At 42.3% G+C, this 115,343-nt stretch carries 97 protein-coding genes, 2 tRNA genes and 4 pseudogenes (2 of these 103 only partly in view); 35 read left to right on the top strand and 68 right to left on the bottom strand.

Annotated features, from left to right (window positions below; translation table 11 throughout):
• From PSYC_RS04750 to lpxB, 3 genes are all read right to left on the bottom strand, one after another.
• Positions 1-504: the 5' portion of a carboxynorspermidine decarboxylase gene (locus PSYC_RS04750; RefSeq protein ID WP_011280190.1), read on the bottom strand. Its footprint begins 750 nt before the window's first position; the window shows 504 of its 1,254 coding nt (coding positions 1-504); it begins with the start codon at positions 502-504; the stop codon falls past the left edge of the window.
• 151 nt (positions 505-655) lie between these two features.
• Positions 656-1,519 (bottom strand): ribonuclease HII, encoded by an 864-nt coding sequence (locus PSYC_RS04745; RefSeq protein ID WP_011280189.1) that lies wholly within the window; start codon positions 1,517-1,519, stop codon positions 656-658.
• A gap of 45 nt (positions 1,520-1,564) precedes the next feature.
• Positions 1,565-2,866 (bottom strand): lipid-A-disaccharide synthase, encoded by a 1,302-nt coding sequence (gene lpxB / locus PSYC_RS04740; RefSeq protein ID WP_011280188.1) that lies wholly within the window; start codon positions 2,864-2,866, stop codon positions 1,565-1,567.
• 364 nt (positions 2,867-3,230) lie between these two features.
• Here lpxB and PSYC_RS04735 point away from each other — a divergent pair, with 364 nt between their 5' ends.
• Positions 3,231-4,313: a 3-deoxy-7-phosphoheptulonate synthase gene (locus PSYC_RS04735; protein ID WP_011280187.1), complete on the top strand. Its 1,083-nt coding sequence runs from the start codon at positions 3,231-3,233 to the stop codon at positions 4,311-4,313.
• A gap of 111 nt (positions 4,314-4,424) precedes the next feature.
• Here PSYC_RS04735 and pepN read toward each other — a convergent pair whose 3' ends face one another.
• Complete coding sequence (gene pepN, locus PSYC_RS04730) at positions 4,425-7,031, bottom strand: aminopeptidase N (RefSeq protein WP_041757982.1); 2,607 nt, start codon at positions 7,029-7,031, stop codon at positions 4,425-4,427.
• Between the two features lie 551 nt (positions 7,032-7,582).
• On the opposite strand from pepN, the gene pal reads away from it, so the two are divergent.
• Positions 7,583-8,101, top strand: coding sequence for a peptidoglycan-associated lipoprotein Pal (gene pal / locus PSYC_RS04725; protein ID WP_011280185.1), 519 nt, complete (start codon positions 7,583-7,585; stop codon positions 8,099-8,101).
• A gap of 257 nt (positions 8,102-8,358) precedes the next feature.
• Positions 8,359-9,063: a 4'-phosphopantetheinyl transferase family protein gene (locus tag PSYC_RS04720; RefSeq protein ID WP_011280184.1), complete on the top strand. Its 705-nt coding sequence runs from the start codon at positions 8,359-8,361 to the stop codon at positions 9,061-9,063.
• A 128-nt stretch (positions 9,064-9,191) separates the two neighbouring features.
• On the opposite strand, the gene PSYC_RS04715 is transcribed toward PSYC_RS04720, so the two are convergent.
• The gene (locus tag PSYC_RS04715) at positions 9,192-10,016 is read right to left on the bottom strand and encodes a hypothetical protein (protein WP_011280183.1); all 825 of its coding nucleotides are present in this window, start codon (positions 10,014-10,016) and stop codon (positions 9,192-9,194) included.
• A 645-nt stretch (positions 10,017-10,661) separates the two neighbouring features.
• Between PSYC_RS04715 and PSYC_RS04710 the strand changes: the two genes are divergently transcribed.
• On the top strand, positions 10,662-11,420 hold the full coding sequence (locus PSYC_RS04710; RefSeq protein ID WP_011280182.1) for an IclR family transcriptional regulator: 759 nt from the start codon (positions 10,662-10,664) through the stop codon (positions 11,418-11,420).
• An 85-nt stretch (positions 11,421-11,505) separates the two neighbouring features.
• Here the strand turns inward: PSYC_RS04710 and mmsB are convergent, their stop codons facing one another.
• The 8 genes from mmsB to PSYC_RS04670 form a co-directional block, all read right to left on the bottom strand.
• A complete protein-coding gene (gene mmsB, locus PSYC_RS04705) occupies positions 11,506-12,471 on the bottom strand; it encodes a 3-hydroxyisobutyrate dehydrogenase (RefSeq protein WP_011280181.1) in 966 nt (321 codons plus the stop codon).
• Positions 12,472-12,582: 111 nt separating this feature from the next.
• Complete coding sequence (locus PSYC_RS04700; RefSeq protein WP_011280180.1) at positions 12,583-13,824, bottom strand: enoyl-CoA hydratase/isomerase family protein; 1,242 nt, start codon at positions 13,822-13,824, stop codon at positions 12,583-12,585.
• An 81-nt stretch (positions 13,825-13,905) separates the two neighbouring features.
• The gene (locus PSYC_RS04695) at positions 13,906-14,688 is read right to left on the bottom strand and encodes an enoyl-CoA hydratase (protein ID WP_011280179.1); all 783 of its coding nucleotides are present in this window, start codon (positions 14,686-14,688) and stop codon (positions 13,906-13,908) included.
• A gap of 45 nt (positions 14,689-14,733) precedes the next feature.
• Positions 14,734-15,894, bottom strand: coding sequence for an acyl-CoA dehydrogenase family protein (locus tag PSYC_RS04690; RefSeq protein WP_011280178.1), 1,161 nt, complete (start codon positions 15,892-15,894; stop codon positions 14,734-14,736).
• 199 nt (positions 15,895-16,093) lie between these two features.
• Entirely contained in the window at positions 16,094-17,578 is a 1,485-nt protein-coding gene (locus tag PSYC_RS04685; protein ID WP_011280177.1) for a CoA-acylating methylmalonate-semialdehyde dehydrogenase, read from the bottom strand.
• A gap of 284 nt (positions 17,579-17,862) precedes the next feature.
• Positions 17,863-19,908: a propionate--CoA ligase gene (locus PSYC_RS04680; RefSeq protein ID WP_011280176.1), complete on the bottom strand. Its 2,046-nt coding sequence runs from the start codon at positions 19,906-19,908 to the stop codon at positions 17,863-17,865.
• Positions 19,909-20,102: 194 nt separating this feature from the next.
• A complete protein-coding gene (locus PSYC_RS04675) occupies positions 20,103-21,773 on the bottom strand; it encodes a fatty acid--CoA ligase (RefSeq protein ID WP_011280175.1) in 1,671 nt (556 codons plus the stop codon).
• Positions 21,774-22,026: 253 nt separating this feature from the next.
• Positions 22,027-23,172 (bottom strand): MFS transporter, encoded by a 1,146-nt coding sequence (locus PSYC_RS04670; RefSeq protein ID WP_011280174.1) that lies wholly within the window; start codon positions 23,170-23,172, stop codon positions 22,027-22,029.
• Between the two features lie 592 nt (positions 23,173-23,764).
• Between PSYC_RS04670 and PSYC_RS04665 the strand changes: the two genes are divergently transcribed.
• Both PSYC_RS04665 and PSYC_RS04660 read left to right on the top strand, forming a co-directional pair.
• Entirely contained in the window at positions 23,765-24,187 is a 423-nt protein-coding gene (locus PSYC_RS04665) for a hypothetical protein (RefSeq protein WP_011280173.1), read from the top strand.
• A 110-nt stretch (positions 24,188-24,297) separates the two neighbouring features.
• Positions 24,298-25,044 carry a hypothetical protein gene (locus PSYC_RS04660; RefSeq protein ID WP_011280172.1) on the top strand — a complete coding sequence of 249 codons (747 nt, stop codon included), beginning with the start codon at positions 24,298-24,300 and terminating at the stop codon, positions 25,042-25,044.
• 29 nt (positions 25,045-25,073) lie between these two features.
• Here the strand turns inward: PSYC_RS04660 and PSYC_RS11365 are convergent, their stop codons facing one another.
• Positions 25,074-25,229, bottom strand: a complete 156-nt coding sequence (locus PSYC_RS11365) for a hypothetical protein (protein WP_406621530.1) — start codon at positions 25,227-25,229, stop codon at positions 25,074-25,076.
• Between the two features lie 203 nt (positions 25,230-25,432).
• On the opposite strand from PSYC_RS11365, the gene ychF reads away from it, so the two are divergent.
• From ychF to PSYC_RS04645, 3 genes are all read left to right on the top strand, one after another.
• Entirely contained in the window at positions 25,433-26,524 is a 1,092-nt protein-coding gene (gene ychF / locus PSYC_RS04655) for a redox-regulated ATPase YchF (protein WP_011280171.1), read from the top strand.
• A gap of 282 nt (positions 26,525-26,806) precedes the next feature.
• Positions 26,807-28,240 carry a deoxyguanosinetriphosphate triphosphohydrolase gene (locus PSYC_RS04650; protein WP_011280170.1) on the top strand — a complete coding sequence of 478 codons (1,434 nt, stop codon included), beginning with the start codon at positions 26,807-26,809 and terminating at the stop codon, positions 28,238-28,240.
• Positions 28,241-28,332: 92 nt separating this feature from the next.
• Positions 28,333-29,013, top strand: coding sequence for a TetR family transcriptional regulator (locus PSYC_RS04645; protein WP_011280169.1), 681 nt, complete (start codon positions 28,333-28,335; stop codon positions 29,011-29,013).
• 363 nt (positions 29,014-29,376) lie between these two features.
• Here the strand turns inward: PSYC_RS04645 and PSYC_RS04640 are convergent, their stop codons facing one another.
• The 4 genes from PSYC_RS04640 to tsaA form a co-directional block, all read right to left on the bottom strand.
• Positions 29,377-30,060: a TetR/AcrR family transcriptional regulator gene (locus PSYC_RS04640; RefSeq protein WP_011280168.1), complete on the bottom strand. Its 684-nt coding sequence runs from the start codon at positions 30,058-30,060 to the stop codon at positions 29,377-29,379.
• A 233-nt stretch (positions 30,061-30,293) separates the two neighbouring features.
• Complete coding sequence (locus PSYC_RS04635; protein WP_041757591.1) at positions 30,294-31,082, bottom strand: TatD family hydrolase; 789 nt, start codon at positions 31,080-31,082, stop codon at positions 30,294-30,296.
• A 113-nt stretch (positions 31,083-31,195) separates the two neighbouring features.
• Positions 31,196-32,983: a GspE/PulE family protein gene (locus tag PSYC_RS04630; RefSeq protein WP_011280166.1), complete on the bottom strand. Its 1,788-nt coding sequence runs from the start codon at positions 32,981-32,983 to the stop codon at positions 31,196-31,198.
• A 54-nt stretch (positions 32,984-33,037) separates the two neighbouring features.
• Positions 33,038-33,880, bottom strand: coding sequence for a tRNA (N6-threonylcarbamoyladenosine(37)-N6)-methyltransferase TrmO (tsaA, locus tag PSYC_RS04625; RefSeq protein WP_011280165.1), 843 nt, complete (start codon positions 33,878-33,880; stop codon positions 33,038-33,040).
• 415 nt (positions 33,881-34,295) lie between these two features.
• On the opposite strand from tsaA, the gene PSYC_RS04620 reads away from it, so the two are divergent.
• From PSYC_RS04620 to PSYC_RS04605, 4 genes are all read left to right on the top strand, one after another.
• On the top strand, positions 34,296-35,069 hold the full coding sequence (locus tag PSYC_RS04620) for a ferredoxin--NADP reductase (protein WP_011280164.1): 774 nt from the start codon (positions 34,296-34,298) through the stop codon (positions 35,067-35,069).
• Positions 35,070-35,207: 138 nt separating this feature from the next.
• A tRNA-Leu gene (locus tag PSYC_RS04615) sits at positions 35,208-35,294 on the top strand.
• Positions 35,295-35,458: 164 nt separating this feature from the next.
• Complete coding sequence (locus tag PSYC_RS04610) at positions 35,459-36,823, top strand: tyrosine-type recombinase/integrase (protein WP_011280163.1); 1,365 nt, start codon at positions 35,459-35,461, stop codon at positions 36,821-36,823.
• 105 nt (positions 36,824-36,928) lie between these two features.
• Positions 36,929-38,143: an IS256 family transposase gene (locus PSYC_RS04605; RefSeq protein ID WP_011280162.1), complete on the top strand. Its 1,215-nt coding sequence runs from the start codon at positions 36,929-36,931 to the stop codon at positions 38,141-38,143.
• Between the two features lie 419 nt (positions 38,144-38,562).
• Here PSYC_RS04605 and PSYC_RS04600 read toward each other — a convergent pair whose 3' ends face one another.
• The 8 genes from PSYC_RS04600 to PSYC_RS04565 form a co-directional block, all read right to left on the bottom strand.
• The gene (locus PSYC_RS04600) at positions 38,563-39,255 is read right to left on the bottom strand and encodes a hypothetical protein (RefSeq protein ID WP_011280161.1); all 693 of its coding nucleotides are present in this window, start codon (positions 39,253-39,255) and stop codon (positions 38,563-38,565) included.
• Between the two features lie 12 nt (positions 39,256-39,267).
• Positions 39,268-41,331 (bottom strand): hypothetical protein, encoded by a 2,064-nt coding sequence (locus PSYC_RS04595; RefSeq protein WP_011280160.1) that lies wholly within the window; start codon positions 41,329-41,331, stop codon positions 39,268-39,270.
• Positions 41,332-41,354: 23 nt separating this feature from the next.
• Positions 41,355-42,860, bottom strand: coding sequence for a hypothetical protein (locus PSYC_RS04590; RefSeq protein WP_011280159.1), 1,506 nt, complete (start codon positions 42,858-42,860; stop codon positions 41,355-41,357).
• Positions 42,861-43,510: 650 nt separating this feature from the next.
• Positions 43,511-46,693, bottom strand: coding sequence for a type I restriction endonuclease subunit R (locus tag PSYC_RS04585; RefSeq protein WP_011280158.1), 3,183 nt, complete (start codon positions 46,691-46,693; stop codon positions 43,511-43,513).
• A 77-nt stretch (positions 46,694-46,770) separates the two neighbouring features.
• The gene (locus PSYC_RS04580; protein WP_011280157.1) at positions 46,771-47,622 is read right to left on the bottom strand and encodes a hypothetical protein; all 852 of its coding nucleotides are present in this window, start codon (positions 47,620-47,622) and stop codon (positions 46,771-46,773) included.
• Between the two features lie 63 nt (positions 47,623-47,685).
• Positions 47,686-48,678 (bottom strand): virulence protein RhuM/Fic/DOC family protein, encoded by a 993-nt coding sequence (gene rhuM / locus PSYC_RS04575; RefSeq protein ID WP_011280156.1) that lies wholly within the window; start codon positions 48,676-48,678, stop codon positions 47,686-47,688.
• Entirely contained in the window at positions 48,679-49,953 is a 1,275-nt protein-coding gene (locus PSYC_RS04570) for a restriction endonuclease subunit S (RefSeq protein WP_011280155.1), read from the bottom strand.
• The gene (locus PSYC_RS04565; RefSeq protein WP_011280154.1) at positions 49,943-51,532 is read right to left on the bottom strand and encodes a type I restriction-modification system subunit M; all 1,590 of its coding nucleotides are present in this window, start codon (positions 51,530-51,532) and stop codon (positions 49,943-49,945) included. Before PSYC_RS04565 ends, PSYC_RS04570 begins: the two co-directional genes overlap by 11 nt.
• A gap of 768 nt (positions 51,533-52,300) precedes the next feature.
• Here PSYC_RS04565 and PSYC_RS11230 point away from each other — a divergent pair.
• Entirely contained in the window at positions 52,301-53,293 is a 993-nt protein-coding gene (locus PSYC_RS11230; protein ID WP_011280153.1) for a DUF2939 domain-containing protein, read from the top strand.
• A 156-nt stretch (positions 53,294-53,449) separates the two neighbouring features.
• Here the strand turns inward: PSYC_RS11230 and PSYC_RS04555 are convergent, their stop codons facing one another.
• The 11 genes and pseudogenes from PSYC_RS04555 to PSYC_RS04505 all read right to left on the bottom strand — a co-directional run.
• Positions 53,450-53,935 carry a hypothetical protein gene (locus PSYC_RS04555; protein WP_041757589.1) on the bottom strand — a complete coding sequence of 162 codons (486 nt, stop codon included), beginning with the start codon at positions 53,933-53,935 and terminating at the stop codon, positions 53,450-53,452.
• A 78-nt stretch (positions 53,936-54,013) separates the two neighbouring features.
• Positions 54,014-54,493, bottom strand: coding sequence for a lecithin retinol acyltransferase family protein (locus tag PSYC_RS04550; RefSeq protein WP_011280151.1), 480 nt, complete (start codon positions 54,491-54,493; stop codon positions 54,014-54,016).
• Positions 54,494-54,642: 149 nt separating this feature from the next.
• Complete coding sequence (locus PSYC_RS04545) at positions 54,643-54,831, bottom strand: type I restriction enzyme endonuclease domain-containing protein (protein WP_011280150.1); 189 nt, start codon at positions 54,829-54,831, stop codon at positions 54,643-54,645.
• 4 nt (positions 54,832-54,835) lie between these two features.
• A complete protein-coding gene (locus PSYC_RS04540) occupies positions 54,836-55,471 on the bottom strand; it encodes an OmpA/MotB family protein (RefSeq protein ID WP_011280149.1) in 636 nt (211 codons plus the stop codon).
• 12 nt (positions 55,472-55,483) lie between these two features.
• On the bottom strand, positions 55,484-57,256 hold the full coding sequence (locus PSYC_RS11225) for a hypothetical protein (RefSeq protein WP_011280148.1): 1,773 nt from the start codon (positions 57,254-57,256) through the stop codon (positions 55,484-55,486).
• Entirely contained in the window at positions 57,256-58,551 is a 1,296-nt protein-coding gene (locus PSYC_RS04530; RefSeq protein WP_011280147.1) for a hypothetical protein, read from the bottom strand. Before PSYC_RS04530 ends, PSYC_RS11225 begins: the two co-directional genes overlap by 1 nt.
• A 44-nt stretch (positions 58,552-58,595) precedes the next feature.
• Complete coding sequence (locus tag PSYC_RS04525) at positions 58,596-59,654, bottom strand: ATP-binding protein (protein WP_011280146.1); 1,059 nt, start codon at positions 59,652-59,654, stop codon at positions 58,596-58,598.
• A gap of 366 nt (positions 59,655-60,020) precedes the next feature.
• Positions 60,021-60,272 carry a helix-turn-helix transcriptional regulator gene (locus tag PSYC_RS04520; RefSeq protein ID WP_049750919.1) on the bottom strand — a complete coding sequence of 84 codons (252 nt, stop codon included), beginning with the start codon at positions 60,270-60,272 and terminating at the stop codon, positions 60,021-60,023.
• Between the two features lie 162 nt (positions 60,273-60,434).
• Positions 60,435-61,346 carry a hypothetical protein gene (locus PSYC_RS04515; protein ID WP_011280144.1) on the bottom strand — a complete coding sequence of 304 codons (912 nt, stop codon included), beginning with the start codon at positions 61,344-61,346 and terminating at the stop codon, positions 60,435-60,437.
• Positions 61,347-61,480: 134 nt separating this feature from the next.
• Positions 61,481-62,605 carry a YqaJ viral recombinase family protein gene (locus PSYC_RS04510; RefSeq protein ID WP_011280143.1) on the bottom strand — a complete coding sequence of 375 codons (1,125 nt, stop codon included), beginning with the start codon at positions 62,603-62,605 and terminating at the stop codon, positions 61,481-61,483.
• 104 nt (positions 62,606-62,709) lie between these two features.
• Positions 62,710-63,081: pseudogene (locus tag PSYC_RS04505) on the bottom strand (DUF932 domain-containing protein); the annotation flags it as partial.
• 65 nt (positions 63,082-63,146) lie between these two features.
• On the opposite strand from PSYC_RS04505, the gene PSYC_RS04500 reads away from it, so the two are divergent.
• Together PSYC_RS04500 and PSYC_RS04495 are read left to right on the top strand one after the other, a co-directional pair.
• Complete coding sequence (locus tag PSYC_RS04500; RefSeq protein ID WP_011279828.1) at positions 63,147-63,458, top strand: transposase; 312 nt, start codon at positions 63,147-63,149, stop codon at positions 63,456-63,458.
• On the top strand, positions 63,458-64,330 hold the full coding sequence (locus tag PSYC_RS04495; protein WP_227500367.1) for an IS3 family transposase: 873 nt from the start codon (positions 63,458-63,460) through the stop codon (positions 64,328-64,330). Before PSYC_RS04500 ends, PSYC_RS04495 begins: the two co-directional genes overlap by 1 nt.
• 17 nt (positions 64,331-64,347) lie before the next feature.
• Here PSYC_RS04495 and PSYC_RS04490 read toward each other — a convergent pair.
• The 3 genes and pseudogenes from PSYC_RS04490 to PSYC_RS04480 form a co-directional block, all read right to left on the bottom strand.
• Positions 64,348-64,734: pseudogene (locus PSYC_RS04490) on the bottom strand (DUF932 domain-containing protein); the annotation flags it as partial.
• A 61-nt stretch (positions 64,735-64,795) separates the two neighbouring features.
• A complete protein-coding gene (locus PSYC_RS04485) occupies positions 64,796-65,092 on the bottom strand; it encodes a hypothetical protein (RefSeq protein ID WP_049750918.1) in 297 nt (98 codons plus the stop codon).
• A gap of 150 nt (positions 65,093-65,242) precedes the next feature.
• A complete protein-coding gene (locus tag PSYC_RS04480) occupies positions 65,243-66,181 on the bottom strand; it encodes a YagK/YfjJ domain-containing protein (protein ID WP_041757586.1) in 939 nt (312 codons plus the stop codon).
• Positions 66,182-66,607: 426 nt separating this feature from the next.
• Between PSYC_RS04480 and PSYC_RS04475 the strand changes: the two genes are divergently transcribed.
• Positions 66,608-67,651, top strand: a complete 1,044-nt coding sequence (locus PSYC_RS04475; RefSeq protein ID WP_041757584.1) for a hypothetical protein — start codon at positions 66,608-66,610, stop codon at positions 67,649-67,651.
• A gap of 516 nt (positions 67,652-68,167) precedes the next feature.
• Here the strand turns inward: PSYC_RS04475 and PSYC_RS04470 are convergent.
• Positions 68,168-69,838 (bottom strand): alpha-keto acid decarboxylase family protein, encoded by a 1,671-nt coding sequence (locus tag PSYC_RS04470; RefSeq protein ID WP_011280137.1) that lies wholly within the window; start codon positions 69,836-69,838, stop codon positions 68,168-68,170.
• A 252-nt stretch (positions 69,839-70,090) separates the two neighbouring features.
• On the opposite strand from PSYC_RS04470, the gene PSYC_RS04465 reads away from it, so the two are divergent.
• Positions 70,091-70,165: transfer RNA gene (locus PSYC_RS04465), tRNA-Gly, on the top strand.
• Positions 70,166-70,487: 322 nt separating this feature from the next.
• Here the strand turns inward: PSYC_RS04465 and ppiC are convergent.
• Positions 70,488-70,766 (bottom strand): peptidylprolyl isomerase PpiC, encoded by a 279-nt coding sequence (gene ppiC, locus PSYC_RS04460; protein WP_011280136.1) that lies wholly within the window; start codon positions 70,764-70,766, stop codon positions 70,488-70,490.
• 163 nt (positions 70,767-70,929) lie between these two features.
• Between ppiC and PSYC_RS04455 the strand changes: the two are divergent.
• Positions 70,930-71,127 (top strand): annotated as a pseudogene (locus PSYC_RS04455) (IS3 family transposase); the annotation flags it as partial.
• A gap of 67 nt (positions 71,128-71,194) precedes the next feature.
• On the opposite strand, the gene rluF reads toward PSYC_RS04455, so the two are convergent.
• Together rluF and PSYC_RS04445 are read right to left on the bottom strand one after the other, a co-directional pair.
• A complete protein-coding gene (gene rluF, locus PSYC_RS04450) occupies positions 71,195-72,193 on the bottom strand; it encodes a 23S rRNA pseudouridine(2604) synthase RluF (protein ID WP_011280134.1) in 999 nt (332 codons plus the stop codon).
• A 572-nt stretch (positions 72,194-72,765) separates the two neighbouring features.
• Positions 72,766-73,818, bottom strand: coding sequence for a TRAP transporter substrate-binding protein (locus PSYC_RS04445; protein WP_011280133.1), 1,053 nt, complete (start codon positions 73,816-73,818; stop codon positions 72,766-72,768).
• A gap of 388 nt (positions 73,819-74,206) precedes the next feature.
• Here PSYC_RS04445 and PSYC_RS04440 point away from each other — a divergent pair, with 388 nt between their 5' ends.
• From PSYC_RS04440 to PSYC_RS04420, 4 genes are all read left to right on the top strand, one after another.
• A complete protein-coding gene (locus PSYC_RS04440; protein ID WP_011280132.1) occupies positions 74,207-75,370 on the top strand; it encodes an iron-containing alcohol dehydrogenase in 1,164 nt (387 codons plus the stop codon).
• Positions 75,371-75,421: 51 nt separating this feature from the next.
• Positions 75,422-76,321 (top strand): SMP-30/gluconolactonase/LRE family protein, encoded by a 900-nt coding sequence (locus PSYC_RS04435; protein ID WP_011280131.1) that lies wholly within the window; start codon positions 75,422-75,424, stop codon positions 76,319-76,321.
• A 160-nt stretch (positions 76,322-76,481) separates the two neighbouring features.
• Positions 76,482-76,895 carry a PaaI family thioesterase gene (locus PSYC_RS04430; protein WP_011280130.1) on the top strand — a complete coding sequence of 138 codons (414 nt, stop codon included), beginning with the start codon at positions 76,482-76,484 and terminating at the stop codon, positions 76,893-76,895.
• Positions 76,896-77,009: 114 nt separating this feature from the next.
• Positions 77,010-78,097, top strand: a protein-coding gene (locus tag PSYC_RS04420; RefSeq protein ID WP_187147107.1) for an IS3 family transposase whose coding sequence is annotated in 2 segments (ribosomal slippage) — positions 77,010-77,262 and positions 77,262-78,097 — 1,089 coding nt in all. Because the reading frame shifts where the segments join, the coding sequence is not laid out codon by codon here.
• A 65-nt stretch (positions 78,098-78,162) separates the two neighbouring features.
• On the opposite strand, the gene PSYC_RS04415 is transcribed toward PSYC_RS04420, so the two are convergent.
• The 10 genes from PSYC_RS04415 to PSYC_RS04370 form a co-directional block, all read right to left on the bottom strand.
• The gene (locus tag PSYC_RS04415; protein WP_011280128.1) at positions 78,163-78,987 is read right to left on the bottom strand and encodes a sulfite exporter TauE/SafE family protein; all 825 of its coding nucleotides are present in this window, start codon (positions 78,985-78,987) and stop codon (positions 78,163-78,165) included.
• Positions 78,988-79,184: 197 nt separating this feature from the next.
• On the bottom strand, positions 79,185-79,688 hold the full coding sequence (locus tag PSYC_RS04410) for a flavin reductase (protein ID WP_187147106.1): 504 nt from the start codon (positions 79,686-79,688) through the stop codon (positions 79,185-79,187).
• A gap of 210 nt (positions 79,689-79,898) precedes the next feature.
• Positions 79,899-80,927: a methionine synthase gene (locus tag PSYC_RS04405; protein ID WP_041757581.1), complete on the bottom strand. Its 1,029-nt coding sequence runs from the start codon at positions 80,925-80,927 to the stop codon at positions 79,899-79,901.
• A 76-nt stretch (positions 80,928-81,003) separates the two neighbouring features.
• Entirely contained in the window at positions 81,004-82,014 is a 1,011-nt protein-coding gene (locus tag PSYC_RS04400; protein ID WP_011280125.1) for a DUF1852 domain-containing protein, read from the bottom strand.
• A 287-nt stretch (positions 82,015-82,301) separates the two neighbouring features.
• Positions 82,302-83,015, bottom strand: coding sequence for a DarT1-associated NADAR antitoxin family protein (locus tag PSYC_RS04390; RefSeq protein WP_041757971.1), 714 nt, complete (start codon positions 83,013-83,015; stop codon positions 82,302-82,304).
• A gap of 299 nt (positions 83,016-83,314) precedes the next feature.
• Entirely contained in the window at positions 83,315-83,995 is a 681-nt protein-coding gene (locus tag PSYC_RS04385; RefSeq protein ID WP_011280123.1) for a hypothetical protein, read from the bottom strand.
• Between the two features lie 246 nt (positions 83,996-84,241).
• Entirely contained in the window at positions 84,242-84,337 is a 96-nt protein-coding gene (locus PSYC_RS11530; RefSeq protein ID WP_264622174.1) for a TIGR00366 family protein, read from the bottom strand.
• A 233-nt stretch (positions 84,338-84,570) separates the two neighbouring features.
• On the bottom strand, positions 84,571-85,215 hold the full coding sequence (locus PSYC_RS04380) for a glutathione S-transferase (RefSeq protein WP_041757578.1): 645 nt from the start codon (positions 85,213-85,215) through the stop codon (positions 84,571-84,573).
• A gap of 502 nt (positions 85,216-85,717) precedes the next feature.
• Positions 85,718-86,815, bottom strand: coding sequence for a flavin monoamine oxidase family protein (locus tag PSYC_RS04375; RefSeq protein WP_187147105.1), 1,098 nt, complete (start codon positions 86,813-86,815; stop codon positions 85,718-85,720).
• A gap of 28 nt (positions 86,816-86,843) precedes the next feature.
• The gene (locus tag PSYC_RS04370; protein WP_011280120.1) at positions 86,844-87,536 is read right to left on the bottom strand and encodes a cupin domain-containing protein; all 693 of its coding nucleotides are present in this window, start codon (positions 87,534-87,536) and stop codon (positions 86,844-86,846) included.
• 258 nt (positions 87,537-87,794) lie between these two features.
• Here PSYC_RS04370 and PSYC_RS04365 point away from each other — a divergent pair, with 258 nt between their 5' ends.
• Positions 87,795-88,994, top strand: a complete 1,200-nt coding sequence (locus PSYC_RS04365) for a sugar transporter (protein ID WP_011280119.1) — start codon at positions 87,795-87,797, stop codon at positions 88,992-88,994.
• 214 nt (positions 88,995-89,208) lie between these two features.
• On the opposite strand, the gene arfB is transcribed toward PSYC_RS04365, so the two are convergent.
• The gene (gene arfB / locus PSYC_RS04360) at positions 89,209-89,622 is read right to left on the bottom strand and encodes an alternative ribosome rescue aminoacyl-tRNA hydrolase ArfB (RefSeq protein WP_011280118.1); all 414 of its coding nucleotides are present in this window, start codon (positions 89,620-89,622) and stop codon (positions 89,209-89,211) included.
• A gap of 201 nt (positions 89,623-89,823) precedes the next feature.
• Positions 89,824-91,068, bottom strand: a complete 1,245-nt coding sequence (locus PSYC_RS04355; protein ID WP_011280117.1) for an LD-carboxypeptidase — start codon at positions 91,066-91,068, stop codon at positions 89,824-89,826.
• A gap of 115 nt (positions 91,069-91,183) precedes the next feature.
• Between PSYC_RS04355 and PSYC_RS04350 the strand changes: the two genes are divergently transcribed.
• Positions 91,184-91,687, top strand: coding sequence for a YkvA family protein (locus tag PSYC_RS04350; RefSeq protein WP_011280116.1), 504 nt, complete (start codon positions 91,184-91,186; stop codon positions 91,685-91,687).
• Positions 91,688-91,833: 146 nt separating this feature from the next.
• Here PSYC_RS04350 and PSYC_RS04345 read toward each other — a convergent pair whose 3' ends face one another.
• Both PSYC_RS04345 and PSYC_RS04340 read right to left on the bottom strand, forming a co-directional pair.
• Entirely contained in the window at positions 91,834-92,139 is a 306-nt protein-coding gene (locus PSYC_RS04345) for a hypothetical protein (RefSeq protein WP_011280115.1), read from the bottom strand.
• A gap of 104 nt (positions 92,140-92,243) precedes the next feature.
• Positions 92,244-92,801 carry a hypothetical protein gene (locus tag PSYC_RS04340; protein WP_011280114.1) on the bottom strand — a complete coding sequence of 186 codons (558 nt, stop codon included), beginning with the start codon at positions 92,799-92,801 and terminating at the stop codon, positions 92,244-92,246.
• Between the two features lie 414 nt (positions 92,802-93,215).
• Here PSYC_RS04340 and dnaQ point away from each other — a divergent pair, with 414 nt between their 5' ends.
• From dnaQ to PSYC_RS04305, 7 genes are all read left to right on the top strand, one after another.
• Entirely contained in the window at positions 93,216-94,799 is a 1,584-nt protein-coding gene (gene dnaQ / locus PSYC_RS04335) for a DNA polymerase III subunit epsilon (RefSeq protein ID WP_011280113.1), read from the top strand.
• Positions 94,800-94,949: 150 nt separating this feature from the next.
• Complete coding sequence (locus PSYC_RS04330) at positions 94,950-96,632, top strand: hypothetical protein (protein ID WP_227500357.1); 1,683 nt, start codon at positions 94,950-94,952, stop codon at positions 96,630-96,632.
• 80 nt (positions 96,633-96,712) lie between these two features.
• Complete coding sequence (gene nudC, locus PSYC_RS11995; RefSeq protein WP_011280111.1) at positions 96,713-97,789, top strand: NAD(+) diphosphatase; 1,077 nt, start codon at positions 96,713-96,715, stop codon at positions 97,787-97,789.
• Between the two features lie 230 nt (positions 97,790-98,019).
• Positions 98,020-98,862, top strand: a complete 843-nt coding sequence (locus PSYC_RS04320) for an RnfABCDGE type electron transport complex subunit B (protein WP_011280110.1) — start codon at positions 98,020-98,022, stop codon at positions 98,860-98,862.
• 41 nt (positions 98,863-98,903) lie between these two features.
• Complete coding sequence (gene nth / locus PSYC_RS04315; RefSeq protein ID WP_011280109.1) at positions 98,904-99,599, top strand: endonuclease III; 696 nt, start codon at positions 98,904-98,906, stop codon at positions 99,597-99,599.
• Between the two features lie 627 nt (positions 99,600-100,226).
• Complete coding sequence (metK, locus tag PSYC_RS04310; protein ID WP_011280108.1) at positions 100,227-101,393, top strand: methionine adenosyltransferase; 1,167 nt, start codon at positions 100,227-100,229, stop codon at positions 101,391-101,393.
• A 96-nt stretch (positions 101,394-101,489) separates the two neighbouring features.
• On the top strand, positions 101,490-101,846 hold the full coding sequence (locus tag PSYC_RS04305) for a DUF3144 domain-containing protein (protein WP_011280107.1): 357 nt from the start codon (positions 101,490-101,492) through the stop codon (positions 101,844-101,846).
• A gap of 156 nt (positions 101,847-102,002) precedes the next feature.
• Here PSYC_RS04305 and PSYC_RS04300 read toward each other — a convergent pair whose 3' ends face one another.
• From PSYC_RS04300 to PSYC_RS04280, 6 genes are all read right to left on the bottom strand, one after another.
• Positions 102,003-103,655, bottom strand: coding sequence for a BCCT family transporter (locus tag PSYC_RS04300; protein WP_011280106.1), 1,653 nt, complete (start codon positions 103,653-103,655; stop codon positions 102,003-102,005).
• Positions 103,656-103,827: 172 nt separating this feature from the next.
• Positions 103,828-104,109, bottom strand: coding sequence for a PQQ-dependent sugar dehydrogenase (locus PSYC_RS11910; protein WP_264622173.1), 282 nt, complete (start codon positions 104,107-104,109; stop codon positions 103,828-103,830).
• Between the two features lie 7 nt (positions 104,110-104,116).
• The gene (locus PSYC_RS11795; RefSeq protein ID WP_011280104.1) at positions 104,117-104,245 is read right to left on the bottom strand and encodes a PQQ-dependent sugar dehydrogenase; all 129 of its coding nucleotides are present in this window, start codon (positions 104,243-104,245) and stop codon (positions 104,117-104,119) included.
• A 312-nt stretch (positions 104,246-104,557) separates the two neighbouring features.
• A complete protein-coding gene (gene clpB / locus PSYC_RS04290; protein ID WP_011280103.1) occupies positions 104,558-107,155 on the bottom strand; it encodes an ATP-dependent chaperone ClpB in 2,598 nt (865 codons plus the stop codon).
• Between the two features lie 385 nt (positions 107,156-107,540).
• The gene (locus PSYC_RS04285; protein ID WP_011280102.1) at positions 107,541-108,320 is read right to left on the bottom strand and encodes an SDR family NAD(P)-dependent oxidoreductase; all 780 of its coding nucleotides are present in this window, start codon (positions 108,318-108,320) and stop codon (positions 107,541-107,543) included.
• A gap of 67 nt (positions 108,321-108,387) precedes the next feature.
• Entirely contained in the window at positions 108,388-110,097 is a 1,710-nt protein-coding gene (locus tag PSYC_RS04280) for an AMP-binding protein (protein ID WP_011280101.1), read from the bottom strand.
• A 279-nt stretch (positions 110,098-110,376) separates the two neighbouring features.
• Between PSYC_RS04280 and PSYC_RS11350 the strand changes: the two are divergent.
• Positions 110,377-110,499, top strand: a pseudogene (locus tag PSYC_RS11350) (IS3 family transposase); the annotation flags it as partial.
• Between the two features lie 83 nt (positions 110,500-110,582).
• Here PSYC_RS11350 and PSYC_RS04275 read toward each other — a convergent pair.
• From PSYC_RS04275 to PSYC_RS04260, 4 genes are all read right to left on the bottom strand, one after another.
• On the bottom strand, positions 110,583-110,867 hold the full coding sequence (locus PSYC_RS04275) for a pyrimidine/purine nucleoside phosphorylase (RefSeq protein ID WP_011280100.1): 285 nt from the start codon (positions 110,865-110,867) through the stop codon (positions 110,583-110,585).
• Positions 110,868-110,936: 69 nt separating this feature from the next.
• Positions 110,937-112,032, bottom strand: a protein-coding gene (gene prfB, locus PSYC_RS04270) for a peptide chain release factor 2 (RefSeq protein WP_148201652.1) whose coding sequence is annotated in 2 segments (ribosomal slippage) — positions 110,937-111,959 and positions 111,961-112,032 — 1,095 coding nt in all. Because the reading frame shifts where the segments join, the coding sequence is not laid out codon by codon here.
• A 94-nt stretch (positions 112,033-112,126) separates the two neighbouring features.
• Positions 112,127-112,843: an HAD family hydrolase gene (locus tag PSYC_RS04265; protein ID WP_011280098.1), complete on the bottom strand. Its 717-nt coding sequence runs from the start codon at positions 112,841-112,843 to the stop codon at positions 112,127-112,129.
• A 61-nt stretch (positions 112,844-112,904) separates the two neighbouring features.
• Positions 112,905-113,441: a gamma carbonic anhydrase family protein gene (locus PSYC_RS04260; RefSeq protein WP_011280097.1), complete on the bottom strand. Its 537-nt coding sequence runs from the start codon at positions 113,439-113,441 to the stop codon at positions 112,905-112,907.
• A gap of 414 nt (positions 113,442-113,855) precedes the next feature.
• Here PSYC_RS04260 and PSYC_RS04255 point away from each other — a divergent pair, with 414 nt between their 5' ends.
• Complete coding sequence (locus PSYC_RS04255; RefSeq protein WP_011280096.1) at positions 113,856-114,425, top strand: phosphatase PAP2 family protein; 570 nt, start codon at positions 113,856-113,858, stop codon at positions 114,423-114,425.
• A gap of 386 nt (positions 114,426-114,811) precedes the next feature.
• Positions 114,812-115,343, top strand: the start of a protein-coding gene (carA, locus tag PSYC_RS04250) for a glutamine-hydrolyzing carbamoyl-phosphate synthase small subunit (protein WP_011280095.1). The gene runs 701 nt beyond the window's last position; 532 of the gene's 1,233 nt are visible here — the first part of the coding sequence; its start codon is at positions 114,812-114,814; its stop codon lies beyond the right edge, outside the window.

Below are 115,343 nucleotides of genomic sequence, written 5' to 3'. Positions count from 1 at the left end.
ACGGCTAAAGGGACGGGCAGGATCCGCAATAATAAACGATGAATTGCTGGTTTTTGGATTTAAGCGCAGCCCGACTGGTATGTTTTTCGCTGCCGCTTGCTCCTTAAACGCATTGAGTTGTGAGATAGAGTTAAAGATAATCTTATCAGCGTAGTTGAGCACCTCAGGCATCTCATCTGCGCTGTAGGCGACGCTATAGGCATGGGTTTCTTTTTTATCTTGACTACTAGCATCGCTATTATTACCAAAAGACTCATAACCCAATCTGACTTCATTTAGCGAAGATGACGTCGTACCATGCAGATAAGGCTCCATGACATCAAACACACCCCATGTGGCAAAACATTTGAGCGCAAGTAACGCCTTTGCTCCAGACAACTCGCACAGGCGCGCGATAATCTGCATATTGGCGACGATTGCGGCTTCATCAAGTAAGTAATATGGCGTTGGCGGCAATGATACAGAGGAGACAGTAGACGTCGATTGTGAAGTTTTTGTATTCATAAAAAGTGACCTAATAGCTGCTATTGGCATCGTGACAGACAGACATAAATATTTGCGCTATAGTAGACTAAATTGATCATAATTAGAATATCTTATGTCACTCTCAACCGATTATTCTACTTCAAAAAACCAAATCAACTCACCCTCAACGCTAGCTCTCCAATGCTTTTCTCACTGGTGCAAAACTACGTCTGTGTGCTGATAATACCCCGTAAGTTTCAATCGCTTCCATATGCGCGCGCGTTGGATAGCCCTTATGTTTGGCAATACCATATTCAGGGTGTTCAGTATCGAGGGCGTACATGGTTTTATCACGGCTAACTTTTGCCAAGATACTTGCGGCGGCGATACTGGTATGTCGCGCATCGCCCTTGACCCACGCTTGGCAATCAATCATCGATTCTTTTATTCCCAATTGTGCAAGGCTTGTATAATTCAATTCAGGGCAACGATTCCCGTCGAATAAAACTGCTGTTTGTAGCTGATGTATGTCTTGTGCCATGTCATTCAAATGATGAGCAATGACTTCTAACAGAATCTCAGTACATAAACGCATTCCGAGCATGGTAGCTTGCAGGATATTTATCTGATCAATCACTGCCGCTGGAATATCAGCAATGATATAACCAATGGCATACTGCTGAACCAAAGGATACAGTAGATCGCGCTTTTTTTCGCTTAACTGCTTGGAGTCGGTCAGTATCGATAAGGGAGTATCTTTGAGGAGCTGCGCTTCAATCAGGCCTGACCAAGCACGTGGTAATATTGCCGATGCAACATTCACACTGCCCAATAATGGTCCACGCCCTGCTTCATCAACACCAATTTGTAGCGCTGAGCCAGTATCACTCTGTGCAATATTTTTCGAATATTCAGCGAATAATTCAGTGATATTTATTTGACCAGATAAATGAATGGGAGACGCCAGATTAATATATTGTCCCTTGATATCTATCTGTTCGATATTGCGTTCAACCTGTAAAATATTGCTCTCTGTGTGTGGCATGCTATTCATTGAATTTATGGTCTTATTTGTATGAGGTGAATTTTCTTACTAGCTCTACAGCCTTTTTGACGGGTTATTCTGAAGATACCATTGCTCAATCACACTATTGGCAGGCGCATGATTGCTTTGCTGCTGCAAAAGATGCTTGGTATGAATCAGCGCATTCAATTGCTCAGCATAAGCACGTGGCTGCAATAGGCGCATGACGGTACGGCAGATATTGTCACCACTTGCCTGCTCTTGAATCAGCTCCGGTACAATCGCTGTAGCTGCCAAAATATTTGGCAACCCCACGTATGGCACCTTAACCAGACGCTTAGCAATCTGATAGGTTAGCTGATTAAGCTGATACACGACTACCATCGGACGCTCAAGCAGCATCGCCTCAAGCGTTGCTGTACCTGATGCCAACATCACAATATCTGATGCTGCCATCGCTTGCTGACTAAAGGTTGGCTGGCTATCATCATAGACCACCACGATAGCCGCTCGCAGCTGTTCTGAGCGCTGATCAATAACATCTTGAACGATATATTGATGGTTTTGATCGACGGTTGGGATAATAAAGCAAAGCTTTGGGTCCAATAAGAGCAGCTTTTGAATGCCATCTAACATCCGTGGCAAAATAGCCGTTATCTCACCGCGGCGTGAGCCTGGCATGACACAAATAAGCTGGCTGACTTCATCAAATCGTTCGATAAAAAACTGCTGCAAACCATCATTGTGCCAAACCAGCTCACTACGGCGCTGATTGATTGGTGTCTCTAACAGGGTTTGATCAATCGTACGCATCAATGGATGTCCGACGCATATCGCCGGATGGTTATAACGCTCGTAAACGGGCAGCTCAAACGGAAACAAGCACAATACCAAATGGGTCGCCGCTTTAATATTATGGATACGCGACTCACGCCATGCCCAGATAGAGGGACTGACGTACTGCACACAAAACACGCCTTGCGGCTTTAGTTTTTTCGAGACTCGAAGATTAAAATCAGGCGCATCAATGCCAATAAACCAATCAATATCCGCCGTTTTAAAAGCCGCCAGCAACTCACGGCGTGCCTTAAGCAAATCAGGCAGTTGCCCCATGACTTCCACCAGACCCATCACTGCCAAGCGCGATAATGGAAAAATACTATTCAGACCTTGCGCTTGCATCTTAGTTCCGCCAACTCCGACCCAAACGATGTCATCACGTAGATTGTTCATCTGCTGCATAAAATCTGCACCCAAACTGTCTCCTGACACCTCGCCGGCGACGATACCAATAACGAGCGGCTCACGCGTTACAGTAGCCAACTGGTAAGTATCAAATGGCGCAAAATCAGGCTTAAGTGTAGCGGTATCGGTCATGACAAGCTCTTAATAATAAAGTGTTACAGGGAAAGTCGTACAAGGGAGAAAACATAGATATTATAAAATATAGCATAGGGTATCCATCATAGGATACGCACCATAATAATCAGCATCGTTTATTATGCTCAAATTTAGCAATTTGTACTGCCATCATACGTGACCATGATAAAAATAGCCAAGTTGACCGATGAAATCCAGCGCTATAAACATCTCTTTATTCTGCCTAAAATCATCAAGTATAACGAAGTTTTAGCATCAGCATTCCAGTTATCAGTCAATTAACTGCTCGACTGCCCTTGTCAACCGGTACTTTTGTCCGCATAATGAAAGTTCCTATAAATCAGCTAGACGATATATAATCATGATAACAACCGCTACCCATAATGCAGAAATTGACGACGTGAATATTGAAAAATTTATTCCATTAATAACACCCAATGAGCTAAAAACCGAACTGCCTTTATCAAACGAAGCCTATAAAACCGTTTTAAATGGTCGTCACACTATCCAAAACATCTTGGATGGCAAAGACAAGCGTCTGTTTGTGGTTATTGGTCCCTGCTCTATTCATGACATCAAAGCCGCTCACGAATATGCTGATCGCTTAGCGATATTGGCGAAAGAGATTGAAGACAGCATATTCGTTGTGATGCGTGTCTATTTTGAGAAGCCGCGCACGACCGTTGGCTGGAAGGGTATGATTAACGACCCTGATATGAATGACAGCTTTGACATTGAAAAAGGTCTGCGTACTGCCCGTAAGCTACTGCTTGATCTCAATGAAAAAGGGTTGCCTTGCGCCACCGAAGCGCTTGACCCGAACACGCCGCAGTACATGCAGGACTTGATCAGCTGGTCAGCGATTGGCGCACGTACGACTGAAAGCCAAACACACCGTGAGATGAGCTCAGGCTTATCATGCCCAGTTGGCTTTAAGAATGGTACCGATGGTGGTATGACTGTCGCGGTCAACGCCATGCAAGCGGTAAAAGCGGGTCATAGCTTTTTAGGTCTGTCATCAGATGGCAAAGTATCTATCATCAAATCTAAAGGCAACCCTTATGCTCACGTGGTATTACGTGGTGGTAACGGTAAGCCCAACTACGATGAAACGGCAGTTGCTCAAGTAGAAGACGCACTTGCTAAAGGCAAAACCAGTAGCAAAATTATGATTGACTCAAGTCATGCCAATTCAGGTAAAGACCCTTACCTGCAACCGATGGTCATTCAAAACGTCGCGGAGCAAATTAAAAATGGCAACAAGTCTATCATCGGTATGATGATTGAGAGTCATTTAAAAGGCGGTCGCCAAGAGCTAACTGCTGATTTGGACGCGCTCGAATACGGCATGTCGATTACTGATGGTTGCCTAGATTGGGACAGCACGGTCACAGCACTACACAATTTACGTGATATGGTCAAAGACATCCTACCTAATCGTTAATAGCTGCTTATCCAATAATAGCTATTTATTAAAAAGCCCGTTTGACACTAGATTGTCAGACGGGCTTTTTGATTTTAAAACTTATAATTTTAGATTTCTAAGACGACAGACTTAACCCTCTTCAGTCGCTGTACCCAATACACTATTTAGGCTCTCATGCACATGCTTGGAGGATACTTGCTGCTGCACATCAAGCAGTTGCACATGTGCCATTTGACGGCGTGGCTCAGCTAACGTATTCCAACGTGCCAATACTTGTAATAACCGCGAAGCTATCATAGGATTGGAGTCATCCAGCTTCTTAATTACGTCTGTATAGATATCCAAACCTTCTTGCGTCCACAATGCTGTTGGCTGCGAAGTAAAAGCGCTGATTACTGAACGCACGCGATTGGGGGTATTCCAATCAAAATCCACATGTTCTAGTAATGATTTTATGACATCAGCATTGACGTTGTCAGCAGATGCTTGCACACTAAACCACAAATCAATGACCAAATCATCCGCTTGAAAACGCTCATAAAATTCTGCCAAATATTCATCAGCATTTACCACTTGATGATTCACCATGGCTTTTAGTGCCCCAAAACGTTCCGTCATACAACTGGCATTATCATACTGCTGTTGCGCCCATTCTCCAGCGCCTTCCACGTTCGCTGTCAATGCCATATCAAGCACCACATTACGTAGCGCCCTTGTGCCGCGCGCTTCTGCACTGTCTTCATAAGACTGCAAGGGCAGCTGTTTATAAAGTACTTCCCATTGATCTTTTAACGCCTCCGCCAGCTGCTGATACAAGCCTTCACGCTGCGCTTTGACCAACTCTGGATCATAATCTTTAAGAATAGCAGCCGCCAGCTCCTGCGCTGATGGGATATCAAGTAAACGCGCCGCCAGCATCGCATCCTCGCTTGCCAGCACAGGCAATGTCTGCGCTAATGCCGCTAGATAGACATCAGGGTCGCTTTTTGTACCTTGGTTGGGCAATAAAATACGGTTGACCAGCATTTGTGTCACTTGCCAGCGATTGAAGCCATTGGTTTCATGTTTGAGTAAAAAAGCCAAATCTTCATCTTGATAGTCATAATTCAGCTGTACCGGTGCACTAAAATCACGCAGCAAAGACACCACAGGCGCAGCACTTATCCCTTCAAAAGTAAAGGTTTGTGTGGCTTGGTCTAATAGCAACATACGCTCAGCCATAATTTTGCCACTTTCTTTATCAAATAACGCCGTTGCGACTGGAATTGGCAACGGTTTTGGCGCATCAAAGCCGCTGACATGGCGGGTCTGCTGACTCAACGTAATGGTCAATGTCTGTGTGGCGCTATCATAGTCTTGATGACCGGACACTACTGGCGTACCTGGCTGACGATACCAATCAATAAAGTCTTCCACCTTACTATTAGTAATACTAAGCGCCGATAAGAAATCTTCAACGGTCACTGCTTGCCCGTCATAACGACGGAAATACTCATCGGTACCTTTTCGGAAATGATCTGCTCCCAAGGTATTGGCAATCATACGGACAATTTCAGCGCCTTTTTCATAAACGGTGGTGGTATAAAAGTTATTAATTTCAACAAAGCTCTCAGGACGCACAGGATGCGCAAGTGGTCCTGCATCCTCTGCAAATTGATGGGCGCGCAAAGTGGCGACATCATCGATACGCTGCACCGCACTTGATTGCTGATCCGCTGAAAACGACTGATCACGGTAGACAGTAAAACCTTCTTTTAGGCACAGCTGAAACCAATCACGACAAGTAATCCGATTGCCCGTCCAATTATGGAAATACTCATGGGCGATAATGGCTTTTACGCTAAAACTACGGGTATCCGTCGTCGTTTCGGGGCTTGATAATACACAGGCAGTATTAAAGATATTTAGCCCTTTGTTTTCCATCGCACCCATATTGAATTGACTGACCGCAACGATCATATAACGATCTAGGTCATAAGCACGGCCGTAATTGACCTCATCCCATTGCATCGAATCTTTGAGCGCTTGCATACCGACATCACACTTATCGATGTCAGCAGACTTTGCATATACTTCAAGCAAGACTTCTCGACCTTCGCTGGTTGTATAGCTATCAGTCAACACATCTAAATCCGCAACCACACAAGCAAACAGATAGCTTGGCTTATTGGTTGGATCATGCCAAATCGCATAATGGCGGTTTGGGGCATCAATCATGTCCCCCGCTTCGACCAAATTACCATTGGCCAATAGCGTTGGATAGCGCTTATCTGCTTCAAGGCGAGTGGTAAATATCGCGAGTACGTCAGGGCGGTCTGGATAAAAGGTGATTTTACGGAAACCTTCCGGCTCGCACTGGGTGACAAACATCCTATCATCACCACTGCCCGCCATATAAAAGCCTTCAAGCGCGGTATTGGTTTGTGGGCAAATACGTACTTGAATCGCCAATGTTACCTCATCAGGGGCATCACTAATCGTAAGCTTACCTGCTGACTGCTCATAGCGCTCAGCTGTCAATGCCTCACCATTCATCGTCAGAGCCAACAGCTCTAAATCTTCACCAAATAAAACGATGTCGCCTGCGCTTTGACGGACCATCTTTAGAATACTGTCTACCTGTGCATGGTCTTCAAATAACTTGATATCTAAGCTGACAGTTTCAACATCGAAGCTTGGCTTTTGATAGTCTTTTAAATTGATTTTATTAGGCGCATGGAGAGGTACATCAGGCATTTCAGCATTGATAATTTGCGCATCGTTTTCAGCGGTAGACATATAGATTCCTATTGGTTTTTATGATGGTTATATTTATAACAGCCTTTATAACAGCCTTTATAACAGCCTTTACAACAAGACTTAAGCAACACTTAGCTATAGTTGAAATACTTTAAAGTCGCTACAGTATTGCTGGTGTAAATTTTTTGCAGCCTCTGTCTGCGTAGGCACAGCAAGCAAGAAAAATTTGCACCAGCAATACGTGTTGTATCGATATTACTTTTCACCGACTATACTGTCACAATATCTAGCTACATTGACCTAAGGCGCCAAATTTCAAGGGTGCTGATAAATTAAAATAAGAAAGGTAACGATGATAAGAATCCCTATATAATGACGTAAATCTTGGCGTAATACGCATTATATCTATTTGTAAACTCTAGAATTATTTACAGTAATAGTACTTACATAAAGTAACATTTAGTATATTATAGATAGCAATTGCCTAAGTTTTATCATAAGCAGTTTATAACAACAAATGTAATTCATTACAATTTTTGGAGCTTATTATGTCAACCAGTTTTTCAAAAATCGCTGCCCTCGCTGTATTATCAAGCGCCGTTGTTCTAGCCTCAGGTTGTGCTACCAAGCGCGCTATTTCTGAAGTGGTCGTGGCTCCACTAGGTATCCCAGGTGGTCAAGTTGGCTACACTGGTGCGGTCATCGTTGACAACTCAAACGCAGTCATCAGCGGTGCTGAAAACATCCAAGCCGTTGTATACTTTGCCTTTGACAGCAGTGAGATCACTTCACAATCTGCGGGCGTCTTAAACCAACATGCAGATCTGTTAAAATCTAACCCATCAGCGGGTGTGGTTATTGCTGGTCATACCGATGAGCGCGGTAGTCGTGAATATAACATCGCATTGGGTGAGCGCCGTGCCCAAGCAGCACGTGATTATCTTGCTGCTCAAGGCGTTGCAGCAAATAACATCCGTGTCATCAGCTATGGCGAAGAGCGTCCTGCTGCTGCCGGTACGAACGAAGATGCTTATGCCCAAAACCGCCGTGCTGAACTGTCTTACTAAGCATATAGTATAAGATATTATAAGTATGAAAAAGCCCAGCAAGCCTATTGTTGGGCTTTTTGCTTTTTGTTACCTAAGATGAATCGCGATATAAACCATCAGTTTCTATAGTCGGTGAAAAGTAATATCGATACAACACGTACTACTGGTGCAAATTTTTCTTGCTTGCTGTGCCTACGCAGACAGAGGCTGCAAAAAATTTACACCAGTAGTACTGTAGCGACTTTAAAGTATTTCAACTATATAATATAAAGACTATGCAAAACTTAATGCTACACGATATTCACTATACCGAGCTCGACACTAAAACGATGACATGGTGTGCGACTGCTCAAGTGCGCGCCCTCTATCATAATCAAAAAGCCAGTACCTGTTTATCAACACCTCAAATTGCTTATAGTCAGCGCCAGCAGCAACGTGCAGGCGTACGGCTATTATTACTGGCATTGCTCAAAAAACTATCTATCACCGATAGTTTAGATGAATCCAGCTTCCCTTATCGATTAACCCATAGCCAATATTATGTGTGTTTTAGCCATACCAGTGGCAGTAGTAAAAATGCTACTCGAATGCAAAATGCTATAGAAAACTTGGATACACCATACGTCAAGGTCGCTGTCATTATCAGTCGCCATCGTGCATCGGGTATTGATATCGAAGTCAATGCGGTGAAATGGCAGGTGGCTAAGCGTTTTTATCATCCAAAAGAGCTGGCTACCTTGCAAGCATTACCAACGATACAGCGTAACTCTGCCATAAGATGGCTGTGGCAAATAAAAGAGAGTTTTATCAAGATACATCAATACACGCTTGCCCAAGGTTTAGGCATGGATTATTCCGCTATGATTCCTGATTTACTCAATCAGCCTGCAGAAACTCTGCCTTTGCTTACTATGACTGACGATAATAGTAATTATCGTATTGCTGTTATTCCATTGCAGCAGACCGTCATTATTTATTGAAAAAATCTAACAACCCTAGTGGAAAACAACACTTCTTACTTTATATTAGACATAAAAAAACGACCCTGAAAAGGGTCGTTCTCTGTACACATTCTTCTTTTAACAACAGTATTTAAACGGTTATTAAATTAGAAGCGGTAAGTTGCACCAAGCTTAACGATTGGTAACCACTCTAACAAGTTTTTGTCTTCTAGTTCTTTCTCAGCCTTTTCTGCAGCATTTTGTAAATCAGCTCCAGAAGCTACAACCGTAGCATCGGTCTTACCCATATATGCTGCACCTAGCTCGCCAAATAAACCAAAGTTATTGGTGATATTAGGACGGAAGCCGATAGTAGCATAAGGCGCTAACTTATTACGGTGCTCAATAGTACCTTTTAAAGTACCAACATCTGCTTCTGCATACTGTTGGCCATCAATCTTGTAAAAACCATCTTTAGTATTAGCAGTTACGTTAATTTCGTTATCAGGAACAATGATACCAGCACCTACTGTAAACCAGTTCGCCATAGGACGTAACTGTACGCCTAGATATGGGTTACTGAAATCAGTATCAACGTCATAGTTTACATCATTTGCATCAAAGTCACCGCCGAATAAATCAGCAACATCGCCACCTGCCCAACCAGCTTGTAGTTCAGTCTTGTCGTTAAGTGAATAACCTACGCTAGCACCGTAACCTAATGTACCAACTTCAGCACTAACTGATGCTGGATGAGTAACAGTTTGGAAGAAAGTCTTAGTACCACCAACGACCGCGCCAGTTGTGTTACGTAACACGCCAGCATCTGCATTGTAGGCATAACCAGCGTCTGCTTGATAAGCAACCGCTACTGGCTCAGCTTCGTATACAACAGCATCATTACTGTCAACAATGATAACTGGCTCAGCTGCTAATGCCGCACTTGATGCCAAAACCGCAGCAGAAATTGCTGTTAATTGAATAAGTTTCATAAAATACTCTCCTAAAGTGTGAAATAAATCGTCCATAAAAAAATGACAATTCAGCTTTTTTTAAACAATCATTTTGATGCGAGGATTAAAACAATTTTGACTCAAAAAGTCACCCCTAAAGACGCACCTTTTATTTGCCATTATGTAAAGATTGCATAGTTATTGTAATAATTACTACACCAACCCGCAAAACTTCGCTCTCTTGTTACACAATGCTCTTAAAGCCACTGTGCAGCCTACACATGAATATTTGAATGCTTAACGCTCATGTAAAGGTATTACAAAATATTTCTTTATGATGAAGCATGTACAGAATTAACTCAATTACAGTTATAGAGTTAATTACTACAGATTGTTGTGCTTTGTGACGGAACGTATCTAATATTGCTCAAAAACCTCAATAATTCTCAGATAATTTTGACATAAACGTACGCAACTTAAAGGCACTGCTATATAATGATATATGTACTTGTTTAAGAACGTTATTGTGCTAAATTAGAGTAACTAAGCCAATAGCCATATCTCTTTATGCTTATGCGCTTTTAGTATTATGCCTTTATTATTGCGCCCTATGCTGTAGGGTTGTTCTACTATCTTACGCTGTGCGTTATCTGCTTTATTTTTTATTCTTACTGAGTCATCTATATGCCCAAAGTATCATCGATTACCCGTGTGCTAGAGATTATCGAGGCAGTATCTTATGCTTCAAAACCGCTCTCGCCACTTGAACTATCGCAAGAGCTTGATATTCCAAAGCCAACCATTCATCGATTGATTCAAAATCTGGTCGATGAAGGGTTTGTGACGATTGACATTGGCGGCGGTATTATACCGGGCAAGCGGGTACGCAATTTGGGTGTTGAGCTTTGGCAGCAGCGACTGTTCTTTAATGAGCGGCAAATGATTTTGCAAAAACTGGTCGATGAGCTCAAAGAGACCTGCGGTATCGGTGTTCCTTATCAGATGAATATGATCTACACCAATCGCGCAAAAACGACCTTGCCAATACAGATTTATTTGCCAGTGGGCGCAAAATCACCCATGTGGTGTACTGCTACCGGCAAGCTTTATTTGAGTCAGCTATCAAGTGCAAGTCGCAACAAAATACTGCAAAATTTATCATTAGATAAGTTTACCAAAAACACCATCACTGATATCGATGCATTAAACGCTGAGCTTGATCGTATCGCTGAAACAGGCATTGGTATCGACAATGAAGAGTTTATCTCTGAGATGGTAGCAATCGCCGTACCGATACGGGATAGAAAATCACGCTACCTTGCTTCGCTGTATCTTCATGCGCCGACTATACGGGTATCTTTAGATGATCTATTAGCCCATGTCCCACGACTACAAAAAGCGGCGCAAGATATTCAGTCGCTCGTCTATGAGCTGCCAAGTTAAATGCGCTCATATAAGCCAGAAACAACTAAAAAAGGTCTGCACTATTATTATAATGCAGACCTTTTTTAGTTGTGTTTTTGATGTTTTAAGACAATACAGAGCTGTCGTAACGCGCCATAATGCTAGAAAAATCTCTGTCGCCATTCTCAACGGTATGCGCGGCATAAAGCTCGGTTGCTTTAGCGCCCATTGGTGTCTCAACATTGGTATCTTGAGCAGTCTGCATAGCAAGGTTAAGGTCTTTTTGCATCAGCTTACTCATAAAGCCACCTTGATAGCCATTACTCGATGGGACGTTTTCCATCACTTGCGGATAAGGGTTATAGACCTCTAGCGTCCAGTTACGGCCTGAGCTTTGCAGCATGATATCGGATAGCACTTTCGGGTCGAGACCGTTTTTGACGCCCAGATTAATCGCTTCTGCCGTTCCTGCCATCAAAATCCCAAGCAGCATGTTATTACAGATTTTTGCAACTTGTCCTGCACCATGCTCGCCTGCATGAAAGATGTTTTTGCCCATGACAGCCAGTATCGGCTCAGCTTTAGCGAATGCGTCGTCGCTACCACCAACGATAAAGGTTAGCGTACCAGCGATGGCACCGCCTGTACCACCAGAGACTGGCGCATCTAAGAAGTCGATACCAAGCTTACTCGCAGCTTCTGCTACCTTCCTTGCGTCAGCGGCGGCTATCGTACTGCTATCAATCACCAAAGTACCTTTTGGTAAGTCTGCAAGTAAACCCTTAGAGCGATCTTCTCCTAAATAGACAGAATGGACGTGCTTGCCTGCGGGTAACATGCTGATAACCACTTGGGCATTTTGGGCAGCGTCTTTAGGACTGTTTGCTATATTGGCACCCGCTTGTTGCAAGCGCGCGGTCGCCTCTGCAGATAAATCATAAACCGATAGCGTATAACCTGCCTTTAACAAGTTTTCTGCCATTGGGCCGCCCATATTACCAAGTCCGATAAAGGCGATATTTGGCTTTGCTGTAGTACCGTCATTATCAGTCGTAGTTGTATTACTTGAGCCTTTATCGTTTGTAGCCATCTCATCGCTCCTTGATGATTGATTGTGCAATTAGTTTTAGTTTTTCAGATTTCACTTAATCCAGTCACTTAATCCAGTTAAGTTGGCTTAAATCAGTTGTTAAATATATAGTTAGCGGACCGCTTCATTACCCAATGCTGCATTGCTAAGCCAATCATCTAAAGGATGCTCACCTTTATCATAAGGATTGGTAAAGTGCTGCTGGATATAGTTTTGCCCCTCTACGCTCAAGCAGTCAGCTAACGTACGTGACCAGTGCGGGCTGCGATCTTTATCAATCAATAACGCTCTTACGCCTTCTTTAAAATCAGGGTTAGCCGCACAATGTACAGCAACATTGGTCTCTAGATACAAGACTTGCTCTAGCGATAAATCCGTCACCTTATGATATAGCGCATAGGTCAACGCCGCAGTCACTGGGCAGCCATGTCGATAGGTTGCTACGGCTCGCTGTGTCCAACTGTCGGCAGAAAAATCTGCATCAAGTTGTGTAAGGGCTTCATCACTTTGTAATAGCGCATCAATGTCACCCAAGCCGCCGCTGTTCATCAGCTGCTGGATAGCACGCCAATGCTGTGCCAGCTTACTAGCAGGCAGTTCAGCAACGGGCTGCGCCGCCAGTGCTCGACTCACGATGCTATGGGCGCTGTTGTTATTTTCTTTATGGCTTTCTTTATTGTCCGCATCAGCTGTCGTCTGCCAGTCACTTTGCTTCAGACATTGCATGATGGCGTCATAATCATTACTAGCAACCGCATATTCAGCAAGATTAACCAGTAGCGCATCGCTGCCATTACACTGCGCCCCTGTCAGTCCTAAAAATAAGCCTGTTTTGGCAGGCATACGCTGTAAGAACCAACTGCCAGACGCATCGGGGAATAAGCCAATGGTAATCTCAGGCATGGCAAAACGGGTACGCTCAGTGACCAGTCGATGGCTACAGCCTGCCATCAACCCCATACCCCCACCCATAATAATGCCGTCGCCCCACAAGATTAATGGTTTGGGATAAAAGTGCATTTTTCGATAGAGATTATATTCATGACCAAAAAAATCGGTCGCATAAGGGTTCGGCATAGGCGCCGTTGTTGACATACTGTCATATAACCTGCGAATATCACCGCCTGCACAAAACGCCTTATCGCCTGCGCCTTTTAATAGCAATGCCACCACTTGATCATCACCTTCCCACTGCTCTAGTTGTTGTGATAATAATTGACACATCTCAACGCTCAGGGCATTAAGAGACTTTGGCATATTTAACGTCATTATCCCAATAAGGTGACCACAATCTGTCGGCTCGGTGCTGAATAATACCGGCGCGTCTGGTGTGCCTTCTATAGCTGCTGTCATAAAAGTGACCTACAAAATGAAAAAGTGAGAAAATATTATTTTGGTTAAACTGACTGTTGGTTAAAATAACTGAAGTATCGTTTACTTATTTTGCCAAACAGGCTTACGCTTTTCTAAGAACGCTTGCACACCTTCACGCTGATCTTCAGTATCAAATAATTTAACAAAAGCTTCACGCTCATGAATAAGGTTTTTCGCAGGTGGTGTGTGTCTTGCTGCTTGGATAAGCGCTTTAGAATAACTGACCGCAACCGGTGATTGCTTAGCGACTTTTTGCGCCAATGCCTGAGCTACTTGTAATCCTTCACCTTTCGCAGCAACTTCTTCGACTAAGCCAATGCGAAGTGCGGTTTGGGCATCGACGCGCTCGCCGCATAATATCATGCGCTTTGCCCAGCCCTCGCCCACTAAGGCCGTTAGATTTTGTGTACCACCGGCACATGGCAATAAACCAACACCTGCTTCAGGTAGCGCCATTTGGGCATGGTCTTCTGCGATACGGATATCACAAGCGAGCGCACACTCAAGACCACCGCCCATCGCATAACCATTGATAACCGCGATACTAACGCCGCGATAGGCTGACAGCGCCTCAAATGCTTCACCAAAGGCTATCGCCATACTGATCGCACGACCTTTATCACCATCTGCAAAATTATTTAAATCAGCACCCGCCGAAAAGAACTTTTCGCCATCGCCATGTATAATTAAGGCATATACCTCATCATTGGCATTGAGATCAGTGACCAGCTGCTTAAGCGCCTTGAGACTGTCCATCGTCCACGTATGAGCAGGTGGGTTATTTAGGGTTAGCGTTGCAGTATGGCCATCAATCGATAGTTTTAAGTTGGTATAATCCGTCATGATCAAACATCCTTATCATAAAATCATTTTATTCATATAAACAGGTTAACGCAGTTGGCTCAGTGCCTCGTCTTGTAAGAGCTGACGCGAGACAATCACGCGCATAATCTCATTGGTGCCTTCCAAAATCTGATGCACGCGCAAATCTCGCACATGACGCTCAAGCGGATACTCATTGAGATAACCGTAGCCACCATGCAGCTGCAAAGCTTCGTTGGCGACATCAAAACAAAGATCCGTCGATAAACGCTTTGCCATCGCGCAATAAGTAGAGGCTTGCACATCATTATTGTCGACTTTACTGGCCGCTAAATAGAGCATTTGCCGTGCGGTAATGGTTTGAGTCAGCATATCGGCAAGCTTAAACTGTACCGACTGTAAGCTGGCAATCGGGCTGCCAAACTGACTGCGCTCTTGGACGTAATTGGTCGCTGTCTCTAGCGCCGCTTGCGCTGTCCCTACCGCACAGATACCAATATTAATCCGGCCACCATCAAGTCCTTTCATGGCGATACGGAAACCTTGACCTTCTTCGCCGATGAGGTTTTCTACTGGAACTTTGACATCTTTAAAGCTAATCGTCCGTGTTGGCTGGGCCTTCCAGCCCATTTTATGCTCGTTTTTGCCGTATTCAATACCAGCACTGTCTGCATCAACGACGAATGCTGAAATCCCCTTTGGTCCTGCGCCGCCCGTACGAGCCATAACGACCAATACATCGGTTGAGCCTGCACCTGAAATAAAGGTTTTTTCGCCGTTAAGGACATAATACTCGCCTTGCTTATCAGCTTTGGTACGCAGTGATGCAGCATCAGAACCGGCATTGGGTTCCGTCAAACAATAACTGCCCAGCCATTCGCCGCTGACCATGTTGGGCAAATATTTCTTGCACAACGCATCGCTACCAAACTCACCGATCATCCAGCCTGCCATATTATGAATACTCATATAAGCAGCCACCGCGGTATCACCCCATGCTAGCTCTTCAAAAACCATGGCAGAATCTAAACGCGGCAGACCCAAGCCATCATACTCAGGGTTGGCATATAACCCTAAAAATCCAAGCTCGCCTGATTTTTTGATGACATCTATTGGGAAATGCGAGGTGCGATCCCATTCAGCGGCATTGGGCTTAAGCTCTTTTTGGGCAAACTGTCTGGCAGTTTGGCGAAAGGCAATTTGGTCATCGGTTAATGAAAAATCCATGGGGTCATCCTTGTGCTGAATAGGGTATGTTAAGTCGTCAGTGCAAATATATAGTCGGTGAAAAGTAATATCGATACAACACATACTGCTGGTGCAAATTTTTCTTGCTTGCTGTGCCTACGCAGACAGAGTCTGCAAAAAATTTACACCAGCAATACGGTAGCGACTTTAAAGTATTTCAACTATAGGTGACTCAGCATTAAATTGAAATAGTCGTGTTGACGCCGCGACTTGCTTCATCATCAAACCAGCGCGCCGTAACGGTCTTGGTTTGGGTATAAAATTGCACCGCTTGCTTACCATAAGGACCCAAATCACCAAGCTTACTAGCGCGTGAGCCTGAAAACGAGAACATCGGTAGTGGCACAGGAATCGGCAAGTTAATACCGATTTGACCAACCTGAATGTCTTGTTGAAATTTATGCGCCGCAGCCCCTGACTGAGTGAAGATAGCCGTACCATTACCATGCGGATTGGCATTGAGTAGCTCAATCGCTTCATCTAAGCTGTTGGCACGCATGATACACAGAACAGGTCCAAAGATTTCTTGCTGATAAATTTGCATGTCGCTTGTGACATTATCAAAGATAGTTGGACCAACAAAATTGCCCTTCTCATAACCCTCAACTGTAATGCCACGACCATCAAGTATCAAGCTCGCCCCTTCTTCTACCCCTGTGCCAATCAAATGCTCAACACGCGCTTTTGCCGCAGGAGAAATCAGTGGACCCAAATCTTTATCGTGCTTACCTGCTGAGACAATTAAACCCTCTGCTTTGGCCTTAATGTCATCAATCCACTCACCAGCGGCACCGACAAGGACAACAACAGACAGCGCCATACAACGTTGACCAGCAGCGCCAAATGCCGCACCTGCTAGCTGATTGAGTGTTTGCTCTTTATTAGCATCCGGCAAGATAACGCCATGGTTTTTTGCACCCATCATACACTGTGCGCGTTTGCCTGATTGACTGGCACGCTCATAAACATGTTTACCGACGTTGGTCGAACCAACAAAAGAGACTGCTTTAATATCCGGATGATCACAAATCGCGTCAACTGTGGCTTTGCCGCCATGCACGACGTTTAGCACCCCTTCAGGCACGCCCGCTTCAACCGCAAGCTCAACTAAACGCATGGTCACCATTGGGTCTTGCTCAGAAGGCTTTAGGATAAAAGTGTTACCCGTGGCAATCGCCATTGGGAACATCCACAGTGGAATCATCGCTGGAAAGTTAAACGGTGTGATACCTGCGCAGACGCCAAGTGGCTGCCAGATGCTGTAAGTGTCAACGCCTGAAGCGACATTTTCAACGAAGTCGCCAATCTGCAAATTCGCAATCCCAGCAGCATGCTCCACCACTTCTAAACCACGAAATACATCACCACGCGCATCAGCAATCGTTTTGCCCTGCTCTGCAGTCAAGATTTCTGCCAGCTCATCCATATGATCACGAATGAGTGCTTGATACCTTAAGAAGATACGCGCACGCGTGGTGATTGGGGTCTTACGCCATGTTTGAAAAGCTTTTTGAGCGGCAGCGACGGCTTGATTGATTTCATCGTCTGTGGTTTGCGGAACTTTAGCGATAACTTCTTGAGTGGCAGGATCGGTAATGTCAATCCATTCGCTAGTATTAGAATCAACGAACTGACCATTGATGAGCTGCTTAACGTGGTGCATAAGATATCCTTATCTTGTTAGCAAGACTGCCATTAGATGACGTCTTAGAATATTGAAGGTTTTGAATTTATCATTTTATTATATAATTTTAAAATGATTTATTTCGTATCGTTATTAACTATACCAATAAAACAATTTTAGGGTCAAGCCCTTTATGATTCTTTTAACAAAGTTAATGTCACTGTATGACTTATCTACTAATTTCATCAAATGATTAAAACCAATAAAAAAGAACTCATGAATATTCATGAGCTCTTTCAGATAAACGAGATTCTAAAACATGCTTAGTAATCTTTCATTGATTGCTTGACCGCATCGATAGCCGTTGGGTTATCAAGGGTAGACATATCACCAGTGGGTTTATTCTCTGCTAATGCCCGAATGGCACGGCGCAGGATCTTGCCAGAGCGCGTCTTTGGTAGTGCTTGCGGGAAATAGATCGCTGCAGGCCTTGCAATACCGCCCAAGGATTTTACCACCGCGCCAATCACTTGCTGCTCAAGGCGGAAACGATTTTCAGTCGTTGCCACCAGTTCATAATCTTTGAGCACACAAAAAGCAATCGGTAGCTCGCCCTTTAGCTCATCTTGAATACCCACAACCGCACACTCTGCGACCTCTGCATGCCTACTGATCGCCTCTTCAATCTCTTGGGTGCCCAGTCTATGCCCGGCGACGTTGATGACATCATCGGTACGACCAAGAATATGAAAATAACCATCTTCATCGACCACGGCATAGTCTGACGTCGAATATTGATTGCTATCTGCTAAGCTAAAATAGCTGTCAATAAAGCGCTTATCATTACGCCAAACCGTGGTTAAACAGCCCGGTGGTAAGGGTGCGCGAATCGCAAGCAAACCTTTTTCACCCGCTTTACACGGCTCGCCGGTTTCTTCATTGATAACCTGTGCATCGTAGCCGTACATAGGATAACCAGGCGAGCCTTGTTTATGCGGTTTATCATTAAATCTGGGCGTATTACTCAAAATAGGCCAACCCGATTCCGTCTGCCAATAGTGGTCTAAAATCGGTACGCCTAAATGCTTGGTCAGCCAACTGGCAGTAGATTCATCTAGTGGCTCACCTGCCAAAAAGAACGATTTGACGCTTGAGACATCGTAGCGCGTCATCCATGTCTCATCTTGTTTTTTAAGCATACGCACACCGGTCGGCGCAGTGAACAAAATATTGACCTTGTTGGCTTCCACAATTCGCCACCAAATACCAGGATTGGGTTGATGAGGCAAGCCTTCATATATGATACTGGTCATGCCAGCGAGCAATGGCGCATAGATGGTATAAGAATGCCCAACTGCCCAACCGATATCAGATATCGCCCAAAACGTCTCGCCTGCCTTACCATCATATATATAATCCATCGATGTAGTCAGTGCTACCGCATGACCGCCAGTATCACGCTGCACGCCTTTGGGTGTGCCCGTCGTACCAGAAGTATAAAGCAGATACGATGGCGTATTGGACTCAAGCCATACTGGCTCGACGATAACATTGGCTTCACAGCTGATTCGACGCTCAGTGGCATAGTCCACATCCAGCTCTTTTACTTCAAATGGCAAAATACCACGATTGACCACCAATACATGCTCAGGCTTAACAGCCGCCTGCTCAATACCTTGATTGACAAGGCTCTTATAATTTATGACTTTACCACCACGCAAACCTGCATCTACCGTGATGACCATTTTTGCTTCAGCATCATCCATACGAATGGCTAAGTTATGCGCAGCAAAGCCGCCAAATACCACTGAATGCACCGCACCGATACGCGCACATGCGAGCATTGCATAAGCTGCCTCTAAAATCATCGGCATATAAATGATGACACGATCGCCCTTCTCAATACCGTGACGCTTTAATACGTCTGCAAAATAATTAACTTCTTTATAAAGGTCATTATAAGTCAAACGGCGCTTAGTATAGTCGGTATAAAACTCAACGTTATTCCCCAAGTCTTTAAAAGCATCGATCACAGCAGGATATGTTTCTATGAGTTCTTGATTAATCTCTGATGACAGCCAAATAAAGGCATCTTGCTCTGCACGTTCTTCAAGGTGACGATCGACACAGTTATAACAAAGATTGGTTTCGCCGCCGACAAACCACTGCGCAAATGGCAAATTACTGTCATCAAGAATCTGCTCAGGCTCTTTGTGCCAATAGATACGCTTAGCTTGCTCTGCCCAAAACTGCTCTTTGTTTTCAATAGAAGACTGATAAATATCAGCAAAGTTTTGAGTGGTAGTTGGTTTCTGAAACGTTTGGGTTGACGTTTGATTGGTCACTGCAGTGGCGGTTTGCGCGCTCATAATAGCTGTCCTTAGCATAAATGATGGGTGATGCGATATGATGTGTCCGATAATATCATAATATAAGACTGGCCATCCTTGCCAAAACTAAAAAACCGATACGATTTGTATCGGTTTAAACTGTAGCAGAGCCAATCATAAAGGTCAACTATTAAGCCCGTTATCTGCTCAATAGTTGCGCCGCTTTAAAAAATCTATACCTCGGACTGATTGGCATACATCTCACGCATCACTTTTTTGTCATGTTTACCAACAGAGGTCTTTGGTAGCTCATCGACAAACTTAAACTGACTGGGCACACCGTATTTTGGAATGATGCCGCGGGCCACTGCCTGCTCAGCCAGCGCTTTGATGTCATCGACTTTGGTATCTTGGCAATTTGATTTGAGTACAACCAATGCTAGTGGACGCTCGCCCCATTGCTTATCACGTACGCCAATCACGGACACATCCGCCACCGCAGGATGTAGCGATAAAATCGTCTCAATCTCTAGCGAGGATATCCACTCGCCACCTGATTTAATCACGTCTTTTAAGCGATCCGTGATTTTAATATAGCCATCAGGGCGTATATAGGCAATGTCTTGGGTGTGCATATAACCGTTTTCCCACAGTTCTTTGCCAGCGTCGTCATTTTTTAGATAGCTTTGGGTCAACCACGGTGCTCGTAATACCAGCTCGCCTGTATTTTCTTGACCAGTACCGACTGGCTGATTGCTTTCTCCCCACACTTGGGCATCTACCATAAGCACAGGTTTACCAGTCATACAGCGGCGAGCAATATCCTCTTCTTCACTCAGCAGCGGCTCATTAAGACTAAAATCCGTCAAGCTAATCAAAGGCGCTGTCTCCGACATACCGTAACCGGTATATACCTCGATACCCTGATCCATCGCCGCTTTTGCCAAGCCCTCAGTTAATCGTGAACCACCAATAATCATTTTTAGACCATTAAAGCTGGCATCACGGTCTTGCGCTTCTTTGAGTACCATTTGCAAAATCGTCGGTACACAATGGGTGATACTGACCTTTTCATTGATAATCAAATCCATCAACAGATTCGGTGCATAACGCCCAGGATATACTTGCTTGAGACCCGTCATAGTAGCCGTAAACGGAAAACCCCACGCATGGACATGGAACATCGGCGTCATGGGCATATACACATCGCCATAGCTGACTCCTTGCTTGTTTGGCAACATGCCAATGGATGCCGCTTCAGTCAGCGTATGCAGTACCAACTGACGATGGCTGAAGAACACCCCTTTTGGATCCCCTGTCGTACCTGAGGTATAAAAAGTCGTGGCAATGGTGTTTTCATCAAAATCTGGAAAATCAAAATGGTCATCAGCGGCAGCAAGTAGCGCCTCATACTCACCTTTGACGCGGTTCTGATTGCCACCGAATACCCCATCAGAGGTCACGCCATTATCATCCAGCCAAATGATGTGCTCAATGCTAGAGTTTTCAAATTGATAATCTTTGACCAATGGCGCAAATTCAGAGTTGAGTAACAGCACTTTAGGCTTCGCATGATTGATGGTATAGAGAATTTTTTCGGGGGACAGTCGGATATTAACCGTCTGCAAAATGTACTCTGACATCGGCACTGAGAAGTAGGATTCAAGATAGCGATGGCTATCCCAATCCATCACTGCGACCACATCACCAGCAACAAGGTTCAAGCCGTCTAAAACATTCGCCAAGCGATTGATACGGTTAAACAAGTCTTTATAAGTAAAGCGTTTTTTATCCGCATAAACGATTTCTTGATCTTGTGATACGGTTTTGGCACGGTTTAATAACTGCTTAACCAGCAGCGGAAAATCATAGGCTGATGGCGCACTGTGATAGATATTTGACATAAATTTAACGTCCTTATTTATAGTATTTTTGAATGCAGATAAAAACCGATTGACTGGCTGTCGGTCGGTCATAATTACATGGTAATATTTTTATTAATAACCTCTTGATAGTAAGAAAAATCCAGCCTCATGTCTAGCCTCATATAAAGGCACGACACCTAAGTAGCACAATACTCAGTATTCGAAAATAATCGTTTCTCAATCTCTCAGCTTGTGATAGCTTATTTTATCTCTTATGTTAGTTTGTCTGGTATTAGGCAGGACGCGGTTTTGTTTTTATCATGCCAAAACTTGCCACCAAAAGTGCCAATACTTGCACAAACAATAATAGCCAAACAGTCAGTGACCATTGTCCACGTGCATAAATGATGCCGCATAGCCATGCGCCCATAGTGCCGCCCGCATAATAAGCCATGTAATATAAACCTGAGGCTAATGAGCGACCTTTTTTGACATTGACTGCAATATAACTGATGGTCGCCGCTTGGGTGATAAAGACGCCTGACGACATAATAGCAAGCCCAACGACGATACCCCATAATGGAGTGACCAGTGTTAATAGCGCCCCGAGCATCGAAAAAATCACTGCTACTCGGACGGTGCGTGCTGCTCCAAATCGACGTAATAATGTGGTCGACAATGGCGTAATAATCACTCCGATTAAATACACCGCAAAAATATTAGCAAGTGCACCAGTGCTAAGCTCATAAGGCGTGCCAGCAAGATGCAGATTAATAAAGGTAAAGCAGCCCACGAGCGAAAAAAGCACGCAAAAACCTAGCAAACATGCCGTTACGACATAACGATTGGTCAGATGCTCACCAAGTGTCTGCATCGCTGAGCGAAAGTTTGGATTGGCCACAAAATGCTGCGATGATGGCAACATCTTACCAACCCAGAGTGCACCGATGAGCGTCATGGCTGCCATCACATAGTAGCCATGACGCCAGCCAATAAACTCATGCAAATGCCCCAGTAAAAACCGCCCCATAAAGCCGCCCAGTACCGAGCCTGAGACATAGAATGACATAAGCTCTGTAACAGCCCGCCCCTCAAACTCCTCACCGATATAGGCAATGGTCACCACCGTGATGCCTGGGACAGACAACCCTTGCATAAAGCGCCACATGCCAAGCCAGCCTATACTCGGGCTTTGGGCGATTAAAGCGGTGGGTATCGCTAAAAACAACAATGCTCCAACAATAAAGGATTTGCGCCCGACAGCATCCGACAGCATCCCCAAAAATGGTGACATAATGGCAATCGCCATCACTGTTGCGCCAACAATCATCCCTGCCTGCACTTCAGTGGCTGAAAAATCCATCATCAATACTGGCAAAACCGCCTGAATAGAATATACCTGCAAAAAAGCAAACATCCCAATCAGACCAATAGTCATCTTCAATACCCATGAGGGCGAATCAAAAGGCAACGGTGCATCAGGTATTTGGCTATTTTTATTGGATAGCTTATCAGTATTAGTATCTGCATTGGTACTGTTTTTAGCATCGTTGTTAATCGTATTATTCAAAATAGTGCTGACTATATAGCGGCCTTTTTAGCTTGGGCTAGATCGGCGAAAGTGATAGGGATAAGGAGTATCGCAAAAAACAATATGTTATTTTATCATAATAGCAAATACACTCAGGTGTCTGTATGTTGTTTACGCGGCGTTATCCATACTAAATATACATCTTCTTTTTCAACATTGATAGCTTCTACAGGCGCAGCTGTGAAGCAAGACGTTATTAACTGTATTTTCATCGCAGCGCATTAATAAACAGCGGATAAACTCAATCGTCTATTGAGTCAGCGCAGGTAGGGTGCTATTTTACAGTCCCTATTTATATATGCCGCTTGCTAGTAACATAAATGGGGTTAAAATAACGATTTGTCCGTATTTTACCTACAGTTATGCCCCTAGTTTCAGCCATATGTTGCTTACCGCTTTACCTAAAACGCTATGCTCAATTTTAAAAAGGATGTGATTCATGATTAACACCAAAATATATAAGTCCGTTTATACCTTGGCTGAAAAGCTACTCGAAGCCGATAGAAAAGGACATCAAGAAGCCTTTAATTGGCTATATAGCGAGTTAAAAACAGTTTGTGTTGACAATGAAAATACTGATAAAGACCACCCAGAACAATGGGAAACCTTGGCTGATTTCACCGCAGAGTTAGACGAAGCGTTAGTCATTTATGATAAGGCGCTAGAGAAAGCCAAAGCCATCAACTCAAAAGACCATCTGTCATCCATTGCGTTTTCTATGGCAGTTATCCAAGTTGAATTGGGGCAAAAAGACGCCGCTATTACTAGCCTACAAAATGCAAAAATTACCGCCAATAAAATCGAAGACAAAGAGTTTAAAGCGGAAATTGATGAATTGCTTACTAAATGGTTAGCCGAGTAAACAACCCAAACTGTCAATTCAGTACCAATTCAGTACCAACACAACATCGAACCAATACATTTCTACATTCGTATATAGTTTAAGAAAACAAACCATAAGGATGAGTATTAATGAGCGATAAAATCATAGATTTGGGTGCAGGATTTTGGAACATTCGTGGCACGTTTCGCTTAGGCGGTGTGCTAAATATCGGTACGCAATGCTCATTGGTTAAGCTTGCGTCTGGAAGGTTTATTTTTTTAGACAGTTATACCTTGACTGATGAAGTACGAGCGCAAGTGATGGCGCTGACCAATAATGGGCAAGATGTCGAAGCGGTGCTTAACGTTCATCCTTTTCACACCGTGCACTGCGCGCAAATGGCCAAAGATTTTCCGCAAGCTACCTTTTATGGCAGTAGTCGCCATCATAAAAAAGTGCCTGAAATGCAATGGGCAAAGGATTTGGTCGAAAGTGATGCGGTCGCTGAGCGTTATACTGAGCTTAAGTTCTCAATGTCACAAGGCATTCACTATATCGCACCCAATGAGATGATTCATGCAGGTTCGCTACTGGTGTTCCATCCTGACAGTAAGAGCTTACATGTCAATGACACTTTTATGAGTCCACCAACCAAATTACTAGAAGCGATATTGCCTGAGCTATTGCTGCATCCAACGACCAAAAAAGCGCTAAAAAATGAGCCTAACGCTGGCAAGCAATACTGTGATTGGGTGACCAAGTTGGCACATGATTGGCGTGATACTCAGAATTTTTGCGCGGCTCACTCCTATTTGGTTAAATTTAAAAATCGCGAGTTTGAAAAAGCCTTGTTAAAAGCCATTGCAAAAGCACGACCTAAGCTTGAAAACACTTAACTAATGATTTGTTTTTCTAGGGCGTGTCCTCAATTCATCTTGCAATGAATTGAGGACACGCTATCGATATAACCAAGCTGTCCGAGCGGATGAATAATCTTGGTCAACTGACTTTTAGATATATGATAGCTATTCGCAATATCACTAATATTTACCAATAGAGTCGGCGCAGGCTTAGTCGCCAAATATATTAAAACACTTTAACCATGGTAGATTAGCATAATATAAAAACCGAAAAGGCGGCTCATACGGCGCGATGGAATGCCACTCAACCAGTATAACAACCTCACCCATATTGGGTTAAATTTGCTACAATACGCCCAATTTTGATTTCACATTTAATGAAGTTTTAAGCGAATTGATTCTATTACTATATTGAGAGACTATTATGGGTTTTAATTGCGGCATCGTCGGTCTACCAAACGTGGGTAAATCCACCCTGTTTAATGCCTTGACCAAAGCGGGTATCGCCGCTGAAAACTTTCCATTTTGTACCAAAGATCCCAACACGGGTATCGTTCCTGTACCTGACCCACGCCTAAAGAAACTGGCTGACATCGTTAACCCTGAGCGCGTACTACCAACGACGATGGAGTTTGTTGATATCGCAGGTTTGGTCGCTGGTGCGTCAAAAGGCGAAGGCATGGGCAACCAATTCTTAGCCAATATCCGTGAGACCGACGCCATTGCACACGTCGTACGTTGCTTTGATGATGACAACGTCGTACACGTCGATGGTCGCGTCAGCCCGATTGATGACATCGAAACCATCAATACTGAATTGGCATTGGCCGATTTAGAAGCCGTTGAGCGTGCTATTTTTAACTTAACCAAAAAAGCCAAGGGCGGCGATAAAGACGCGCAAGCCATGCTTGATATCTTCAAAAAAATCGAACCATTATTAGCAGAAGGTCAAGCCGCACGCGCCGCCAATCTAGACGCTGATGAGAAAAAATTGATCAGAAGTTATGGTTTAATTACGCTTAAACCTACCATGTATATCGCTAACGTCAGCGAAGATGGCTTTGAGAATAATCCCTATCTTGACGCAGTACGTAACTATGCGACTGGCGAAGACTCTATCGTTATTGCGCTATGCAACCAAATCGAATCTGAAATTGCCCAGCTTGATGAAGATGATAAAAAAGACTTCTTGGCTGAGATGGACATGGAAGAAGCGGGTCTTGACCAAGTGATTCGTGGTGGTTATGATTTGCTTGATATGCAAACTTACTTTACCGCGGGTGTTAAAGAAGTACGCGCATGGACAGTCGCCGTTGGTGCAACCGCACCTCAGGCAGCGGGCGTGATTCATACCGATTTTGAGCGCGGCTTTATTCGTGCTGAAGTGATTGCTTATGACGACTTTATCGAACACAACGGTGAAAAAGGTGCTGCTGCTGCCGGCAAATCTCGTTTAGAAGGCAAAACCTATATCGTACAAGATGGCGATGTGATGCACTTCCGTTTTAACGTTTAATAGCAGATAGCTTGCTTACACAGCCTTAGCATAGAATAACCAAAAGCCAGCCTCGATGCTGGCTTTTTTTATTATACTATAGTCAGTAAAAAGTCATATCGATACATTATGTACTGCTGGTATGAATTTTTTGCAGCCTCTGTCTGCGTAGGCACAGCAAGCAAAAAAAATTCATACCAGCAGTACCGTAGCTTTTTTAGAGTATTTTGACCATAGCAGTACTAATTTTTAAAAAACCTTAAGATAATCTAAAAGAACAATAGAAATAATGGACTATAAACTATGACCGCTCCTATTAATAAACCGCTTAATAGCCGTAGCCATTGGGCAAAGCTATTTAGTGCCCAGCGTTTGGGTAGCAATAAAAAAGCCCCTGCTCAAGACAGCGCACGTTCCTCTTTTCATAAAGACTATGACAGACTGGTATTTTCGCACTCCTTTCGTCAACTGAATCAAAAAACCCAAGTACATCCTCTTACCAATCAATTGGGTATTCATACACGCTTAACGCATTCGCTTGAAGTCTCTTGTATCGGACGCTCTTTGGGCGTGATGGCAGCAGAGAAGCTCCATAATAAGTTAGAAGGTGGTTTACCTGACGGTGTAACAGCAGCTGATGTGGGTGTGATTGTGCAAGCAGCGTGCCTCGCTCATGATATTGGCAATCCACCTTTTGGACATGCGGGAGAGTATGCCATTCGTGATTGGTTTATGCATTCTGAACGCCAAGCAATTCTGCAAAATATGAGCAGCAATGAGCAATTAGACTTACTGGCTTATGAGGGTAACGCCCAAGGATTTCGCATACTCACCCGTAATGAGCATCACCCTGATGCAGGCGGTATGCGCTTAACTTGTGCCACGCTAGGCGCGTTTATGAAATACCCTTGGCTTGCGACACATAGCAATAATGACATTCAAAATAGCCATCAAAATAGCCATCAAAATAATGTATCAACTAAGGTACAGAAATTTGGCTGCTTTTATAGTGAAGCAGCACAATTAGAAGAGCTAGCAGCATGCCTGGGTCTGCCACGCTCTGAGCATCATGGTGGTTTTGCTCGCCATCCCCTCGCCTATTTATTAGAAGCCGCGGACGATATCTGCTATGCACTGATAGATTTAGAGGATGGCATCAATCTGAATATGCTTACTTACGCTGAGGTGGCTGCTATCTTCTATGAGCTTATTGGCGAGCGTCCTAGCGCTATCAGCCTGCCTGCGCATATGTCCATCAGGCAACATCTGGCATCACTACGTGCACGGGCAATGATGCGCTTGGTCAATAGCGTCACCGATGCCTTTGTTGCCAATAGCGATATGATGCTGGCGGGAACATTAAATGGCAGCCTATTTGCGCATTGTGATGCAACGGTTCAAAGCGGTATTACCCAAGCCAAAGACTTGGCACGTGAAAAAATCTTTAACCATCCAAGTAAAGTACGTATGGAGCTAATGGCCAATCAATGCCTGCATCGCCTGTTGGATGCTTTTATGCCGTTAGCTTGGACAAATGAGATAAGCACACCGATGTCCTTTGAACAACAGCGTCTGCTAAGATTGCTACAGCCACATCTTGATGAGCATCACCGCGTGTTATCAGCTGACATTTATCAAAATATGCTTAACGTTTTAGACTTTGTAACGGGCATGAATGACCATGAAGCTTATCGATTGGCCCAAGAGTTACAAGGACATTGGGGAACCATTGTCTAAAAACCAAATTATCCACTATAACCCCCTATTTCATTCGTATTTTTGTAATGAAATGAGTATGATAGACAGCTATCAGTTAATTTTGAAATATTATGAGCAGTCGCGAACAAAAAAAACTTCAAACTCGGCACGCCTTTTTTAATGCAGTGCTTGATTTATGTATGACAGGACAGTCTTTTAGCTCTATTAGCCTCAGACAAGTCACGCGTGAGGTTGGCGTAGTGCCAACCGCATTTTATCGCCATTTCGATGATATGGAATCGCTCGGGCGTGCCTTGGTGATTGAGGAGTTGGGTGGTACATTAGCCACCTTAAGTGAGAGTTTACATATTGGACGCAAACGCAGCTTTGAGCGTCAAATAGCCAAAAGTATTCAATTGTTTTTGCATATGGTCAGTGAGCAACCTTACTACTGGCAGTTTTTGGTCAGTGAGCGTTATGGTGGCTCGGACGCCGTACGTAAAGCCATCAATGAGCTTATCAAACAGCATGATCAAAACTTAGCAGACGATTTGGCGCTACAGCCTGCTTTTACCCATATTAACACCTATGATCGTCGGCTACTGGCTGAGGCTGGGGTTAATATGTTCTTTTCTTGGATTGTTGATTGGCTAGAGCTGACTTATACTGAAGCTCATGATGATGAAGTCGATTTGGCTGAGATTGAAGAGAGAAAGCAGCTTATGCTACATAATTGCACGCGCCAAGCTCAGATGCTGTTCTATGGTGCTTACAACTGGAAGTCTACTGAAGAAACTCGCTTAAGCGATTAATAAAATATATGTTTTATTGCCTTTTGATAATTATCGTTTAATGATAACCATCAAAAATTCGGTCGAAATGCCCAAAGTCGCTGCGTCACCACGCGGACCTCTTTGGGCTTTTTGTTGGCTAGTTGCGCCGTCCATCAGATTCAACCAGCGTCAAGCCCGCTTGCGTATGATGATATAGTCGATTCTAAATAAAGTAGATACATCATGTTTTGACGCGGCACTGGTATAAATTTTTCTGGCGTGCTGTGCCTGCGCAGACAGAGGCTGCAAAAAATTCATTCCAGTCCCGCTGTATCATTTTTATACTGGGCTTACTATATGTTATCGATGGCGTAGGATTTTTATAGAAGAGTTATAGAAAATCTAATAATTGGTGTTGCGATGCTCTTCTGACTCAGTATCAATTTGCTCAACCAATTCCTGCATATCCTCATCCATCACCTCATCATCAACCGCCGGATAATGGCTTGGCAGCTCTAGCATTTGCTGGACAAAGGCATAACGCAGAGTATCGCGGCGTCCCAAATAACGCTGATAAAAGCTTGAATTCAACAGCCCTGCACCGCCCTGACCCATTGCCCAGATAGAAGATAAATAATCACGCGTGCTCAAACTGCTGTGCTCATCCTTTAAGTAAGCACTGATAATATCAATTAAGCGTTTCATACGCTGACGGCGAATATCATAAAGCTCACCGAACAAGCGATTAAGACCCGTTACTGATGCTGCTAAACGCTCTTCGATTTGATTGAGTAGCATGGCTTTTTGTGGATTAAACAGCTGCTGAAAAATCATACGAGCAACGCCTGCCGATGGGCAGTCATCAATTCGGTTAATCTCAAACAACTGCTCTTCATAACGAATAATAATACGCAGATAAAGCTCATCTTTACTGGAGAAATGCTTATATAGTGTGCCTTTAGCCAAATCAAGCTGGTCTGCCAAGCTGTCTAAAGTGATATTGCCATCGCCTGACTCAAGTAGCAATTGCTCTGCCATTGCTAAGATATTCTCTTCTCGTACCTTGAATTGATGCTGACGACTCATAACCTCTCCTAAAACTTGACAATATCGTACATATGACCACAGTTTGCATTGGCGTATCGGCATCTAGAATATCAAATAATACAAAGATTGCGCGACGAACAAAACAAAGGAATACGCGTATGTTTGATAAATAATCATTTATAATCATGCACTTATACTTAAAACTATAAGGCGGCGCGCATAATATAGCTGCCACGTGCAAGAAATGACTGAGTGGTCATAGCATAACCATTTTAATGATACTGTGCTAGTAAATTCTCAAAGTTTTTTGCAGTGAGTGCACCGACCTCTTCCGCGCTACAGCCATACATCTCTGCAATACAACTGGCGACATAAGGCACGTACGCCGGCTCATTAGGTCTGCCGCGTTTGGGGACAGGCGCTAAATAGGGGCTATCCGTTTCGATCAATATTCTATCTCTTGGCATGTTTTTTGCCGCATCTTTGATATTTTGGGCGCTTTTAAAGCTGACAATACCTGAGAATGAGATATAAAACCCTAAATCTAAGGCGCGTTTTGCCGTCTCCCAATCCTCAGTAAAGCAATGAATAATGCCATGCTCAGCACCTTCTGCTTTTAAGATATCAATCGTATCTTCTTTGGCATCACGCATATGGACGACAAGTGGTTTTTTTAGGTGTTGGCTGGCATGAATATGATGGGCAAGGCTGGCTTGTTGCGCTTTTTTATTATCCGTTGACCAGTAATAATCTAGCCCCGTCTCTCCTATTGCCCACACATGATCAGTATCAGCGGTTTCTATCAAACGCTCAATTGTGACCGCTTGTAAGACGCTGATATCTTCACAGGGATGGATGCCGACGCTCATACCAAGGTTTAAGGTTTCATCGCCATAAATCTTGATAATATTGGCAATTTCATCATATTCAGCAAAATCACACATAATTGCCATCGCACGGGTAACATTAGCTTCTTTCATCGCAGCAATTGCGCCAGACAATTGACCATCGTACTTGGTTAAATCTAAACGATTAAGATGACAGTGGCTATCAGTAAACATAAACAATCTCGTTGTAGTCATTTAAAAAAATTATTAGGATGAAAAATTCAATTTATATCGTATTTATTGTTGTAAAGAGTGCGCTTTTCAAGCACTGCTTAAGAAACCTATTTTTAATGCAACGGTACCACACGCATGACCTCTTCCATGGTTGTTACCCCTTCACTAATGCGCTTCGCACCAGATAGACGCAGTGGCTGTATACCTTCACGATAGGCTTGCTGCTTAAGCGCCTCTAAATTGGCATCGGCAGCGACCAGTTTTTTTAGCTCATTGGATAATGGCATGATTTCATATAGACCAACGCGACCTTGATAACCGGTGTGTCGGCAGTACTCGCAGCCTTGCGCTTTATAAATTTGCGCTGGCACGGGCGCGCGCCACGGCTGTACGAGCTCCTGCCATTGAATGGCAATCTCACTATCTGGCGTAACATCAACCGCTTGTTTGCAATGCGAACATAATGTCCGTAATAGACGTTGTGCCATGATGCCCAATATCGTTGCTGAGGTTAAAAATGGCTGAATGCCTAGGTCATGCAGACGGGTGATGGAGCTTGGTGCATCATTGGTATGCAGAGTCGATAGTACCAAATGCCCTGTCAAGGACGCTTGCACTGCCATATTTGCAGTCTCAGCATCACGAATCTCACCGACCATAATAATATCAGGGTCTTGGCGCATTAAAGAGCGAATGCCATCAGCGAAGTGCAAATCAACCCCTGGATTGACCTGCATTTGATTAAATGCTGGCTCAATCATTTCAATGGGGTCTTCAATGGTACAGACGTTGACCTGCTCAGTCGCCAATTGCTTGAGCGTACTATATAAGGTAGTGGTTTTACCAGAACCTGTCGGACCGGTAACCAAAATAATGCCATTTGGATGCGCGGTAAGCTCGTGCCAAGTCTCCAGCTGCTTACCCGATAGACCAAGCTGTGCAAATGAGCGTACCAGTACCTCAGGGTCAAATACTCGCATTACGAGCTTTTCGCCAAAAGCTGTCGGCATGGTAGAGAGACGCAGCTCAGTCTCTAAGCCTTTTGGTGTGCGGGTTTTTAATCGTCCATCCTGCGGCTTACGTTTTTCTGCCACATTTAGCCGCCCCAATATTTTAATACGTGCGGTCACCGCCACTATAATCGCAAGTGGCATTTCATAGACACTATGCAGCACGCCATCGATACGAAAACGTACCTTGCCTGTTTCGCGGCGTGGTTCTAAATGAATGTCACTGGCACGCTGCTCAAAGGCGTATTGCAACAGCCAATCAACCACTTTCACAATGTGTTGGTCATTAGCATCAGGATTTGTGTTATCGCCTAGCTGCAATAGTGCTTCGACATTGGTAATATCAGATGCCGCACGCTTGTGCAGAGAATTCGCACCAGCAATCGCTTGCGTAACTTGATAAAACTCTTGCCGGTAACGACTCATCTGTTCAGGATTGATAAATACCGTACGATAGCTTTTTGACTTGATGAGTTTTTCAATATTAGCGTGCCAGTCGGTATAAAATGGCTGGTCGGTACCGATAACCACTTCATCAAGCGTTACTTCAATCGGCAAAATATGCTGCGAGCGGGCATACTCAAACGACATCAGCTGCGTCACCGCCGGCACATCAACCTTTAACGGGTCAATACGGATAAGTGGCATATCTGCTTTGGCAGCCAACCATTGATTGAGCCATGCCAGCGTTAATTTATTATCAGAATCATTATCAAGTGCGTGACCATTTGTCAGAGCAAACTCACTAATAGTCAATAGCGGATGCTGCACTTTATTGCGGCGGCTAGTAATGACCAAATTATAGCCACGTTGATCGATTAGTTTATCTGCCAACAATTCATCGAGGCACCAACGCAAATCAATTACCATCGAGTACTGTTGAGCTGGCATATTTTTCTTCTTTTATGGTTTAGAGCATTTGGTCGGCGACAATATTTATCTTAACTATATTGTGACGACAGCCGTTATCTGTAGCTCACCTGAATCTATCAATTGAAAACTCACATCAACAGACTTATAGCGCATAACAAATAGCATATGTATCTCCGTACGGCGATAGGCAGGACGTGGGTCTTGTGCTATCAACGCTTTAATATTATCGAGATCAGGCATAAGCAACTGTTTCTGCATTTTATGAATGACCACTTTTACCGTTGCTTTTTCATTTTGAGCGGTTTTTTCTGCTTCATTATGAATACGTTGATTGTCTATCATTTGAACAAACTGCTCATAGGCAAATTCAGTGACAGTCACAGCCAACAAATGCGGCGCAGAGGGCGCAAAACCGCTTTGTGCCTCATGTAATACATCACTATAAGCCACATAGGGCTTGATATCGATAACTGGCGTGCCATCTATCATATCAGCACCACTGATGATGAGTAACACTCGCCCTTCTATAATCTCAATATGTTCCAGCTTAACCACAGACAACCCAAGCGCTGAAGGTCGATACATACTACGACTGGCAAACACGCCTATCTTCTGATTGCCACCCAAGCGTGGCGGTCGCACTTGTGCACGAAAGCTGCTATCCGCTTTATTAGCCTGCTTGTCTTTATACAAATAGTTGTGATGGAACTGCCAGCTGACCCAAATATGGCTAAAATCCTCCAGACCGATAAATGCCGCTGGCGTATCATAAGGCGCAATCATCTCAATAACACTAGTCAAAGCAACCAGGTTTGGCTGTCTTGGTGCGCCAAATTTTTGTGAAAGCGGCGCATGATGGTAGCCGATAATCGGTGCTATATGATTACTCAAAGAAGAATCATCCTGACAGGACATAAATCAAATCCAAAAAAATAGGTTTTTATAGTTAAAAATTAGCGCTACACAAGCCAACTGTGACTAATTATAGATAATAACTCACTAACGATATTCCATTTTATCATGCTATACCAAAGCCGCTTGACGGATTTTTATTTTAAAGTTTGTTATGATGAGCGAGAAATTTATTGAGAATGGCTTGCATTCATCAATAATGGTTTAAAAATCGCGGTCATGCGCGTCGCATCACCTTATAACGCCGAATAATAATGTTAAAATAACAAAGTGATGGCTTAATTAGCATTAATAGCATCCATCTTCAATAGCATCCATCTTCTATTAAAATTTTGTACCATTTTGACTTTATCATAGAAAATGGGTATTCAGCACTTATTTAGATTGATACAGATTACCACTTACTAACGAGGAATTTATGTCAAAACTCCGCACCGAAACGGTTACAGAGGTTCATCATTGGAATGATGCACTATTTAGCATCAAAACCACACGCGACGACGGCTTACGTTTTCGTAATGGTGAGTTTGCGATGATTGGTTTGGTCGTTGATGGCAAGCCGTTGCTACGAGCTTACTCGATTGCCAGTCCTAATTATGAAGAACATTTGGAGTTTTTCTCCATTAAAGTACAAGACGGTCCATTAACGTCGCGATTGCAACACATTAAAGTTGGTGATGAGCTATTGGTCAGTAAAAAACCAACGGGCACTCTCGTATTAGATGATCTATTACCGGGTAAAAACCTCTATATGCTGTCAACCGGTACAGGTGTTGCGCCATTTTTAGCATTAGCACGTGACCCTGAAGTCTACGAGCGTTTTGAGAAGGTCATCTTGGTACATGGTGTGCGCGGTGTTAGTGACTTGGCTTACCGTGACATGTTCGAAAACGAGCTGCCGAATGATGAAATTTTTGGTGAAGACTTCCGTAAAAAATTCATTTATTATCCGACTGTCACTCGCGAAGAATTTAGAAATACCGGTCGTATTACCGACTTAATGAAATCTGGCAAATTTTTTGAAGATATCGGCCTGCCGCCGATGAACAAAGAAGATGATCGCGTTCTAATATGCGGTAGTATGCCGTTTAATGCTGAAGTCTCAGCTATTTTGGATGATTTTGGTCTAACGGTCTCACCGCGTATGGGTGTACAGGCAGATTATGCCGTTGAACGCGCCTTTGTTGGTTAAAATCTGAATTTTTATTTAAAATATGATAAATAATTCTTGACGCTCAAAAATAGGCTGCTATAATACGCAGCCTATACAGAGTTAACCCTGTAGCCCAATTCGATAACGTTTAGCAGTACAGACTTTATCACCTAACACGCCGGTGTGATGGAATTGGTAGACATGACGGATTCAAAATCCGTTGCCTTTAAAAGCGTGTCGGTTCAAGTCCGACCACCGGTACCAATACCTAGTTCTATACAATGTCATGAAATCCCAAAGCCCTTTATATTAAAGGGCTTTGTCGTATCTGGCGTTCTATGCTGTCCTATGAATCTATCCTAATCCATGCACTTTGAGTATACTGTCAAGTATACTCAGTTTTGAGTCTACTCATGGAGATCTAGGCTATGGAAAGAAAAGCGATCAGTTCAGACCGAAGTATCAGCAGTCACAAGCCTGAAGATAAGAAGTACTTCGTTCCTGTCAAAAATCATCCTAAACTTTTTTTAATGGTACGTCCTACTGAGACTAAGTCATGGATGTATCGCTACTACCCGCCTTCAAATCCTAAGCAAAGTATTATCTCTATCGGTATATATCCAAGTATCTCATATGCTCGTGCCTGTGAAGTTTGGCGTGAATATGAAGATCTACTAAGCAAAGGTATTGATCCCAAAACTAATCGTGAAGATATAAAGAAAAGTATTATTAGTAAAACTAAAAACTCCTTTAATCATTTTGCTTGGGAGTACTTTGAAGGCTTAGAGCAGACTCAAAAAGGTAATACGTTAATTCGTAAGAAAGGACGCTTGGAGCTTATATGCTCCTATATTGGTGACGAGCCTATCAGTGAAATTGGCTCACCTAGAATGCTTGAAGTACTACTAGACATTCAGGCCAACTCATTAAATAAAGCTGGCAAGCCCACAGATAAGGCTGAACGCTGTGCAGGTATCGCTAGTGACGTATTTGTCTATGCTGGGGCTCGTGGATTCTGTAGCAGCAATCCTGCAGCGTTAATTAAAAGCCAATTGGCTAAATCTAGCTATGGTCATCGTCCAGCCATTACCAAGCCCAAAGAGTTTGCTAAACTACTACGAGCTATTGAAACGATAGAAGGTGACTCGAACACCATTAACTCCCTTAGGCTATTGGCTTTGCTTTTTGTGCGTAATGGTGATCTACGCCGTATGAGATGGGCTGATGTCGATCTAGAAGCTGGTAGGTGGCAGTTAAAGCCACTGAAGGGGCAAGGCAAGGTGAACATGGTCAAAGATATGGTGGTTCCCCTACCTCAGCAAGCCGTGACTATATTGCGTGAACAGCAAAGGATTAATGGACATACCGAATATGTCTTTTTTAGCCAGACGGCAAAAAAGCATCAGATTATATCTGATGCGACTGCTAATAAGCGTTTAAAGGATTTAGGCTATAAAGATATACACTGCGCTCATGGCTTTAGAGCGACGGCGAAGACTATCCTACAAGAGCAGTTAAAGTACTCTCTCATGCTTGTTGAGATGGCACTGGGCCATACGACTAAAGACCCTAATGGAGCTGCTTACGGGCGGTTTGAGTACATTGACGATAGAGAAGAGATGATGCAAAAGTGGGCGGACTATATAGACGCTTTGAAGGATGGTAAAGATACAGCAGCGTTTAGAGCAGATGCGCAAACAAAGACTAATCCCACAGTTCAGCTACAAGCGTTAATTGATCAGCTGGGAGAGGATAAAGTGCTTGAGCTGCTTAGTAGCAGGGTCTCAGATTAAGATTTAAAATTTATTGAGCAATATACTATTTACTAAAAACTGAATTTTGGAGCCTTTCCCAAACTCTGTGTAACTGCTTATAATCCACCAACCGGAGAATAAGCAATGACTACTCAATCTGACATTAAAAAACTGGCCGAGCAAATGGCTAGTAGCATGAACAGCTTCGATGACATCAAAGACTTCCAAAAGCAGCTCATGCAATCCTTTATCGATACTGCCTTAGAAGCTGAGATGGAAGATCATCTAGGCTATCCTAAGCATGAGAAGGCAGACAAGCCTAATAAGCGTAATGGGCACACTAAAAAGACAGTCCGTAGCGACACAGGCGATCTTGAGATCTCCACCCCAAGAGACCGTGACAGCAGCTTTGAACCTGCATTAGTGCGTAAGCATCAAACCCGTGTCAGTGGACTTGATGACAAAATCATATTCTTTTATGCCAAAGGTCAAACGACGACTGAGATCGTTGATACCATCAAAGAGCTCTACGACGTAGATATCTCAAGTAGCTTGGTTTCAAGAGTCACCGACAATATATTAGATGACATCACCGCTTGGCAAAACCGTCCATTGAGTAGTGTTTATCCTATCGTCTATTTGGACTGCATTGTCGTTAAGGTACGTCAAGACAAGCAGATCATCAACAAAGCCATTTATTTAGCCTTAGGCGTTAACCTTAACGGTAAAAAAGAGCTGCTTGGTATGTGGCTATCAGAGAACGAGGGCGCTAAGTTCTGGCTAGGCGTACTCACTGAACTACAAAACCGCGGGGTTCAAGATATCTTGATCGCCTGTGTTGATGGTTTAAAGGGTTTCCCTGATGCCATTAACACCGTCTACCCTAAAGCTCAGGTTCAGCTGTGTATCGTGCATATGGTGCGGTATTCAATGAAGTTTGTGCCGTGGATAGATAAAAAGAATGTGGCGGCTGATCTAAAAGCCATCTATGGCGCTGATACCATAGAGCTTGCACAAGCCAACCTTGAGCACTTTGATGAGACTTGGGGCAAGAATTACCCACATGTGGTCAAGTCTTGGCGCAATAACTGGGAGGGCTTAACGGTGTTCTTTAATTATCCTAAAGACATCAGAAAAGCGATTTATACCACTAATGCTATTGAGTCTTTAAACAGTGTTATCCGTACGGCGGTGAATAAGCGTAAGGTATTCCCATCAGATCAGGCAGCATTCAAGGTGGTGTACTTAGCAACCCAGCAGGCATCCAAAAAGTGGTCGATGCCCATTCGTAACTGGACGTCTGCTTTAAATCGCTTTATGATTATGTTTGATGACCGTATTAGTAAGCATTTAATCTAAACGGCAGTTACACAGAATCTGGGATGGTCTCGAATTTTGATAACTTTTCTATTCAGTTGATACCTAAAAACTGTCATAGTAAACGTGCAATACAAAGCCATATTTTATAATAGAAATGATATCTATTGCTCTACTAATTTATCACCCAACTAAAAGCTGATTTATGAAACTTATAGACAACTTAAACCACAGATTTGGCGATGACATAAAAGAAAATCTGCATGCAGCTTAATTCTATTGATTAAGTGTCTTATGCTTGGGAGGGTTACCCCGAGACGTTGACCATATTTTAGTGCTTTAAATTCCGTAAAATACTAAAACATAAGAGAGCCCTCTAGAGGGCTCTCTTATTTCTTTAAATGATTTAATCATCATTTACAATTTTGATTGTATTTAAGGTTTAACCTAAATTAATCTTTTTAAATATCACTCAGTACTTTTGGTTTATCTGATGAACTTGTCGGCATTTTGAATTCAATACCAGCCTTTTTAAATAGTTTTGGATATTCCACCAAAGCCATAGTTGAATTTTTAGCAATACCAGTGATATCTCCGACCACACCTTTAGCATCAACTAAAGACATTCCTGTATTGATCAAGCTTTTTGGATTTGCCATTAAACTCATACTTACTTGTTTAGCTCCTACCGCCAATTCACGAGCGGTTAAACTTGCGATTACAAAGTTTGTTGCAGAGTCCAACAAATGCTTCTTCTGCTCCGCATTCAGTGCTGACAGCTTAGCTACTGTTGCTTCTTTATCTTTTTGAGAGGCTTCTAAAACAGTATTAGACAACGCTACAATTTGTTTTTGAATTGCTTCTTGTTCTTTCGGATCAGAGGTCGTTTTCAGACTTTTCTGTTTTGCTTTTAATTCATCTGAATCTTGTTTACTTGCGAGTAATGAAGCTAAAGCAGTACGACTCTGAGTAAACATTGCATTGGTTGCTTTAGCCTGCGTGAAGAAACCATTGATATCCATATTTGAAGAAGATACGCCAGTAACAGATTCAGATAATGACGATGCCATCTTACTCAGTGATCCAAAACCTGCATAGACGCTTGATGCTCCCATTGAAGCCGCTATTGCTAAAACAATTGCAATTTTTTTCATACCTTGTTATCCCTATTGTGAAGAATCGGCTTTTTGCACGATTTGATTTAAAATTTTTGGTAAAGCCTCAAACATCTGAATGTTATACATCTCATTACGATGCTGATGATCTATACCCTTTAATGTGATTTCTTGTTGCAAACCATAAGCCCCTATTTTTTCAGACTTTTGGTTGAATATGCGTGCACCACTGGCCATAACTAATGTGGCATCACAATTACTTTTGTCTGCATTACATTTAATACTGTCTTGTTTCACTTCAATCTTAAGTACTGGCTGTAAACATTCATCTTTGGGAATATGAAAGTTAACGTTCATATCCTTTTTAAACCCAGTATTTTCAGTCTTAGCAACGACTGAATCTTTCAGTAGAGTCTGTCCTTTAAAGCTAGAACCTGTCGCATAAAAGGGTCGTTTCGACTGACTGGCAAAAGCGTGGTAAATCAAAGGACCAAAACCATCAAATGGAATTTCACCAACTTGCTCGGTAGGTAAGCTTGGACATAAAACACGCGATTGTTTCGAGTCACCCACTGGAGCAGAACTATCAAGCAAAATCCTGTCTCCAGAACGCACGGGTAAACGATCACTGCTGTTGACAGGGAAATCTAATTGCGCTGTAACTTTCGCACCTTGACGTTCCAAAACAGTCGCTTCCCATGTTGGAATCAGAATATTACGTCCTGCTGCCTTATCTGAATGATAAACATGGACTTTCATTCCGGTACTTAAGCGTTCCCCCGCATCATCAATGGTAATGTTATGACCACTTGAACTCGAGACTTTTAAATCAGAACGAGTAAATTGAATCCCTTTTTGAAATTGTTGACCTAATTTCAAAAGTGCATTTTTCAATACAACTTCTTTACGTGCCTCTAGAGAAAATCCCATTCCTTCTGAAAACACGTCTTTAATATCATCTGTTGCATGTGCGGAGTAGATCACGCGACCAGAACGATCAATCATTTCAGCAAAAACTTCACTATGGAGAACTTGTTGCTGAGTCATTTTCCCAATCTGCTGTTGATAAGCAATGACAGGAATGACATTAATCCGAATAAAAAATTCAGGTAACTCACGTTGATTAATATCTTCACTTTGCGCCAAAGCAGTCTGTTCACTAATGCTTTGTGCCATAGCGCTATAACGTCGATTGACTGGGGTCAAAGTAAACGAGGCTTGCTCACCTACTGCATCAGAAAAAATTTGCTCAATTAGATCTTCCGATTCACCTTGTTCCGATTCACTTTTATAGGTCAATACATCAACCACCAAAGCTTTGGGCTTATTCATGGCCTGACGTGTATTGGTCGATACTTTGCTAAAGCGCTTACTATTGCCCTGCATCAATATTGGCACAGCCACAGCATAATCACTGTCCGCGTGTACCACACGAATCAAATCACCCTCTGTTGAACTCAGCTCATCTTGTGCAGCAATTCCTTGCTTAAAACCTTTATCTAGAACCAGATAAGATTTCCATTGATCGATCACTTGAGTTTCAGTTTCAGAAACTTTAAGTTTCGACTTCAATTCTTGAGTGACTTGTTGAGTCAAGGTCAACAAAGTACTTTGAAATTGCTGCTTAATTGCTGCTTTTGTTGTAGCTGATTCAATATCAGAACTTAAGACTTGAATCGGTTGCGACAAGGTTGCACTGTCGCTATAAATCACTTCACCCGATAATATATTGGTAAGCTTTATACTTAAGGTAACAGGCAGGAAAATTTCTGTGGTTGAATCCTTTTTCACCATGTATTCACTCGCCCGTAAAACTTCTAACGATGCGATATAAGTACGACTCTTAGTTTTTTGTGAAATGGTATCAACGACTTGCTCACCAAAATTCTGTTTTAAACCTTGTACAAACAGTTGTTCGGCTTGCTTACGGATGACCTCATTGTCAACAGCCTGACTAAAATCACACACAATTGAAGAACCATTGGCTTTATAAGAAGAACCATTCGCTTCATATTTGCTAGGATCGGTACGACAACCTTGCTCCAATCCAAAAATACCTTTCGATGGGTAGATTTGAATATTCGCATTTGCCCATGCTGAAACAAGCATCGGCATAGCCAAACATAAGACTTTGAATTTTATGTGCACTGTGTACCACCAATGCAGAGTGTGATCGTATTTCCAGCTAGTAATCGCTCGGCACTTGATAACGTTGGGCTTACTTTACGTAGCGCTTTAGCCAATTCTGCACTAATCGGTTTTTCACTCTTATAGGTCAAGGTCATTTCAACCAATTTGCCGTCTTGAGTGCGAATATCGATATTTTCTGCGCCATCCATCTCATCTAGGGCAATATACAAATCATCCCCTAGACGTGAAGAAACACTGCCAGACACACTTTTCACAAAAACGGTAATTTCTTTACCGTACATAGAACGATTTTTTGCATAACCTAAAATCTGTGGTCCAACTTGGCTAATTGCTAATTCACCTAGTTTCTTTGCTACATTGGTACGGCATGAATCTGTGGTCGCACCTGTCGATGACTCTGTACGAGTTTCCCCACCCATTAAAGTCGAATCATCTACTGAATAAATTTTAAAACTGATCGCACCATCGCAGACAAATTGACCCGTGGCACTCGAACGACCACGATCATAAATATAAGAGCTACCAGCCATAAACCAGTCCACTTTTTCTTTACGCGCCGCGATTACTAGCTTATTAAGCTCTACATCACTCATTAGTTGTTGAATCGTCATACTACGACCATTTAAATACTGACTTCTGAAACGGTCAGAATCGAGCAACCGCAAATCATAACGAGATGCAGAACTTGCAATTGAATTTAATGTTTGATTATTACGCTCAGCTTTAGTACTTGGTGTTTGATATTCCACATATTTCACAAAACTTTGAATATCCTTCTGACTTTCAGATTGGCTATATTTTGCCGACTCACTGGCATTGTAGCTACTTGAGGATGCTGATTTACCTGAATTATTATGGCTTGATGAGCGGGCAGCAACACCTACACCGGCCCCATAATAATTATCATAGGCATAACCTGAGGCGGCAGATGAACGTCCTTTTGAAGAATAAGAATCTGACGCACTGGCTTTAGCACTTTCACTAGCTTTGTAACTTGCATCTTCATCATAGCTATAGCTACGATCTGAAAAATAAGAAGTAAATTCTTTAACTGGCTTAGAGTTATCTTTTGGTACGCCGAAGTATTCATCCATCACAATCATAATCGGACTGGTTCGACTATTTTTCTTTGCCAATCCTAAATCATTAAGAATTGAACGAAATTCTTGGTCATCTATTTCCAGACTAACTTGAGTGACTAATTCATTGTTGCTATTGGTACTACTGCCTCGGTTTAGCACATAATTACTGTCAACTTGTTTTACAATGTCATTTAAGTATTGATTCGCTTCATTCATCGCCTGCGGACCATTAATACGCTTAATGAGAGCAATAACAGCATCAGTTTTTGCATTGTTGTATGCTTGATTACGTGTGCCATTCAGATCTTTTTTGATAATAGGTGTAGCACCTTCCCCATTTACTTTAATAATTTCAGCATTACTAACTTGAACAGCCCCCAAACACAAAAGTGCCAATATAGCCTTTTTCATAACTCATCCTTTTAATGAAAATTTCTAGCTACCTTTATCATTTTTTTACTAGATTTTAAATTAACCCATTATACACAAAAAACAAACAAATGTTAGTATTAATCCCAAAAAAAATAATTCTACTTTTTATTGATTTTTAAGAAAAAATTTCTTACAGAAAGCTAATTCAAATTATTAATGGTATGAGGTTTAATTTACATAGAATGCAAAATATACATACACTATCAAGATACTTATTACTGAAAATAAGTATGTTTTTATGGTACATCACTTTACCGAACAGGCTCTATTCTAATCCAAATAAAACCGATACAATCCTATTAGCAATCGCATTTAATGAAATAAACGATGACTTATTCAATCGACTATCGCAAACAGGTACTTTCTAGCATAGCTGATGGTATGACCATTCGAGAAGCTTCCCTGTTTTATTGACTTAGTACCAGCACCATTCACAGTTGGCAGCAGAATTTAGTCCCTAAAATAACGAAAAATAAAGCACCGACTAAAATACCTGATGACACATTGAACCGCCCCGACTATATCGGAGGCTGATTTACTTGAGTCAGGCAGCCATGCCTGACAGTGTCAAATTATCGTTACAGCATTTTCAAACTCAAAGAGGTCATACTAAATCTGTGTAAATATAACTAAACCACCCTATTCTTCTTAAAATTCTCAGCCTGCTCAAATATCTCTTTATAGACCTCTTTTGAGTCAACAGGTGGATAGCCCCACTCATCGAGCAATATCATCAGATCAAATTCCAGCTCAGCTTTAATGTCGTCTCTTTTATTCCAGTCAGTATACTTAGCTTTATCGTCTACAAGATTTTTGACCTCTTTGGATAACTCAATGAGTTTATCCTCTGGATAGCTAAAATCATACTTATGAGCTAACAGTAGCAAAATATCATAGAAAGCTTTTTCTTCGATATCAATGCCCATCTCACCAAAAGCTTGCATCTCTTTCTTCACGCCATGTATTAAGTCGATAATATGGTCAGTAAAATCATTGAAGACCTTAGAGTTTAAGATATCGTTCTCGTCGCGGTCGTTATACTTCTCAACGAGCGCATTCATTTTTTTACTGAAATCGACACCCTTCACCTTGTTGGTCTTTTTCAGCTCACCAATGGCTTTTGCGAGCAGCTGTTGTAGCAGCTCTAACTTGGTATTGGGCTGCTTAATCACCTCAAGCTTGGCTAAGTAGTCTTCATCGAAGATATCGATTTCACCGTCGGTGTTATCACCGAGCTTAAAGATTTCTTCTACCCCGTCACTCATTAGCGCATCTTTAACCAGATCACGTACCTTTTGGTTCATCTGTTCAACGTCAGGCGCGCCGCCGGTGGTGATTTTAAAGATGATGGTACGAATAGCTAAGTAGTAATGAATCTTGTCCTTGTGCGCCTTGGTTAGCGCCTCACTACCCACGCAAATATCATAGGCAGACTTAAGACGCTTGGCTAAATCCATAAAACGCTTTTCTAGCTTTTTGGATTGCAGGGCAAAGTCAGCCGCCGCGTTTAAGCAATTGAGCTGCTCTAGTGGCGTGCCGTTGAAGTAAAGGCTAGAGTCGAACTTATGATAGACCGTATCCAGTAGGTCTAAGTGGTCTTTCACTACCACGACTGATTTTTGGATATCTTCTAAGTTTTGAATCTGACCGCCGGTGTAATGCGAGAGCGCAAGGTTCATCTGCTTTTTGATGCCAATGTAATCAACCACTAAGCCGCTTTCTTTGCCTTCGAACTTACGGTTGACCCGTGAGATGGTTTGAATCAGGCTATGCTTTTGCAGCGGTTTATCAATGTAGATGGTATCTAGAAATGGCACGTCAAAGCCTGTAAGCCACATATCGACGACGATGGCGATCTTAAAGTTAGACTTGCCGTTTTTAAACTGGCGGTCGAGCTCTTTGCGGTAGTCTTTATTACCAAGATTGTCCCACATGCCTTTTTCATCGTCCTTGTTACGAGTCATGATCATTTTGACTCGCTCTATAGGCATGACTTTTTTCTTGTCGCTTTCAGATAAGGTTGAGCCTTCCTCGCACGCTCTGATCTCATCCCATTCAGGATGCAGCTCTATGATGTCTTTATATAACTGATAGGCGGCTTCACGGCTACTACAGACAAACATCGCCTTGCCTTTCTGTGTGGTGCCCTCAGCAACGCGCGCTTCATAATGCTGAACGAAGTCTTCTGCGATGGCGCGGATGCGGTCAGGATCAACTAGTATGGTAGACATACTCGCCATGGCTTTTTTGCTTTTATCTATCTGGTACTCATTGGCGCCCGATTCTACGCTGTGCTTGTAATACTTTTCTACTTCATCGAGCTGCTTGCTATCAAGGAGTACTTTGGCAGCGCGACCTTCATAGACAATACGCACAGTGATTTCATCGAATACCGACTCGACCATGGTATAGCTATCAACGACTGGACCAAAGACATCTAGGGTGGCATCAATTGGCGTACCTGTGAAGCCGACGTAAGTAGCATTAGGCAATGAATCATGCAGGTATTTAGCAAAGCCGTAGGTCTTTTTGACCCCATCTTCGGTGACGGTGATTTTTTGTTGGAGATTGATTTGGCTACGGTGCGCTTCATCAGAGATACAGATGACGTTGGTACGCTCGGTCAGTAAGGCTAAGTCTTCGGTGAACTTATGAATGGTCGTCAGGAACACGCCACCACTTTTACGCCCTTTCAGCTTCTCTCGTAGCTCAGCTCGACTCTCGACACTGATGATTTCGTCATCACCAATATAGGTTTTGGCATTGGTAAAGGTTTTTGATAACTGATCATCCAAATCGGTGCGGTCAGTGATTAAGATAATGGTTGGACTACCAAGCGCAGCGTCTTTCATCAGCAGACGGGCTAGAAATAGCATGGTAAAGCTCTTACCACAGCCAGTCGCGCCAAAGTACGTACCACCTTTACCGTCTCGTAAAGCATCACTCTCATCAAACTTGCCGTTTGTATCCAGCACTTTCATATGGCGCTTAATATTGTCAAACAGTTTGGTGGCGGCATAATACTGTGGATAACGACAAACGATTTTCTCTTCCTTGCTTGACTTGTCAGGCACATAGATAAAGTTTCGAATGACATCAAGCAAACGTGCTTTATCAAATAAGCCGCTTATCATCGTTAGTAAGGAATGGATGCCATCCTTCTCAAGCTTCTCATCGCCCGTCACTTTGCGCCAAGAATAGTAAAACTCATAAGGGGCAAAGAATGACCCCATTTTTGAGTTGACCCCATCACTGATGACGCATAGGGCGTTGTATTTAAACAGCTCTGGAATATCGCGCTTATAACGGGTGGTCAGCTGGGTATAGGCATCAAACATGGTGGCATCTTCACGGATGCTGCTCTTAAACTCAAACACCACCAGTGGTAAGCCATTGATATAGAGAATGCCATCAGGAATACGCCGCTCAAAACCTTGTATTTCCATCTGATTGACGATGCGAAAGCGATTGTTATCGAGTGCCTCATAATCAATCAGCTGGATGTATAAGTCTTTTTGGGTATGGTCTTCACGCTTGAGTAAAAAGCCATCAGCGACAAACTTCATGATGGCTTTGTTGGTTTCGTACAGGTCGGAGGCAGGAAGGTATTCGAGCTTATGAATGATGGACTCAATCTCGTAATCAGTGATCAAGTCATCTCTATAACGGGTCGCTAGAAACTGTCGAAGGTCAGACTTAATCAGCACATCATCAGGGTTGCGGTCAAGCGCTTCACCAACCGTGTGCGGATAGCCTTCCGCTGCTAGTAGCTCAATAATGGCTTGCTCAAGTCTGTCTTCGGTGAATTTCAATGATAAGTCCTTTTTATTATTCTGTATTATCTTTCTCAACAATTAATATGCCAGTCCACGGCTAAACCAAAGCTAAATTATTCATAAGCTTTTTTTGTTGAATTGAATTTCATAATTTTGCTGTAGTTAACATGCTCAATATGCTCATAGTCTTCGGTGGGCTTTTCGCCTTTGTAGCTCAGCATGATGGGATAGTAGGTAGTATTGTCGGACAATACTTTTAAAGTCCCTTCATAACCATAATACAAAGGCGAGTCTTCATCATGAACACCGTTTTCCATCCCAGCATCGCCTAAACCATACAAATTAATGAAGTCGTTTTCAGGCAAATGCAAAACGTCCCACCACTGTACGAAGATACCATGATAAAAAGAGCCGTTTTTTAACACGCTACCTGTTATCTCTTTGCCTAAAGGTTGCATCGTATTTTTAATATCTTTTTCATCAAGCATTACACGACCATTAATACCAGAAGGTTCTACATTTTTCGGTGTTCGACTTACCAATTGAAACTGACCGTTATTTAGTTTTTTAAAGCTATAAATATCAGCTGTTGCTTTACATACGTGGCAAGATACAAGTGACCCCGTATTACTATCGACCTGAACCTTCTCAATAATAACTAAGTAACGTGATTCTCCTGCATTGTTTGTATAGTCAATAATAGGGTTCATTAAAGCGACTGTTCTTTCATCGTCGCTATTCGCTTGACCTAAACCAACGTGTGGCACCGCTTCAATAGTTTCATCATCTATAAAAAAAGAAACCATTTCACCACTATAAAACTGACGCATAACCTCTTTAAAGCTTAATTCTTTGATTTTAACCTGAGCCATTTGACTGGCTGAGAAAGCAGGAGCAGCAGCCATTACAGGGTTCGCTGATAGGACAGTTAAGCTGAGTGCCATACTAAGTAATATTTTTTTCATACACAATTCCATTGAGTTTTATAATTATTTTAAATAATGACTTATGGTACAGCTCTATGGTCATCAGCCCTCTAATGACAGCATATTCATAATGAGCTTGATCAGGGTTTCTTTTTGCTTGGGATCAGATTCAGCGACTAATAATGTTAAAGCAGCCAGTCCGGTATTATTAATCACCATGTCGCCCTCGCTGTTAAGCAAGCGGTTATTACGATGCAAAAAATCGACAAACAAAAACGCGCCACTGCGCTTATTGCCATCAGTAAAGACATGATTTTTGACCATAAAATAGAGTAAATGCGCCGCTTTGCTCTCGATAGTCGGATAAGCCAGCTCACCAAACACGGTTTGCTCAAGGTTTGCCAGTACACTGTCCAAGCCGTCACCGCGAGGCTTGGCAAACAAGTCGGTCGCCTCGCCGCGTTCCATCAGCTGCGCTTTTAGCTGGTTCAGGGCGGACATAGCGTCATCAGTGCTCGGCAATACGCCGCCCACTTGCCCTGCTGGGTCGTCAAGTAACCCCTCGTCATAACGCTGTAGCCATAAAAAAGTTTGCGTATAGCGGCTGATAATCTCAATCAAGCCGCGTCCTTCATCCGTTTTTAGCTCAGGGCTTTGGGCGGTCTTTTTTATCAATGCTAAGGCTTGTTTTAACTCGGCAGCGTTTTTATCAAAGCGCTGCTCATTGATGGCGTAGCCTTGCACGAGATAGTCACGCAAACGCTGGGTCGCCCAACGTCTAAATTGTACGCCTTGAGGTGACTTGATACGGTAGCCAACCGAGATAACCACATCCAAGTCATAAAAGACCACAGGTCGGTCAGAATTTGCAATATGCATTTTTTGCATATTGCTTTTTTCATAGATTTCTTCATCACTTAAGGCATTGTTAATATGGCGTGAAATCACGGACTGGTTACGACCAAACAGCGCCACCATTTGTGCCTGTGACAACCATACCGTTTCCTGCTCAAAACGGACATCTACCTGTGCTTGACCATCACGGCTTTGATAGATTTCTATTTTTGCGTGGTTATGTTCAGAGTTTACGCTCATTTATACGTCCTCGACCATCGCCGCAGCATCTGCAATGCGTAGCTCACCTGACATTAATTTAGGTAAAAGGGTGTCACGGAGTTTGGCGAGGGCTGCATTATTTCTATTAGCCTTATTAATTTTTTTATAAAAGCTATTTGCTATTCTTGAATACTCATCTATTAAAGGTACAGAGGGCGTAATAGTCTTAATAGAACGTAAAATACTTTGATTAAGTAATGGTTGCCCACTACCCGTTCTTCGGTCATTCAAATTATCTCTTGAGAGAAGTTGAAACAGATAAATATTATGATCTTTATTTTTCATTTCCGCTGACATTGCATTATCAGTTATCCAACATTTGAAAGGATAGTACTGCAAACTACCGCAGTAACTACCGACTCTGCCGATTATTATAGTATTGTCTCTATTTGACTCATCACAGTCACCAATCTTTCCATTCGAGCCAAACACTGGAATATCACCAACGGCTCTATCAGGTGATGTTTTACCATTTCCTAATATTGCAAAATCCCCTAGCGTGCCACTGTTCCACCCCTTCGGAATCCAACCCATCTCTTCCGTAAACTCAAATTCATCAGGGAATAAACCCTGAATATCCGAGCTCTCTTTTCTCTCAATTTTTTTACGCTGCTCGGCACGTTCGATAAATTCATCAGGAATAGCATTACCAGCCGCAAGCGCATTATCAATCACTGGATCAAAATCCACAAACCAGCTCTTAAATAACGCCTGCGCCATCGCTTCTAGCGTCTCGTTCATTTGGCGGTTTAGCTCGATTTTGTCATCTAAAGAACCGAGAATATGGGCAATGGCTTTTTGTTCTGTTACTGGAGGTAGTTTTATTTGGAACTGGCGAATACTTTTCAAGCTAATTGTCTTTTGTACAGCTCCAACAACAAATTGCTCTATTTGCCATTTAACAAAAGGTGAAATAAGTTGATAGTATAAAAATCGACTGTTTATTTTAGGAATTATAAATGCAGTATTTTGACCTAAACAAAACTTTTCATTTGAGTTCACATAGGAGACAACACCATAGCTTCCAACACGAGAAATTACTAAATCTCCAATCTGTGGATCTCTTCCTCTAGAGAAATCCTCATATATATCATCAGAAACTTTTTTTGTACTTTCTAGGTTTAGAGCACCACCGTTAACATCCACAACTCGAACCATAGGATAGCCTGAGTCAGAATAAACAGGAGTTTTATGTCTAGAGTCAATTATTTCAGCGATATTAGATAAAATGTCCTCATTCCAATCACTCACCATAACCTAACACCTCCAAGTTTTGACGAATGGTCGCATCTAGCTTTTCAGACGCTTGCATCTGTGCATATAGCGTTTGGCTGAGTTCTAACATCTTAGTCTCAAACGATATGCCATCATCTTCTATTGCCGCAGCACCGACATAGCGCCCAGGCGTGAGTACATAATCATTGGCTTTCATATCGTCTAGAGTGGCAGATTTACAGTAGCCTGCTTCATCGGTATAAGCTTCATAGCCGCCCGCTTCTTTCTCACCGCGCCATGCATGATAAGTCTTGGCAATCGCTTCAATGTCATCTTTCGTGAGTTCTTTATTGGTACGGCTAATCATGCTGCCGATAGCGCGAGCATCAATAAACAGCGTCTCACCGCTACGATTACGCAATCCACGCGCTTTGCTATCTGCTGACTTGGCTTGTTTGTCTTTATTGATGAACCATAAGCACACCGGTATTTGGGTGGTATAAAATAGCTGACCCGGTAGCGCAATCATACAATCGACCAGATCGTTTTCGATAATCTGCTGGCGTATTTCACCTTCACCACTGGTAGTGGTAGACATAGAACCGTTTGCCAGTACGAAACCTGCTGTACCATGCTCAGAGAGCTTAGATATCATGTGCAATATCCAAGCATAGTTAGCATTACCTGTCGGCGGTGTCGGATAGCCTGCCCAGCGTGGATCATCGACCAGCTCATCAGACGCACGCCAATCCTTTTGGTTAAAGGGGGGGTTTGCCATGATGAAGTCAGCTTTTAAGTCTTCGTGCTGATCTTTAAAGAAGGTATCGGCAGCCACATCACCCAAGTTGCTAGAGATACCACGAATGGCAAGGTTCATCTTGGCAAGCTTATAAGTGGTACTGGTGTACTCTTGCCCATAGATAGACACGTCTTTGGTATTGCCGTGGTGACTCTCAATGAACTTAATCGACTGGACGAACATACCGCCGGAGCCGCAGCATGGGTCATAGATTTTGCCTTGATACGGCTCAACCATTTCTGCTATCAGATTGACCACAGATTTGGGCGTATAGAACTCACCACCGCCTTTACCTTCAGTCGCGGCAAACTTGCCTAAGAAATACTCATACACGCGCCCGACGGTGTCTTCTTCTGGATTACCAATGGTATCGATGTTATTCACCACATCAATCAAGGCGGCAAGCTTACTGGCAGTCAAACCAAGACGCGAGAAGTAGTTGTCAGGCAATGCGCCTTTCAGTGATTGGTTGGTCTTTTCAATCGTGCTAAGCGCCGTATCGATTTTAAGGGCGATGTCTTCTTGCTTGGCATTTTGCTGGATAAAGCTCCAACGGCTCTCTGCTGGCAAATAGAACACGTTATCTTTGGTATAGGCTTGCACCATGTCGATATGCTTTTCATAACCTGTATCAATAAGCTTTTGGCGCTGCTGCTCAAAAGTATCGCTGATGAATTTTAAGAAAATCAGGCTTAAAACAATGTGCTTATATTCTGATGATTCGACGCTACCTCGTAGCTTGTTAGCAGCATCCCAAAGGGCTTCTTCAAAGCGACCGTCTTTGGTTTGATCGTTCTTATTTGCAGGTGTTTTAGCCATTTTTCTTTATTCTCTATATTTTAATGGTTAATCACGCAACCAGTGAGTGATTAACCATACAAGAAAGGAATTTACATTGTGGTAACAATTTTAGCTGGATTATGCTTTTAAGCAAGCTTATCTACAAACTAATTTTTGGAGGGAACTATTATTTCGTGCTCAATATAGATCGAAAATAATATAGTTGAAATACTTTAAAGTCGCTACAGTACTGCTGATGTAAATTTTTTGCAGCCTCTGTCTGCGTAGGCACAGCAAGCAAGAAAAATTTGCACCAGTAGTACGTGTTGTATCGATATTACTTTTCACCGACTATAGTTAATTTTTATCCTACTGGGTTCAGAATTTATATAGACCTAAGAAGAGTATTTTACGAACGACAACGGTGATCTTCCCATCGAATCCTGAAAGATATTTTTGATTAATAAGAATTTATTAAATTGTTTTACAAGTCAACTAATGTTAGTATTAATTTCTAAATGTTACTACTATGTAAACCTGTATAGTTGAAATACTTTAAAGTCGCTACCGTATTGGTGGTGTAAATTTTTTGCAGCCTCTGTCTGCGTAGGCATAGCAAGCAAGCAAGAAAAATTTGCACCAGTAGTACGTGTTGTATCGATATTACTTTTCACCGACTATATAAATACAGAAAATTGGCGAAAATCACGTTTTGTCAGCATGGCAGCTAATAACTTTAGACTAGGCGTTAGCCATCAGTATTGCTTCATCGTATTTTAATATTGTTAGAAATTCAGGAGAGATTTTTTGAAAAAGCTTTTACCTTGGTTGGCTGGCTTGTTAGTTATATTTGCGATTTATCTTTACGCTTCACCATATATAGCTTTGTATAACATTAAAAATGCTGCTGAACAGAAAGACGCAGATAAGCTTTCAGGTTATATTGATTTCCCTAGCGTTAAGCAGAGCATGAAGGATCAAGTCAAAGCCGCTATGGTTGAAGAGCTTGCTGCAAGTGATGAGCAAGATGGCTTTGAGGCTTTAGGCACTATGTTAGCCGCTGCAATGATAGACCCAATCATTGATGGTGTGGTCACACCTGATGGTGTTGCATTAATGCTTCAAGGGCAAAAATTAGATTTTGACTTAAATAATGACACGTCTGAAGATAAGCCTGAAGCCAAAAATGAGGATATTGATTATAAAGCCGGCTACCTGTCATTTAATCGATTCAAAGTTCAGATCATTGATACAGATGATTCTGATGAGTCATTAGATGTGATTATGCATAGAGACGGCCTTAGCTGGAAAGTCACAAGGATTTCTTTTTCGTTAGACTCAAAAGATAAAAAGTCTAATAAGAACGTCGAAGAATCACCCGTCGCTGACTTAGGCTGGGCTGATGAAGAGAGTGCAAGTGAAGCCTATGATGATGTATTCCAAGATCTAGGTGAGCAGCAGGATACTGACATGACATCAATATCAGACGTAAGTGAGGTTACTTCTGATACTTTGAATGACGACTACTACAATAATGAAACAGGTGCTAACGCTGTAGAAATAACGGGACCACTAACACCAGCACAAGCAGCACGCATTGATTATCTTGTTGACAATGATATTGAAACATCACAAGACATGATAGATTTATTAAATGATTTTACACTTGGTGGTGGCACAGAGGCTGATTTGCGTAAATTCGTTATCGAACGTTCAGGTTATGAGGATGGGTATGATGGATTAACAGACTGTCGCAACCCAGATTTAACAGAAGCACAGTATATGAACAACTGTACTTAATAAATAGTAGATGAATAATAATTCTAAAAAAAGCCCTCATGTGAACTGACCCCCTTAAGTTGGACACAACTTATGGGGGTCAGTTCACTTTTTTAGCATTTTGCAAGGTGGCTTTTTTATTAACAAAGGGTTGTGAGCAGTTACATACTTTTTATTTTACTTTTTATCGCCAAATAACTTTTCTGAGACGCTTCTAGGGCGTCTAAGTTTATAGTTATTATTTGAAGCATTGTTGGCTGAAGAAAATGCAGCTAAGACACCAACTGTGACACCGACAACAGTTGCGAGAGTATTAAATCTTGACGTTTTATGGTTTTCTTTAATAGTTGTTTCGGCTACTTTAGCTGTACCGACTGAATCTAACTTTGATAGATCAAGCTCTGCAAACGTTTCCATTATTTGAGCATGTGATAGTTCTTGAAAGCGTATAGCATTATTTACAAGAGTTTGTCCGTTTTGAGCGCTAAAATCGCCAAGCTTATTATAAAATTGTTCTACTAGTTTCATATCGGATTCTGACCAATCTTTGGGTTCCGATGTCTTCAAAAACGCAAGCGCTGCTGGGGCGTTTTTCAGTAGTTCTTTAGTTGTAGTAGAAGCTACGGCAACTTTTATCATAGGTATAGCGGCAACAGGTAACATTAATAAATCCCAAATATAGTTTAGAAAATAAATTATATACACTATCTTATTACATAGATACATTCTCAAGATGCTCACTTAACTACTGTACTTTCTTTCCCAAACTCTCCATTTATTAGTACTGAGTTTATTACCAGCTGTGCTCTTTAACATCCACAAAAAATTATCTGCGTTGTCAAAATTTCCTGTTATACATCCTGATGTGAACTGATGGCAATTATCTAAAATAACGTGATACTTCCTACTTTTACCGACCATTTTCTTAGCTCTTTTTGCAATCGTATTTGTTCCTGTTGCGGATGAGCCATTGCATGACACATAAATGCTCATAGCAGGGTTAAGCCCACTCAGTCTCTCTATAAACTGCTGAGGAGAAACAACTTCAATTATTCCAGAACCATCAAGGTGTACAATTTTATTGTCTCCTATATATATCCCAGAATGTTCTGCATATCCGAATAATCCACAATAGACAACGCTACCCTTGACAGGAATGACTGTATCTTTTATCACGTTATCAATAAAACTTTTTAAAAATGGACCTATCAAAAAACTCATAAACAACTCTTCTTTAAATTTTACCGGTTGTTAAAAATAGACCGTGATTAGAAGCTACTTATATAATATAGTAGCTTAATTCTATTGGATAAGTGTCTTATGCTTGGTAGGGTTACCAGGAAACTTTCCCAAACTCTGTGTAATTATAACTAAACCACCCTATGCTTCTTAAAATTCTCAGTCTGCTCAAATATCTCTTTATAGACCTCTTTTGAGTCAACAGGTTGATAACCCCATTCATCAAGCAACACCATCAAATCAAACTGTAGCTCAGCTCTGATGTCGTCACGCTTGTTCCAGTCAGTGTATTTAGCCTTCTCGTCGATGAGCTTTTTCACTTCTTTATTCTAATGCTAGTCTTACTTCAACACGTCTATTGGCATCATCTTCAGGAGATATTCCTTTAATAGGCTGAGAGTCACCATAACCAGCTACGACAATACGCTTAGCTATAGAAGTATCTAACTGCCCAACTAGAAGTTTACGAGCTTCTCTAGCTCTTGCTGCTGATAGCGTATAGTTATCATCATATACTGTGCAAAAACGTCGATAATCTGTCACAGGTTGTGATACTGGAATATTATCCGTATGGCCTTCTACAAATATTTTAGCATTCGAAGACTGTTGCAAAAAACTCGTTATTTTATCTTCTATATTATTAAATGCCGTTTTTGCTTCTGGGGTAATACAAGCGCTACCCCTAGCAAAGACATTATCTTTTAGTGTGATTTTGCTTTGTTCCATATTAAAGTCAATCAGATTACCTGCACCTTGTGTGGCAACTGATGTCTGAATATCCTCTAATAAGGTAGCTATTTTCTGACGGTCACTTTGTTGACTGTTTTCCATTACTTGTTTATGCTTAATTTCAGCATAAGTATTTTGAAGGACAGAAATGACTAGCAGTAGCATAACCACTGCCATGACTCCCGACATCAAATCTGCAATAGATATCCATTCACTTGGTTTTTTTTGCATTTAAATACACCCTTATGCCATAGTTTTTTCATCAATTTTAGCAATTAATTTTTGATTACTCTGGGTGATGCTCTCTACCAATATAGAATAATTTTCATAGCGCGAATTTAATACTTCTAACCTATCTGCACTGTGAGATATCACTGTTAATGCATTTTTGATATCACTTGATAGCTGATCAAAAATATCAGTAGAATTACGTTGTATTTTTACAGATTCCAAGAAGGTATCATTAATATTGTCGCTCAGGTTTGGTATAGAATCAATGATTCGTGGCAAGTAGCTGGTTATGTGCTGATTATCATTTAATAGCTGAATGTTAGTATCTGTAATTTTTTCAATAAGTTCTGAGTATTTTTCATAACGCGAATCAAGTGATTTCATTCGACGTCCGCTTTCAGATACTGCTTTTAGTCCACTGGTTATATCACCTGATAACTGTTTAACCAAGTCAGTCATTTCAAATACTTGACTATTTAAAGCTTCACTAGTAACTGTAAATTCGTTAGCAGATTTACGCTGTAAATCCATTGATTCGCCAATAATACCAGTCACATCAGTCATTGTTTTGTCGACACTGGTAGATAACTCATCAACAGCTTTTGAGATACCTAAAGTCGCCTTACTCATATTTTTTGACATCGTTGCCATGTTGCTCTCAAAATTGTCACCCATATTATTAATAGTGTCTGACAAATCTTGCTTAATCATTGACATAACGCCTTCCAGCTCATCGCGTAGGTTTTTGACAACCCCATTTAACCCCTCTGCAGAACTACCGACAGCAGTTGCTGCTACAGCCATTTTGTCTGCAGATTTCCCAATTGACGCCATACTCTCAACCGTTTGTTCAACAAAATCTTGCATGGATTTTTGAGTGGCTTTGTTGTAGCTAGCAATCTCCTGTAGTTCAGTAATATTGTCTTTGGCATTTTTCGTGGCTATTTTATTGTTGTTATTGAGGCTACTTTGTACTTGACCAAACAGTGCTTCATACTTGGATAAACTATGCTCATGTGCTTTATTAAAGCTATCAACCAAATTTCGATTATTATTGTTGATATCGTTTCTGATTTGTCCGAATATCAAGAAGCTATTATTTAACTCTTTAGCACTTTCTTTTTGTAATGACATAATACTATCTACAAGTATTTGGCTATGTTGCTGCGCATTATTATCAATACTTTTTAGTGTCTCAATCATTACTTGATGTCTTTCTAGCTCCTTACTATTCAAAACCATTTCTTTCGCTTGTGCTTCTTCGCGAACTTTTTTAACTGCCCATACAAGACGTTTCTCTTGGAATCCAAATATATTGAAGAGCAAATTAAGAATAATGAAACAAAGGATACCCCAAGTAGAGGTTTTAAATTTGGCTCCCAAACCATCCATCAAACCCATTAATTGAGTCATGGCTGAATCCATTCCAGCTGTGTCTGCCATGGCAAGTACAGTAGACGCTTTGTTAAGTGCTATACCTAACCCCAAAAATGTTCCAAGCAAACCCACAATCAACAGCATACTAGGCATGATTTCAGCCACTTTTTCAGCTTTTGTAGCGATGGCTTGGCTTAATTCATGCACAGAACCATGTTCGCCTGCCAAATTATTAGTATCGTCATTTAAGTCGCCACCATACCAGTTGGCTTCCCAGTTAGCTTCTTTAGCTGAGATCAGTAACCATACAACAGTAGCTATGGTTAAAGTAATGAGACTCACTACAAAAATAGTAGACAGCGTTTCGCCAAAAGGATTTAAGAATGCACCAATCTCTGCTACTTTCATTAAGCTGCTACTCCCACTTCAATTTCGTGTTTTAATTTGTCTGCACGCGCTCTACCTTCTGCCTCAAAAATATTAGCGTAGTCTGTAATTAGGCTTTGCTCATCACTAGTCAAAGACTCCCAAGCAATATTATTTTGTGCTACTCTCATAATAATGCTGGCAATTTCCTCACTATCCTCGAGAAGGTAATCTTTGTCTTCCTCTTCCAAAGTTACATCATCTTTTTCTAGAATCTGCATAAAGCCTTCTGCAGCATAAACATAGCTTTTCATTGAGCGACGTTCGCTGTCTAAACGAGTAAGCTTAGTTTGTTCTCCACTCATTTTGGTCAGCAACTCACTATAAACCTCAGTTTCTTCTTCTGTTAGCTCTGAAGTACGCTTTGCAACATCTAAACGAGTTTTTAGTACTCTGTCCTTGGCTAGCTTTTTACTCAATTCTGTCCAGTCTTGTTCTAAAGTTTGCTGCTTTTCAACCCACACCACCATCAATTCTTCAAAGACGAAAGGTATAAGTGATTTACCAAAACGTTGCTGGATGATGCTATCTAATCTAATAGCATCGCTATCAGAAAGTTGAGCAGTAGAGAGGAGACTTTCTGCTGTTTTAATCAAATAAATGTCGTCATTGTTGATATCATTAATACTTTCAACCGTCATAATCTTTTTTTCTGTCATATCTAATAGTTTTTGGGTAGCTCTTAGTCTCAAGTAGTGCTGGAAGTCAATGACACCCATCTCTAGCACGTCTCTTAACTCTACTTTTAAAATTCCATAATTATTCAACATCTCATTAAGTTGTAAAGCTTTTTGCTGCTCTTCACTTAATTGTGACTCATACTGTTGCTCAGCTTGCATAAAGGCATCACGGTTCTCTTTAGCTTCCTCTACTTCTTCTGGTGTTAGATATCTTTCTTGTATAAACTGAGCCAACTTAATAGTCTTCCTAGCTGCTTTTTCTAAAGCATGTAACACTGGGCTGTTTTCTAACGCTAATAATACGTCAATTGCTTTAGCTGTGGTCATTAACGCTGAGCTCAGCCATGGGAATGGAGCAAGTAGTAGTGCTGCTTTTTCAAGCCACGGTTTCACTTTCTGTAAAAAAGGCTTTACTTTTTTATAGACGTCTTTAACTTTATCAATAAAACTTTCGCCTTTTTCGGCTATCCAATCACAAGCCTTAGCTGCCTTTTCTCTTGCCCAAGATAGACCCTGACTGACCTTTTCTGAAGCGTAAGAAACAGCGCTACTAACTGCACTGGCTACCCGCGAATATACATAACTAAACAAACCCATTTTTGACCCCTAAATGTATTAGATATTACCTAACCATCATTATTTTATTGTTCGAGTAATTCTTCTTTATCTAATGATTTATCTGTTGTACCTAGTAGTTTTTTTGCGATCAAAGCTTCTTGAGCAGCGAATTTGCGTTTACTACTAGTATCCGTACTGCTACCAACTTCCCTTTGGGACTTTCTTACGTTTTCGATAGCTGATATCAGATGCTCAACACTTAACATTGCCTCTTCAATTAATACACCCGGCTGCATTAATGCTTTTGGTAGGGCTAAACGCATACAAGTTCTTATCTCACGTCCTGAAAAACCATCTGATAGTTCTGCAGATTGATTAACGAGGCTGTCTCTCTCATCAGCCAATGGAATTTTTGCAACTAACATTCTTGACCAAAGCTTTTTGCGAGTGTCTAAATCAGGAAGTATAAATTCAACGTGATAAGTGATACGTGAACGAAAAGCTTCATCGTAGTTTTTAGCAAAATTTGTCGCAAAGATAACAACACCATCAAATTTCTCTAACTCAATAAGCATAGTTGAGCGCATAGCATTGATTTCATTGTCTACACCTTGAGTAACGGAAGACAAACGCTTACCTAGCAAAGTATCTGCTTCATCGAAAAATAAAACTGCATTTTGATCATAAGCGTCCTGAAAAACCTTTTGTATGTTCTTTGACGTTTCTCCCATGAGCTTGCTTTCTATTTCAGCTATACCGACTTTAATGATGGGCAAATCTAATCGGCCTGCGAACGCTTCAGCGGTTAAAGTTTTACCGGTTCCAGGTTTTCCATAGAAATTTAAAATACTACTGCGTCCAAGTTTATCAACTTCACTAAAACCCCAGTCTTCATAGATAACTTTATGAAATTTTAATTTTGCTAAACTCTCTTCAAGTTCGTTACGTGTATGAGTTGTCAGAATGACATCAGTATCTAAATGATATTTAGATGTTTGAGCTTGATAAACGATAGTATTTTCATCGCTATCATTAGTTTTTGAGTTTTTTTTGTCAGCAAAGGCAGGAGTTTTAAATATGTTTGAAGATCTAATACTTTGATTCATCTCTTCGTTTAGTCTTGCTGTATTAGAGTTTTGCATTAATTTCCTTAATATTTATTACTCATAGTCAATCGTGAATAGCCTTTACAAATCTATTAATAATCGGTTTCTAGAGTTTTACTTGAAAACCTAAGTCTAAATCATGAAGAATGTCGACTAATTTACGGATAGTAATATATGAGAAATATTTATGCAACAAATAAAAACCATACCTCTTGTGAAAGTAAAATTTCATTGCCCTTTGCCAATAATGGTAGTTGCAAACCCTAGCGTTGACTTATACAAGAGGTTTTTACTAGGGCGTGTTTCAATTCAAACGATATTATCTAAATGAGCTAAAAATGGCTAAACTTACAAAAAAAAATAAACCGCCCTACCCTTCACGTTTAAGGCGGTTCGATAAATCTAGGTTGAGCGCTTAGCAATCTTATTATTAATCCACTCTGCAATCTCGCTGGCTACCCATACTACCCTTACCTGTGTCAGCTGTACCTTCTTAGGGAACGTTGGATCATAACGATCAGATTTTTCGTTAACCATCTCATAGATAGTCGAACGACTAAGGCCTGTATAGCTACCAACATCTTTAATATTCAGTAGCTGTGGAATATGATTGCATTGCTCGATTACTGGGTGCGCTGTGTTTAAAGTTTCCATGATTATCTCCTTGTAAGTGAATGAGAGCATTTCCCCTCATATACTTATCGAGTCCTATATTTTTTTACTGCATCCCATACAGTCCGACTGTTAGCCTTGGTTGAAGCCATAAAAAAAGGAGCTGAATAATCAGCTCCTTTTCGACACTCTTCTTTAACTGCGTTAACTCACAGCCGTCACACTCTGTCGTAGCCCTTGCTCAATGCTGGTCACGTCATGAGTCGTTGAGCTATTTCTTGTATGACCTTGCTGACTATTGCTCGCATCGCTTACCTCCATCGGATAAAACTCATCCACTACCTCAAACGTCTCATCGCCATCGATGCCAAAACATGAATTTACATAGCCTTGCTTAGCCGCTACCTCTAGCGCGGCTTGATCAAAGCCATGCTCGCTAAGCTCCGCATCTATCGATTGCGCATCTTGTACCGCATCTTTAAGCGTCACCCCATCACGCAGCGTTAAATCCACAAAGTAAATTGGCGTCCGATAGCTTTGCGTCGTGCTTTTGCCGCGTAAGGTTAACTGCAATGGCAAGCATGACAGCTTATTGCCTGACACGGCGACAAAGTAGCTTAAGCGTGCGGCAAGCGTTCTAATACTATTAAATCCCGTGGTGCGAAAGATAAACGTGCCTAGCTCATCATCTTCAGACAGATTCACGTAAAGCCTGCCATATGGTTTACAAGCACCGCCTTGCGCCAGTGGACAGCGATCAGGTGATGGGCAAGGCAGTTGCTCGACACCGTTATTGGTTCTGCGCTGACACTTTTCACCGTCACCGACGCATAGTGGACGACCTGTCTGTCTATCAAACAAGGTGTACTCAGCTCGTAGGTTGAGCTCAGGGTCATTGAACAGCATACGAACCGGTATTTGTCTGAGCTTTCCGTTGCTGTTTTCGCGTAGCTTTTCGTCTAGTGGATGATTGATCCAGCCGTCTTTATTCTGGATTTGACTGGTAATGGTGAATTGATCGTCTTTAGCAGGGAGACGCTTGCCATCTTTGACAACGACACGTCCAATACTGATACGACCTAAAACTGGTGGAGTAATCGTTAGACCTTTAATCATGGTGATATTCCTTTTATGGATTTAATAGAATGTGTTAAGCCATAAAAAAGCCCAGCTTCGATAGCTGGGCAGTTATGCGCTTATTTGATTGAGTGGATTCATTTATTGAGTATGTTTGATGACTGAGTATTAGCTTAGTTATCGTTAAGGATCATAAAGCGACGACTACCTTGACGGGTTTTACTAAACTGCTCAAGCAACTCAGGATGCGCTTTAGTGAGCGCCTTGCTATCAAGACTGACACTGTCTTTCGAGCGCTTCCACGAAATAGCGCCTTTCTCGAATACCGCAATCTCATTGTCTGCAATCAGCGTTTGTAGCTGATGCTTGACCTGATCATGGCGTTCTTCTAACTCCTGCATGTAATCACGGTAGCTAAGTAATTTCTCAAACAACTTGTTAGCACCGTCATCCTCTCGTAGATCAACTTTGCTTGAGGGTTTAGGCGCTGGATACAACTGTTTTAATGCCCGCGCTGCTGACTCAGAGTGATCAGGTGTGGGCGGCGTGTCTGTTACTACGTATTGCCAGAATAGACGCTCATGTTCGATGATAGATTCAATTAAGCGCTCGTCACGCTCAACCTTGTAAATCTTCGCTTCATGTCCACACAGCAGCACACAGATATGCGCTGCTTGTTTGCCTGTGACCGCCAACTGGTGTTGTACTTGGCAAGTGACGTACAAAGGTACGCCATGCTTCCAGAGCTTGGCACCATGTTCACCAGCAGTTTTACATTCCAGTATCTGTACCTCGTCATTACCAGTGATTGCATAGTCCAAGTTCGCCAGCATAAATGGCTGCTCAGGATGCTGCAAGATGGCATTGACGCGGCGCACCTTATTGCCGGTATGCGCTTGATAGTATTTAGCCACCATCGGCTCTAAGGTATTGCCCCAATACAATGGCGAGTACCCTTCGATGCTCTCATCGATATCAGAGTCGATACGACCGGTCTTAATCATCCACAGCTCCAGCATAGACAAATACGGATGGATACCACAGGCAGCAGCGGCATCAGAGCTGCCAATACCTTGTCTGCGTACTTGTAGCCAGTCCTCATGGCTCAAAGATTTGGTATTGACCAGACGTTTAGCTGTGCTTGATTGATTGTTAGACGACTTAACGGGTTTGCTCTCTAGCTTGGACTTCGGCATATCTTCGATACCATGCTTAGTCTTTATTGGCGTCTTAACCTTAACGGTAGTGCGCTTGGTGTGTCTTGGCTGAGTCGTCGTGTTTAATGCGATCAGGTTCATAGTGAATTCCTTCGTTAGATTTATTATTGGTTAAATAAACGGCATAAAAAAACCACGCTCAAAGGCGTGGTTGATTGTGTGTTCAGCGGTGTCTTCATCACTGGTTAAGCAAGCAGCAATAGCGATTGCTCCAAACCTTTTTGTTTCAGCTTAGCGCCAGCACCGAACCATGCTGAGTTCAGGCGATTGTCCGTATTCATCGCCCGTCGTTCATGATCCACGTACTCAGTGATGCTGCACAGCAAACCATAGGCGGTATCACTAGCCGCATCGAGTGTGGCACCGCGACCTTGACCGTTGAACATGCTCATGACTTGATTCATCGCTTTGGCATTGGGCACCGCATCTTTCTCTTTCTTAGCACGGTTAAATAAAATGATGTCATTGTCCTGATCGTTGAACACACGGCTTAGATAGTTAGCCGCTTCCGCTTGAGTGACACGGCGCTCTGACAACTGCTTCATCTCATAGCTGTGTGTAGTGGCATAATAAAACTGGACAGCGCATAAGAGGTTTATATTAACCCAAAGAGGAAAACCGTATGAGCCAAAAACGCAACCAATATACTCGAGAATTCAAGCTAGAAGCCATAAGCTTAGTGATTGATCACAACCGTAGCATAACTGACGTGGCAAGCTCACTTGGCATTGGCAAATCCACCTTGCAGAAATGGCTGAGTCAATACCGTCAAGAAATGAGTGGCCAAGCACCTAAAGTCGGCAATGCTTTAACGGATGAACAGCGAGAGCTCCAAGAACTGCGTAAAGAGAATAAGCGCTTGAGGATGGAGCGCGACATCTTAAAAAAGGCTTCCGCTCTGCTGGCGTTGGACAATCTAAACGACTATCGCTAATAAACCAGCTGGCAGAGCAGGATAAACGGGTGAGCAAAAACCAACTATTCAAGCTGTTTGGCATGAATAAGAGCAGCTATTACTATGGCAAAAATCCCAAATCCATCAGCCTTGTCTTAATTAGGATCAAAGCTTTAATTCGCCAAATATTTAAGCAATCAAACGGCTCGGCAGGGGCTCGAACGATTCGTGCCATCTTAAACAATGAGCATGGCATCACCCTTAGCCGATATAAAGTAGCAAAGCTTATGGCAAAACTGGGACTCAAAAGCTGTCAGATAAAGCGACATCACTACAGACAAGCTGATGAAAAACATAGCATTTATGACAATATATTAGATCGAAACTTTAGCCCAGAAGCACCCAATCAGGTCTGGACGGGGGATGTGACGTATATTCGCATCAAAGGCGGTTGGTGTTATCTTGCCGTCGTTTTAGACCTGTACGCCCGTCGTTTGGTGGGCTTTGCCATATCAAGCTCACCGGATAGTAAGCTTACCGTCAAAGCGCTACAAATGGCATATCACAGCAGAATGAAACCCAGTGGCGTGTTGTTTCATTCAGATCAGGGCAGCCATTATAGCTCCCAGGCGTTTGCAAAAGCAGTAGCCGATTGCAGTGGTATGACGCATAGTATGAGCCGAAAGGGCAACTGTTGGGACAACGCTCCGACTGAGCGCTTCTTTAGAAGCTTTAAAACCGAATGGATGCCAAAAAATGGCTATGAAAATATGACTGAGGCTAAAACTGCTATTGTCGATTATATCTGGGGCTATTATCAAACCATAAGACCGCATGCGTTTAACGATTATTTATCACCAGCAGAGAAAGAGAAACGTTATTTTAACCAAACCTCTTATCAGCTGTCCTAAATTAGTTGACCACTACATGACTGGCCTGTACGAGCGAGTGCCCATAGCTTACGACCACCCTTTAATACACCTGCGGTTTCCAGCTCAAAGTCAGACTGTTCGGTGAGATCACGATAGAATTCTAGAATCTCGCGAGGCTGAACTTCTTGGTAGCGTTGACTGACGACGGATAACGGCTCGAAGTTATCGCTACGGTACAATACCTTCTGCTCGGCAAAGGGCAAGATCAAGTTATGCCCTTTATCGTTATTAGCCATGTAGCTAACGTCCGATGATTCAATACGCCAGTCCATACCTGCTTGCTTGGCCCAGACTTCAATAGGCTGCTTGGGTGCAAGCTCATTGCCCAAGCCATGCCAAGGGGTTTCGCCAACATATGCCATTGATTCGATTAAATGTGCCATGAGAATATTCCTTTTAGATTTGATTGGTTAAGTAAGTTGATGGATTGCTTTGTTTAATTAATCAGAGTGAGCTAGATGAATGGATTGATGAGAACACGTGAGTACAGTCATCACAGCGATACTGCTTATTAATCAGCATCGGTAAAGCGGTATTTGATTGAGCCATCTCGATCATGGTTGCTAAGGCAGTACCTACCATCACACCGATCACAGGATGCACTCTGAATGACTTGCATAGGCTGACGCCAAGACCGATCAGTGCAGCAGGAGACAACAGCTCGTCGATCAAATGATCATGAGCACTGTCAGTCATCTCATACACAGCTGATGAGTGGCAGCATGGACATACTGATTTCATAAAGACTCCTTTTATTTTGGGCATAAAAAAGGCCTGCACGAGGCAGACCTTTAATGATGAGTAAGGATAGGCATTAGCACGCTAATGCTCGATCTCATGAAAGTAGTATGTATTTGAAATTAGTTAGCTATGGGCTATGCCAAGCACTACTTAATTCTTAGGGATAATTCCGCGACCAAAGCTGCGCATGCTTGGCGTCCATGCTTTAAGGCGCTGCTCGTACTTGTCAGGTCGAGTTAAGTACAGTGCTGCATATATAGCGTTTTTTACTTCTAAGGGATTATTTCCGTGAATCATGCCAATACCAAGCGTACCCTGACGCTCATAGTGTCGTTTACGCTCAGTAGTATTACCATTGTTGTGCCAGCCTAAACCCCCCGTTATCTCTACCCATTTCTTACCGACAGCTTCGCCTAGAAACCAGTCGTGCTGACGCTTGTCACCGTTATAAATCAATACCAAGTGACAGTGTAAACCACCATTATCAACACCCTGCTCTATAGCCCAAGCATAACCCCTTAAATCTTCGAAAGAACCTTTATCCTTATCAGCCACCTTTCCAGCCTTTCTTTTCTTTTCTATCTCTCTATCCCTTTGAATTGTTTCCATAAGCTGATTGACGAAGCCGTTAAATGTTTCAATGTCTACAAGGTGCGCAAACTCTACTTTTATTTTGACATCTACTCTTACGATGAGCACACGTGCGTACTTTTCTAAAAAGTAACTCATATATTTGTTAAGTGATTGGCTATTGCGCTGCTCTTGAAAAGCAAAATCCGTCATAGCAGTGGCATATTCATACTGGTAAAATTTTAGCGCATCTAAAAACCTTTGTGTCATAGCCTCATCCCAAATAATTTCATGAGGATAACAATAACCACAAACAATATGGCAGCTGCCTATAAACCATTTTATCGAATTGACATATACCAAATCATTATCGTAAAGCAGTGTCATTGGCTGATAGTAAAGATTCAGTTGCTCACTGATTTGTTGAATGCTAATTCGAGTATTAGGGTTAAGTATATCGCTCACGAGTTTGTCGACTTTAGCGACTACTACCTCATGGCTTAAGTTTGGGATGATCATGCTATTGGCCTAAAGTTATACGTTCATAATCTTAGGCAGATGAGTAAATTATTATTTTTATTGATAAGGGTAGCTAGTCACATAGTATTAGGGTTGATACATATAATAATATTAATAACCGGATTTTGAGGCTGATAAATATCACGCTGCAGCGTGACTTTGGTTTTTGAAAAAGCCTACCCATGCGTGATTTCGCTGAGTGGGGAGTTACGTATTTTTTTGGTTCAAGACGGGATGCAGTTGATTTTATAGAATAATAAGAAAAATATAGTTATTACCCTATACTATACTTATAAACGGTAAGGTGCTATCTAATAATCGATTACTAAAAAATTACTAATAATACTACGATTAAATGATGTTAAAATTACTAGATAATTAATGGCAAAGGTGCCAATCTGGTCTCTATATTCAAGGTATACTAAAATGACTGATAATTTTATATTGACAAATAAATTAAAGTATTCTCAAAGAGAAGTTGACTTTATATTTCATAATTTAGAACTAGATGGGAAAATTTCAAGATATCCACATACTTTGTTCAACCTTAAACTTGCTATTGATTTAGAATTCAAAATAAATATATATGAAAGGGTTTATTTTTTTCCGACAACTACTTTAGTTCCAGATAATTATATACGCTGGTTAAAAGATGATTTACGTGCGACGCTTTGGTTTTATTCATTTCTTATCCTCTGCTGTAAATGGGAGTTCGATATAATCATGGAGCACACCGTATTTCCAAAAGATCTAATACTAAGCTTTGATCTTTTCCATAGAGCTGGAAACAAAAATGGTTTTTTATGCAGAGACTTTCTTTTATTCGGTAAAAAAAATATCATGAAAAATGCAATTTATTTTTACAATAATTTTAAAACCAATCATAAATATTTGAGTTGGTTGGATAGAAAAGATCAAGAACAAATGGATTGGGCATTTGACTACCTTCAAGAAAAAGAGCTATTAATAAATACTCCTACCTTTTTACCTAACAACACTAAAGAATGTTATGCACAAGTATGTGCATCATTAGATGCGCTCGATTTACATTCAGATCTAAAGAGCAAGCTAATTGATATTCAAACTACGAAAGCTAAAAATACAGATAAGCCTGATCAAACATCAGAGCAAGGTATACACTCACAGGAAGAACAATTAATTGCGAGAAATGAGGAATTTGATCAAGCTAGCAAAACTAATTGGCAAAATCCTAAAGCTTTTGCGACATTAGTTAGCAAAGTAAACAAGGATAGTGATGCTAAGAGGGAATTGATCCAGAGAATGCGCACTGCTTGGAATCAAAAGGTGTTTAGGGATAAGAAAATAGTTAAACCTGAAAAAAAGCTCAAGTTGCCCCATGGTTATGAAAAGAAACTTAATGTGATTGCAGAGGCTTACGGTGAAAATATGGTAATTTACCTAAAAGCGTTGATAGATAAAGAGTACAATGAGATTAAATCTAAAAAATAAAACAACTCGATTGTTGATATTTTCAAAATATCAACATGCATACTGAGACCAGCAAAGCTGGCAAGCTATACTTAGCTACCAAATAATACTTAATATGAAATAGTTGTTACAAGTATACTGAAGAGTATACTAATTTATTTTAAAATAAATATTTTAATAAAAATCAAATACTTATAAAACAATATTGGTTCCGACCACCGGTACCATATATGAAACCCTTATAATCTAATGATTGTAAGGGTTTTTTATGGCGTTTAATTTTTATTCTTTAAGTCTAGTAAGGTAAGGTATCAATTTTCTTTTAATACTATAGTTGAAATACTTTAAAGTCGCTACAGTATTGCTGGTGTAAATTTTTTGCAGCCTCTGTCTGCGTAGGCACAGCAAGCAAGAAAAATTTGCACCAGCAATACGTGTTGTATCGATATTACTTTTCACCGACTATATCTTGATACTTTGACAAGGTTACTTATTGACGTATGATGGATTCAACGAACACTGGTTTGTGCGAATTATTTAATCAGCTTTTGGCTTAAGCGCAGCGCTGATATCAGCTAGTAGTGGCGGGATATCATGCTTAGCCGCTATTACCTCTAGCATGACCAACTTGTCCGTAGTAGCAGCGGCTTTTTCGAGGGACGCTTTTAGCTCACCCGCTGTTGCTACCTTAAGCATTAGACTGTTTTCTTCTGTCGCACCAAAGGCTTTTGGCATCGCTTGCCAATCACATTTAGGAATGTCATTATAGCGCTGGTTCTCACCATGAATCGCTCGCTCAACGGTATAGCCGTCATTATTAATCAGCACAATCACTGGATTGATCCGTTCTTGAATCATCACTGCAATCTCTTGGATAGTTAATAACGCTGAGCCATCACCAATCAACAAGACACTGCGCTTGCTTGGTGATGCAATCGCTGCACCCAAACTTGCCGGTAAAGTATAACCAATGGACCCCCACATTGGTTGTCCATAACAAGTCACGCCTTCTGGTAGACGTACATCACTGATACCAAAATATGCCGTTCCCTGTTCTGCAAACACCAAGTTATTATGATCTAGATGATCGGCAATGATATGCCAGAGGTCATCTTGACGGATAGCCTCATTATCCTTGCCATGTTGCTCATGCGGCTTCACCTCTTTATAGAACTGCTTCGGCACAATATTAATGTCTGAAGTCATCACCTCATGCAGTGTTTTTAGGGCATCTTTTAGGGCAATGGGCGCAAAGTTTTTGCCAGCAATACTAGCACGTTCATAATGCAAATCAACCACGACATTTTCATCGATATCTTGACTAAATCCTGCGGTGGTGGTGTCAGTATATTGCACACCGATTTTTATCAGACACTCACAGTTCTCGACCGCATCTTTGACCACAGGGCGCGATGCAACGCCCGCATAAGTCCCTGCCCAACGATCGCTGTTTTCATCGAGTAAGGTTTTGCCCCACGATAACGTCGTATAAGGAATATCAGTATCAGCAATCAAAGCCTTAAGCTGATTTTGCAGCCCTAAACGATGCACCATCAAATCTGCCATGAGAGTCGTGGTTTTGTTTGGTAAGAACGCTATTAGTGCTTGCTTAAAATCTGCCAGCGCTGCTTGACTGGTAATATCTTCTTGGCTATCAACGAGCTTGGTCGTCGGTGGATAAATAGGTTGACGCGCAACATCAGGCGATAGCATTAAGTAACCAGGGCGATGCTTTTTAAGAATCAAGCGAATCACGCGGTCAATCTCTGAGGCGGCATTTTCAGGCGTAATTTGCGCCCGTGCTACCGTGACCGGCTCTACCATTTTGATAAAATGATTGAACACGCCATCACCAAGTGAGTGATGAATGCGGCGCTTTGAATCTTGTAATGCTGTACTTGGCGCGCCTACGATATGAAGCACTGGCGCATACTCTGCAAACGAGCCTGCCGTGGCATTGATAGCAGACAGCTCCCCGACTCCAAAGGTCGTCACCATCGCCGCAAACCCACGCTCACGTGCATAGCCATCAGCTGCGTAACCTGCATTTAACTCATTGGTATTGCCCACCCAGCGCAGCTTATCAGAGGCGATAATATTGTCTAAAAAAGTTAAGTTAAAATCACCAGGTACGCCAAATACCTCTGATGCACCCGCTTCTGCGATACGATCAAACAAATAATCAGCGATGGTATATTGTTGACTCATACTACTTATCCTTAAGTGTTATGTTTATAAATCATGAATATGATGAAAGTAATTATAAAACTGCATTCCAGCCTATTTATAGAAAGCAAATCTTTTGGAATATATATTATAACAATCTTTTATAACATAGATAGACAATAGGATAATATGCCAATTTACTATCTTTTACTTTTTTTCATACTAGCTGTTGACACGCTCAAAAAACTGCGTATAATACGCCATCATCAACTGACAATAGTTAATTGATAATTAGCGGGAATAGCTCAGTGGTAGAGCATAACCTTGCCAAGGTTGGGGTCGAGAGTTCGAATCTCTTTTCCCGCTCCAAATACTTAAAAAGCCTCACTACTCTTTATATGAGTAGTGAGGCTTTTTTTTGTCTAATTTTCGGGGTTTGTAGAAGATTTATCGAAATATCTTTTTGAATATAGTTAAGTCTAACTACTCAAACAAAAAGCCCGTTTTCATGACGGTTCATATAGTTATGACACTGACATTAGATAGTAAATCGTTTTGGGGCATAAATGAGTTACTCATGGTAGCTCAAATCTTGATTGCCATGATGTTAGATCATGTATAAGTCAGGATAATGTTTAAGGCATACTTCAGTCGGCTTAAACATTATCCTGAACCGCCCCGACTCTAACTCTTACGTCCTGTAAAGCACTTTAACCACATGCCAGCCAAATTTGGTTTTCACTAAATGTGGGGTGAAGAGTTCGCCGCTGAAGCAGACTTTATCAAATGGCTGTACCATTTGGCCTTGTTTAAACTCACCTAAGCTGCCGCCTTTTTTACCTGATGGGCAGGTTGAGTGTTTCTTAGCCAGCACATCAAACTGGGCGCCTTTTTTAAGCTTGGCAATAATGTCGTCAGCCAGTTCTTTGTGTTTTACTAAAATGTGTAATGCGCTAGCTGTACGAGCCATAATGTAAACCCTTCATAAAATATCGATTATCGGGGCATTATATCACTACTTACTTTGGTTGCTAACCTAACTTGTATGCTCTACTTCATCAAAAGTCATTATCTACACAGGTGCTACTCTTTGGATGAGAATCGGTGCCTTTTGAGTGTCGCTGCCACTATACAACAGGCTTTATAAGGCTGAAGTAATTCATTATTTCAAAGAGAGCTGGACTGGCCTTAATGATATTGAACTGGCAACCCTTGAATGGGTGGATTGGTTCAATAAAACCCGTTTGCATAGCACGATTGGTTATGTGTCACCTTTTGAGTTTGAAAAGCGGTATTATGATAATTTAATCCTGTCAGGCATCGCTGCTTGACTCAAGTAAATCAGCCTCCGATATAGTCGGGGCGGTTCACATCTAAAAATTCACATAGCTGATCACTCTATGGTTTTGAGGACCGCGAAGAACCTCGACCTTTTGAAGGGCGCTTGCCATTCGTAGCAGGTTTGCCCTTGCCTCCAGACTTTTTGCCATCACTAAAAGGACGCCAATCTTTACCTTTAGAACCCGCTGGTTTTCTGGCACCATCTTTGGGATGTTTAGCATTACCCTTTGCTGCGCCCTTTGGTTTTGAAGATACTTTCGGCTTTTCCGAGGTATCAGTGCGAGCATTTTTCCGTGGCGTATTACGAGATTTTTTGGCCGGAGTACTGGATTCCGAAGAAGAATCTTCTATAGATTTAAGTAAAACAGACAACTCTTGTGGGGTTAAATCTCGCCAATCTCCAACGGGTGTACCCTTGAGACTTACATTCATAATCCGTGTACGCTCAAGCTTCACGACTTCATAGCCAAAATGCTCACACATACGACGAATTTGACGGTTCAAACCTTGCACTAGCGTAATGTTAAACACGTTAGGCGCCACCTTAGTAACAGGGCATTTTTTCGTCATCTTCCCTAACATAGGCACGCCGCCAGCCAAACCCTCAATAAAACTATCCGTTATCGGCTTATTCACCGTCACCACATAATCTTTTTCGTGATTATTACCAGCACGCAATACCTTGTTCACCAGATCGCCGTTGTTAGTCAAAAAGATTAAACCCTGAGAGTCTTTATCCAAACGGCCAATCGGGAAAATACGTACGCTATGTCTGACAAAATCAACAATGTTGTTTTTTTCGGAGCTTTCCGTGGTGCTCACAATGCCGACTGGCTTATTTAATACAATAAAAACAAAGTCATCAGCTTCTTTCGGCTCAATAAGCTGCCCGTTAACTTTCACCGTATCTCCAGCAACCACTTGATCACCCACCGCAGCACGCTTGCCATTGAGGTACACATTGCCTTGTTCAATAAAGCGGTCAGCGTCTCTTCGAGAGCAAATACCGCTTTCGCTGATGTATTTATTTAAACGAGTCGAGGAAGCGTTAAACATAAAGCACCGTTTTTACCTAATAAAAAGCATTTCTTGTTAAGAAAAAAGCCTAAATTGAATGAATCATCAACAACGAGATGGCTCGTATTATATAGGAAATTCAGTACCCATTTCAGCAGAGATAGGCAAAAACCTAGAAATATATCCAGAATCGTATAAATCGGGATGGCGTTAAAAGGGCTTATTCATGATATCAAAGGTTCAAAAAACTAAAGGAATTGAAAAATGTAGAACGGATAAACGAAGCGTTATCCGGCAGTGAAAGCAAAGCTTTCATTTTCTAGTATAAGTAAATGAGCCCACCCCACATTCTGTGTAACTACCGAGACTTTCCTCAAAAGTGTGTAACTGCTTATAATCCACTAACCGGAGAATAAGCAATGACTACTCAATCTGACATTAAAAAACTGGCCGAGCAAATGGCCACTAGCATGAAAGTCTTTGATGACATCAAAGACTTCCAGAATCAGCTCATGCAATCCTTTATCAACACTGCACTAGAAGCTGAGATGGAAGACCATCTCGGCTACCCTAAGCATGAGAAAGCAGATAAACCAAAAGCCTCTACTAAACTAAACCTTACAGGCCAAACTAGCAGCTTTTGCTTTTTCATAAACACTTTCAGCATCGAGTCCTAATGCGCTTACATCATCTAGGTATTTTTGTGTGCCTTTTTCGAGAGGCCCTTTCCAATCGGGGTCATTGAGCGGATCTGGAACATCAATAATCTCATCACCTCTATCTTTAGCCGCTTGAAGCCCTATTAAATCAGCCTTATCCCACATTTCACCGACTTTCTTAGTAAGCGCCATGCCCGAGTTATCATCAATTACCTTTTTTAAATCATCAGGCAAACTTTCATATTTATCTTTATTCATAGTCATCATCAGAGCAGAACTATAAAATGGGATATTGGTATGATATTTGGTTAACTCATCAAGCTTGAAAGTTGTGATTGCCTCCCATGGAAAGCTTAAACCATCAACCACACCGCGCTGTAAAGACGTATATATATCGTTTGCAGGTAAACCCACAGGAGAGGCACCCATACTTTCGATAATATCGCCTGCCACAGCAGAAGGCCTGCGGATACGCATACCTTTCATATCTTCGGGAGTTCGAATAAGCTTATTAGCACTATGTAATGTACCAGGGCCGGTAGCGAACATGAAAAGGAGATGCGAATCTTCATATTCGCTAGATATAGTGCCATTTTCATAAAGAGTTTGCAGCATGCAACCTGTCTGTGTCGATGAGCTAGACAAACCGGGAAGCTCTGCAATCTGGGTCAGCGGAAACCGACCACTAGTGTAACCCTGTACTTGAGAACCGATGTCAATCGTTCCCTTTACTGTGGATTCATAAGCTGTATCTGCTTTACTGAGCGTTGCCGATGGATATACCTCAACCTTAAGACGCCCATTAGAATCTTCTCCAATTTTTTTGGCCCATGGCTCAAAGATTTCTTTATTTACATCAGCAGTTGCGGGATAAAAATGGGAGAAACGTAGAACGGTAACTTCTTGAGTTGAGGCAACTTCGCTACTATTATCAGAATGGTTAGAACAACCAAAAAGGCTAATAGCTGCTAATGCACCTATCGAAAAAAAAGGTGCTAATTTCATTATCAATTCCTTTTGATAGTGATTATTTTTTTAACATTTGATTGATATTAAGACTTAATTAATCCGCCTCAATAAACTTGATCACTTTTTAAAAATCACTTTAAATTAAAAATCACTTCATATTCAAAACACTACTTAAAATTAACAGCTAAAATAATAACTGTCAAATCATTTAATGACGATTGTCTAGAAGTTATGCTAGTCTGGCATATTATAATTATTGCATTTCAGACAGTTTTTTTAAGCCAGAAACCCTAATAACATGAAATGTTGGAGTTTCAAATAATTAAAATTTCAACAGGAACTTATGGCTAAATAGATACTTTATTTAGCCTATTAGGTTCATGACAATTTCGAATAACCGCTCATCTATACAAGGAAGAATAGAATGATAGGAATAGAGTTTTATACTAACGGACACATCGTTAGCGAAGCTGACAGCATGCGCCAAAAGCTAGGGGATTTAGCAAAGCAATACTATGCAACATCTGCCATTATTATTACAGACGCTGGCATCTCTGAGCTGGGCTACGTTGATATCGCACGGAAGTCTTTAGAGAAGGCCGGTGCTAATGTCGTTGTTTTCGATAGTGTCGTTGCTGATCCACCTATTGAAGTCGTCGAAGAAGCTATCGAACTTGCCAGAGCGAACCAGTGTGATTTGGTCATCGGCTTAGGAGGTGGCAGCTCTATTGATACTGCGAAAATTGTCGCGCTATACCCCAATGAATTTGAGTCGGTCAATGAGCTTTTAGAGGCAGATATTAGTGGTTTTAAAAAAATGCCGCTGTTTGCGATTCCCACCACTGCAGGTACTGGCGCAGAAGCTACCTTTGTATCTGTAATCACAGCAAAAGATGGCAGCAAAAAAGCCATATACACGCCTAAAATCTTACCTGATGTCGCGATTTTAGATGCAACGCTTACCCTTAAGCTTCCTCGCCATATCACTGCTGCCACTGCTCTAGATGCTATGGTTCATTGCATTGAAGCTTACACGAGCCGCACTAAGAAGAACCCCATTTCAGATGCACTGGCTGTTAAAGGCTTGCAAATGCTGTGGAGCAATTTTGACAAAGTGCTCAATCACGGCGATGACATTGATGCTCGCACTGAGATGTTATTAGGTTCAACTCTAGCTGGCATTGCTTTTGTCAACGCTTCCGTAGCAGCTGTACATGGACTCTCCTACCCACTTAGCATCAACTTTCATGTACCTCATGGGCATGCTAACGCGCTCGTCATGTGCGGTGTATTTAATTTCAACTTACCGGTAGCAGCACCCCTTTATGCAGAATTAGCTCGTGCGGTGATGCCTATCGAAACTTCTGGCATGAATGATCTAGAGGCTGCCAATCAATTTATCAATCAACTAAGAGACTTCTTAAAAACAAGTGGTCTAAAGTATCGCTTAAATGAGTTAGATATAACAGAACAAGATATCCCTGCGTTAGCTGATATAGTCATTAATACTTATGCTCGTCTCATTGAAACCAATCCAATGAACATGTCTTTAGAAGAGGTAAAAATGATATACAAAGAGATACTCTAATAAGCACCAAGTTTCTTCAATAATTTTGTCTATAAATCAAGGAAGATAGTTATGTCAAAATATGAGTCAGAAGTGGTTGTTGATGGATTTCATTACCTAGAAGGACCTCGCTGGTATAAAGATGCTTTATGGTTTGTCGATTTTTATACTAAAGGTGTTTATCGTGTCAATGATGAAAGCGTTGCAGAAAAGATTGTCCATGTAGAACAACAGCCATCTGGTTTAGGTTGGCTTCCTGACGGTCGTATGCTTATCGTCTCTATGAAAGATCGTAAAGTCTTACGTTTAGAGGACAATGGTGAGTTAGTCGTTCATGCTGATATCTGGGATCATTGTGAGGGGCATGCTAATGATATGGTCGTTGCGCCTAATGGCAATGCTTATGTTGGGAATTTCGGTTTTGACTTGATGGGTGGGGCTGACCATAAACAAACTGGTCTTGTATTGGTTAAACCTGATGGTAATTCTCAGATTGTGGCAGAAGGTTTGGCCTTTCCAAATGGCATGGTTATTTCTGCAGATGAAAAAACTTTGATCGTTAATGAGCTGTTTGGCAATAAAATATCACAGTTCGATATTAATGCAGACGGCACTCTGGGAGAAAAACGTGACTTTGCTAATTTTGGAGATTTAGGGGATGAGCCGAATTTAGGCGCGCGTATAGAGAACGCAAATATCTTACCTGATGGTCTCGCACTAGATAGCGAGGGTGCTGTTTGGATTGCAGATACTTTGAACCAGCGTGCTGTTCGTATTAGTGAAGGTGGTGAAATTTTAGACATAGTTAATACTGCACCTGACGGTATTTTTGCTGTTGCTCTTGGCGGACAAAACGGCAAAACATTGTTTATGTGTGCGGCACCTGACTGGGATGAGGCGTCACGTACCGCTGAGACTAAAGGTCGTATGCTATCTACACAAGTTAAAGTTGGGCATGCTGGTACGCCCTAGCTTAAGAATACTCAACTAAAAATATTTCGCAAGCGTCAAAAATATATCTAGATACTACTTATTATTTATAGTAAGGAACTAGAGTTGACCAGGTCACAATGAACCTGAGTGCGAAGAACGGATAGTGAACAACAAGGATAATTAAACCACAGGAGTATGTATGTCTGCGACCAAAGAAGAGATAGTTGCCTTTATGGCATTAGAGTTTCCTCAAACCAAATGTAGGGTTGAAGCAGTAGGTGACAATGGTTCGACCTTATCACATGATATTGGTATAAATGAGCTGCGTCCTGGTAGTACGGTCTCTGGCCCTGTATTGATGAGCATTGCTGATGTCGCAATTTATGTAGCGATACTTGGTAAGATTGGTGTTGTACCGTTGACAGTGACGACGAGCCTTACCATCAATTTTTTGCGTAAACCATCAGCAGAAGCTCGTATTATTGCTAAGTGCACCTTGCTAAAAACAGGTCGCACGCTCATCGTAGGTGAGGTTTCTTTGTACTCAGAAGGCTCTAGCGAATTGGTCGCACATGTTGTTGGCACATATTCCGTACCACCCAAGCATGATTAAGCAATCGTCTCAGCAGCATTTTCTAGGTCGTCATAGTTTGTGGGGTAATCCCCCCAATAAATAAGAACACCTAGAAATAGAGATTAACTGCTAAACTACCAGCAGGAGATTCTTATGAAAAAGACACGCTTTAGCGACAACCAAATCGTCAACATCCTCAAACAAGCAGAACAAGGCGTACCTATTGCTGAGCTGTGCCGCGAGCACAATGTCGGTCAAAGTACCTTCTACAACTGGCGTTCAAAGTATGGCGGCATGGATGCCTCTTTGATTGCGCGTTTAAAAGAACTTGAAGTTGAAAATGCTCGTCTTAAAAAGATGTATGCCGAAGAGCGTCTCAAGTCAGATATCCTACAGGATGCTATGTCAAAAAAGTGGTAGCGCCGCTTGGGCGCAAAGCATTAGCTAGTCACTATATTAAAGATTATGGCATCAGTATCCGCAGGGCTTGCTTGATCTTTAATATCAGCGTGACCTGCTATTATCATAAGTCTGCGGCTTCTGACGAGAATAAGCAAATAGCTGACTTGCTTATAGAGCTGACCACCCAGAATAAGAACTGGGGCTTTGGGTTGTGCTTCTTAACCCTGCGTAATGTGATTGGACTACCTTACAATCATAAGCGTGTGTATCGCATCTACTGCGAGCTTGAATTAAACCTTAGAATCAAACCTAAGCGCCGTATTAAACGCGTTAAACCCGTACCACTTGCCGTACCTGTAGAACCGAATCAAAGCTGGAGCATGGACTTCATGCATGATGCTTTAACCGATGGCAGGGCATTTAGACTGTTTAATGTCATTGATGATTACAACCGAGAAGCCTTAACGGTTGAGATTGATTTCTCACTACCAGCCCAAAGAGTCATACGTAGCTTAAATCAGCTGATTGAATGTCGAGGTCGCCCTGATCAATTAAGATGTGATAACGGCCCTGAATATATCAGTAATGCGCTCAAAGACTGGGCCTTAGAACAAGGCATTACGATAAGCTATATTGAACCTGGCAATCCACAACAAAACGCCTATGTGGAGCGCTATAATAGAACCATGCGCTATGATTGGCTAAATCAGGAGTTGTTTACATATTTAGATCAAGTCAGAGAGCAAGCTGAAGACTGGTTATACCACTATAATAATGAGCGCCCTAATATGGGTAATGGCGGCTTTACGCCTATACAGAAACTAAACCAGGCAGCTTAATTCTATTGATTAAGTGTCTTATGCTTGGGATGATTACCGTGGCACCTAGACACAACTATGAATACTTAAAGCAGCCCTTTAAAAAGGAAGTAACATCCCACGACGGTTAATAATACCGCAAAACATTTTTTTAAGAGCTGTGGTGATAACATATGAGCGACTTTCGCACCTAGCTTAGCGGTGAAAAAACTCATGATGCTAATCCCTAAAAAGGCATAAATGTGCACAAAGCCAATCGTATTGGGAACATTGACTTCTTGCTGCATCCCAAAAACCATAAACCCTAACGCACCGGCAATGGCGATAGGCAGACCACATGCCGCTGACGTGCCAACCGCTTTTTGCATGACCACACCATAACGCGTGAGGTAAGGTACCGTTAAGCTGCCGCCGCCGATACCCAAAATGGCAGAAGCCACACCTATAACCCCGCCTGCCGCTAATTGCTTAGACTTTGAAGGCAATACTGCATTGCCATTGCTGGCACTATTAATATTACTATCTAGCCTCTTTTTGCCATCAGTAAACATCTTATAGCCGAGCCAAAGCAAAAACACACCAACAATAAGCTGAAGATACAGCCCAGATATCTGTCCTGCGATCCCTGCCCCTAAAAAACAGCCAACCGCTAAGCCTGGTGCTAGGTTTTTAAAAACAGGCCACATGACTGCACCCTTTTTATTGTGTGCCATCAACGAGCTTATAGACGTGACAATAATGGTCGCCAGTGACGTACCTAAAGCCAAATGCATGATGCTATCAGGACTGTAATCCATTCGGGTAAAGACGATAAATAGCAGCGGTACGATAATCGTTCCACCGCCCACACCGAAGAGCCCAGCAGCAAATCCTGCTAGAGCCCCTATTATTAAGAAAATTATTAGTTCCACAGGATAATTACTTCTCGTTTAAATGATTGGTTAAAGAGTTACTTAAGGCGTAGGCTGCAAAAAATTTACACCAGCAATACGGTAGCGACTTTAAAGTATTTCAACTATAGTAAGTGTCATATTATACGGAAATTCTATTTAAAGAATTTCCCTTGCAAAGCTAAAATTACCGTGCAATTTTTTACGCTTTTCATGACTTAAGCGCTTTCTACTTGACCAACTTGATGATAAGCACGATTAAAATAAACCAAACTTTCATCAGCTCTGCCTTGTTGCTCAGCTTGTTTGATGGCGACAACACGGCACATAAAAACACTGTGCGTACCAACTTCCTGAATGTGATCAATCTCACAATCAAAACTGACCAATGCATCCTCTAAAACAGGAGCGCCTGTTACTAGTTCAGTCCAAGAGCCTTGTTTAAATCGCTCCTCTGAACACAATTTGGAGGCAAATGCATTGGATATATCTTCATACTGTGCGCCTAACACATTGACACTTAAGATTTTATTTTCAATGAAATGAGTATATGACCGAGACGTCTGATTCATGCAGACAAGCAAGGTTGGCGGGGTATCTGTGACACTACATACCGCAGATGCGGTAAACCCATGACAACCAGAGCTGCCTTTTGTGGTGACGATATTAACCGCCGTCGTTAGCAACGACATGGCGTTTCTAAAATCAGTTGCTTCAATCATACCTTTAATCATTGCTGCAATCCTAAATTTTGGCTCAGTAAGTACTGGCAGGTACTGATATAGTCGGTGAAAAGTAATATCGATACAACACGTACTACTGGTGCAAATTTTTTTTGCTTGCTGTGCCTACGCAGACAGAGGCTGCAAAAAATTTACACCAGTAGTACTGTAGCGACTTTAAAGTATTTCAACTATATTTACGTGTAAATACTAGGCTGTCAGTTCTTGACGAACGATTTTTGCGCCTGCACTTAACGCTTTCAGCTTGCCTTGTGCCACTTGGCGAGACAAAGGCGCCATGCCGCAGTTAGTCGAAGGATAAAGTTTGTCCGCATCGACAAATTGCAGGGCCTTGCGTAGCGTATTGGCCACCTCTTCAGGTGTCTCAATGGTATTGGTTGCCACATCAATGGCACCGATCATCACTTTTTTACCGCGAATCAATTCAATCAAATCCATGGGCACATGTGAGTTTTGACACTCGAGTGAGACAATATCGATATTAGACTGTTGCAATTTAGGAAAGGCTTGCTCATATTGACGCCACTCCGAACCCAGTGTCTTTTTCCAATCGTTATTGGCTTTGATGCCGTAGCCGTAACAGATATGCACTGCTGTTTCACATTTTAGACCTTCAATGGCACGCTCTAACGTGGCGATACCCCAGTCGTTTACATCATCAAAGAACACATTAAAGGCCGGCTCATCAAATTGGATAATATCCACACCCGCAGCCTCTAACTCTCGCGCTTCTTGATTCAAGATTTTAGCAAATTCCCACGCCAATTTTTCACGGCTTTTATAGTGACCATCGTATAACGTATCAATCATCGTCATCGGACCAGGCAACGCCCATTTGATTGGCTGATCGGTTTGCTGACGTAAAAACTTGGCATCGTCAACAAATACTGGCTTTTGACGGCTCACCGCACCAACGACTGACGGCACACTTGCATCATAGCGATTACGAATGCGAACGGTCTCACGCTTCTCAAAATCGACGCCATCAAGATGTTCAATGAAAGTGGTCACAAAATGCTGACGGGTTTGCTCGCCATCACTGACAATATCAATCCCTGCATGCAATTGTTCATGCAATGACACACGCAGGGCATCTTGCTTGGCTTCAATCAGTTGCTCTCCTTCTAATGCCCAAGGTGACCAAATTTTCTCAGGTTCTGCCAGCCAAGAAGGTTTCGGTAAGCTGCCTGCGGTTGACGTCGGTAATAATAGTTTCATGTCATTCATCTTCTTATTAATTTGTATTCTATATTTCAGCTATAGTCGGTGAAAAGTAATATCGATACAACACCTACTACTGGTGCAAATTTTTCTTGCTTGCAACATCATAGCTTGCCGCCCATTCTTCAAGAATGGCTTGATATGGCTTGATAAACTGCTCTTCAGTAAACTTGCCTTGCTTCACTGCCATTTGGCTACGCTCCGCGCGGTCATACACAATTTGAGTCAGTGAATAGTCTTGGTACTTCAAGCTAGGTTGATACACTTCACCTGCCGTAGCATTGGCATTGTAAATCTCAGGTCGGTAGATCTTTTGGAAAGTTTCCATGGTACTGATGGCACTGATTAACTCAAGATCGGTGTAATCAGTCAGCAAGTCACCGGCGAAATAAAATGCCAAAGGTGCGGCGCTATTTGCAGGCATAAAGTATCGAACGGTTAAGCCCATTTTATGGAAGTAGTCATCGGTTAACGAATAGTCATCTTGTTTGTATTCAACTCCTAATACCGGATGCTGATTGGTCGTACGATGATAGGTTTTACTAGTTGACACACTGAGGCAAATCACAAGCTTGTTATTAAATTGGGCTTTATAGGCCTCTGAGTTTAATAAGTATTGAAACAATTTGCCATGTAAATCACCAAAGTCTTCTGGCGGTGCGGATACTGGCGATGTTGAATGGTTATTAAAATGTTCTGGCAACACCACACTAAAATCATAATCGCGAACATAAGATGAGAAACTGTTGCCCATCATACCGTCAATACGGGTGTTCTCTTTATGGTCAACAATCGTTGTTTTCAGCGTCTCGATGACAGGGAATGTATGACCATTGCCTGCAACATCCATATCGATAGAAATGATGTCCACCTCTACAGAATAACGGTCTGCCGTTGGATTATCCCAATGCGCCAACGCGTTAAAACGATTATTGATCATTCTTAATGTTTTGCGTAAGTTCTCTTCACGATGCTCGCCACGAGCCAAATTCGCAAAGTTAGTGGTCAGACGCGTGCTGTCTGCTGGACGATAGTTTTCATCAAAACGTATACGCTTAATTGAACAGTTAAACTTTTTACTCATGGTGATTCGCTACCCTAATCTACTCTCATTATTTGAGATAAAACCAAATTTGTGTATGAGATGAATCATACCCGAACCGAATCATGAATAAAAATGATACTATTTAAATATAAGATGAATAAAATTCATGTTTATAATTTTATGGCATGCATGGTCTTGTCCCACACCATGCTTCAGATTCAACAGCAACCTCAAGTGGCAAGACTTTTCCTGCCTCTTTACAAGCAAAAAGCCAAGAGCAATGTATTAAGGAGCTTGAACGCGAAAATAGAGCGCTGCTCTAGTGATTAGATCCAACCCTCTTCCAAAAGCTGCTCGGTGTTACTCACTTTAAAGTCATTATATAAGTTAAAAAATACCGCTGGGTCTTCAATATTATCGAGCAGCTCGCGTTTATTGAGCGCCACAAACATCGCCAGCGCATAAGCTGCACAATGGATAGATTTTTTGGGATTAAACTCCATATCAGTAAAGGCTTGATATTGCATCACCTCTTCATGCAGCTGAGGGTTTTGCTTTAGGGCATTGACATACAGCCAATCATAAAACGTCGTTAATGGCTCTACACTCCACTCCATACCGAAATAATTATAGCCAATCAGTTCACCCGAGGTGATTAATCGCTCATCCTTTTTGGCTTGTCTTGGCGGTGCTGTCAGCAAGTCAATATAGGGACCACCGTCCTCAAAAACCATACTACTTTGGAAAGCGTTTTCGACACTGTACTGCTCGCCACCATGCTCATTAGCCAGCTTTAAGCTCAATGGGCTCAGTAGAAAACTCAGCTTATTGCCCGATTTACTCGACAGCTCTAAGACGTGATTAAATCCATATTTTTTGCGAATAACTTGATGCATCTCATTGATAGATTTTTTCTTTTGCCGACTCGCAAATCCCACATGGCGCTCAAACCGAACCATGTCCGTTTTTACCAGATTGTCACTGTTGACTCTAGGCATGAATACGGGTCTTTTTTCTACCGCGTTTTGTGCTTGTTCCATAGGATTCTGTGCTTGTTCCATAGTGATGTGCCTTATATCAATGATCTTTGTACCAATGTTCTTTGTACCAATGTTCTTTTATAGCTGAGCTGGTATAAATAGCATTCAAATAAGCAGACATCTATAGTCGGTGAAAAGTAATATCGATACAACACCTACTACTGCTGCAAATTTTTCTTGCTTGCTGTGCCTACGCAGACAGAGGCTGCAAAAAATTTACCCCAGCAATACGGTAGCGACTGTAAAGTATTTCAACTATAAATAGAGCGCTATATTATGAATACTGATTAACCATCTTACTACTCAGCATCATCTAATAATTTATTAAGGGTCTCTATCATAGCGTCATCTATAATGCTGTCTTCTACATAATCCACTATCTGATAGAGAGTCGTCAGATCCATGGCGCGAATACCTAAGCTGGCTAACTGCGTATTAATCGCCTCTAAACCCTCCTTATCTTCGGCACCGTCACTCGCGAACCAATACATCTTTTCTAGCAAGGTGTCTTGTTTGGTTAATGTTGAATAGCCATCACCCTGAATGAATAAATTGAAATAATAAGGCACCTCTACATCATTAATAAAAAAGGTACGCTTACACTCGAGGGTATAGGCTGGTGCTTCTTCACCGTCAATACCTGCGTCATTTTTATTATCTTCATCCTGTTCAAGCACTTCTTTTACCAATCCCTCTAGTAGTTGGTAGCGCCCTACTTTGATTTTGTGATTATAAATAATACTGGCATCCGCGATTGCCTCAAAGATAATAGCGCTGACATCTAAAGTATGATTATCAATATCATAGAAGCTTTTTAGCGCGGGTAAAAATTCGGTCAGCTGCGCTTCAGGTACTTGGATTAGAAACTGCTGCTCGTATATCTTAATCATGTCTTCAGGTGCATAAGTATTGGCAGTATCAGTCTCGTTTCTACCGGTAGGCTGCAACGGCAAAAAATTATACGGGTTATCATTAGTCATTCGGGACGGCCTTTTATGTTTGCGAGCTTTCGTCAATGTCTGCTATTAAAAAGCAATAAGCGCTTCTAAGTGCCTATAAACCTCTTGATATGCGCTTAGAATTTATGCGGGTATTGTCGCTTATTTGGACAATTTTAGATATACAACGATAGACATACCGCTGCAATTATTTTCATAAAAAAAGACCTTACCCATCAAATAGGTAAGGTCTAAACGCTCGGTTTTCTTTATAAAACCAGATTACACTTATAAAAAAAGCAGTCCTAAACCAATCACAACGCCGCTAACAATCAGAACAATCACACAAAAACCCATGATATCCTTAGCTTTAAGTCCTGCGATTGGGAACTTTTTTTATAGGCCCAGCGCGACATACATCGCTGAATCGTCAGCAAATAGGCTGACAATAGCAAAATGAGAAAATACATTCACGTGCGCGGGTGAGGTTAGAGTGGCAGCCTAGTAGCTGTCAGCGAATGTCATTATAGGATAAGTAGCTAGAAGACGGTATGCCTAACAATCATAAGATGGGAATTTAAGAGCATTAACACTCATTAAAGATTTTGGAGAAAGGCTCAGCAAAAAATTACTGCTTCATCCCCTTCCTGCCACGGCTGAAATTTACTCATCGCTTGCAAAAAAAACGGATCCTGAAGCCAGTCTTGTAGCCATCGCTGCAGGTTTGGATAAGGCAGGCTATAAAAAATATCGCTATCGACATGAGCGAATTGACGGACAAAAGGCATGATGCCAATATCGGCAATCGTTATATTCTTCCCTAACAGATAAGTATTTTTAGTCAGTAACGCCTCTAAAACCTGTAAAAACGCTTCACCTTTTTGTCGATACTCTGTCTGGGTCATCTCAAGATGACGATCGGCGTATTTATAGCGATCGAGCCAATATTTAAACTCGTTATCGTTTTTATCAATCAAAGCATTGGCCTGCTGCAAAGTCTTTTCGTCCAAAAGCCGTTGCGGATCTTGCTGCTCAAGCGCCCATATCATTATTTCCCTACTCTCTTCAATCACCGCCCCATCTAAAAGCTGCAAAACGGGCACCGTACCTTTTGGGCTAATTGCTAACATTTGCGGCGGCTTATTTTTCAGCGTTATCTCTCGCAGCTCTACCTGCAGCTCGGCAAATAATATCCCAAGGCGGGCACGCATGGCATAAGGGCAGCGGCGAAAAGAGTATAAACGATGATAAGAAGAAGTCATGGTATGGTTCATATTTGAATTGAGATTAATGATTTTATAGGCGGAGGTTGTTTATTGCTAGAACGTATCATCATTTTAAAAATAGTAGTGACGAAAGCTTCCTTTACTTATGATAACCATGCCAGTAATTACATTCAACGGTGGGCTTGATATTTCAGAAGATGGCGCACTAATTTAAAATAGTATTTACAGCACAATGATTAAACTTTTAGTGCCGTCGTGACCGCACCTAGTCTCATTGGCGTATTGCCGCACATTGAGACGACAGCAGGACTGGCAACTATAGTCGGTGAAAAGTAATATCGATACAACACGTACTGCTGGTGCAAATTTAAAGTATTTCAACTATAGGTATCGTTGATTTACTTTTAATAATATAGTGCTGCTAGGAGGTGCTCTTTGATCACTTTAGAATAAATCACAACCTAACAAGCGTATAATATTTATCCCAGCAGCATTACTCAAGATGATGCGGTTTAGTTTTGAACTGATTATCAGTAAGTTAAGAAAATACAGACTCAGGTAAATTTTTTACTCCTATGCTTGCAGCATCGATCGCCCCAGCAAGGTAACCTGAGAACTGTGTTGACCATTCGCTGCCAATACCCGTCAGACAATTTTCCCATACGCCGGATGTTGCTTTAGAAATAGGTGCGGACGCATGCTGTCCATCACTACTTACGTCAGCGGCTGTCGACGTAAATGGCTCTTGCGACCAGTCTTTAAGATACTCTCTCTTAGGATTTTCTGCCTCTACGCCAAATAGTCGCACCAACTGCGCACGGCAATGAGTCTTTAACACCTCTTCAGAAATGCCTTGACGTACTGGCGCGGGTACTCCGATAAAACCAAATATCGCACCACTGGCGTCTACTACTGAAGCATCATGAATCTCAACCATAGGACCTTGTGCGCTTCTCGCCGCTCCTGAAAGACCTTGTTTTTGCCAAAAAGGCGTGTCATAAACCGCCACATATTTTGCATGTGGTGCCATCCAAGTGGCTGTCTCCTGCCACTGCACAGCTAGATTGGTGGGTAAAGCAGGTTGAAACGTAATGCTTTCTTGCGCCAAACGTGGTGGTAGCGCTAGCAGCACATGTTGTGCTTGCCACGCCGTTACTTGCTCAGATTCGTCTTTACTAATAATCTCAATATAATGACCAGTGTTATTTAACTGACGTACGATTTGACCAGTCGAAATGCGTGATGCATCCAAGCGAAGATACAGAGCCTCTATCAATGCTGCCATACCGCCTTTGAGCCGCATTGACGGTGGTGAGCTTTTATAGCCGTGCGTACGAACGGCAGCGTCTGCTACCGCCTGTTCAACCATCATGTCGCCCTCTTCAAACTGGGCAACAGATTCCAACTTTAATTCATCGATAAGATGCGCCAACTGCGGCTGATAATCTGGCCAAAACCAAGAGGGTCCCAAATCAAAGCTGTCTAGCGTTTGCGCAGACTTGGCAGTAGCAATACGACCCCCTAAAGTAGGGCGCGCTTCTAGTAGCACATAATCAATGCCTTTTTTCTCTAATAAATAGGCAGCATACAAGCCACTTAAACCGCCACCAATAATCGCTACTGATACTTTTTTCATATTCATTGTCTCAAAATTATCTATAAAATCAGTAAACATCAATACCGATGATTCGTGATAAATGGCCAGTTTTTAGATAAACCGTGGCACCATTCGCTCCTGCTACTATCGGCGATGTCGCATCGACAGGCAAACGTATCCAGCTACCCTTTTTATAACTCTGTCCTTTATCTAACATACTGTCCTCTATCAACTCACCTTCTATCACTAGCAGCTCAGCTCCTCTAGCAATTGTCTCAGGAAATAATATCTCACCCGCCTCTATACGTTGCAAACTCACTTGCTCGCTTGTATCCAAGAATAAATGACAGACCTCACGATTGCCTTGTCTGTGCCAATTTTTAGCATCTTTGGTATCGATAGCGACATGATGGGTTTCGTCTGCTGTCATTTGCCAAAGCTTAACGAAAATGACAGCACCTACATTACTATAAGGCTGATGCCCTGACTTGGGTGGATTGCGTAGATACCAACCAGCAGGATAATCGCTATTATCCGCAGAAAAAGTGCCTGACAACACCAAAATCTCCTCGCCACCTGGGTGCAGGTGATACGGAAAATTTGACTCAGGGGCGTAGCGTACGATACTGGTAGCACGTGCTTTTTCAGCACCAACACGGTCAAGCATCACGCGCTCAACGCCGTTTTGTGGTGATTGGACCCACTGATAGTGTTCAGGTGCTAAGGCAGCACGGCATGAAAAGTCTGCATTGATGAGCATAATATAACTTCTAAATAAGTATGATATTGTTTGGAATTATCCTCTGATTTATCTATTTTGACAAACCAGATAAACCTATTGTCGAAGTCAGTATTTATCATTAAAAGGCTAAGCATTAATGAAATTAGCAAAAAACCCCTTTAACTAAAGCCATTGACTTGCTATCTTGCCCTCCACTCTGACACATCCCTGATATTTATTACCCCATTTTTCAGCTAATTTTCACTATTAGCACCTTCTTTATTTGCATTGGATCATATGACACATAACCTTGAGGTGAGCTCAGATGCTCGCCGAACTCAATATTTTCAAGTATTTTTGATGGGGGTTAGCGCCTTTATCATGAATACCACCGAATTCGTCCCAGTCGCCCTATTAAGTGACATCGCGCAAGACTTTGCTATTACCACGGCAGAAACGGGCTGGATGTTGACGCTCTATGCGTGGATTGTCGCTGCCATGTCGTTGCCGCTGATGCTACTGACCAGTCGATTTGAACGGAAGCGTTTGCTCTTAGCCTTGTTTGCGGTATTTATCGCCAGCCATGCGTTATCAGTATTTGCGTGGAGTTTCCAAGTATTGCTCATCAGCCGTGTTGGGATTGCGCTATCGCATGCGATATTTTGGTCAATCACGGCGGCGATTGCCATACGAGTGGCACCCAAAGGCAAAAAAGCAATGGCACTCAGTGTGCTTGCGACCGGTACTTCATTGGCAATGGTACTGGGCGTACCATTAGGGCGATTGGTCGGTCAATGGTTTGGCTGGCGCGCAACCTTTGGCGGTATCGGCGCAGTTGCTTTGGTGGTATTTATCTTGCAAGCAAGGCTATTACCCACCCTGCCAAGTATGTTTGAGGGCTCGTTTAGAAAGATTCCAACATTGCTTAAAAATCCTTTATTGGTCAGTCTGTATCTGCTTATTTTGCTGGTCTTTACCGCACACTATAGCGCTTACTCTTATATCGAACCTTTTATGCGTCAGGTCGGTGCAATCAGTGAAAACGCCGCGACTTTTGTACTACTATTATTTGGTGTGGCAGGCATTTTGGGCAGTGTGATATTCAGTCGCTGGGGTGATAACTTTAATACCAGATTGATGCTGATATCGATGATATTAATATTGGTATCGATGCTTGCGCTATTACTTGCCGTCACCTCGGTATGGGCGCTCAGCTTGATTGCCTTACTATGGGGCGCAGCACTCATGCTGCTGATTGTCTCTATGCAAGCCAAAGTGATTATGGTCGACGTCAAGGCGCAAGACATGCTGATGTCAATGTTCTCAGGGATTATTAACTTAGGGATTGGTACAGGGGCTTTGTTTGGAGGTTATGCCGTGATCCATCTCTCGTTATCAAGCGTGGGCTATGTAGGGGCAGCTATCGCCAGTGCAGCACTACTCCTGATACTATTGATGATAAAACGCTTCCCTGAGCTCAGCAGGAGGCTCGGCTAAAAAGCTAATAATAAATAAGCGTATAAAAAATGCTAGCCACTTAAATGGGCTGGCATTTTACGTTTAAAATCATTCTATAGTTGAAATACTTTAAAGTCGCTACCGTATTGCTGGTGTAAATTTTTTGCAGCCTCTGTCTGCGTAGGCACAGCAAGCAAGAAAAATTTGCACCAGTAGTACCTGTTGTATCGATATTACTGTTCACCGACTATAATTAAAAATCCACTTTACCGCGTAATGCTTTTGTCTTGCCGCGCTGGGTTTTTTGATCCACGCGTTTACGCTTGGCATTTCGGCTCGGTTTGGTAGGCTTACGGGTTTTATTGACGTAAGTGGCTTTTATGATAAAGCTCTGTAAGCGCTCAAAGGCATCTATTTTATTGCCTTCTTGGGTACGAAATTGCTGTGCTTTAATAACTAGCACGCCTTCTTTGGTGATTCGGCTGTCTTTACTGTCCAGCAGTCGCTGCTTATTAATGTCACTTAAACTTGAGGCACTGATATCAAAGCGCAAATGAATAGCAGAGGAGACTTTATTGACGTTTTGACCACCAGCGCCTTGCGCACGTATCGCGCTAATCTCGACATCGCTATCATTCAGGCTAATGCTGTTACTGATAAAAATCATAAAATTCTTTTCTAAATAGCTGATAAGTATGGTGAATAATAAACCATTATCTCCTTACTCGCTACTGAGTCAATTGCTGCTCAATCACTGGCGCATCAACCATATTGCCATCTATCTTAAAGTGAACCGCCCCGGTATTGTCGGAGACTCACAGCAAGCAAAGAAAACTTATCTCAGCAAAACTTTTCATAGATATATGTTTTATTGCCACAACCCTTCGACATGAATGGTGTCGGCATTAATCGTTGGGTAATCAGTAAATGCCAATTGATAGCCACCCACTGTATCGGGGCTAATTTGACACCTCGTCCCCAGTGGAAAGCTGTGTTTTTGCCCAATATGACCAAAGCGCATGCCGCTATAAATAGGCAATCCTGTCAGCTTCTGCAGTTGACGAATCACCGTGGCCACATCATAACGCTTGTCGTAGCTGTCCTCACCTGCACCCGATAATGCACCACAAACAATCGCTTGTTGATTCTTAAATATGCCTGCTAAATACAAATCATACAGCATACGCTCAATACGATAGGCTTGCTCGCCCACATCTTCTAAGAACACAATACCGCCGTCAATACGTGGTAAATACTCACTACCTGCCAGCGCCGATACCACACTCAGATTGCCGCCCCAAATAGTGCCAGTTAGTGTTTTCAGCTCAGTACTTGTCAAAATACTCGGTAAATGCTGACTGGTTAAAGACCCATCTCGTATGCTGATAGCCAGATTAGGATTGGTTAATGCTTGTGCAAACTGTCGGCAGCTGACTTGGTCGGGTTTGGTTTTACCAAACTCGCTATAAAGCATCGGAGCGGCAAGCGAGCTCATACCCCCTTTTGCCAATAATGCGCACTGGATAGCGGTCACATCACTAAAGCCTGCGAGTATCGTTCCACGCTCCTTCATGATACGTCCCAGCGTTGACCAATCAACCATCGGCAATAGACGCATGGCACCATAACCACCACGCACCCCCAATAGTAGCTTTGGCGCAGCTATAGCACCGGTGGCCATATTTTGCAAATCACTGGCTCGCTGCGAATCAGTACCCGCAAAACGTAAATACTGCCGATTGGTAATCGCAGGATTATCTACCTTAAAACCAGCACAAGCCAGACGATCTAATGCCAATTGATTGCGCTCGTCACTACCACCGACATTGGAGCTGGCAAAAAGCCTCGTCTCAATACTTGGTGTGATACAGCTTGTTTGTGGTTGCAGCGTCTCGCGCGATACGGGGTGTGATGCTTGTTGTGATCGTAAGCTCTCATCGGTCAGCGCAGTTGGTAGGTCGTCTTTAGTAAGCTGTTTATTAGTATCTTGATCAATGGTAATAGAGGCCAGAGTCTGAGTGATGCTTTGGGTCGCTAATAACCCTGCCCCTGCACTGATACCGACTTGACGTAAAAACTGACGACGATTAAGCCCAGAAAATATCTTGGTCATTATTTTACCTTTTGTACCATTGTCTTATTTGGATGAAGTCGCTACTCTTGTTATAGTAAAGGATGATTAATAGCAATAAACCATAAATATTTACTGATATAAAAGGATTATAAAAATGGCTGACAAAGAGAAAGAGAAAGAGAAAGATAATAAAAGCCTGATGGATAGTATTAAACTCATCTTGGGTAAAGAAGACAGAATAAACGACCAACTCGAAAACGGTCGCGGCCTTGAGCGTTATACCAAGGATTTACTACTCCTCATGAGTTTAGTAAAAGACTACTATCAAGGCAACTATCGTAATATCCCTTATAAAACCATTTCAGCGGCAGTGGTTGGTCTACTATATGTCATAAACCCTATTGATCTTATTCCAGATTTTATACCCTTTATCGGTCAAGTCGATGATGCGTTGGTACTAAAATTTTGTCTTAAGCTCATAAAAAAGGATTTGTTAAAATACCAAACTTGGAAAGATAAACAGACCGCATCTGAAGATAAAGACTCAAAGCCTACCAATAAAAAGCTCGAAGATAAAGATAAGAGTACAGAAAAAGAAGGTAAAGATGAAAAGTCTAAAGCAGAAGACAACCAAGCAGATTCTAAAAAGTCGTCATAGCTGTTTAGTCATCTCTATTAAGCGATATAGCCAGAATAATTCTCTATAGTACTTGTTATAAAGACAGGGTCAATGAGGTATTCATTGACCCTGTCTTCGTATTAGATTAACGATATCTTTATTAATTTTACCTGTGCAGAAAGTCATTAATCCGGCACATCATAACGGGCTTTTTCTGGATTAAGACCGAACGAATAGACAAAGGTTGCAACCAGACTGTTTATGACAATAAACGGCAAATCAATGCTGGCGTGTCCAAGCACGTAGCGCCCAATAAGCCATGAAACAATTAGCATAATAATAAAAAACCCGCCTAGATACGCTAGGATGGCAGGATGCTTTAGATTGTAAGGCTGCTCAGGTTTGGGCTGCTTATCGAGCACATAGGTTCTGATTGCCCAACCAGCTGCGTAAGAAAACCCACCCAACACCACATAACTAAAAAAATTCATATTGCCTGACTCTAATAATATGACGGTTTATAACAAGATTATATTTATAAAAAGTACTTTTTATCACAAATCACATGTATGTCATACTGACTAATGACGCCTAACTAAATGCTCTCTTTGACATTATCAATGACGACATTAGCATGAGGATTGGCCAAAATATCGGTATTAATCTCATCACATTCGACACGGTAAATAGTATTCGCACCGCGATAAATGTAGGATAAATACTCACTATCAAGTAGCGGATCGATATTGGCGTAGACAGGCTTGACATGAGCCAGTACCAACACTCTATCCGGACGACCAATGACCGCATCGACATTATCAGGGTCAATAGAGAAAAACGGTGCTATGTCGCTATTTTCAATCAATTCTAATGGCTCAGCATCATCCCAAACACGCTTGGCACTTGCAGGCTCTTTCATCTGCATAACCCACGCGCCACCTTGCTGGCTGACTTTTATTTGCGCAGGCTCATCATGACTGACGGTATAGCAGCCTTCAAATATTGATAAATCTGCTACAGTCTCAACCTTTTTGGTATTGGCTTGAGTATTGCTATCATTACAAGCGCTCAAAAATAGCATACTGCTCGCAGCCATAGCAATCATCAAATGGCTAAGGTTTTTATAAGAGGGTTTTGAGGGTAAGGACATCATAGGGTGATCCTGCATTCGAGCATTAAAAGCTTTGGTTAAACGAATTATAGTTAATGTCTGGCTAGACAAATCCTCACAACTGCCCTATTTTAACAGAAAACGATAAGCTTACTATAGTTGAAATACTTTAAAGTCGCTACCGTATTGCTGGTGTAAATTTTTTGCAGCCTCTGTCTGCGTAGGCACAGCAAGCAAGAAAAATTTGCACCAGCAATACGTGTTGTATCGATATTACTTTTCACCGACTATATCAGGATATCTGTTTTTGGGTTTTTGTACATGGCAACTGCCCCTATTAATGCTAGATTTGCTATACTCAATCCCAGCATAGGCAGGTCGAGTTATTCCCCAAAACACGAGTGAAGTCGCTTCGCCATACCCTGTATTTATTCTTTATTAGGTCAGTAAATTTTTATGTCAGACAATCGCAGTGCAGTGCAACCATTTAAGACCAATAGCGCCATCAACCCATTGGCTGCCAAAGCAGATACAACGGTTGCCTACACTGATGGCGCTTGTAAAGGCAATCCTGGTGCTGGCGGCTGGGGCGCGCACCTGATATTTAGTGATGGACGTACGCAAGATTTGTATGGCGGCGATAAAGAAACAACCAATAATCGTATGGAGCTGATGGGTGCGATACAAGCATTGACCCATAGTCCGCATGAGCAAAACCTCGAGATTTGGACAGATTCAAGCTATGTCAAAAAAGGCATCACTGAATGGATTGAAGGTTGGAAAAAAAGAGGCTGGAAAACGGCCAGTAAAAAACCCGTCGCCAATCAAGACCTATGGCAGCGACTCGATGAGCTGTGCCAACACCGTGATGTTGATTGGCATTGGGTCAAAGGTCATGCGGGACATGCGGGCAATGAAAAAGCGGACGAGCTGGCGAACTTAGGTGTGACCTCACGTAGTGAATATTTGATAAGAGACGCTCAAGATAACATTAAAAAAAAACAGCAAATAACGGCTGATAAAAAGCCATCAAGCAGCGATGATTGGCTGAATTTTGATCCATTAGGTTTTGATATGATGGATGATGAGCTTGAGGAAGACGTTGACCAAGAGCTTGATAAAACCCAGTTAGATGGACAAGTATTAGAAGACTTTCATTACCAAACATCTAATACAGATATACCGGAAGCCCATACCTTTATGACTGATACCACGATGAATCCTAATATGTCCGACATAGACACTGATATAGACACTGATATAGCAAATGAAACGCCAAAATTCGATGGTGACACTAGCCGTGCCAATCCCTATTTTATAGCGCTGCTACCTAAACCTATCCATCGTCATGAATCTGATCGTCAGCTCATTATGGACACTGAGACCACAGGTCTTGATCCGCTAAAAGGCGATCGCATTATCGAAGTCGGTATTGTAGAGATGATCGGACGTAAATTCACCGGTGAAAAGCTCCATGTCTATATCAATCCACAGCGTGGCATGGATGAAGAAGTGATTCGCATTCATGGTATCTCTGAAGCGTTTTTAACGGACAAGCCAACCTTTGACCAAGTCGCTCAATCGCTCTATGACTTTATGGACGGTGCAGAAATCATCGCTCATAATGCCTCGTTTGATATGAATTTCTTAAATATGGAGTTTGCCAAGGTTGGGATGCATGACTTTGCTGAGCGGGTGCGAGTGACAGACTCGCTGGTCATGGCAAAGCAGCAATATCCTGGACAAAAGAACACCTTGGACGCTCTCGTACGTCGCTTAGATGTGGGCAAGCAAGACCGTACGTTTCACGGGGCATTACTAGATTCAGAGATTTTAGCAGAAGTATATCTGACGATGACCGGCGGGCAGGTTACACTGGGGATTGAGGATGACACGCAAGCGGATGGTGGACACACTGCCCATGCTAGCTTTGCCAATTTAGCGGCTTTATTGCTTGAGTCGAGTACTGATGAGAGCGCCAATCAAAGCTGGTATGCGTCGCTCGCACAAGACTATCCTGAGCTAAAAGCCAAAATGTAACAGTCATTAAAATCGCTTCTTATATTGGCTATTAGAGAATATAGTCTTGATTATTATCACGCTAAAAATTAAAACATTATCTAGCGCCATTTTTTAATTTACCGTCTAACCATTTGCCATTTTCGTCAGTATCTTATGGAAAAAATAATTATGAATCACTCTACGCAAATAAAATTGACCGCGCCAACGCTTAGTGTTACTGACTTCAATTTGCCATCGCTGCACTTATTGCACGATGAGATCACTGTTATACTTAAAGATACTGAGATTCATTTGGGCGAATTTAATGATGACAATAGCCAAGCGCCATTATTACTAGACTCTATTATTGTATTAAAACAGCTTTCTTGTATTTTTAAGCTGATATCTTTGGTGGATGCAGAAGCACTTAATAATGCGATTGTACACGGATTGAAGCAGCTTTATGACAGTGGCGACAACAGCAATATTGACTTAATTATGGACCTCTCCGAAGCCATCATGACGCTTGATCGTTATGTTGAGTTTGTGCTGTTGACCGAATCGATAGAGCCTACCTTATTACTGCCAATCATTAATAAGCTCAATGCTCATAGCCAAATAGCGCCTATTGCTGCTGATCATTTTTCTGCTTTTGGTAGTAGTAGCATCATTATCGCCAACCCTGAAAAGAATTTTCAGCCGCTAAATGAGCTCAACCTTGATCAAGCATTATTGACCTATGCTTATCGTAGTGGGCTTGGCGTCATTATGATCAATCAGGATGGCAATATTAACCAAGATGATCAGCAAAAATTGGATGCCATGTCGGCCGCCTGTGCTTTGATAGCGGCAAATACCAGCAGTCTATTTTGGCAAGCCGCATCGGCAGCAGTCACTGATATTGCAACCATCCTGCCACTTAATATCAGTCAAAAACACACACTTATTTATGTCGAACAGCAGTTCCAAAACTATCTGCCAGTGATGGATACGCGTTTTGCTGATTTGGTCAGTTTTGCCGGACAGCGTGATACTGAAGCGGCAAAAATGCTGCGTGAGCAATATGCCGCCAACCAGTTAGAAGGCCCACAACGTCAGCAGATGGAGCGCTTCCTGTTTGGTCCAAACCGTGATTTAATGGATACTTTGAATACCATTATCCAGACCCAAATCAATACGATTAAAGAAAATGTCGATAGCTATGCCCGTGGTGATTCAATCAATCCAGTCGACCTGCAGACCTCGCAAATCATTGAAGGGTTGACCACTTTAAGCTCTTCCTTACATCTGCTCGGTCTATCTAATGCGGCCAATAGCCTTACCAAAGCGGCAGAAGCGGTCAGCAACTGGCGCGCGCCTACTCCAGAAGATTGCGATCATTTATTATTGACACTCATGCATGCAGAAAACGCGACTATCGCCATGGCTGAGATGCATACTCCAGGTGCGATTTATCTGCCGTTGAACAATCCGCATATCTCACTACATCAGATCAATACCGCTTATGATACCTTGATAGAAGAGAGTCGTACGGCGATTGCCAGTGCTGAACAAGCGATCAATGACTATCTCGCAGAGCCTGAGCGCGATATTCTTAATATTAAAAACATCCCTGAAATGTTGCGTCAAGTGAGCGGTGCGGTGCGCTTCTTACAATTGCCAACGCCTGCCAGTATGTTCAGTCAACTGGCAAGTTATTTGCAGCAGCGTATCCACAGCGGTAGCCGTATTGATGATGGCACCTTGGCTTATATCGCTGATGTTATGATGGCAGTTGACTATCATCTAGACGGTTTCGAAAACAATCGCCTTGTCAGCAAACGAGCATTGGATGTTGGGCAACATAGCTTAAGCCAATTGCTTGCCGCTTAATCATTCATTTAAATATTTATATAGAGACAAGCTTATATCGGCACTGATATGAGCTTGTCTCTGACCGTTTGGAAATCTACATGATGACCTGTGCCTTTGTCCTATCTGATGAAACGATCTTATGTCGTCAAACGCCTAATGGCTGGTGGCCTTTGCAAGTTCAGCTACCACACTCCGATGTCAGTAGTGAGCAAGCTTATCAATTGGGACAGGTTACATTATTTGACAGCTTAGCGCCAAATAGCTGGCTACCTAGTGATGTAGATAATACTGATAACGCTAATGCCATTACTGTACGAGCCAGCCGCGCCATCACTGATGATTATGCAATAGCACATAATATTGCCTTGCCTAGCATTTTAGACAGTAGTGACTTATTAGGCAGTAGTGACTTATTAGGCAGTAGTGACTTATTAGGCAGTAGTGACTTATTAGGCAGTAGTGACTTATTAGACAGTAGCGACGTAGAAAATAGCGGTATTAGCCATAGCAACTCTCAGAGCAGCTTGAACGCTTTTATACCTTATCGGCAGCTTATCACGCAGCTGCCCATAACATTAGCTGCTCAGCTTAGCCAAGCCATACAGCTATTACGTTGGCAGGCGGACACACGGTTTTGTAGTCGCTGCGCCGCGCCCACCATAGCTGCCAAATGCGGTGAGCGCGCGATGGTTTGTGACGTTTGCCAATTGCGTCAGTATCCTCGCGTACAGCCCTGCGTCATTACCGCTATTACTCGACTCAACCCGCAAACGGGTGAAATGCAAATTTTATTGGCCCATCATCATCGGCATGGGCAACAAAAAACAGCAGCTCATTTATCACAGTCGCCGCAACCGTTACTATACGGTTTGATTGCAGGCTTCGTAGAAGTCGGTGAAAGCTTAGAGCATGCGGTGGTACGCGAGGTGGCAGAAGAAGTGGGTCTTAGTTTGTCAGATATTCACTATGTGAGCAGTCAACCATGGCCATTTCCCTCTAATTTAATGCTTGGTTTTCGAGCATCTTACGCTGGGGGTGATATCGTTATACAAGAAGACGAGCTGTCACATGCCCAGTTTTTTGATCTATCAAAGCTGCCAAAGATACCCTTTAAAGGTAGCATTGCTTATGAGCTGATTACCCAAATTGCCAATGAGCAAGGTATCTCGCTTTAATCTATAGTTGAAATACTTTAAAGTCGCTATAGTACTACTGGTGTAAATTTTTTGCAGCCTCTGTCTGCGTAGGCACAGCAAGCAAGAAAAATTTGCACCAGTAGTACGTGTTGTATCGATATTACTTTTCACCGACTATATGATCTCAATTCAGCAATATCGCCATTATTCCATTTATTTTAATATCAGTACTCAGAGCGCTTAGCACTGATATGAAGGTCTTAAAGCACATGCACAGCACCACTAGTAAAAATAGTAGTCACATCCGTCTAACCAATCTACCAATCTTGTTCGATACTTTGGATATAGAGCGCTTACCTGCTGATATTCAGGAAAAGATCACGCGCATTGATGCCAGCCTACCGCAAACGCAGTGTGGTCTTTGCGATCATGCAGATGGCTGCCTACCCTATGCAGTCGCTATCGCGCTAGATAATGAGCCACATAATAAATGTGTGCCGGGTGGTCAGCCAGTGACTGATACTATTGCGCAGATTATCAATGCTGATATAACCACACTAAGCGCTGAGTCTTCAAAATGGCCACTAGATAGCCATTCTCAGCGTCCTGTTGAAGTGCGCGCCGTCATTCGTGAAGATGATTGCATTGGCTGTACCAAATGTATTCCTGCTTGTCCAGTTGATGCCATCGTTGGTACTGGTAAGCACATGCATACTATTTTCACCGACTTGTGTACAGGCTGTGAGCTTTGTATCGCGCCCTGTCCTGTTGATTGCATCGATTTGGTCACGGTTGAGCTCACGCTTTCGATGCCTGAGCGCACGCTTGAGCAGGATGATTTAAGGCAGCGCTACCATACCCATTTAAATCGTGTCAGCGAACAACTTGCGGATAGCAGCAATAGCAGACCCGTGGTCAGCATGGTAGAAGCAAAGCTCAACAATGCCACCAGTCTGTCTTTAAACATCAGTGAAGAACAAGCTAAAAACACCATTGCCGCTGCCAAGCTGCGTACTAAAATTAAAAAGCTGGAAAAGCAGCTTAGCGTGCGAGCAAATGACAGTAAACAAGCAGAGCTTACTGCATTGCAAACAGAGCTTTCACACCTTTAATAATCAATAAAATAATAGCGAATAACGATAGTGAAAACACTATGAGTAAAACCGTCAAACATAAAACAGCTGATACCCCACCATCGAGGCGCATGCCCAATCGTGACATACGTCCATTTTTTGAAAAATTGGCAGCGACGATTGACGAGCCCGTCACTGAGCTAAATTATGGTAGCAATTTTGAGCTACTTATCGCAGTAATTTTATCAGCACAAGCAACCGACATCAGCGTCAATATTGCCACCGATCAACTCTATCCGGTAGCGAATACGCCTGAGGCGATACTCGCTTTAGGCGAAGAAGGACTTAAAGCGTATATTAAGAATATAGGCTTGTTCAATGCTAAAGCTAAAAACGTTATCAAAACCTGCCGCGATCTTATAGAAAAATTTGATAGTACCGTCCCTGACAATCGCAAAGACTTAGAATCGCTTGCCGGTGTTGGTCGCAAGACGGCAAACGTGGTCTTAAATACCGCCTTTGGTCAACCAACCATGGCAGTCGATACGCATATTTTCCGAGTGGGCAATCGTACTGGGCTTGCCACTGGCAAAAACGTTTTAATCGTTGAAAATAAGCTGGTCGAGCGTATTCCAGATGACTATATCGTGGATGCCCACCATTATCTGATTTTGCACGGACGCTATACGTGTCAAGCACGGACGCCAAAATGCGGTGCTTGCCCTGTTTATGACGAATGTATGTTTAAAGACAAAGCGGCGTTTTTAGAGTTGTGATATGAGCGGATAATAATCCCAAAGCGCATCAATATAGTTGAAATACTTTAAAGTCGCTACCGTATTGCTGGTGTAAATTTTTTGCAGCCTCTGTCTGCGTAGGCACAGCAAGCAAGAAAAATTTGCACCAGTAGTACCTGTTGTATCGATATTACTTTTCACCGACTATAGATATACTGATGCTAAATTATAATAATGTCATGATTGAGCATTACTCATAATAGAACAAGCGCAGCTCACTAGAGTTTTATTGCGTTTCGAGTTAGAATAAGCGTATTTTTAGGCAAGTACGTCAGATTGTTGATCCTGCTGACAATCAGGTGATAGGCGTGTGATTGGCGACAGCTTGAAACACGTTACCAGCTAACAATACGATATAGTACAACACGACATAGTACAACGCGACATAGTACAACGCGAAGCTATCGCCGTCTTAGCCTTACCCCATATGATTTATCCAAATCCGTGTTTTATCTGAATCTATATAACACATGCATTTGTGAATATGTGAATTGAGTAGTACCAATTAATCACCGAGCAATACATTGTTCGGCCAATACCAATTAAAGCAGCGCCCAGACGTTATGCTTTTTCCTATTTTTACTGATTCAATTAAGCGATCCTATTATGCGCGAATATAACTTATTTACCTCAGAGTCTGTGAGCGAAGGTCATCCTGACAAAATGGCTGACCAAATATCAGATGCTATCCTTGATGCCATTCTACGCCAAGATTTACATGCCCGTGTGGCGTGCGAAACGCTGGTTAAGACAGGTGCTGTCATACTAGCAGGCGAAATCACCACCACAGCAAATATCGACGTTGAGCGCATCGTGCGTGATACAGTCAACGGCATTGGTTATCATCATTCAGACTTAGGCTTTGATGGCGAAACATGCGCCGTAATCAACATGCTCGGCAAGCAATCTCCTGAAATTGCTCAAGGTGTTGACCGCGCTGATCCTGAAGAACAAGGTGCAGGCGACCAAGGTTTGATGTTTGGCTATGCCAGCAATGAGACCGAAGTCTTGATGCCCGCCCCTATCGAGTATGCTCATCGCTTGATGGAGCGTCAGTCTGAGCTGCGCCGCGCAGGCGAGCTACCTTGGTTGCGTCCAGATGCCAAAGCACAAATCACCCTTAAATATGACGGTAGTAAACCCGTTGCTATTGATGCGGTCGTCTTATCTACGCAGCATGATCCAAGTATCTCGCAAGCCGATTTACAAGAAGCGATCATGGAGTCGATTATCAAACAAGTACTGCCAGCAGAACTGCTACATGCTGGTACACGTTATCATATCAATCCGACTGGCAAATTCGTCATCGGTGGGCCTGTCGGCGACGCAGGACTGACCGGTCGTAAGATTATCGTTGATACTTATGGTGGTATGGCGCGTCATGGCGGTGGCGCATTTAGTGGTAAAGATCCTTCAAAAGTAGATCGCAGTGCTGCTTATGCGGTGCGTTATGTGGCTAAGAACATCGTCGCTGCTGGTATTGCAGATCGCTGTGAAGTACAAGTGAGCTATGCCATTGGCGTTGCTGAACCGACTTCGATTTCGATTAACACTTTTGGTACTAACAAAATCAGCAACGATGAAATCATTCGCCTGATTCGTACGCATTTTGATCTACGTCCGTATGGTATCACTCGTATGCTAAATTTATTGCAGCCGATGTATCAGCAAACGGCTAGTTTTGGACATTTTGGGCGCCAAGGTTCTGAAACTGCCTTTACGTGGGAAAAAATAGACAAAGCTGAAATTTTAAAAGCGGATGCTGGTTTATAAAATTTTTACTGAAACCCTTTTTGTTCCTATTATCTTATCCAGTTATTAGACTGCTGTGATACATTTAAATTTACCTACCATTATTAGGAGTCGCTTATGTCTCAAGAGAACGCTCAAAACAATGAGATTGATGCAAGTCTTGAAATCACCCCTGAAATGCAGGCGTTTTATCAACGTGCAGATGCCATTATTGGTGTGGCAAACAGTCAATTGGGGCCTGATGCACATTCAGGTCAAGTAGGTGCTTCACTGCTTTATTCCGCGGCACGTTATAGCGCATCTGTTGCCTCTATCGGCTTTGTAAAAGGTGATGATTTCGCCAAAGAAAAAGACGATATTGTCGAATTTTATACCAAACAATATCGCCAAATGCTAAGCGATAACTTGACAGATTATGCACAGAACTTTGATAAGTATATTCAGCTTAATCAAGATGACAAGCCTACTAAATAAAACGGTAATGCTTAGTTGTTGAAATTTATCTGAGCTTCTCTAGTAGTAGAAAGTACCTCTGAGCAATTAAAACGAAACCCCAAGCTTAATAGTAAGCTTGGGGTTTTTAAGTTAATTTTTAACTTCAGTATTATTTAAACATTGTCCAAAAAACCTTTAACCTTCAGGCTTTTCAATAGCAGAGGGATCTGTGAGCAAGTGCTCATCAGCAAACTCATTGGCTGAGTTATGATCTGCCGACTCTTCGGTAATAAAGTGCTGTTGAGCTCGATACAGTATCAATCGATCTCGACTTAAGCCCCGAAGTAACGCATACATCATGACAAATATAACCAAAGCAAATGGCAGTCCAGCTACAATAGCGGCTGCTTGCAATGCGCCCAGTCCGCCTGCTGCTAACAATATAGCTGCAATCAAACCTTCCATCAACGCCCAAAATAAGCGTTGGATTTTGGGTGGATTGATATCGCCACCAGCCGTCAGCATGTCGATAACAAAACTGGCTGAATCCGATGAGGTCACGAACCATAAGACAATCATAATAACGACAAGAAAAGTAATTGGTTTCGCGAATGGATAGTACTCAACCAGTTTAAAAATAGCACTACCCGTATCTGCCTGTACTGCTTCTACCAATCCCGGACTGGCTATAGCCGGATCAAGAGCAGCTAAAAGTTCCATATGAATAGCGACACCACCGAAAGTGGTGAACCAGAAAAACAAAATCAACATTGGAATCAACAGCACGCCCAATACAAACTCACGGATGGTACGACCACGAGAGATACGCGCAATAAATACCCCTACAAATGGTGCCCAACTTACCCACCATGCCCAATAGAAAATCGTCCAACCACTCTGCCAGTCTGTATTACCATAAGCTTCTCCCCATGTTGATAAGGGCACCATAGCGACTATGTAATTACCGATGTTTTCTATAAAACTATCAAAAATGAATAAGGTTGGCCCTAAAATAACCATAAAGGCCAAGAGCACACCTGTAAAACCCATATTGATATCACTCAAGCGCTTGATACCTTTATCAAGCCCAAGCATCAACGAGCCACAGGCCAATGCAGTCACAAAGGCAATAATAATAAACTGTACCGTTAAAGAATTTGGTATACCAAATAAATTTTCAAGACCTGAATTGATTTGCATAACTCCTAGACCTAAGGAAGTTACCACACCAAACATCGTCCCGAATACGGCTAGGATGTCAACCGCATGACCCCAGCGGCCATATATTTTTTCGCCTAATAGCGGATATAACGTCGAGCGAATCGATAACGGCAGTCCACGGCGAAAGTGGAAATAAGCCAGTGCCAATGCCACTATGGTATAAATCGCCCAAGCATGTAATCCCCAATGCAAAAATGAGATGCTCATAGCCTGCTTGGCAGCTTCTACTGTTTCAGCTTCACCTAGTGGTGGTGCCATAAAGTGGTATAGGGGCTCAGCCGTTCCCCAATACACCAGTCCAATACCGATACCAGCAGAGAACAACATGCCGATCCACGAAAAAAGACTGTACTGCGGCTTCTCTGTTTGTTGACCCAAACGAATATCACCGTAACGGCTCGCCGCTAGATAAATACAAAAGACCAGCGCCACGTTCATTAATATAATAAACATCCAGCCGAACTTATCCGTGATAAAATTTTGTAAAAAACTAAATAGCGCGCCAGCGGTTTCAGTGAAAAAAGTGCCAAAGATGATAAATCCAACGATAAGTAACGCTGAAGTAATAAACACAGGTTTGCTTACCCGTGGAAAAGGGCCTAACCTGCCAACTTTTACATGATTCATTTGTTTGTTAGCCTTAGTTTTTAGGAAGGCCACCTTAACAAGATACCTGCCAACTATCAAATTTAATTAAGTATTTACCATTTTCTCATTGATAGACATAAATAAGAAACTATCTGGTAGCACAAACCACAATGCCGCAAAACCCTAGAAATTTGGATAGCTGTTTCTGTATTCATTCGCTACCATCTTCTAAAACCCAAACCTGCCCCTCTACATTTAACACGCTCCGAATACGCTCTCCCATATCATAGCGATATCGTTCCGAAGCGCCATTATTTTCATCAAACCTAACCACGATTAGCGCTTTGGAGGATAAGCCACTGATCAGCGCATTGCCATGCCATGCCATGCCGGAAAATCGGTATGTGTACCAGTCGAATAGATGCTGATCGATGAGGGAGATATGACCGGCGGCGATGTCATTACTATTCGCAAATGGATTATCCGTTGGCATGGAGCCATCAGCATTTAGCCGTATTATTTTGCCCATCAGGAGAGAATAATAAACGGTGGCTATAATGCCCTTGCCCGTCTACCTTTGGCGTCTGCTGCCAAATGGGAGTAATCGACTGTAGGTTTGGCGCGCTCATATACTGCCTACTTATTATTATCTAGTCTCCATAAATTTTATATTCATATATAGTTGAAATACTTTAAAGTCGCTACCGTATTGCTGGTGTAAATTTTTTGCAGCCTCTGTCTGCGTAGGCACAGCAAGCAAGAAAAATTTGCACCAGCAGTACGTGTTGTATCGATATTACTTTTCACCGACTATAGCAAAAACATTGAGACATTAGAAGAATAGTAGAGCACAAGACAAAAACCCCTTACTTGCCTGTATAAAAAAATAGGCAAATAAGGGGTTTGATTGAACTCATAACAATTAGAACCAGCAATAATTATTAGCTCATTCTAAGCTTATCAAAGGTCAGTTTGTCATCAGCACCGACATCGACTTTGATGATATCACCAGCGACAAAATCACCTGCCAGCAATTTCAATGATAATGGGTTTTCAATCTCTTGTTGGATCGCACGTTTAAGTGGACGCGCACCATAAACAGGATCATAGCCAACTGCAACCAGTTTGTTCATCGCATCTGCCGATAACTCGATATCCAACTCACGCTCATATAGACGCTGACGCAAGCGGTTCAACTGAATCGCAGCAATACCAGCCATCTGTGACATACCTAGCGGATGGAATACCACGATCTCATCGATACGGTTGACAAACTCTGGGCGGAAATGCTGTCCAACCGAATCCATCACCTCAGCTTTGATATCTTCATAGCTCTCGCCAACCATTTCTTGGATTTTGTGCGAACCCAAGTTACTGGTCATAATAATGACGGTGTTTTTGAAGTCTACCACGCGACCTTGTGAATCCGTCAAGCGACCATCGTCCAATACTTGTAGCAAGATATTAAACACATCAGGATGCGCTTTTTCAACTTCATCAAACAAAATCACACTATAAGGCTTACGGCGTACCGCCTCCGTCAAAGCACCACCTTCTTCATAGCCCACATAACCTGGAGGCGCGCCCACCAAACGGCTGACGCTATGCTTCTCCATGTACTCACTCATATCGATACGGACGATAGCATCTTCTGAATCAAACAAGAAGTTCGCCAACGATTTGGTCAGCTCTGTTTTACCGACACCCGTAGGCCCTAAAAACAAGAACGAGCCTGAAGGACGGTTTGGATCAGACAAGCCAGCACGGCTACGGCGTACTGCATTGGCTACTGCTTCGACCGCTTCATCTTGACCGATGACGCGCTCATGGAGGTTTTCTTCCATCGCCAGCATCTTGTCACGTTCGCCTTGCAGCATTTTACTAACTGGAATACCCGTCGCTGCAGCAACGACTTCGGCGATTTCATTGTCCGTGACTTTGTTACGCAGCAGTTTTACACCACTATTTTCACCAGTCTGCTCTTTTTGCTCTGCCAAATCAGATTCATGGATACGGCGCTCTAACTGCGGTATCGTCTCATACTGCAGCTTGCTCATGGTCTCATAATCGCCTTCGCGGCTGGCTTTATCATAAGCAATACGGGCTTTGTCCAGCTCGTCTTTTAACTGCTGACTGCCTTTAACCAAAGCTTTTTCTGCTTGCCAAATCTCGTTAAGATCGGCGTACTCTTTTTCCAGCTCTTCAATTTGTGCATCAAGCACTTTACGCTCTGCTTGCGCGCCCGCGTCTTCTTCATTTTTGAGCACTTCACGCTGCATTTTTAGCTGTATCAAACGACTATCGAGCTTACCTAGTGACTCAGGTTTGCTGTCCATCTCCATACGTAAGCGACTCGCAGCTTCATCAATCAAGTCAATGGCTTTATCCGGCAGCTTGCGATCAGTGATATAACGATGACTCATACGAGCAGCCGCAATGATGGCGCTGTCTTGGATATCGACCCCATGATGCAGCTCATAACGCTCTTTTAGTCCACGTAAAATCGCAATGGTATCTTCAACCGTCGGCTCATCAACCAATACTTTTTGGAAACGACGCTCAAGCGCCGCATCTTTTTCAATATACTTACGATATTCATCTAAAGTAGTCGCACCGACGCAATGCAGCTCACCACGTGCAAGCGCTGGTTTTAGCATATTACCGGCGTCCATCGCACCATCCGCCTTACCTGCCCCAACTAGCGTATGTAGCTCATCGATAAATAAGATAACGTTACCTTCTTGCTTCGATAAGTCACTGAGTACCGCTTTGAGACGCTCTTCAAACTCACCACGGAATTTTGCACCAGCAATCAAAGCACCTAAGTCCAACGACAGCACTTCTTTACGACGTAAACCTTCTGGTACATCACCATTGATGATTTTTTGTGCCAAGCCTTCTACAATAGCCGTTTTACCAACACCTGGCTCACCGATGAGCACAGGATTGTTTTTGGTACGGCGTGACAACACTTGGATAGTACGTCGAATCTCTTCGTCACGACCAATCACCGGATCAAGCTTACCAAGCTCTGCTTGCTCAGTTAAGTTAATGGTGTATTTATTAAGGGCATCACGCTGATCTTCTGCATTTTGATTATTCACAGTATCATCGCCGCGCAATTGCTCAATCACCGCTTTTAATTTATTGGCTGTAACGCCAGCACTTTCAAATATTTTTTTGGTATCGCCTTGCTCAGCAAGTGCCAACATCACCCATTCAGTCGCGATAAAATCATCGCCTTCTTTTTGCGCTTGGCGATCTGCCAAATTCAAAATCTTAACCGAGTTTGGATTAAGATTGACATCACCTGTCGGCTCCGAAATCGTTGCTTGGTTATCTAATGCCTTTGCCACGCCATTTTTTAACGCAGGAATAGACGCGCCTGCTTGTTGGCAGATAGACAAGTTAGACTCATCTTGCAGCAAGACTGCAAGCAGGTGCACCGGATCAATACCGGTATGGTCACGCCCTAACGCCAGACTTTGTGCCTCTTGTATCGCAGATTGCAGTTTTTGAGTAAACTTTTCAAATCTCATATAAGCATCCTTTTATCATTCGTATATATTATCAGGCAGCAAACTTATGCTGTTTGCTTGCCTTCCTCTACCTTTATATATGCGGTATATAGAGGTAGATTTCAACCTATTTACCGTTAAAACCTTATTAATAGTAATGATATTGATTACTTTAAATGTAGTTACTACATCGCGCTCACACTCAATATATAATTCATTCAATTTTCAAAAAAATGCGTCTGCGGATACTGCTTATTTAAGATTTGCACAAAAAAACAGCATGGCATTGCTTCTTATCATTAATAAATAAAATTATCATCTATAAGATAGCAAAAAACCATGCCAAGTATTGTACGAGTTATAGGAATAATACTTAAAGCTACGATATTAAATCTTTAATACCTTATTACACCATACGAATCGCGCCATCTAAACGAATCACTTCACCATTAAGATAGGCATTATCAATGATATGCATGACCAATTTGGCAAACTCATTTGGGTTGCCCAAACGCTTAGGATAAGGTACCGCAGCCTCTAGCTGCTCACGGGCCTTTTCAGGCAGACTTTGCATCATAGGCGTTGCAAATACCCCTGGCGCTACAGTCATCACACGGATACCATGACGAGTCAGCTCACGGGCTAGCGGCAACATCATGCCAACGACTCCAGCTTTAGATGAGGCATAACTGGCTTGTCCGACTTGCCCATCAAAAGCGGCGATAGAAGCCGTATTGATGATAATTCCGTTGTCAGCATTGACTTCGGCTGGCGTACTAGCTGCCACGCGCTTAGCAATACTAGCCGCCACCAAACGTGCCACGTTAAAAGAACCAACGAGGTTAATGTTCACGCCACGACTAAAGGCATCGAGATCTGCAGGATTATTTTCACGATCTAACAATTTTTGTACAACAACGATACCAGCACAATTTATCGACCCTTGCAGACCACCAAACGCCTTTTCAGCGATATCAACCGCCACTTGCACTTCATCGCCACTGGTCACATCACAGCGTACAAAACGAGCATTGTCACCCAGCTCGTCTACCAATGCTTGCCCCGTTGACTCGTTAAGGTCAGCAATGACAACCTTACCACCTTGAGCCACGATAGCGCGAGCCACTGACTCACCTAGACCTGACGCACCGCCCGTAACCAAAAAGCTGTGTTGTTCAATTTTCATAATCTTTCCTTTAATTAATATTTTTATAAACTGTCTATTTTATTGTCTTATTAACACTTCGATTCATTTATGCTGCCGATAAACTACGCAACAAAAAACGCTGAATCTTACCACTTGGGGTCTTTGGTAGTGCTGTCACAAACTCAACTTCACGTGGATAAGCATGCGTCGAGAGACGTCTGCGTACCAAGTCTTGAATTTCCTTGGCAATCTCTGCCGTCCCTTCGATACCGTCTTTTAGTACCACATAAGACTTGATGGTATGACCACGCACTTCATCAGGTACACCGACAGCAGCCGACTCTGCGACGGCTTCATGTTCAAGCACGGTATTTTCGACATCGGTAGGACCTACTCGGTAGCCTGACGTAATAATAATGTCATCATCACGCCCAGAGAACCAATAACTGCCATCGCTATGACGCTCAACCACATCGCCTGTTAGATAATAATCATTCACGAATGCATCTTTCTCATTCCAGTTATAACCACGGAAATAAAATGCTGGCGATTGGCTGACTACCACTGCCAGCTGCCCTTGTTCACCATCAGCGAGTACCTTCATATCATCATCTAACACCACAAGTGTATGCCCCGGTAGTGCCATACCCATCGAGCCAACTGGGCACTCATGATCTAAAGCATGGTGCTCGCAACACGTCATCCCTGTTTCCGTCTGCCCATACTGATCACAAACTTTGCAGTTCAAATAGTTTTCAACCCAATTGACCACTTCGGTATTTAAGGTCTCACCTGCTGAATTGGCACAGCGCAGTGATAATTTAGCCTCTGGGTCATTGTGAGCACTTTCAAACACGCCACTCGATTTCATCATGCGAAATGCCGTCGGCGAGGATGCCAAATTACTAATCTTATGACGTACCATAAAGTCACGAGTATTTTCCGCATCAAACCCAGCTTCATTAAAATACGTCGTCACCCCTAATAATAAAGGTCCTGTAATTGCATAGTAAAGACCGTACGCCCAACCTGGATCTGCCATATTCCAATAGTTATCATCTGCGCGCAAGTCAATCGCATAACGCATATATAGATAAAAAGCTGAGAGTGCACTTAGTGGCACGCTAACGCCTTTTGATTTGCCCACCGTGCCCGAGGTAAACATCTGTAAAAAGGGCGCATCGGTATTCAGTAATACTGGTTCTATCGTTTGCGGCTGCTTTGATATCCTTTCAGCATAATTATCATCACCCCAACTTTGCGCATCTACCTTGCTGCCAACCAATACCATCTTGCTTTGTTTGGCCAAGTCGTCAAACTTGCCACGATTTTCTTGATTGGTAAAAACAACTTTAGTATTGGCTTTGTCCATCCGATACTTAATCGAATCATAACCAAAAGCGGTAAACAGCGGTTGATATACTGCGCCAATCCGCCAAGTGGCTAATACAATGGTTAGTAATTCAGGCGTGCGCGGCAGCATAGTCGCCACTTGGTCACCTGCTTGCACGCCATAAGAAAGTAATAAGCTGGCAACCTGCGCACTTGCCTTATCCAGTTCAGCAAAACTCATACGAGTCACATGGCCCGCCATATCTTCATGTACCAGTGCGATATTGTCACCGCGACCATCACGTACATGACGACCGCAACACGCCATATAAGCATTCAAACGATCATCTAAATGCTCGCCAAATATTTCTGTCAATAATGTATTGATATCAAAATTATGATAATAATCACTGTAGCTCGTTATTGTATTGACGGTATTCACTGCAGTTTCTGTAGATGAAGTTTCTTGAGAGAAGGTATTCATAAGCTAATCCTTTAGCAATTGAGAATCACTGACAAAATCAGAGAGTTAGAAATAATAAAATAAATCGTAAAACAATCATATTCTATTAACTGTTTAAACCTATTAAATGGTATATGCTCTATTAGTAACGCATTTTTATATTTATTTCAATACATAACGTATCATTTTTATAGATAAAGAACTTTAATGAAAATTTGACTGACGGCTCATTTTTGACTGACTGCTCATTTATGGTAGCCTGCGCAGATAATCATTGATATCAGCACTATTGAGAAGCCTAAAACGATTGAAGCTTTCGAGAGACAGATTCATGAGTATATTCATTACTACCATCATGAACGTATTCAGCTTAAACTAAAAGGACTGAGTCCTGTACCGTACAGAACTCAGTCCTTGAAATAAACGTAAACCGTCCAAAATTTGGGGGTCAGTTCACTTAAATGCTTGGCGTTTTTATAATTCTTAGATTAACGTAAGCTAAAAAACTATTCACCGTAAGTGCATAGATAAGCCGTTTCGACTTCTACTTTTACTTGAAATTTCTGATTGGCGTCAACAGTAAATTGCGCGCCAGCATTAAAGGTCTGCCATTCATCACTCTCTGGCAACTTGACCGTCAAAGCACCGCTAACGACTGTCATAGTCTCAAATTCGCTGGTGCCAAATTCATAGTCACCAATCTCCATTACCCCAACAGTAGCAGGCTTGGTTGCCGTTTGAAAGGCAATAGAAGTTACTTTATTATCAAAATAATTATTAACGCTTGGCATAATTTTCCTTAATTAAGTGTTGGTTGATATTTTAAAATTGTGTTTATAGTCTAATTTTATAGTCTGGCTTTACAGACCCGCTTTTAGACTCGCTTCGATAAATTGATCAAGGTCGCCATCGAGCACCGCACCAGTGTTAAAGGTTTCAACGCCAGTACGTAAGTCCTTGATACGTGAGTCATCAAGGACATACGAGCGAATTTGACTGCCCCAGCCAACATCCGACTTACCATCTTCAACGGCTTGCTGGGATTCCATCCGTTTTTGCATTTCAAGCTCATATAGCTTAGCACGCAGCATTTTCATTGCCGTGGCTTTATTGCCATGCTGGCTGCGCTCGTTTTGACAAGTCACCACCACGCCACTCGGTTCATGAGTGATACGCACAGCAGAATCGGTGGTGTTTACGTGCTGACCACCAGCCCCCGATGAGCGATAAGTATCAATACGCAAATCTGCCGGATTGACATCAATCTCGATATTATCATCAATTTCAGGCGACACAAAAACAGCCGCAAATGAAGTATGACGACCGTTATTACTGTCAAATGGTGATTTACGTACTAAGCGATGCACGCCGATTTCGGTACGTAACCAACCAAAAGCATAATCGCCTTTAATCTCAATGGTTGCTGACTTGATACCAGCGACTCCGCCAGCAGACACTTCGATAACGTCTACTTTAAAACCATGTGCTTCTGCCCAACGCGTATACATACGCAGCAACATCTCTGCCCAATCTTGTGCCTCTGTACCGCCACTACCTGACTGGATATCCAAATAGCAATTATTCGGATCCATCTCACCGCTAAACATGCGGCGGAACTCTAAATCTGCCACGCGTTTTTCAGCGTTGTCTAATTCGGCTTGCACATCAGCAAGCAATGACTCGTCTTCTTCTTCTACTGCAAGCTCTAGCATCGCAGACGCATCTTCCAATGTGGTTTCAAGCGACACCACCACATCAATCACCCCATCAAGCTGACTTTTTTCTTTATTAATCTTGGTCGCGCGTTCTGGATCATTCCATAGCTCAGGATTTTCCAGCTCTAAATTGACTTCTTCTAAGCGTTCTTGCTTACCATCGAAGTCAAAGATACCTCCGCAAGTCCTGCCCACGCTCAGATAAGTCTTTAATTCGTTCTTGATACGGATTGATTTCCATAAATGTTCCTGTGTGTTTTAAAAAATACGATAGCGCTATTTTAAATGAGATTCAGGTGAAATGTTCGGCTAATTTTAGCCGCTGCATGCGTCCTTTAAATTGACCAATCCTCAACTGCCCAGCGATGTGACAATGCATGGGCATGTAGCGCAGCATCCGGTGACACACAAATAGCCACATCCGCCCACTCAAGCAGCGGAATGTCATTTTTAGAGTCAGAATAGGCATAGGTCTTGTTAAAATGAATGCCAGCCAGTTGTTGCTTGCCAATCCATTTATCCAAATGATAAATCTTACCTTCTTTAAAGTTTGGCTTGTCGGTCAATTTACCGGTATAGCGCTTATCTTTTATCTCAAGCGGCGTTGAGAGTACATTGCCATCTTCAATCCCAAAGCGTTTGGCAATCGCAGATACCACAAAATCATTGGTCGCTGAAATAATCACCACATCGTGACCTTCTTCAACATGCTGACACAATACTTCCATCGCTTTTGGGCGGATGTGCGGCTCGATTTCACTTTTAATATAGTCTTCTCGCAGCTCATGCAGTCTGCCCATCGGTAGGCTACTTAAGAATTGCGCCACAAACTCGTTATATTCCGTCGCATCAAGCCTGCCTTCGATATAGTCATTATAGAATTTCTGATTGGCAGTACGATACTGCGCTTCATCAACAAGATTATGCTTGACGATATATTCGCCCCATAAATAGTCGCTATCGACATCGAGCAAGGTATGGTCTAAATCAAAGAGCGCTAAGGTGCGTAAGGTGCGTGGCGTTGGTTCAATGTCAATGCTTGGCATGCTCATAACAAAATACTCATTAATGATGATTGGTAATAATAATTACTAGTAACTCGTAGTTAGCGGCTTATTTTGGTTGTTCAATCTCTCTTAGACCGGTTTTAAACTTCTGACAACGCTCAGCATAATGTAGCGCCGACAGTTTCATCATGACTGCCTGCTCATCCGTCAATGTTTTGATCACTTTTGCAGGAGCGCCTACAACGAGAGAGTTATCTGGAATCTCTTTGCCTTCGGTGACCAAGGCTTTGGCACCAATAATACAGTTTTTGCCGATTTTGGCATTATTTAGGATGACAGCGCCAATCCCAATTAAGCTATTATCACCGACTTCACAGCCATGCAGCATCGCTAAATGACCAATAGTGACATGATTACCAATTTTCACCTCGATACCAGCATCGGTATGAATTACGCTGTTTTCTTGCACGTTACTATAGTCACCGATATGGATACGCTCATTGTCACCGCGAATCACCGCACCAAACCAGACGCTTGCCTGATGACCCAAATACACATCACCAATGACGCACGCGGAGTCTGCAATCCAACCGTTAAACGGTACAGCGAACGTAGGCACTCTGTCTAAATATTGATAAATCATAATCTATCCTTGGTGTTCATCTAAGATTTGTAAAAGCATGTCTTTATTAAAATATAAAATCGATACCTTCATGCATACCTACTGATCGATACCTTTATGCATACCTACTGTATGGGTCGTAAAATCATTTAAATAGCTGGCACCGATACTGGTTATTATAGTCGGTGAAAAGTAATATCAATACAACACGTACTACTGGTGCAAATTTTTCTTGCTTGCTGTGCCTACGCAGACAGAGGCTGCAAAAAATTTACACCAGCAATACGGTAGCGATTTTAAAGTATTTCAACTATATATTAGCCTATAAATTAGCCTATAAAATGTGTGAGCGCGTAATGTGATAGCAAGCATTTGTAGTATAATGCCATTTTCCTATCTTATCCGCCCTACCAAACCCTCTTTAGGATTACCGCAATGATCAGCAAAACCTCTTCCGCTATCATTTTATTACCAAGTAGTTTTTTATTGTCGAGCACCTTGCTTGTCGCTATGCCAGCCCATGCCAGTAGTAGCGATAATATCGAAAAGGCAGGCGATATCTTATCTTTCGCCATTCCAGCAGTTGCTTACGGTAGCACTTATTATATGGATGATAAAGAGGGACGAGAGCAATTTTATTATTCATTTGCAACCAATGTTGCTGCCACTTATGCCCTAAAATCTGTGATTGATAAAGAGCGACCAGATGGTAGCGATGATAATGCTTATCCATCAGGTCATACCTCAAGCGCGTTTCAAGGTGCCAGCTTTATTCATAAACGCTATGGACTAAAATATAGTGTTCCTGCCTATATTGGCGCAGGTTTTGTGGCTTATAGCCGTATAGAAGCCGATAAGCATGATGCTGTCGATGTATTAGCGGGCGCTGCCCTAGGTATGGCGAGCAGTATCTATCTGACAAAAAGCTATCAAGATGACCAGCTGCATATCGCTACCAACTTATCGCCAGATTACTATGGTTTATCGGTGCATTATAATTTTTGATCAATAAAGTTTATTGCTAATAGCTCTTTACTCCCACTCCTGCCCACTTACTATTTATGGCGCATAATCGAGAGACACCTAAATTATCTGGATGTTATTTACTATACTTATCCTTAAGGTGCTAGCCCTTAACGCAAAACTCTAGTATAATGCGCAAAATCTGTGCCAAAGCGAGCGGACATGATGTAAGTTACTTAATTCACTACCTAGTGAATCCTGTACCTTTTCATCTATGATGTCTTCTCGCTTTTTTGTGGAAAAATTTTGGCGCTGTCTCTTTTATTATTGCTATTTAGCCGCAGTTAAATACCAATAATCAAAAAAGCAGCGCTTTATTTTAATCAAAAAACCAGCACAGCACTTACCAATAACAGCGGAGGCAACCCTTGAATTCATCGACAGAAATACAAGCAATTTTGGCACTAGCGGACGGTACGATTTTTCGTGGTATTAGTATCGGCAGCCTTGGTCATCGTGTCGGTGAGGTGGTTTTCAATACAGCCATGACAGGGTATCAAGAAATCCTAACCGACCCAAGCTACGCGCGTCAGCTCGTGACCCTCACCTACCCGCATATCGGTAATACCGGTACCAACGCTGAAGATGTCGAGTCTGGCAATGGCCATAAAGTGTGGGCTGACGGTCTTATCATTCGTGATGCGACCATGGTGACCTCAAACTTCCGTCATTCAGAATCACTGAGCGATTATCTACAAAATCATAACACCGTCGCCATCGCTGATATTGATACGCGCCAATTGACTCGCCTGTTACGTGATAAAGGCGCACAAAATGGATGTATCATGACCGCCTCTAATGGCGAGACTATCAGTAGTGATGACGAGCAACAAGCCATTAAACTGGCGCAAGAGTTTGCTGGTATTGAAGGTATGGACTTGGCAAAAGAATGCTGTACGC

It is taken from the genome of Psychrobacter arcticus 273-4 (genome assembly GCF_000012305.1).
Lineage (GTDB): Bacteria > Pseudomonadota > Gammaproteobacteria > Pseudomonadales > Moraxellaceae > Psychrobacter > Psychrobacter arcticus.
The sequence above is the reverse complement of the archived record's forward strand: the minus strand, read 5'-3'. Positions and strand labels throughout refer to the sequence as shown.

Excerpts from the sequence above, each read along its gene's own strand:
- PSYC_RS04745 (WP_011280189.1), bottom strand. The coding sequence starts at position 1,519 with ATGAATAGCATGCCACACACAGAGAGCAATATTTTACAGGTTGAACGC.
- lpxB (WP_011280188.1), bottom strand. The coding sequence starts at position 2,866 with ATGACCGATACCGCTACACTTAAGCCTGATTTTGCGCCATTTGATACT.
- PSYC_RS04735 (WP_011280187.1), top strand. The coding sequence starts at position 3,231 with ATGATAACAACCGCTACCCATAATGCAGAAATTGACGACGTGAATATT.
- pepN (WP_041757982.1), bottom strand. The coding sequence starts at position 7,031 with ATGCCTGATGTACCTCTCCATGCGCCTAATAAAATCAATTTAAAAGAC.
- pal (WP_011280185.1), top strand. The coding sequence starts at position 7,583 with ATGTCAACCAGTTTTTCAAAAATCGCTGCCCTCGCTGTATTATCAAGC.
- PSYC_RS04720 (WP_011280184.1), top strand. The coding sequence starts at position 8,359 with ATGCAAAACTTAATGCTACACGATATTCACTATACCGAGCTCGACACT.
- PSYC_RS04715 (WP_011280183.1), bottom strand. The coding sequence starts at position 10,016 with ATGAAACTTATTCAATTAACAGCAATTTCTGCTGCGGTTTTGGCATCA.
- PSYC_RS04710 (WP_011280182.1), top strand. The coding sequence starts at position 10,662 with ATGCCCAAAGTATCATCGATTACCCGTGTGCTAGAGATTATCGAGGCA.
- mmsB (WP_011280181.1), bottom strand. The coding sequence starts at position 12,471 with ATGGCTACAAACGATAAAGGCTCAAGTAATACAACTACGACTGATAAT.
- PSYC_RS04700 (WP_011280180.1), bottom strand. The coding sequence starts at position 13,824 with ATGACAGCAGCTATAGAAGGCACACCAGACGCGCCGGTATTATTCAGC.
- PSYC_RS04695 (WP_011280179.1), bottom strand. The coding sequence starts at position 14,688 with ATGACGGATTATACCAACTTAAAACTATCGATTGATGGCCATACTGCA.
- PSYC_RS04690 (WP_011280178.1), bottom strand. The coding sequence starts at position 15,894 with ATGGATTTTTCATTAACCGATGACCAAATTGCCTTTCGCCAAACTGCC.
- PSYC_RS04685 (WP_011280177.1), bottom strand. The coding sequence starts at position 17,578 with ATGCACCACGTTAAGCAGCTCATCAATGGTCAGTTCGTTGATTCTAAT.
- PSYC_RS04680 (WP_011280176.1), bottom strand. The coding sequence starts at position 19,908 with ATGAGCGCGCAAACCGCCACTGCAGTGACCAATCAAACGTCAACCCAA.
- PSYC_RS04675 (WP_011280175.1), bottom strand. The coding sequence starts at position 21,773 with ATGTCAAATATCTATCACAGTGCGCCATCAGCCTATGATTTTCCGCTG.
- PSYC_RS04670 (WP_011280174.1), bottom strand. The coding sequence starts at position 23,172 with ATGACTATTGGTCTGATTGGGATGTTTGCTTTTTTGCAGGTATATTCT.
- PSYC_RS04665 (WP_011280173.1), top strand. The coding sequence starts at position 23,765 with ATGATTAACACCAAAATATATAAGTCCGTTTATACCTTGGCTGAAAAG.
- PSYC_RS04660 (WP_011280172.1), top strand. The coding sequence starts at position 24,298 with ATGAGCGATAAAATCATAGATTTGGGTGCAGGATTTTGGAACATTCGT.
- ychF (WP_011280171.1), top strand. The coding sequence starts at position 25,433 with ATGGGTTTTAATTGCGGCATCGTCGGTCTACCAAACGTGGGTAAATCC.
- PSYC_RS04650 (WP_011280170.1), top strand. The coding sequence starts at position 26,807 with ATGACCGCTCCTATTAATAAACCGCTTAATAGCCGTAGCCATTGGGCA.
- PSYC_RS04645 (WP_011280169.1), top strand. The coding sequence starts at position 28,333 with ATGAGCAGTCGCGAACAAAAAAAACTTCAAACTCGGCACGCCTTTTTT.
- PSYC_RS04640 (WP_011280168.1), bottom strand. The coding sequence starts at position 30,060 with ATGAGTCGTCAGCATCAATTCAAGGTACGAGAAGAGAATATCTTAGCA.
- PSYC_RS04635 (WP_041757591.1), bottom strand. The coding sequence starts at position 31,082 with ATGTTTACTGATAGCCACTGTCATCTTAATCGTTTAGATTTAACCAAG.
- PSYC_RS04630 (WP_011280166.1), bottom strand. The coding sequence starts at position 32,983 with ATGCCAGCTCAACAGTACTCGATGGTAATTGATTTGCGTTGGTGCCTC.
- tsaA (WP_011280165.1), bottom strand. The coding sequence starts at position 33,880 with ATGTCCTGTCAGGATGATTCTTCTTTGAGTAATCATATAGCACCGATT.
- PSYC_RS04620 (WP_011280164.1), top strand. The coding sequence starts at position 34,296 with ATGTCAAAACTCCGCACCGAAACGGTTACAGAGGTTCATCATTGGAAT.
- PSYC_RS04610 (WP_011280163.1), top strand. The coding sequence starts at position 35,459 with ATGGAAAGAAAAGCGATCAGTTCAGACCGAAGTATCAGCAGTCACAAG.
- PSYC_RS04605 (WP_011280162.1), top strand. The coding sequence starts at position 36,929 with ATGACTACTCAATCTGACATTAAAAAACTGGCCGAGCAAATGGCTAGT.
- PSYC_RS04600 (WP_011280161.1), bottom strand. The coding sequence starts at position 39,255 with ATGAAAAAAATTGCAATTGTTTTAGCAATAGCGGCTTCAATGGGAGCA.
- PSYC_RS04595 (WP_011280160.1), bottom strand. The coding sequence starts at position 41,331 with ATGCCGATGCTTGTTTCAGCATGGGCAAATGCGAATATTCAAATCTAC.
- PSYC_RS04590 (WP_011280159.1), bottom strand. The coding sequence starts at position 42,860 with ATGAAAAAGGCTATATTGGCACTTTTGTGTTTGGGGGCTGTTCAAGTT.
- PSYC_RS04580 (WP_011280157.1), bottom strand. The coding sequence starts at position 47,622 with ATGAAAAAAATATTACTTAGTATGGCACTCAGCTTAACTGTCCTATCA.
- rhuM (WP_011280156.1), bottom strand. The coding sequence starts at position 48,678 with ATGAGCGTAAACTCTGAACATAACCACGCAAAAATAGAAATCTATCAA.
- PSYC_RS04570 (WP_011280155.1), bottom strand. The coding sequence starts at position 49,953 with ATGGTGAGTGATTGGAATGAGGACATTTTATCTAATATCGCTGAAATA.
- PSYC_RS04565 (WP_011280154.1), bottom strand. The coding sequence starts at position 51,532 with ATGGCTAAAACACCTGCAAATAAGAACGATCAAACCAAAGACGGTCGC.
- PSYC_RS04555 (WP_041757589.1), bottom strand. The coding sequence starts at position 53,935 with ATGTTACCTGTTGCCGCTATACCTATGATAAAAGTTGCCGTAGCTTCT.
- PSYC_RS04550 (WP_011280151.1), bottom strand. The coding sequence starts at position 54,493 with ATGAGTTTTTTGATAGGTCCATTTTTAAAAAGTTTTATTGATAACGTG.
- PSYC_RS04540 (WP_011280149.1), bottom strand. The coding sequence starts at position 55,471 with ATGCAAAAAAAACCAAGTGAATGGATATCTATTGCAGATTTGATGTCG.
- PSYC_RS11225 (WP_011280148.1), bottom strand. The coding sequence starts at position 57,256 with ATGAAAGTAGCAGAGATTGGTGCATTCTTAAATCCTTTTGGCGAAACG.
- PSYC_RS04530 (WP_011280147.1), bottom strand. The coding sequence starts at position 58,551 with ATGGGTTTGTTTAGTTATGTATATTCGCGGGTAGCCAGTGCAGTTAGT.
- PSYC_RS04525 (WP_011280146.1), bottom strand. The coding sequence starts at position 59,654 with ATGCAAAACTCTAATACAGCAAGACTAAACGAAGAGATGAATCAAAGT.
- PSYC_RS04520 (WP_049750919.1), bottom strand. The coding sequence starts at position 60,272 with ATGGAAACTTTAAACACAGCGCACCCAGTAATCGAGCAATGCAATCAT.
- PSYC_RS04515 (WP_011280144.1), bottom strand. The coding sequence starts at position 61,346 with ATGATTAAAGGTCTAACGATTACTCCACCAGTTTTAGGTCGTATCAGT.
- PSYC_RS04510 (WP_011280143.1), bottom strand. The coding sequence starts at position 62,605 with ATGAACCTGATCGCATTAAACACGACGACTCAGCCAAGACACACCAAG.
- PSYC_RS04500 (WP_011279828.1), top strand. The coding sequence starts at position 63,147 with ATGAGCCAAAAACGCAACCAATATACTCGAGAATTCAAGCTAGAAGCC.
- PSYC_RS04485 (WP_049750918.1), bottom strand. The coding sequence starts at position 65,092 with ATGAAATCAGTATGTCCATGCTGCCACTCATCAGCTGTGTATGAGATG.
- PSYC_RS04480 (WP_041757586.1), bottom strand. The coding sequence starts at position 66,181 with ATGATCATCCCAAACTTAAGCCATGAGGTAGTAGTCGCTAAAGTCGAC.
- PSYC_RS04475 (WP_041757584.1), top strand. The coding sequence starts at position 66,608 with ATGACTGATAATTTTATATTGACAAATAAATTAAAGTATTCTCAAAGA.
- PSYC_RS04470 (WP_011280137.1), bottom strand. The coding sequence starts at position 69,838 with ATGAGTCAACAATATACCATCGCTGATTATTTGTTTGATCGTATCGCA.
- ppiC (WP_011280136.1), bottom strand. The coding sequence starts at position 70,766 with ATGGCTCGTACAGCTAGCGCATTACACATTTTAGTAAAACACAAAGAA.
- rluF (WP_011280134.1), bottom strand. The coding sequence starts at position 72,193 with ATGTTTAACGCTTCCTCGACTCGTTTAAATAAATACATCAGCGAAAGC.
- PSYC_RS04445 (WP_011280133.1), bottom strand. The coding sequence starts at position 73,818 with ATGAAATTAGCACCTTTTTTTTCGATAGGTGCATTAGCAGCTATTAGC.
- PSYC_RS04440 (WP_011280132.1), top strand. The coding sequence starts at position 74,207 with ATGATAGGAATAGAGTTTTATACTAACGGACACATCGTTAGCGAAGCT.
- PSYC_RS04435 (WP_011280131.1), top strand. The coding sequence starts at position 75,422 with ATGTCAAAATATGAGTCAGAAGTGGTTGTTGATGGATTTCATTACCTA.
- PSYC_RS04430 (WP_011280130.1), top strand. The coding sequence starts at position 76,482 with ATGTCTGCGACCAAAGAAGAGATAGTTGCCTTTATGGCATTAGAGTTT.
- PSYC_RS04410 (WP_187147106.1), bottom strand. The coding sequence starts at position 79,688 with ATGATTGAAGCAACTGATTTTAGAAACGCCATGTCGTTGCTAACGACG.
- PSYC_RS04405 (WP_041757581.1), bottom strand. The coding sequence starts at position 80,927 with ATGAAACTATTATTACCGACGTCAACCGCAGGCAGCTTACCGAAACCT.
- PSYC_RS04400 (WP_011280125.1), bottom strand. The coding sequence starts at position 82,014 with ATGAGTAAAAAGTTTAACTGTTCAATTAAGCGTATACGTTTTGATGAA.
- PSYC_RS04390 (WP_041757971.1), bottom strand. The coding sequence starts at position 83,015 with ATGGAACAAGCACAAAACGCGGTAGAAAAAAGACCCGTATTCATGCCT.
- PSYC_RS04385 (WP_011280123.1), bottom strand. The coding sequence starts at position 83,995 with ATGACTAATGATAACCCGTATAATTTTTTGCCGTTGCAGCCTACCGGT.
- PSYC_RS04380 (WP_041757578.1), bottom strand. The coding sequence starts at position 85,215 with ATGACTTCTTCTTATCATCGTTTATACTCTTTTCGCCGCTGCCCTTAT.
- PSYC_RS04375 (WP_187147105.1), bottom strand. The coding sequence starts at position 86,815 with ATGAAAAAAGTATCAGTAGCGATTATTGGTGGCGGTTTAAGTGGCTTG.
- PSYC_RS04370 (WP_011280120.1), bottom strand. The coding sequence starts at position 87,536 with ATGCTCATCAATGCAGACTTTTCATGCCGTGCTGCCTTAGCACCTGAA.
- PSYC_RS04365 (WP_011280119.1), top strand. The coding sequence starts at position 87,795 with ATGACACATAACCTTGAGGTGAGCTCAGATGCTCGCCGAACTCAATAT.
- arfB (WP_011280118.1), bottom strand. The coding sequence starts at position 89,622 with ATGATTTTTATCAGTAACAGCATTAGCCTGAATGATAGCGATGTCGAG.
- PSYC_RS04355 (WP_011280117.1), bottom strand. The coding sequence starts at position 91,068 with ATGACCAAGATATTTTCTGGGCTTAATCGTCGTCAGTTTTTACGTCAA.
- PSYC_RS04350 (WP_011280116.1), top strand. The coding sequence starts at position 91,184 with ATGGCTGACAAAGAGAAAGAGAAAGAGAAAGATAATAAAAGCCTGATG.
- PSYC_RS04345 (WP_011280115.1), bottom strand. The coding sequence starts at position 92,139 with ATGAATTTTTTTAGTTATGTGGTGTTGGGTGGGTTTTCTTACGCAGCT.
- PSYC_RS04340 (WP_011280114.1), bottom strand. The coding sequence starts at position 92,801 with ATGATGTCCTTACCCTCAAAACCCTCTTATAAAAACCTTAGCCATTTG.
- dnaQ (WP_011280113.1), top strand. The coding sequence starts at position 93,216 with ATGTCAGACAATCGCAGTGCAGTGCAACCATTTAAGACCAATAGCGCC.
- PSYC_RS04330 (WP_227500357.1), top strand. The coding sequence starts at position 94,950 with ATGAATCACTCTACGCAAATAAAATTGACCGCGCCAACGCTTAGTGTT.
- nudC (WP_011280111.1), top strand. The coding sequence starts at position 96,713 with ATGATGACCTGTGCCTTTGTCCTATCTGATGAAACGATCTTATGTCGT.
- PSYC_RS04320 (WP_011280110.1), top strand. The coding sequence starts at position 98,020 with ATGCACAGCACCACTAGTAAAAATAGTAGTCACATCCGTCTAACCAAT.
- nth (WP_011280109.1), top strand. The coding sequence starts at position 98,904 with ATGAGTAAAACCGTCAAACATAAAACAGCTGATACCCCACCATCGAGG.
- metK (WP_011280108.1), top strand. The coding sequence starts at position 100,227 with ATGCGCGAATATAACTTATTTACCTCAGAGTCTGTGAGCGAAGGTCAT.
- PSYC_RS04305 (WP_011280107.1), top strand. The coding sequence starts at position 101,490 with ATGTCTCAAGAGAACGCTCAAAACAATGAGATTGATGCAAGTCTTGAA.
- PSYC_RS04300 (WP_011280106.1), bottom strand. The coding sequence starts at position 103,655 with ATGAATCATGTAAAAGTTGGCAGGTTAGGCCCTTTTCCACGGGTAAGC.
- PSYC_RS11910 (WP_264622173.1), bottom strand. The coding sequence starts at position 104,109 with ATGCCAACGGATAATCCATTTGCGAATAGTAATGACATCGCCGCCGGT.
- PSYC_RS11795 (WP_011280104.1), bottom strand. The coding sequence starts at position 104,245 with ATGAGCGCGCCAAACCTACAGTCGATTACTCCCATTTGGCAGCAGACG.
- clpB (WP_011280103.1), bottom strand. The coding sequence starts at position 107,155 with ATGAGATTTGAAAAGTTTACTCAAAAACTGCAATCTGCGATACAAGAG.
- PSYC_RS04285 (WP_011280102.1), bottom strand. The coding sequence starts at position 108,320 with ATGAAAATTGAACAACACAGCTTTTTGGTTACGGGCGGTGCGTCAGGT.
- PSYC_RS04280 (WP_011280101.1), bottom strand. The coding sequence starts at position 110,097 with ATGAATACCTTCTCTCAAGAAACTTCATCTACAGAAACTGCAGTGAAT.
- PSYC_RS04275 (WP_011280100.1), bottom strand. The coding sequence starts at position 110,867 with ATGCCAAGCGTTAATAATTATTTTGATAATAAAGTAACTTCTATTGCC.
- PSYC_RS04265 (WP_011280098.1), bottom strand. The coding sequence starts at position 112,843 with ATGAGCATGCCAAGCATTGACATTGAACCAACGCCACGCACCTTACGC.
- PSYC_RS04260 (WP_011280097.1), bottom strand. The coding sequence starts at position 113,441 with ATGATTTATCAATATTTAGACAGAGTGCCTACGTTCGCTGTACCGTTT.
- PSYC_RS04255 (WP_011280096.1), top strand. The coding sequence starts at position 113,856 with ATGATCAGCAAAACCTCTTCCGCTATCATTTTATTACCAAGTAGTTTT.